108 protein-coding genes and 1 pseudogene (1 of these 109 cut by a window edge) are annotated in these 113,834 nt (G+C 61.5%); 54 read left to right on the top strand and 55 right to left on the bottom strand.

Annotated elements, in window-relative coordinates; all coding sequences use genetic code 11:
- The first annotated feature begins 44 nt into the window (after positions 1-44).
- A complete protein-coding gene (locus tag AB7951_RS28540; protein WP_089263288.1) occupies positions 45-833 on the top strand; it encodes a Bax inhibitor-1/YccA family protein in 789 nt (262 codons plus the stop codon).
- Between the two features lie 82 nt (positions 834-915).
- Positions 916-1,440: a GNAT family N-acetyltransferase gene (locus AB7951_RS28545; protein ID WP_120287615.1), complete on the top strand. Its 525-nt coding sequence runs from the start codon at positions 916-918 to the stop codon at positions 1,438-1,440.
- Between the two features lie 15 nt (positions 1,441-1,455).
- On the opposite strand, the gene AB7951_RS28550 is transcribed toward AB7951_RS28545, so the two are convergent.
- The 3 genes from AB7951_RS28550 to acnA form a co-directional block, all read right to left on the bottom strand.
- Positions 1,456-1,818: a DUF2794 domain-containing protein gene (locus tag AB7951_RS28550; protein ID WP_089263291.1), complete on the bottom strand. Its 363-nt coding sequence runs from the start codon at positions 1,816-1,818 to the stop codon at positions 1,456-1,458.
- Positions 1,819-2,254: 436 nt separating this feature from the next.
- Positions 2,255-3,007, bottom strand: coding sequence for a DUF1223 domain-containing protein (locus AB7951_RS28555; protein WP_089263293.1), 753 nt, complete (start codon positions 3,005-3,007; stop codon positions 2,255-2,257).
- A 167-nt stretch (positions 3,008-3,174) separates the two neighbouring features.
- Positions 3,175-5,895 carry an aconitate hydratase AcnA gene (gene acnA / locus AB7951_RS28560; RefSeq protein WP_120287614.1) on the bottom strand — a complete coding sequence of 907 codons (2,721 nt, stop codon included), beginning with the start codon at positions 5,893-5,895 and terminating at the stop codon, positions 3,175-3,177.
- A 230-nt stretch (positions 5,896-6,125) separates the two neighbouring features.
- Here acnA and ccmA point away from each other — a divergent pair, with 230 nt between their 5' ends.
- From ccmA to AB7951_RS28590, 6 genes are all read left to right on the top strand, one after another.
- Positions 6,126-6,728, top strand: coding sequence for a heme ABC exporter ATP-binding protein CcmA (ccmA, locus tag AB7951_RS28565; protein ID WP_120287613.1), 603 nt, complete (start codon positions 6,126-6,128; stop codon positions 6,726-6,728).
- Positions 6,725-7,393 carry a heme exporter protein CcmB gene (ccmB, locus tag AB7951_RS28570; RefSeq protein WP_093757742.1) on the top strand — a complete coding sequence of 223 codons (669 nt, stop codon included), beginning with the start codon at positions 6,725-6,727 and terminating at the stop codon, positions 7,391-7,393. The genes ccmA and ccmB overlap by 4 nt, the downstream gene beginning before the upstream one ends.
- Before the next feature lie 123 nt (positions 7,394-7,516).
- Positions 7,517-8,254: a heme ABC transporter permease gene (locus AB7951_RS28575; RefSeq protein ID WP_089263301.1), complete on the top strand. Its 738-nt coding sequence runs from the start codon at positions 7,517-7,519 to the stop codon at positions 8,252-8,254.
- Positions 8,254-8,433, top strand: a complete 180-nt coding sequence (gene ccmD, locus AB7951_RS28580; protein ID WP_068730071.1) for a heme exporter protein CcmD — start codon at positions 8,254-8,256, stop codon at positions 8,431-8,433. The genes AB7951_RS28575 and ccmD overlap by 1 nt, the downstream gene beginning before the upstream one ends.
- Entirely contained in the window at positions 8,430-9,008 is a 579-nt protein-coding gene (locus AB7951_RS28585) for a DsbE family thiol:disulfide interchange protein (protein WP_120287612.1), read from the top strand. The genes ccmD and AB7951_RS28585 overlap by 4 nt, the downstream gene beginning before the upstream one ends.
- A 145-nt stretch (positions 9,009-9,153) precedes the next feature.
- Entirely contained in the window at positions 9,154-9,525 is a 372-nt protein-coding gene (locus AB7951_RS28590) for a ComEA family DNA-binding protein (RefSeq protein ID WP_089263307.1), read from the top strand.
- A gap of 75 nt (positions 9,526-9,600) precedes the next feature.
- Here AB7951_RS28590 and AB7951_RS28595 read toward each other — a convergent pair whose 3' ends face one another.
- Complete coding sequence (locus AB7951_RS28595) at positions 9,601-10,506, bottom strand: LysR substrate-binding domain-containing protein (RefSeq protein ID WP_093757738.1); 906 nt, start codon at positions 10,504-10,506, stop codon at positions 9,601-9,603.
- 236 nt (positions 10,507-10,742) lie between these two features.
- Here AB7951_RS28595 and katG point away from each other — a divergent pair, with 236 nt between their 5' ends.
- Positions 10,743-12,947: a catalase/peroxidase HPI gene (gene katG / locus AB7951_RS28600; RefSeq protein WP_120287611.1), complete on the top strand. Its 2,205-nt coding sequence runs from the start codon at positions 10,743-10,745 to the stop codon at positions 12,945-12,947.
- A gap of 220 nt (positions 12,948-13,167) precedes the next feature.
- On the top strand, positions 13,168-13,773 hold the full coding sequence (locus AB7951_RS28605; protein WP_089263313.1) for a glutathione S-transferase family protein: 606 nt from the start codon (positions 13,168-13,170) through the stop codon (positions 13,771-13,773).
- A gap of 6 nt (positions 13,774-13,779) precedes the next feature.
- On the opposite strand, the gene fabI is transcribed toward AB7951_RS28605, so the two are convergent.
- The 3 genes from fabI to fabA form a co-directional block, all read right to left on the bottom strand.
- Positions 13,780-14,586: an enoyl-ACP reductase FabI gene (gene fabI, locus AB7951_RS28610; protein WP_120287609.1), complete on the bottom strand. Its 807-nt coding sequence runs from the start codon at positions 14,584-14,586 to the stop codon at positions 13,780-13,782.
- Between the two features lie 4 nt (positions 14,587-14,590).
- Positions 14,591-15,817, bottom strand: coding sequence for a beta-ketoacyl-ACP synthase I (gene fabB / locus AB7951_RS28615; protein ID WP_068730055.1), 1,227 nt, complete (start codon positions 15,815-15,817; stop codon positions 14,591-14,593).
- An 82-nt stretch (positions 15,818-15,899) separates the two neighbouring features.
- Positions 15,900-16,439 (bottom strand): bifunctional 3-hydroxydecanoyl-ACP dehydratase/trans-2-decenoyl-ACP isomerase, encoded by a 540-nt coding sequence (fabA, locus tag AB7951_RS28620; protein ID WP_210269351.1) that lies wholly within the window; start codon positions 16,437-16,439, stop codon positions 15,900-15,902.
- Between the two features lie 309 nt (positions 16,440-16,748).
- Here fabA and irrA point away from each other — a divergent pair, with 309 nt between their 5' ends.
- Positions 16,749-17,237, top strand: a complete 489-nt coding sequence (gene irrA / locus AB7951_RS28625; RefSeq protein ID WP_089263317.1) for an iron response transcriptional regulator IrrA — start codon at positions 16,749-16,751, stop codon at positions 17,235-17,237.
- 22 nt (positions 17,238-17,259) lie between these two features.
- On the opposite strand, the gene AB7951_RS28630 is transcribed toward irrA, so the two are convergent.
- Positions 17,260-18,006, bottom strand: coding sequence for an SGNH/GDSL hydrolase family protein (locus AB7951_RS28630; RefSeq protein ID WP_199711983.1), 747 nt, complete (start codon positions 18,004-18,006; stop codon positions 17,260-17,262).
- Between the two features lie 47 nt (positions 18,007-18,053).
- Positions 18,054-18,581 (bottom strand): SH3 domain-containing protein, encoded by a 528-nt coding sequence (locus AB7951_RS28635; protein WP_068730049.1) that lies wholly within the window; start codon positions 18,579-18,581, stop codon positions 18,054-18,056.
- Between the two features lie 224 nt (positions 18,582-18,805).
- Here AB7951_RS28635 and AB7951_RS28640 point away from each other — a divergent pair, with 224 nt between their 5' ends.
- Entirely contained in the window at positions 18,806-19,807 is a 1,002-nt protein-coding gene (locus tag AB7951_RS28640; RefSeq protein ID WP_120287607.1) for a 2-hydroxyacid dehydrogenase, read from the top strand.
- Positions 19,808-19,835: 28 nt separating this feature from the next.
- Here AB7951_RS28640 and trmB read toward each other — a convergent pair whose 3' ends face one another.
- The 11 genes from trmB to tsaB all read right to left on the bottom strand — a co-directional run bounded on the left by trmB (position 19,836) and on the right by tsaB (position 29,638).
- Entirely contained in the window at positions 19,836-20,594 is a 759-nt protein-coding gene (trmB, locus tag AB7951_RS28645) for a tRNA (guanosine(46)-N7)-methyltransferase TrmB (RefSeq protein ID WP_120288076.1), read from the bottom strand.
- A gap of 78 nt (positions 20,595-20,672) precedes the next feature.
- Positions 20,673-21,089, bottom strand: a complete 417-nt coding sequence (locus AB7951_RS28650) for a helix-turn-helix domain-containing protein (protein WP_068730045.1) — start codon at positions 21,087-21,089, stop codon at positions 20,673-20,675.
- Between the two features lie 273 nt (positions 21,090-21,362).
- Entirely contained in the window at positions 21,363-22,970 is a 1,608-nt protein-coding gene (gene lnt / locus AB7951_RS28655) for an apolipoprotein N-acyltransferase (RefSeq protein ID WP_120287606.1), read from the bottom strand.
- The gene (locus AB7951_RS28660) at positions 22,967-24,082 is read right to left on the bottom strand and encodes a hemolysin family protein (protein ID WP_120287605.1); all 1,116 of its coding nucleotides are present in this window, start codon (positions 24,080-24,082) and stop codon (positions 22,967-22,969) included. The genes lnt and AB7951_RS28660 overlap by 4 nt, the downstream gene beginning before the upstream one ends.
- Position 24,083: 1 nt before the next feature.
- Complete coding sequence (gene ybeY, locus AB7951_RS28665; protein ID WP_093757733.1) at positions 24,084-24,596, bottom strand: rRNA maturation RNase YbeY; 513 nt, start codon at positions 24,594-24,596, stop codon at positions 24,084-24,086.
- Positions 24,597-24,661: 65 nt separating this feature from the next.
- Complete coding sequence (locus AB7951_RS28670; protein ID WP_068730036.1) at positions 24,662-25,717, bottom strand: PhoH family protein; 1,056 nt, start codon at positions 25,715-25,717, stop codon at positions 24,662-24,664.
- A 4-nt stretch (positions 25,718-25,721) separates the two neighbouring features.
- Positions 25,722-27,140 carry a tRNA (N6-isopentenyl adenosine(37)-C2)-methylthiotransferase MiaB gene (miaB, locus tag AB7951_RS28675; RefSeq protein ID WP_120287603.1) on the bottom strand — a complete coding sequence of 473 codons (1,419 nt, stop codon included), beginning with the start codon at positions 27,138-27,140 and terminating at the stop codon, positions 25,722-25,724.
- Between the two features lie 104 nt (positions 27,141-27,244).
- The gene (locus AB7951_RS28680; protein WP_120287602.1) at positions 27,245-27,949 is read right to left on the bottom strand and encodes an HAD family hydrolase; all 705 of its coding nucleotides are present in this window, start codon (positions 27,947-27,949) and stop codon (positions 27,245-27,247) included.
- Between the two features lie 13 nt (positions 27,950-27,962).
- Positions 27,963-28,415, bottom strand: coding sequence for a Fur family transcriptional regulator (locus AB7951_RS28685; RefSeq protein WP_068730031.1), 453 nt, complete (start codon positions 28,413-28,415; stop codon positions 27,963-27,965).
- 42 nt (positions 28,416-28,457) lie between these two features.
- Complete coding sequence (gene rimI / locus AB7951_RS28690) at positions 28,458-28,943, bottom strand: ribosomal protein S18-alanine N-acetyltransferase (protein ID WP_120287601.1); 486 nt, start codon at positions 28,941-28,943, stop codon at positions 28,458-28,460.
- Positions 28,943-29,638, bottom strand: a complete 696-nt coding sequence (tsaB, locus tag AB7951_RS28695; protein WP_093757730.1) for a tRNA (adenosine(37)-N6)-threonylcarbamoyltransferase complex dimerization subunit type 1 TsaB — start codon at positions 29,636-29,638, stop codon at positions 28,943-28,945. The genes rimI and tsaB overlap by 1 nt, the downstream gene beginning before the upstream one ends.
- Before the next feature lie 380 nt (positions 29,639-30,018).
- On the opposite strand from tsaB, the gene AB7951_RS28700 reads away from it, so the two are divergent.
- Positions 30,019-31,698, top strand: coding sequence for a PAS domain-containing methyl-accepting chemotaxis protein (locus AB7951_RS28700; protein WP_120288075.1), 1,680 nt, complete (start codon positions 30,019-30,021; stop codon positions 31,696-31,698).
- Positions 31,699-31,772: 74 nt separating this feature from the next.
- Here AB7951_RS28700 and AB7951_RS28705 read toward each other — a convergent pair whose 3' ends face one another.
- The 4 genes from AB7951_RS28705 to murJ all read right to left on the bottom strand — a co-directional run bounded on the left by AB7951_RS28705 (position 31,773) and on the right by murJ (position 35,824).
- Positions 31,773-32,342 carry a NifU family protein gene (locus tag AB7951_RS28705; RefSeq protein ID WP_120287600.1) on the bottom strand — a complete coding sequence of 190 codons (570 nt, stop codon included), beginning with the start codon at positions 32,340-32,342 and terminating at the stop codon, positions 31,773-31,775.
- A gap of 136 nt (positions 32,343-32,478) precedes the next feature.
- On the bottom strand, positions 32,479-32,973 hold the full coding sequence (locus tag AB7951_RS28710) for a universal stress protein (RefSeq protein WP_089263331.1): 495 nt from the start codon (positions 32,971-32,973) through the stop codon (positions 32,479-32,481).
- 156 nt (positions 32,974-33,129) lie between these two features.
- Complete coding sequence (gene trpS, locus AB7951_RS28715) at positions 33,130-34,182, bottom strand: tryptophan--tRNA ligase (RefSeq protein ID WP_120287599.1); 1,053 nt, start codon at positions 34,180-34,182, stop codon at positions 33,130-33,132.
- 88 nt (positions 34,183-34,270) lie between these two features.
- On the bottom strand, positions 34,271-35,824 hold the full coding sequence (gene murJ / locus AB7951_RS28720) for a murein biosynthesis integral membrane protein MurJ (RefSeq protein WP_120287598.1): 1,554 nt from the start codon (positions 35,822-35,824) through the stop codon (positions 34,271-34,273).
- 160 nt (positions 35,825-35,984) lie between these two features.
- On the opposite strand from murJ, the gene AB7951_RS28725 reads away from it, so the two are divergent.
- Positions 35,985-36,986 (top strand): adenosine kinase, encoded by a 1,002-nt coding sequence (locus tag AB7951_RS28725; RefSeq protein WP_120287597.1) that lies wholly within the window; start codon positions 35,985-35,987, stop codon positions 36,984-36,986.
- A gap of 162 nt (positions 36,987-37,148) precedes the next feature.
- On the opposite strand, the gene AB7951_RS28730 is transcribed toward AB7951_RS28725, so the two are convergent.
- A complete protein-coding gene (locus AB7951_RS28730) occupies positions 37,149-38,333 on the bottom strand; it encodes a serine hydrolase domain-containing protein (protein ID WP_120287596.1) in 1,185 nt (394 codons plus the stop codon).
- Positions 38,334-38,607: 274 nt separating this feature from the next.
- Between AB7951_RS28730 and AB7951_RS28735 the strand changes: the two genes are divergently transcribed.
- Complete coding sequence (locus AB7951_RS28735; protein WP_120287595.1) at positions 38,608-38,937, top strand: hypothetical protein; 330 nt, start codon at positions 38,608-38,610, stop codon at positions 38,935-38,937.
- Positions 38,938-39,091: 154 nt separating this feature from the next.
- A complete protein-coding gene (locus AB7951_RS28740; protein ID WP_441256102.1) occupies positions 39,092-40,582 on the top strand; it encodes a succinate-semialdehyde dehydrogenase in 1,491 nt (496 codons plus the stop codon).
- A gap of 113 nt (positions 40,583-40,695) precedes the next feature.
- Here the strand turns inward: AB7951_RS28740 and AB7951_RS28745 are convergent, their stop codons facing one another.
- On the bottom strand, positions 40,696-40,908 hold the full coding sequence (locus tag AB7951_RS28745) for a hypothetical protein (protein WP_089263345.1): 213 nt from the start codon (positions 40,906-40,908) through the stop codon (positions 40,696-40,698).
- 277 nt (positions 40,909-41,185) lie between these two features.
- Here AB7951_RS28745 and AB7951_RS28750 point away from each other — a divergent pair, with 277 nt between their 5' ends.
- The 4 genes from AB7951_RS28750 (at position 41,186) to AB7951_RS28765 (ending at position 46,793) form a co-directional block, all read left to right on the top strand.
- Positions 41,186-41,542, top strand: coding sequence for a hypothetical protein (locus tag AB7951_RS28750; protein WP_089263347.1), 357 nt, complete (start codon positions 41,186-41,188; stop codon positions 41,540-41,542).
- Positions 41,543-41,609: 67 nt separating this feature from the next.
- Positions 41,610-41,954, top strand: coding sequence for a hypothetical protein (locus tag AB7951_RS28755; protein WP_158596730.1), 345 nt, complete (start codon positions 41,610-41,612; stop codon positions 41,952-41,954).
- Positions 41,955-42,426: 472 nt separating this feature from the next.
- The gene (locus AB7951_RS28760; protein ID WP_199712005.1) at positions 42,427-43,617 is read left to right on the top strand and encodes an efflux RND transporter periplasmic adaptor subunit; all 1,191 of its coding nucleotides are present in this window, start codon (positions 42,427-42,429) and stop codon (positions 43,615-43,617) included.
- Between the two features lie 8 nt (positions 43,618-43,625).
- The gene (locus AB7951_RS28765; protein WP_120287592.1) at positions 43,626-46,793 is read left to right on the top strand and encodes an efflux RND transporter permease subunit; all 3,168 of its coding nucleotides are present in this window, start codon (positions 43,626-43,628) and stop codon (positions 46,791-46,793) included.
- 42 nt (positions 46,794-46,835) lie between these two features.
- Here the strand turns inward: AB7951_RS28765 and AB7951_RS28770 are convergent, their stop codons facing one another.
- The 5 genes from AB7951_RS28770 to AB7951_RS28790 form a co-directional block, all read right to left on the bottom strand.
- Positions 46,836-49,028 (bottom strand): SulP family inorganic anion transporter, encoded by a 2,193-nt coding sequence (locus tag AB7951_RS28770; protein ID WP_120287591.1) that lies wholly within the window; start codon positions 49,026-49,028, stop codon positions 46,836-46,838.
- A 175-nt stretch (positions 49,029-49,203) separates the two neighbouring features.
- A complete protein-coding gene (locus AB7951_RS28775) occupies positions 49,204-50,121 on the bottom strand; it encodes a phosphoribosylaminoimidazolesuccinocarboxamide synthase (protein ID WP_120287590.1) in 918 nt (305 codons plus the stop codon).
- A gap of 66 nt (positions 50,122-50,187) precedes the next feature.
- The gene (locus AB7951_RS28780; protein ID WP_120287589.1) at positions 50,188-51,105 is read right to left on the bottom strand and encodes a pirin family protein; all 918 of its coding nucleotides are present in this window, start codon (positions 51,103-51,105) and stop codon (positions 50,188-50,190) included.
- 103 nt (positions 51,106-51,208) lie between these two features.
- Positions 51,209-51,811, bottom strand: coding sequence for a 3-keto-disaccharide hydrolase (locus AB7951_RS28785; RefSeq protein ID WP_089263360.1), 603 nt, complete (start codon positions 51,809-51,811; stop codon positions 51,209-51,211).
- A 65-nt stretch (positions 51,812-51,876) separates the two neighbouring features.
- Positions 51,877-52,797 (bottom strand): LysR family transcriptional regulator, encoded by a 921-nt coding sequence (locus AB7951_RS28790; RefSeq protein ID WP_120288073.1) that lies wholly within the window; start codon positions 52,795-52,797, stop codon positions 51,877-51,879.
- A gap of 222 nt (positions 52,798-53,019) precedes the next feature.
- Between AB7951_RS28790 and AB7951_RS28795 the strand changes: the two are divergent.
- Together AB7951_RS28795 and AB7951_RS28800 are read left to right on the top strand one after the other, a co-directional pair.
- Positions 53,020-53,145: pseudogene (locus AB7951_RS28795) on the top strand (DUF1127 domain-containing protein); the annotation flags it as partial.
- Positions 53,146-53,241: 96 nt separating this feature from the next.
- On the top strand, positions 53,242-53,529 hold the full coding sequence (locus tag AB7951_RS28800; protein WP_244628685.1) for a DUF1330 domain-containing protein: 288 nt from the start codon (positions 53,242-53,244) through the stop codon (positions 53,527-53,529).
- A 6-nt stretch (positions 53,530-53,535) separates the two neighbouring features.
- On the opposite strand, the gene AB7951_RS28805 is transcribed toward AB7951_RS28800, so the two are convergent.
- The gene (locus tag AB7951_RS28805; protein WP_120287587.1) at positions 53,536-54,900 is read right to left on the bottom strand and encodes an MmgE/PrpD family protein; all 1,365 of its coding nucleotides are present in this window, start codon (positions 54,898-54,900) and stop codon (positions 53,536-53,538) included.
- Positions 54,901-55,029: 129 nt separating this feature from the next.
- On the opposite strand from AB7951_RS28805, the gene AB7951_RS28810 reads away from it, so the two are divergent.
- A complete protein-coding gene (locus AB7951_RS28810) occupies positions 55,030-56,169 on the top strand; it encodes an FUSC family protein (protein WP_120287586.1) in 1,140 nt (379 codons plus the stop codon).
- Here the strand turns inward: AB7951_RS28810 and AB7951_RS28815 are convergent.
- On the bottom strand, positions 56,153-56,695 hold the full coding sequence (locus tag AB7951_RS28815) for a hypothetical protein (RefSeq protein ID WP_147421589.1): 543 nt from the start codon (positions 56,693-56,695) through the stop codon (positions 56,153-56,155). The two genes, AB7951_RS28810 and AB7951_RS28815, sit on opposite strands and share 17 nt — an antisense overlap.
- A gap of 7 nt (positions 56,696-56,702) precedes the next feature.
- Positions 56,703-57,176 (bottom strand): DUF2867 domain-containing protein, encoded by a 474-nt coding sequence (locus tag AB7951_RS28820; RefSeq protein ID WP_120287584.1) that lies wholly within the window; start codon positions 57,174-57,176, stop codon positions 56,703-56,705.
- 158 nt (positions 57,177-57,334) lie between these two features.
- Between AB7951_RS28820 and AB7951_RS28825 the strand changes: the two genes are divergently transcribed.
- From AB7951_RS28825 to ccoS, 10 genes are all read left to right on the top strand, one after another.
- Positions 57,335-58,294, top strand: a complete 960-nt coding sequence (locus AB7951_RS28825) for a tripartite tricarboxylate transporter substrate-binding protein (RefSeq protein ID WP_120287583.1) — start codon at positions 57,335-57,337, stop codon at positions 58,292-58,294.
- Between the two features lie 92 nt (positions 58,295-58,386).
- Positions 58,387-58,761, top strand: coding sequence for a nuclear transport factor 2 family protein (locus AB7951_RS28830; RefSeq protein WP_068729987.1), 375 nt, complete (start codon positions 58,387-58,389; stop codon positions 58,759-58,761).
- Positions 58,762-59,002: 241 nt separating this feature from the next.
- Positions 59,003-60,661, top strand: coding sequence for a cytochrome-c oxidase, cbb3-type subunit I (gene ccoN / locus AB7951_RS28835; RefSeq protein ID WP_120287582.1), 1,659 nt, complete (start codon positions 59,003-59,005; stop codon positions 60,659-60,661).
- Positions 60,662-60,663: 2 nt separating this feature from the next.
- Complete coding sequence (gene ccoO, locus AB7951_RS28840; protein WP_199711982.1) at positions 60,664-61,404, top strand: cytochrome-c oxidase, cbb3-type subunit II; 741 nt, start codon at positions 60,664-60,666, stop codon at positions 61,402-61,404.
- A gap of 2 nt (positions 61,405-61,406) precedes the next feature.
- Positions 61,407-61,592, top strand: coding sequence for a cbb3-type cytochrome oxidase subunit 3 (locus tag AB7951_RS28845; protein WP_374725588.1), 186 nt, complete (start codon positions 61,407-61,409; stop codon positions 61,590-61,592).
- Positions 61,583-62,464: a cytochrome-c oxidase, cbb3-type subunit III gene (ccoP, locus tag AB7951_RS28850; protein ID WP_120287580.1), complete on the top strand. Its 882-nt coding sequence runs from the start codon at positions 61,583-61,585 to the stop codon at positions 62,462-62,464. The genes AB7951_RS28845 and ccoP overlap by 10 nt, the downstream gene beginning before the upstream one ends.
- Positions 62,465-62,475: 11 nt before the next feature.
- The gene (locus tag AB7951_RS28855; RefSeq protein WP_120287579.1) at positions 62,476-62,676 is read left to right on the top strand and encodes a hypothetical protein; all 201 of its coding nucleotides are present in this window, start codon (positions 62,476-62,478) and stop codon (positions 62,674-62,676) included.
- A 16-nt stretch (positions 62,677-62,692) separates the two neighbouring features.
- On the top strand, positions 62,693-63,493 hold the full coding sequence (locus tag AB7951_RS28860; protein ID WP_089263377.1) for a DUF2189 domain-containing protein: 801 nt from the start codon (positions 62,693-62,695) through the stop codon (positions 63,491-63,493).
- Positions 63,494-63,563: 70 nt separating this feature from the next.
- Entirely contained in the window at positions 63,564-65,828 is a 2,265-nt protein-coding gene (locus tag AB7951_RS28865; protein WP_120287578.1) for a cation-translocating P-type ATPase, read from the top strand.
- Positions 65,825-65,980, top strand: a complete 156-nt coding sequence (gene ccoS, locus AB7951_RS28870) for a cbb3-type cytochrome oxidase assembly protein CcoS (protein ID WP_089263381.1) — start codon at positions 65,825-65,827, stop codon at positions 65,978-65,980. The genes AB7951_RS28865 and ccoS overlap by 4 nt, the downstream gene beginning before the upstream one ends.
- Before the next feature lie 101 nt (positions 65,981-66,081).
- Here ccoS and AB7951_RS28875 read toward each other — a convergent pair whose 3' ends face one another.
- Entirely contained in the window at positions 66,082-67,416 is a 1,335-nt protein-coding gene (locus AB7951_RS28875) for an MFS transporter (protein WP_120287577.1), read from the bottom strand.
- Positions 67,417-67,593: 177 nt separating this feature from the next.
- On the opposite strand from AB7951_RS28875, the gene cyoA reads away from it, so the two are divergent.
- The 7 genes from cyoA (at position 67,594) to AB7951_RS28910 (ending at position 74,616) form a co-directional block, all read left to right on the top strand.
- The gene (gene cyoA, locus AB7951_RS28880) at positions 67,594-68,760 is read left to right on the top strand and encodes a ubiquinol oxidase subunit II (RefSeq protein ID WP_244628684.1); all 1,167 of its coding nucleotides are present in this window, start codon (positions 67,594-67,596) and stop codon (positions 68,758-68,760) included.
- Positions 68,761-68,774: 14 nt separating this feature from the next.
- The gene (gene cyoB, locus AB7951_RS28885; protein ID WP_120287575.1) at positions 68,775-70,799 is read left to right on the top strand and encodes a cytochrome o ubiquinol oxidase subunit I; all 2,025 of its coding nucleotides are present in this window, start codon (positions 68,775-68,777) and stop codon (positions 70,797-70,799) included.
- On the top strand, positions 70,796-71,428 hold the full coding sequence (gene cyoC / locus AB7951_RS28890; RefSeq protein ID WP_089263389.1) for a cytochrome o ubiquinol oxidase subunit III: 633 nt from the start codon (positions 70,796-70,798) through the stop codon (positions 71,426-71,428). Before cyoB ends, cyoC begins: the two co-directional genes overlap by 4 nt.
- Positions 71,425-71,814: a cytochrome o ubiquinol oxidase subunit IV gene (cyoD, locus tag AB7951_RS28895; RefSeq protein ID WP_093757703.1), complete on the top strand. Its 390-nt coding sequence runs from the start codon at positions 71,425-71,427 to the stop codon at positions 71,812-71,814. The genes cyoC and cyoD overlap by 4 nt, the downstream gene beginning before the upstream one ends.
- Positions 71,814-72,647: an SURF1 family protein gene (locus AB7951_RS28900; RefSeq protein ID WP_120287574.1), complete on the top strand. Its 834-nt coding sequence runs from the start codon at positions 71,814-71,816 to the stop codon at positions 72,645-72,647. The genes cyoD and AB7951_RS28900 overlap by 1 nt, the downstream gene beginning before the upstream one ends.
- 72 nt (positions 72,648-72,719) lie before the next feature.
- Positions 72,720-74,093, top strand: a complete 1,374-nt coding sequence (locus tag AB7951_RS28905; RefSeq protein WP_439062025.1) for an ATP-binding protein — start codon at positions 72,720-72,722, stop codon at positions 74,091-74,093.
- Positions 74,083-74,616 (top strand): response regulator transcription factor, encoded by a 534-nt coding sequence (locus AB7951_RS28910; protein WP_120287572.1) that lies wholly within the window; start codon positions 74,083-74,085, stop codon positions 74,614-74,616. The genes AB7951_RS28905 and AB7951_RS28910 overlap by 11 nt, the downstream gene beginning before the upstream one ends.
- 39 nt (positions 74,617-74,655) lie before the next feature.
- On the opposite strand, the gene AB7951_RS28915 is transcribed toward AB7951_RS28910, so the two are convergent.
- Genes AB7951_RS28915 through AB7951_RS28930 form a run of 4 tightly spaced genes read right to left on the bottom strand, consistent with a single transcriptional unit; the run spans position 74,656 to position 78,793 of the window.
- The gene (locus tag AB7951_RS28915; RefSeq protein WP_120287571.1) at positions 74,656-76,095 is read right to left on the bottom strand and encodes an amidohydrolase family protein; all 1,440 of its coding nucleotides are present in this window, start codon (positions 76,093-76,095) and stop codon (positions 74,656-74,658) included.
- 13 nt (positions 76,096-76,108) lie between these two features.
- Positions 76,109-77,134 carry an ABC transporter substrate-binding protein gene (locus tag AB7951_RS28920; protein ID WP_120287570.1) on the bottom strand — a complete coding sequence of 342 codons (1,026 nt, stop codon included), beginning with the start codon at positions 77,132-77,134 and terminating at the stop codon, positions 76,109-76,111.
- A gap of 27 nt (positions 77,135-77,161) precedes the next feature.
- Positions 77,162-77,935: an ABC transporter permease gene (locus AB7951_RS28925; RefSeq protein WP_120287569.1), complete on the bottom strand. Its 774-nt coding sequence runs from the start codon at positions 77,933-77,935 to the stop codon at positions 77,162-77,164.
- Positions 77,936-77,938: 3 nt separating this feature from the next.
- Positions 77,939-78,793 (bottom strand): ABC transporter ATP-binding protein, encoded by an 855-nt coding sequence (locus AB7951_RS28930; protein ID WP_120287568.1) that lies wholly within the window; start codon positions 78,791-78,793, stop codon positions 77,939-77,941.
- A 165-nt stretch (positions 78,794-78,958) separates the two neighbouring features.
- Here AB7951_RS28930 and AB7951_RS28935 point away from each other — a divergent pair, with 165 nt between their 5' ends.
- Positions 78,959-79,660 carry a GntR family transcriptional regulator gene (locus AB7951_RS28935; protein ID WP_120287567.1) on the top strand — a complete coding sequence of 234 codons (702 nt, stop codon included), beginning with the start codon at positions 78,959-78,961 and terminating at the stop codon, positions 79,658-79,660.
- Between the two features lie 14 nt (positions 79,661-79,674).
- Here the strand turns inward: AB7951_RS28935 and AB7951_RS28940 are convergent, their stop codons facing one another.
- Positions 79,675-81,069, bottom strand: a complete 1,395-nt coding sequence (locus AB7951_RS28940) for an aminotransferase-like domain-containing protein (protein ID WP_120287566.1) — start codon at positions 81,067-81,069, stop codon at positions 79,675-79,677.
- A gap of 273 nt (positions 81,070-81,342) precedes the next feature.
- Here AB7951_RS28940 and AB7951_RS28945 point away from each other — a divergent pair, with 273 nt between their 5' ends.
- The 4 genes from AB7951_RS28945 (at position 81,343) to AB7951_RS28960 (ending at position 86,121) form a co-directional block, all read left to right on the top strand.
- Complete coding sequence (locus AB7951_RS28945; RefSeq protein ID WP_120287565.1) at positions 81,343-82,653, top strand: hydroxymethylglutaryl-CoA reductase, degradative; 1,311 nt, start codon at positions 81,343-81,345, stop codon at positions 82,651-82,653.
- 165 nt (positions 82,654-82,818) lie between these two features.
- Positions 82,819-84,057: a CaiB/BaiF CoA transferase family protein gene (locus AB7951_RS28950; protein ID WP_439062024.1), complete on the top strand. Its 1,239-nt coding sequence runs from the start codon at positions 82,819-82,821 to the stop codon at positions 84,055-84,057.
- The gene (locus AB7951_RS28955) at positions 84,057-84,815 is read left to right on the top strand and encodes an enoyl-CoA hydratase/isomerase family protein (RefSeq protein WP_120287563.1); all 759 of its coding nucleotides are present in this window, start codon (positions 84,057-84,059) and stop codon (positions 84,813-84,815) included. The genes AB7951_RS28950 and AB7951_RS28955 overlap by 1 nt, the downstream gene beginning before the upstream one ends.
- A 76-nt stretch (positions 84,816-84,891) precedes the next feature.
- Complete coding sequence (locus AB7951_RS28960; protein WP_120287562.1) at positions 84,892-86,121, top strand: ABC transporter substrate-binding protein; 1,230 nt, start codon at positions 84,892-84,894, stop codon at positions 86,119-86,121.
- A gap of 66 nt (positions 86,122-86,187) precedes the next feature.
- Here AB7951_RS28960 and gyrB read toward each other — a convergent pair whose 3' ends face one another.
- The 7 genes from gyrB to rpsT all read right to left on the bottom strand — a co-directional run bounded on the left by gyrB (position 86,188) and on the right by rpsT (position 98,027).
- On the bottom strand, positions 86,188-88,629 hold the full coding sequence (gyrB, locus tag AB7951_RS28965) for a DNA topoisomerase (ATP-hydrolyzing) subunit B (RefSeq protein ID WP_120287561.1): 2,442 nt from the start codon (positions 88,627-88,629) through the stop codon (positions 86,188-86,190).
- 226 nt (positions 88,630-88,855) lie between these two features.
- Positions 88,856-89,950, bottom strand: a complete 1,095-nt coding sequence (locus tag AB7951_RS28970; protein WP_199711981.1) for an FUSC family protein — start codon at positions 89,948-89,950, stop codon at positions 88,856-88,858.
- A gap of 158 nt (positions 89,951-90,108) precedes the next feature.
- Positions 90,109-92,268, bottom strand: a complete 2,160-nt coding sequence (locus AB7951_RS28975) for a hypothetical protein (protein WP_120287559.1) — start codon at positions 92,266-92,268, stop codon at positions 90,109-90,111.
- 112 nt (positions 92,269-92,380) lie between these two features.
- Complete coding sequence (gene recF / locus AB7951_RS28980) at positions 92,381-93,529, bottom strand: DNA replication/repair protein RecF (protein WP_439062023.1); 1,149 nt, start codon at positions 93,527-93,529, stop codon at positions 92,381-92,383.
- Between the two features lie 210 nt (positions 93,530-93,739).
- On the bottom strand, positions 93,740-94,858 hold the full coding sequence (gene dnaN / locus AB7951_RS28985; RefSeq protein ID WP_089263411.1) for a DNA polymerase III subunit beta: 1,119 nt from the start codon (positions 94,856-94,858) through the stop codon (positions 93,740-93,742).
- Positions 94,859-95,101: 243 nt separating this feature from the next.
- Entirely contained in the window at positions 95,102-96,535 is a 1,434-nt protein-coding gene (dnaA, locus tag AB7951_RS28990; RefSeq protein WP_120287556.1) for a chromosomal replication initiator protein DnaA, read from the bottom strand.
- A gap of 1,225 nt (positions 96,536-97,760) precedes the next feature.
- Positions 97,761-98,027 carry a 30S ribosomal protein S20 gene (gene rpsT / locus AB7951_RS28995; RefSeq protein WP_068729934.1) on the bottom strand — a complete coding sequence of 89 codons (267 nt, stop codon included), beginning with the start codon at positions 98,025-98,027 and terminating at the stop codon, positions 97,761-97,763.
- Positions 98,028-98,382: 355 nt separating this feature from the next.
- On the opposite strand from rpsT, the gene AB7951_RS29000 reads away from it, so the two are divergent.
- The 4 genes from AB7951_RS29000 to AB7951_RS29015 all read left to right on the top strand — a co-directional run bounded on the left by AB7951_RS29000 (position 98,383) and on the right by AB7951_RS29015 (position 101,576).
- Positions 98,383-98,697 carry a hypothetical protein gene (locus AB7951_RS29000; protein ID WP_068729932.1) on the top strand — a complete coding sequence of 105 codons (315 nt, stop codon included), beginning with the start codon at positions 98,383-98,385 and terminating at the stop codon, positions 98,695-98,697.
- 183 nt (positions 98,698-98,880) lie between these two features.
- Complete coding sequence (gene msrA, locus AB7951_RS29005; protein WP_120287555.1) at positions 98,881-99,537, top strand: peptide-methionine (S)-S-oxide reductase MsrA; 657 nt, start codon at positions 98,881-98,883, stop codon at positions 99,535-99,537.
- Positions 99,538-99,721: 184 nt separating this feature from the next.
- The gene (locus tag AB7951_RS29010; protein ID WP_120287554.1) at positions 99,722-100,348 is read left to right on the top strand and encodes a polysaccharide biosynthesis/export family protein; all 627 of its coding nucleotides are present in this window, start codon (positions 99,722-99,724) and stop codon (positions 100,346-100,348) included.
- A 226-nt stretch (positions 100,349-100,574) separates the two neighbouring features.
- Positions 100,575-101,576, top strand: a complete 1,002-nt coding sequence (locus AB7951_RS29015; RefSeq protein WP_120287553.1) for a tripartite tricarboxylate transporter substrate binding protein — start codon at positions 100,575-100,577, stop codon at positions 101,574-101,576.
- Between the two features lie 162 nt (positions 101,577-101,738).
- Here the strand turns inward: AB7951_RS29015 and AB7951_RS29020 are convergent, their stop codons facing one another.
- Both AB7951_RS29020 and AB7951_RS29025 read right to left on the bottom strand, forming a co-directional pair.
- Positions 101,739-102,410 carry a dienelactone hydrolase family protein gene (locus AB7951_RS29020; protein ID WP_120288071.1) on the bottom strand — a complete coding sequence of 224 codons (672 nt, stop codon included), beginning with the start codon at positions 102,408-102,410 and terminating at the stop codon, positions 101,739-101,741.
- Positions 102,411-102,485: 75 nt separating this feature from the next.
- The gene (locus AB7951_RS29025; RefSeq protein ID WP_120287552.1) at positions 102,486-102,827 is read right to left on the bottom strand and encodes a hypothetical protein; all 342 of its coding nucleotides are present in this window, start codon (positions 102,825-102,827) and stop codon (positions 102,486-102,488) included.
- 214 nt (positions 102,828-103,041) lie between these two features.
- On the opposite strand from AB7951_RS29025, the gene AB7951_RS29030 reads away from it, so the two are divergent.
- Entirely contained in the window at positions 103,042-104,136 is a 1,095-nt protein-coding gene (locus AB7951_RS29030) for an HD-GYP domain-containing protein (protein WP_089263417.1), read from the top strand.
- A 12-nt stretch (positions 104,137-104,148) separates the two neighbouring features.
- On the opposite strand, the gene AB7951_RS29035 is transcribed toward AB7951_RS29030, so the two are convergent.
- Together AB7951_RS29035 and AB7951_RS29040 are read right to left on the bottom strand one after the other, a co-directional pair.
- A complete protein-coding gene (locus AB7951_RS29035; protein WP_120287551.1) occupies positions 104,149-105,744 on the bottom strand; it encodes an AMP-binding protein in 1,596 nt (531 codons plus the stop codon).
- Between the two features lie 122 nt (positions 105,745-105,866).
- Positions 105,867-106,280 (bottom strand): VOC family protein, encoded by a 414-nt coding sequence (locus AB7951_RS29040; RefSeq protein WP_089263419.1) that lies wholly within the window; start codon positions 106,278-106,280, stop codon positions 105,867-105,869.
- Positions 106,281-106,434: 154 nt separating this feature from the next.
- Here AB7951_RS29040 and AB7951_RS29045 point away from each other — a divergent pair, with 154 nt between their 5' ends.
- On the top strand, positions 106,435-107,424 hold the full coding sequence (locus AB7951_RS29045) for a Bug family tripartite tricarboxylate transporter substrate binding protein (protein ID WP_089263420.1): 990 nt from the start codon (positions 106,435-106,437) through the stop codon (positions 107,422-107,424).
- Positions 107,425-107,587: 163 nt separating this feature from the next.
- Positions 107,588-107,845, top strand: a complete 258-nt coding sequence (locus AB7951_RS29050; protein WP_120287550.1) for a DUF3551 domain-containing protein — start codon at positions 107,588-107,590, stop codon at positions 107,843-107,845.
- A gap of 24 nt (positions 107,846-107,869) precedes the next feature.
- Here AB7951_RS29050 and AB7951_RS29055 read toward each other — a convergent pair whose 3' ends face one another.
- Positions 107,870-108,550, bottom strand: coding sequence for a spermidine synthase (locus AB7951_RS29055; RefSeq protein WP_120287549.1), 681 nt, complete (start codon positions 108,548-108,550; stop codon positions 107,870-107,872).
- A gap of 425 nt (positions 108,551-108,975) precedes the next feature.
- Between AB7951_RS29055 and AB7951_RS29060 the strand changes: the two genes are divergently transcribed.
- Positions 108,976-109,305, top strand: a complete 330-nt coding sequence (locus AB7951_RS29060) for a GCG_CRPN prefix-to-repeats domain-containing protein (protein WP_231078751.1) — start codon at positions 108,976-108,978, stop codon at positions 109,303-109,305.
- Positions 109,306-109,465: 160 nt separating this feature from the next.
- The gene (gene hutH, locus AB7951_RS29065; RefSeq protein ID WP_120287548.1) at positions 109,466-110,992 is read left to right on the top strand and encodes a histidine ammonia-lyase; all 1,527 of its coding nucleotides are present in this window, start codon (positions 109,466-109,468) and stop codon (positions 110,990-110,992) included.
- Between the two features lie 15 nt (positions 110,993-111,007).
- Here the strand turns inward: hutH and fliI are convergent, their stop codons facing one another.
- The 3 genes in view from fliI to AB7951_RS29080 are tightly spaced (at most 28 nt apart) and all read right to left on the bottom strand, a layout consistent with a single transcriptional unit that may run on beyond the window.
- Positions 111,008-112,339: a flagellar protein export ATPase FliI gene (gene fliI, locus AB7951_RS29070; protein WP_120287547.1), complete on the bottom strand. Its 1,332-nt coding sequence runs from the start codon at positions 112,337-112,339 to the stop codon at positions 111,008-111,010.
- Positions 112,340-112,367: 28 nt separating this feature from the next.
- The gene (gene flgF / locus AB7951_RS29075) at positions 112,368-113,138 is read right to left on the bottom strand and encodes a flagellar basal-body rod protein FlgF (RefSeq protein ID WP_093757679.1); all 771 of its coding nucleotides are present in this window, start codon (positions 113,136-113,138) and stop codon (positions 112,368-112,370) included.
- A 1-nt stretch (position 113,139) separates the two neighbouring features.
- Positions 113,140-113,834 carry the 3' portion of a DUF1217 domain-containing protein gene (locus tag AB7951_RS29080; RefSeq protein ID WP_120288070.1) on the bottom strand. It continues 88 nt past the right edge of the window, so only the last 695 of its 783 coding nucleotides appear in the window; its start codon lies off the right edge, out of view; its stop codon occupies positions 113,140-113,142.

Raw genomic sequence — 113,834 nt, forward strand, 5'->3', positions numbered from 1 at the left:
CGCGAACCCTTTGCGATCAGCCGGACAACATCGAGGTTTCGACCATGTCGGATCTAGACCGTAACTATGCTTCCCCCTTCGGCCGGGCCGGCGCGCGCGATGCCGCTGCCGTGGACGCCGGACTGCGCTCCTACATGCTGCGCATCTACAACTACATGACGATCGGTCTGGCCATCACCGGCCTGGCTGCTCTCGGCGTGTACATGGCGGCTGTCACGACCGATCCGTCGGGCGCTGCTGCCCGGATCGGTAGCTCCTACCTGACGCCGTTCGGCTATGCGATGTTCGTGAGCCCGCTGAAGTGGGTGTTCATCCTGGCGCCTCTGGTCATGGTGTTCGCCATCTCGTTCGGCATCAACCGGCTGAAGCCGGCCACCGCGCAACTGCTGTTCTGGGCCTTCGCGGCTCTGATGGGCATCTCGCTGTCGTCGATCTTCCTCGTGTACACGCACACATCGATCGTGCGGGTGTTCTTCATTACCGCTGCCTCGTTCGGTGCGCTGAGCCTTTACGGCTACACTACCAAGCGTGACATGACGGGCATGGGCTCGTTCCTGCTGATGGGCCTGTTCGGCATCATTATCGCGAGCGTCGTGAACATCTTCGTGGCGTCGTCGATGCTGCAGTTCATCGTGTCGGTTGTCGGCGTGCTGATCTTCGCAGGCCTCACTGCCTACGATACCCAGCGGTTGAAGAACGACTACATCTACGGTTACGCCTCGCAGGGCGGCGATATCGCCGAGCGCGCGGCGATCACCGGTGCCCTGTCGCTCTACTTGAACTTCATCAACCTGTTCACGCTGCTGCTGCAGCTGCTCGGACAGCGCGAATAAGCTCAGAGCATAGAGAAGATCTTAGCCCCGGCCGAAAGGCCGGGGCTTTTCTTTTGGGTGGAGCAAAAATAGTCTCAGCGCCATGTCCGATATTGAAATCAGGCCCGCCACGGCGGCAGATCTGCCCGCGATCACCGCGATCTATGCCGAGGCGGTGCAGTTCGGCACGGCCACGTTCGAACTGATCTCGCCAGATTTGGCCGAGATGACGCGGCGTTTCGAGGGGATGGTGAGCGGGGGCTATCCGTATCTCGCGGCTGTGCTGGAAGGCCGGGTTGTCGGCTATGCCTATGCCAGCGCGCATCGCCCGCGACCGGCCTATCGCTTTACCGTCGAGAATTCGATTTATCTCGATCCGAAAGCCCAACGGCGAGGCGTTGGCGGCAAACTTCTCGCGCGGCTGATCGCCGAATGCGAGAGCCGCGGCTACCGCCAGATGGTCGCCGTGATCGGTGACAGCGCGAATGCCGGCTCCATCGCGGTTCATCGCAATGCCGGATTTCAGATGGTTGGGGTGCATACCGATGTCGGGTTCAAGTTCGATCGCTGGCTTGATACCGTTTCGATGCAGCTCGCACTTGGCGACGGCGCCCGCACGCTTCCCTGACGCTCAGCGAATCGATTACACCACCGCCAGCTTGCGATCGATCACCAGGAGCACGCGGTCGAGTTCCTGGCCGCGGCGCAGAATCATGCCGCTGGCCGAAATCACGCTATACATGCCCTGCTTGCGCGCCAGTCGCGGATCTTTCTCGATGCGATAGAGCGGCACTTCCGACGAGCGGCGGAACACCGAGAACACCGCGCGGTCGCGCAGAAAGTCGATGGCGTAATCGCGCCACTCACCGTCGGAGACCATACGGCCGTACAGGTTGAGGATGCGGCTGAGCTCAAGGCGATTGAAGCTGACGACGGGCGCGGCGGCGGCAGAGCCCGTCGCCGCGCGATTCTCGGTGGGCTCAGTATCTCCCGGAATCACATTCATGCAGCGCCTCCTGTCATATCGTCGACATGATCGCGCCGACCGCGGTCCTCTGCAAGGGCCGATCCGCAGGGCTGATGGTAGAAATTTCCCGTCACGGGAACGTCAGGTGAATCTTATTGCCGCCAAATTTTGGCCCATCGGGCGCCCTTCTGGATTGCGACAAGAAGATACTGCGTCGGGTCCGGTTCTTCCGGTCTCGGATTCCTCAGCCCCCAGCCCCCCGCGGTCGTTGGGATCGGACCCTGCGCAGGAAGTTAATCCCCACTGGGCCAACGCAAGTTGGTCCTTTTCTTTTTGGTGGATGCTTTTGCGAGACCATCAAACGTCATTGCGATAGGCGAAGCGACGAAGCAATCCAGTCTTCGCCGAGGGCTCACAATGGTGCGGGCATGCCACGCGTAAGTGCAGCAGCAGCCGAAGTTATCAATCTGAAGACTTACTGCAGCGACGTATAGGCCGCGCCGCGCATCGCGCCGGGCTTGTCGCGTGTGCCGTCTTGCACATAAACGACGGCGGCATCGACACCATCCCTGGAGATGTTCTCCAGCGGCAGCGTCCAGTTGGCGGCGTTGCCGGTCCAGTCACCGACCTTCAGCCAGTTCCGGACGACATTGTAGTAGGTCAGTTGCTTGCCGCGATTCTCGCCGCGCCCGACCGTGATCGGCACTGCCTTCGACACGGAACAGATCCAGACTTCGCCATGCGCCGTATCCGGCGCATTGCTCGATGCGGCAACGGACACGTTGACGTGTTTGCCGGAAACCGACATCGACACCGGCACCGTCATCACGGTGCCTTTCTTGGTTTCGCTGATCGCGCCCTGGATACGATCGGCATCGCTGCCGATCACCTGAGTGGCGCCGTTGACGACGACTTGCGGCGTGTAGACGTCGCGATCGCCGCGCATCTGTGAATAGGCCTTCTGCCGCGCGCTGAAACGCGAGTCGGCCAGCGTGTCCTTCCAGCCCAGGTAGTCCCAGTAGTCGATCGGCATGCTCAATGCGATCACCGACGGGTCTTTGGCGAGGTCGCCGATGATCTTGTCTGCAGGCGGGCAGGACGAGCAACCTTGCGAGGTAAACAGCTCCACCACGGCCCTAGGCTGGGCCAGCGCGCTACCGCTTGCTGCAATGGCGGCGCACACGCTGAGCGCGCCGGTCCACTGCGATATGCCGCCAAAGGATTTCATGAGGTTTTGCCACGCTCGAGGTGAGACACATAACAGACGGTGTCGCACATTGGTGTCGCTAACACGTTCATGCCCTCAAACGCCAGAAGGCGGCCCTTCATAGGCCGCCTTCTGTTCACTAGCCACTCACTTCGCGGTGAGGCACTACGTCACACCACGTATGGGCGTCAGGCTGCAAGCTGACGCAGCACGTAATGCAGGATGCCGCCATTGCGGTAATATTCGAGCTCGTCCAGCGTATCGATGCGGCAGAGCAGCGTCTCCTTGTGGAGTGAGCCATCGGCCGACACGATTTCCGCCACCATCTGCTGGCGCGGCTTGATGTCGCCGGTCAGGCCGCGGATCGTGACCTTCTCGTCGCCCTTGAGGCCGAGTTTCTTCCACGATGAGCCGTTCTCGAAGGTTAGCGGCAGAATGCCCATGCCGACCAGATTGGATCGATGAATACGTTCGAAGCTTTCGGTAATCACGGCGCGAACGCCGAGCAGACGGGTGCCCTTCGCAGCCCAGTCGCGCGACGAACCGTTGCCGTATTCGGCACCGCCGAACACGACCAGCGGCACTTGTTCGGCCTGATACTTCATCGCGGCGTCGTAGATCGACATGGCTTCTCCATCGGGCCAGTGCTTGGTCATGCCGCCTTCCGGCACGTTGCCGTCAGCACCCTGCATCATGAAGTTCTTGATGCGGATATTGGCAAAGGTGCCGCGCATCATCACTTCGTGGTTGCCGCGGCGCGTGCCGTACTGGTTGAAGTCGGCCGGGCGCACCTGGTGCTCCGACAGATACTTGCCCGCGGGTGAGGTGAGCTTGATCGAACCGGCAGGCGAGATGTGGTCGGTAGTGATCTTGTCGCCGAACAGAGCCAGGATGCGCGCGTCGATGATGTCGGTGGTCGGCTCCGGTTCCTTCTTCATGCCTTCGAAGTAGGGTGGGTTCTGCACATAGGTCGAACCCATGTTCCACTTGTAGGTCTCGCTCTCGACCGTCTTGATCTTGCGCCAGTTGGCATCGCCGTCGAACACGTTTGCGTACTTCTTCTTGAAGATCGTCGACGTCACGTACTTCTTGATGAAGGCGTTGATATCCTTCGTGGTCGGCCAGATGTCTTTCAGGAACACCGGCTTGCCATCCTTGCCTTCGCCGATCGGCTCGACCGCTAGATTCTTGGTCACCGTACCGGCAAGTGCGTGCGCGACGACCAGCGGCGGCGAGGCGAGGTAGTTTGCCTGCACGTCCGGCGAGACGCGACCCTCGAAGTTACGGTTGCCCGAAAGAACCGCTGCGGCAACGATGCCGTTGTCGTTGATCGACTTCGAAATCTCCGGCGGCAGCGGGCCGGAATTGCCGATACAGGTGGTGCAGCCGAAGCCGACGAGGTTGAAGCCGATCTTGTCGAGATCGAGCTGCAAGCCGGAATTGGCGAGATATTCAGCGACGACCTGCGAGCCCGGCGCCAGCGAGGTCTTCACCCACGGCTTGGTCTTGAGGCCCTTGGCCACGGCGTTACGTGCCAGCAGGCCGGCGGCGATCAGCACGCTCGGATTCGAGGTGTTGGTGCAGGAGGTGATGGCAGCGATCACCACGTCGCCATGGCCGACATCGAAGTTCTTGCCCTCGACGGGGAAGCGCGCGTTGTGGTTATCCGGCTTCTTGTATTCGGTGGTTAGCGCGGCAGAGAAGCCATCGGCGATGGCGGGCAGTGCGACGCGGCCTTCCGGACGCTTCGGGCCGGCCATCGAGGGTACGACGTCGCCGAGATCGAGCTTCAGCGTTTCGGTGAACACCGGATCGGGCGACTTGGCGGTGCGGTACAGGCCCTGCGCCTTGGCATAAGCGGCAACCAGTGCGACACGCGCCGATTTGCGGCCCGAAGTTTTCAGATAGTCGATGGTGGCGGCATCGACCGGGAAGAAGCCGCAGGTCGCGCCATATTCCGGCGCCATATTTCCGATTGTCGCCTTGTCAGCGACCGACATGGCGTCGAGGCCGGGGCCGTAGAATTCCACGAACTTGCCGACGACGCCCTGCTTGCGCAGCATCTGGGTGACGGTGAGCACGAGGTCGGTGGCGGTGACGCCTTCCTTGAGTGCGCCCGACAGCTTGAAGCCGACCACGTCGGGCAGCAGCATCGACTGCGGCTGGCCGAGCATCGCGGCTTCCGCCTCGATGCCGCCGACGCCCCAGCCGAGCACGGCGAGGCCGTTGACCATGGTGGTGTGCGAGTCGGTGCCGACCAGCGTGTCCGGATAGGCGACCTCGAAGGTGGCGGTCTTCTTACCGACCGTCATCTTCTGCTTCTTCGTCCAGACGGTCTGGGCGAGATATTCGAGATTGACCTGGTGGCAGATGCCGGTGCCGGGCGGCACGACGGAGAAATTCGAGAACGCGCTCTGGCCCCACTTCAGGAACTCGTAGCGCTCCTTGTTCTGCTTGTACTCTTCGGCGACGTTCTTGCCGAACGCCTTGTTGTCACCGAAGAAGTTCACGATCACCGAGTGGTCGATGACCAGATCGACCGGGACCAGCGGGTTGATCTTCTTGGGATCGCCCTTCAGCGCCTGCATCGCATTACGCATGGCCGCAAGATCGACTACCGCGGGGACGCCAGTGAAGTCCTGCATCAGCACGCGCGCAGGGCGGAACGAGATTTCGTGCTCGAGCTTGCGCTTCTTCAGCCATTTCGAGAAAGCAACGATGTCTTCCTTCTTGACGCTGCGGCCGTCCTCGTTGCGCAGCAGATTCTCGAGCAGGACCTTCATCGAATAGGGCAGCTTCGAAATGCCTGTCAGACCATTTTTCTCAGCGAGCGGCAGGCTGTAGTACACGTAAGTTTTAGCGCCCACCTTGAGGGTTTTTTGGCACTTGAAACTGTCGAGCGAGGTCATGTGAAGGGGTCCCAATTCAGTTGACCGATACCCGGAAAAGGGTATCGAGACACCGTCGGCGGAGAAGGCCGGTTTGCTTGCAGGCGCCGATTGTGTGCTGCATCAAGTTCCGACTTATAGAATCTTTCTAGAACCGCTGCCATATCGACAATCGTTTGCAGCCCTGCGAAATGATGCAACAACGCCGCGGCGACCTCTGAGCCAAATCAGATGGTCATGGAAGGGTTAAGATGCGGCTCTCGGGGCGCAATTTACGATGCCTGCGGGGCGGCCGCGAAGTCTTCGCCGGGCTCGATTTCGATGCCACGGCAGGCACGGCCGTGGCGGTCATTGGCCCTAACGGGGCAGGCAAAACCTCATTGCTGCGGTTGATCGCAGGCCTGCTGGCGCCCGCCGAGGGCTCCATCACTCTCGAGGGCGGCGACGGCGAAATGACTGTTGCCGAACAGGCCCATTACCTGGGCCACCGCGACGCCATGAAGCCGGCTTTGACGGTGACGGAAAACCTGACCTTCTGGGCCGACTTCCTCGGTGGCACGCCGGCCGATCCAGCCACGTGCATTGCAGCAGTAGGTCTCTCCCATGCCGCAGCATTGCCCGCGGGTTTCTTGTCGGCCGGCCAGCGTCGCCGGCTGTCGATTGCGCGATTGCTGACCGTCCGCCGGCCGATCTGGCTGCTCGACGAACCGACCGCAGCGCTGGATCTCGCCAGCCAGCGAGTGTTTGCGGGGCTGATGACAGATCATCTCGCATCGGGCGGGCTGGTTATTGCCGCGACCCATGGTCCGCTCGGCATTCCCGCCCGGGAGTTGCGCATCGGGGGCGAGGCGTGAGTGCCCTTGGCGCGTTGATTCGACGCGATATCCGCATTGCCGTCCGGGTTGGCGGCGGGGCGCTGATCGGTGTGCTCTTCTTTCTGACGGTTGTCGTCCTGATGCCTTTCGCGCTGGGGCCGGATCTGGCGCTGCTGGCACGGCTGGGGCCGGCGATTCTTTGGCTCGGGGCGCTGCTCGCGAGCCTGCTGACGCTGGACCGGTTGTTTACCGCCGATCACGACGATGGCTCGCTGGATCTCATTCTGATGAGCCGGACGCCACTGGAACTCGCCTGCGCCGCCAAGGCTCTTGCACACTGGCTGGCCGCGGGCGTGCCGCTGATCGTCGCGACGCCAGTGTTGGGGCTGCTGCTCAATCTCGACGGATCGGCGACGCTGGCGGTCGCCCTGACGCTGTTGGCGGGCACGCCGGCGCTGACCTTCACCGGTATGATCGGGGCCGCGCTGGCGGTGACGCTGCAGCGCGGAGGGCTCTTGCTGGCGGTGCTGGTGTTGCCGTTATCGATACCGGTGCTGATTTTCGGCGTTGCGGCCTCCAATGCGGCCATCGCCGGACAGTTGTCATTCTCGACGCCATTCTCGATCCTCTGCGCGCTATCGCTGGCGAGCCTCGTGATCGGGCCTTTCGCGGCGGCGGCGAGCCTGCGGCATGGACTGGATTGAGACAGTTGGATGGATCACGACAGGCCGAGACACTGGATTGACCTGGGTCAACTCGTCGCGAGCCGTGTTGAACGAGAATAAGTTGCATTGATCGCGGACAGGGCCGCGACTATTGGAAATGCCATGACGCTGACCGAACTCGCCAATCCAACCCGGTTCCTGTCGCTCGCCACCCGCATCCTGCCGTGGCTGGCGATGGCGACGGGCATTCTGCTTGCGATCGGCTTGTATCAGTCGGCCATGGCCCCCGATGACTATCAGCAGGGCGCCACCGTCAAGATCATGTTCATCCATGTGCCCAATGCCTGGCTGTCGATGTTCGTCTGGGGCGTCATGAGCGTGGCATCGCTGGGCACGCTGGTGTGGCGGCATCCGCTCGCCGACGTCGCCGCCAAATCCGCAGCACCGATCGGCGCGGCCTTCACCTTTCTCGCATTGGTCACGGGTTCGCTGTGGGGCCGGCCGATGTGGGGTACCTATTGGGAATGGGACGCCCGACTGACTTCGGTGCTCATTCTGTTTCTGATGTATCTCGGCCTGATCGCGCTGTGGCGCGCCGTCGAAGATCCATCGCGGGCGGCGCGCGCCGCGGCGGTGCTGACCTTGGTCGGCGCCATCAATATTCCGATCATCAAGTTCTCGGTCGATTGGTGGAATACGCTGCATCAGCCTGCGTCGGTGATGAAGATGGGCGGCTCGTCGCTCGACAAGTCGTTTCTGATCCCACTGCTGGTGATGGCGGTGGCATTCTCGCTGCTGTTCATCACACTGCATCTCGCGGCCATGCGTAACGAGATCCTGCGGCGCCGCCTGCGTGCGCTGCAGATGCTGCAGGCCTCAAAGCCGGTGGCACTCCCGTGATGGCGCTTGGTCCCTACGCATCTTTCATCGTCACGTCCTACGCGCTGGTCGCAGCGGTGGTGCTGATCCTCATCGTGTGGATCGCCATCGATCATCGTCGCGTCCGCGCGCGGCTGCATGAGTTGGAATCCTCCGGCGTGGCGCGGCGCTCGGGTCGTGGTGCGACGGATCTCACATGACCACGCAAGCCACTCCGAAGCGCCGCTGGATGCTCGCACTGCCTCTGCTGATCTTTGCCGCGCTCGCGGCGCTGTTCTGGTTTCGGCTCGGAGCCGACCCCGCGAAACTGCCCTCGGCATTGATCGGCCGCGCCGCGCCACAGACGACATTACCGGCACTGGAAGGCCTTACCGATAGCGGTGCGCTGGTGCCGGGTCTCGATCCCGCAGCCTTCAAGGGCAAGGTCAGTCTCGTCAATGTCTGGGCATCGTGGTGTGTGCCGTGCCACGAGGAGGCGCCGCTGCTGACAGAACTCGGCAAGGACAAACGGCTGCAACTGGTCGGCATCAACTACAAGGACGCACCGGACAACGCGCGCCGCTTTCTCGGTCGTTACGGCAATCCGTTCGGCATCGTCGGCGTCGACGGCAACGGCCGCGCCGCGATCGAATGGGGCGTCTATGGCGTGCCCGAAACCTTCATCGTCGGCCGCGACGGTCGCATCGCCTACAAGATGGTTGGCGGCATCACGCAGGAAAACTACGAGCGCGTGCTGAAGGTCGAGATCGACAAGGCGCTGCAGGCAGGGTCCTGAGCGCAATCCTCATCATGAGCAAGCCGGCTTAACTACCAAAATAAACTTCAGCTTTTATCTGCGGTTCATTTTCGCGCCATGGCGGCGCCATGAATCCGCAGCTAGCTTGATGGCGTTACTTAACCGTCCTTGGAGGGACACCACGATGCGCCATTTCAAATTTGCTACTTTGACCGCTGCCGCTCTCACTCTGGGTCTGCTCGCATCCGCGCCGTCGATGGCGCAGTCGCCGCAGCCTGCTGCTCCCGCCGGCAAGATGGCTCCGGCCGCCACATCCAAGATGGCGCCTGCCAGCGAATCGAAGATGGCTCCGGCACCGAAGGCTGAACTGCTTGATCTCAACTCGGCGAGTGTCGAGGCGCTCGAGGCTCTGCCCGGCATCGGCAAGGCCTATTCGGCGGCCATCGTCAAAGGCCGTCCGTATAAGGGCAAGGACGAACTCGTGCAGAAGAAGATCGTGCCCGAGAAGACCTATGACGGCATCAAGGACAAGGTCATCGCCAAGCAGAAGAGCTAGGCGCGATCGCTTCGCTCGTCCGGAAACGCATCGGCGCAGCCGCGCCGGTGCGTTTTCTTTTGCGGTCCATCACGATCAGCCGATAACGCTGTCCTTCACCACATCGCCCAATGCGGCGAAGTCCGCCTTGCGCGGAGACGTCCGGCGAAAGGCGAGGCCGATGGTGCGGCCGGGCTGCGGATTCTCCAACCGCAGGAATTTGACGCGCTGGTCGCGTTGTTCGACATCGGCGGCGATCTGCGGAATCAATGTCACGCCATAGCCGCTGGCGACCATCTGCATCACCGTGGAGAGGCTGGACGCAGCGAAGGCCATGCCGTTGCCGCCGGACTGATGGCCGCGCGCTGCGGTGGCGCAGAAGGCCAGCGCCTGATCGCGCAGGCAGTGGCCGTCCTCCAGCAGGATCAGTCGGCTCTGGTCGATCTCCATCGCCTTGATGCGTTTGTCGGCCGGGCGGGGATCGTCTGCCGGCACCGCGAGCAGGAACAGATCGTCGAACAATTTGGCCGTATCGATCTCAGGCTCACCAAGCGGCAGCGCCAGCATCGCGGCATCGAGTGCGCCTGATTTGATATCGTCGACCAGTTGCCTGGTTTGCGTCTCGCGCAGCTCCAGCCGCAATTCCGGAAACTGTTTCTGTAGCACCGGCAGGATCCGCGGCAGCAGATACGGCGCCAGCGACGGGATCACGCCGAGCGTCAGCCGCCCGGTCAGGAGTCCGCCGCGATGCCGCGCAAAGTCCACCAGGTCGCGCGAGGCCGCCAGCACGTCCTCGCCGCGCCGCGCCACTTCGCGCCCGACATCGGTCAGCATCACCTCGCCAGGCCGGCGCTCCACCACCTTGACGCCCAGCGTCCGTTCGAGGTCGCGTATCTGCATCGACAGCGCAGGCTGGGTGACGTTGCAGGCCTCGGCCGCGCGGCCGAAATGGCCGTGTTTGGCGAGCGCGGCGAGATAGCGGAGCTGGCGGAGCGTGATCATGGATCATCAGATAAACTGATCGGAGGGAGAAGACAATTCGACTGGACCTGATCTAAGAATTCTTCCAATCTCTCGTCACGAAATCCAATTAGGGTGAGCGCCAAGCTCGCCGAGGAATTCGGCAGACAATTGAAATTAGACAGCTTTTGGAAAATTTGAGCGGTTTTTGAAGGCGATCCGGTGTGTCGGTGTTGCCTGGGACGGCTCATATTCCAAACAGCCAGAAGGAGAGACTGATGGACACGACGAATGAGAATGGCGCCGGCAAGTGCCCCGTTGCGCATACCCCCGCTGCCCGGGCTAATCGTGACTGGTGGCCGAACAAGCTAGACCTGTCGATTCTCCACCAGCACTCGTCGCTGTCCGATCCGATGGGCGATGCGTTTAACTACGCCGAGGAATTCAAGAAGCTTGATTACGAGGCGTTGAAAAACGACCTGCGCAAGCTGATGACCGATTCGCAGGATTGGTGGCCGGCTGATTTCGGACATTACGGTCCGCAGTTCATCCGCATGTCGTGGCACGCTGCCGGCACCTATCGGCTCAGCGATGGCCGCGGTGGTGGCGGTCGCGGTCAGCAGCGTTTCGCTCCGCTCAATTCTTGGCCGGACAACGTCAACATCGACAAGTCACGCCGCCTCCTGTGGCCGATCAAGCAGAAATACGGCAACAAGATCTCGTGGGCCGACCTGCTGATCCTGACCGGCAACGTGGCGCTGGAGACCATGGGTTTTCGCACCTTCGGTTTCGCGGCCGGTCGTGCCGACGTCTGGGAGCCTGATCAGGACGTGAATTGGGGTCCCGAATCCACGTGGCTGTCCCACCGGTCGCTCGACAAGTTCGAAGCTCCGCTTAGTGCCACGGAAATGGGCCTGATTTATGTGAATCCGGAAGGTCCGGGTGCCAGCGGCGATCCGGTTGCGGCCGCCAGCTTCATCCGCGAGACCTTCAAGCGCATGGCGATGAACGACGAGGAAACCGTGGCGCTGATCGCCGGCGGTCACACCTTCGGTAAGACCCATGGCGCTGCGCCTGAGTCCCACAAGGGTCCGGAGCCTGAAGCTGCCGGCCTGGAAGCGCAGGGCCTGGGCTGGAAGAGCAACTACGGTACTGGATCCGGTGCAGACGCCGTTGGTAGCGGCATTGAGGTCACCTGGACGCAGACGCCGGCGCAGTGGAGCAACTTCTTCTTCGAGAACCTGTTCAAGTATGAATGGGTGCAGACCCGCAGCCCCGGTGGGGCCATCCAGTGGGAGGCCAAGGACGCCGAGGAAGTGATCCCCGACGCGCATGATCCATCGAAGAAGCACAAGCCGACCATGCTCACGACGGATCTGTCCCTGCGTCTGGACCCGGCCTATGAGAAAATCTCACGCCGCTTCCTGCAGAATCCGCAGGCCTTCGCTGAAGCTTTTGCTCGGGCCTGGTTCAAGCTGACTCATCGCGACATGGGTCCGCGCGTGCGTTATCTCGGTCCGGAAGTGCCCAAGGAAGAGTTGATCTGGCAGGATCCGATCCCTGCGGTTGACTATCCGGTGATCGACGACACCGACGTCTCTGCGCTCAAGGCCAAGCTGCTGGCATCGGGCCTGACCGTATCCGAATTGGTCAGCACGGCCTGGGCTTCGGCCTCCACCTTCCGTGGCGGCGACAAGCGTGGCGGTGCCAACGGCGCGCGCATCCGTCTGGCCCCTCAGAAGGACTGGGAGGTTAACCAGCCGGCTCAGCTAGCCAAGGTGTTGCAGGTGCTCGATGGAATCCGGAAGGAGTTCAACGCGGCGCAATCCGGTGACAAGCAGGTTTCGCTTGCCGACCTGATCGTCCTCGGCGGCAGCGCGGCGGTCGAGAAAGCCGCGAAGGATGCTGGCCTGGATGTAACCGTTCCGTTCTCTCCGGGGCGCGGCGACGCCTCGCAGGCGCAAACCGATGTGGAATCCTTCGAGGTGATGGAACCGGTCGCGGACGGCTTCCGTAACTACCTCAAGGGCACGTCTGCCGTACCGGCCGAAGTATCCTTGGTGGATCGCGCGCAGTTGCTGACGCTGACCGCTCCGGAAATGACGGTTCTCGTCGGCGGCTTGCGGGTACTCGGTGCGAATTCCGGGCAGTCCGTGCGCGGTGTCTTCACCAAGACACCGGAGACGTTGACCAACGACTTCTTCATCAACCTGCTCGACATGAGCACGGAGTGGAAGGCGGTCGATGGCTCGAACAACGTGTACGAGGGACGTGATCGCAAGAGCGGCGAAGTCAAGTGGACCGGTACACGCGCCGATCTGGTCTTCGGTTCGCACTCGCAGCTGCGTGCCTTCGCGGAGGTCTATGCAAGCGCCGACGCCAAGCAGAAGTTCGTGAAGGACTTCGTCAAGGCTTGGGTGAAGGTGATGAACGCGGATCGTTTCGATCTTGTCGAGAAGCCGATACTGCAGGCGGCTGAGTAACCTCGGCCCGCCATCGTGAATATGAAAGCCCCTGCGACTATGTCGCGGGGGCTTTTTCTTGTCGCGCCGCGTCATACTCAACTGTCATCACTGACACTACCGGTTACTGGATCCCGCTTTCGCGGCGATGAGAGTTTCGAAGAGTCTGAACGCTCTGCGTCTTGCAGCTTTCTCCGAATCCCCGCACAAATGGCAAAATGTTTCTCCGGAGGATCTCCAGATGATGAAACTCTACTGGTCGCCGCGCTCGCGCTCATTCACGGCGCTTTGGCTGATGGAGGAAACCGGCGTCGCCTATGAGCGCGTGCTGACCGATATCTCCACCGGTGCGCAGCGCACGCTGGAATTCCTCGCCGTCAATCCGATGGGCAAGGTGCCGGCTCTGCAGGATGGCGACGCCACTATGGCCGAGGCTGCGGCAATCTGCGCTTATGTGGCGGAACGCTACCCCGAGGCGAAGCTGGCGCCCCCGCTCGGCGATTCTCATCGCGCGAAATATCTCTATTGGCTGTTCTTTGCGCCGGGCTGTATCGAACCGGCGATCGCACAGATCGCGACCAAGATGGAGCTGAATCCGGTGGCCGCGGGCTGGGGTGATGCGCAGCGCGTGTTCGATGTGCTCGAAGCCGCGCTTGATGAAGGCCCATGGATTCTCGGCGCGCAATTCTCTGCCGCCGATATCGCCATCGGTTCAGGACTGAACTTTGCCGTGCGCAATTTCAAGATGGTGCCGTCGCGCCCGGCGTTCGAGCGCTATCTCGATCGTTGCAGCGCCCGTCCGGCCTTCCAGCGTGCGATGGAATTTGCGTCGGGGGAAAAGACGTAAGGCGAATTACTCGCCTGCCTCTGCCTTCAACGCATCCGGATGCGGCATCGAGATGATGTTGTAGCCGGAGTCGACGAAATGCGTTTCGCCGGTCACGCCGCCGGAAAGATCCGACAGCAGATACAGCGCAGTGCCGCCGAGTTCTTCCAGTGTTACGCCACGGCCGAGCGGCGAATGTTTCTGCTGGAATGCGAACATCGCGCGGGAATCGCCGATGCCCGAGCCGGCCAGTGTACGTACCGGGCCAGCCGACACAGCGTTGACGCGAATGCCCTGGCGGCCAAAGTCAGATGCGAGATAACGCACCGAGGCTTCGAGAGCGGCCTTGGCAACGCCCATGACATTGTAGTTCGGCATCACGCGGGTCGATCCGCCAAAAGTTAGCGTGATCATGGCGCTGCCGGGCTTCATGATTTCCGACGCGCGCTTGGCGATTTCGGTGAAGGAGAAGCAGGAGATCACCATGGTGCGCGAGAAGTTCGCACGCGTGGTGTCGGCGTAGCGGCCCTTGAGTTCGTTCTTGTCGGAGAAACCGATGGCGTGGACCAGGAAATCCAGGCTGCCCCATTTCTCCTTGATCGCAGAGAACGTAGCATCGACGCTGGCGATGTCCTCGACGTCGCAGGGCAGGATCAGATCCGCATTGAGCGATTCCGCCAGCGGCTTGACGCGCTTGCCAAGCGCATCGCCTTGATAGGTGAAAGCCAGTTCGGCACCCTGCGCATGCAGGGCCTTGGCGATTCCCCACGCGATCGAATGATCATTGGCGACGCCCATGATCAATCCGCGCTTGCCCTGCATCAGTGATGGCATCGCGTTATGCGTCCATCCGCTTGAAGACCAGCGTGGCGTTGGTGCCGCCGAAGCCGAAGGAGTTCGACAGCACGGTGCCGACCTTCACATTGTCGATGCGCTTGCGCACGATCGGCATGTCGGCGAACACTGGATCGAGTTCGGTGATGTTGCCGCTCTCGCAGATAAACCCGTTCTGCATCATCAGCAGCGAGTAGATTGCTTCCTGCACGCCGGTGGCGCCGAGCGAGTGGCCGGTGAGGGCCTTGGTCGCCGAGATTGGCGGGCATTTCTCGCCAGTGCCGAACACGTTGCGGATCGCCTGCATTTCCGGCGGGTCGCCGGCTGGCGTCGAGGTCGCATGCGGGTTGATGTAGTCGATCTTGATGCCGCCGGTGGTGGCCAGCGCCATCTTCATGCAACGCTCTGCGCCTTCGCCGGATGGAGCGACCATGTCGTAACCGTCCGAGGTGGCGCCGTAGCCGATGATTTCGCCATAGATCTTGGCGCCGCGTGCTTTCGCATGCTCGAGTTCTTCGACCACGACCACGCCTGCGCCGCCGGCGATGACGAAACCGTCACGGCTGACGTCATAGGGACGCGAGGCCGTCGAAGGGGTGTCGTTATACTTCGAGGACATTGCGCCCATGGCGTCGAACAGCACCGAGAGCGACCAGTCGAGCTCCTCGCAGCCGCCGGCGAATACGACGTCCTGCTTGCCCCACTGGATCATCTCATAGGCATTGCCGATGCAGTGATTCGAGGTCGCGCAGGCGGAGGAGATCGAATAGTTCACGCCCTTGATCTTGAACCAGGTCGCGAGCGTGGCGGATGCCGTCGAGGACATCGCCTTCGGCACCGCGAACGGACCAACGCGCTTCGGACCCTTCGTTCGCGTGATGTCCGCGGCTTCGACGATGGTGCGTGCGGAAGGTCCGCCCGAGCCCATGATGATGCCGGTGCGCTCGTTCGAGATATCCGACTCTTCGAGGCCGGAGTCCTGGATCGCCTGTTCCATGGCGATGTGATTCCATGCGGCGCCTTCGCCGAGGAAGCGCATCGCGCGGCGGTCGATCACATCGGCCGGATTGATGGTCGGTGCGCCCTGCACCTGCGAACGGAAACCGAGCTCTGCGTATTTGTCGGCGCGCGTGATGCCCGACTTTGCCTCATGGAGGCTCGCAAGCACTTCCTGAGTGTTGTTTCCGATAGATGAGACAATGCCCATCCCCGTGACGACAACCCGCCTCATGATCGCCTCGCCCTTTGAATTACGTTGTTGTGGAACTGGCGGTCGCCCCCTCGGAGACCGCCGTTGAATGGCACCCGGTAGATCACGTTCCCGGCTGCAATGCGGCAGGTGCTTCCTGCTTGAACAGGCCGACCTTCAGGTCCTTGGCGCGATAGATAATCTCGCCATCGGCCGAAAGCGAGCCGTCGGCAATCCCCAACCACAATTTTGAACGCATCACGCGCTTGATATCGATGGTGTACACGACCTTTTTGACGTTCGGGAGAACCTGGCCGGAAAACTTCAGCTCGCTGAGCCCGAGCGCGCGACCGGGGCCGATGCCGCCCGACCAGCCCAGAAAGAACCCGACCATCTGCCACATGGCGTCCAGGCCGAGGCAGCCTGGCATGACCGGATCGCCCTTGAAGTGGCAGGCAAAGAACCAGAGGTCCGAATTGACGTCGAGTTCAGCGCGCACGAGACCCTTGCCGAATTCGCCGCCATCAGCCGTGATCTCGGTGATGCGGTCGAACATCAGCATCGGCGGCAGCGGCAATTGAGCATTGCCTGGTCCGAACAGCTCGCCGCGGCCGCAGGCCAGCAGGTCTTCATATGCGTAGCTGTTGCGTTGTTCCTGGATCATGCCGGCTTTCTGGGTCCATCGATGGTGGTGGCTACGCCGGGTTGGAGTCGCCACATATAGAATTGTTCCAAATGACGCGGGAACTTGCCCCGGTTGGGCGCTCTCTATCATAGGCTTATGGGGCGGCAAAGCGGCGGATCGCCTGCTATTGGCGGGTTATTGACCATGTTGCGATGCACTGCGGAAGCATCCCTTCTGATGCATGGCTCCTAGTTGCGAAAACCTTGCATCTGAGGCCCCGCCTTTCTATAATAGAAGGCTAATTCAGTGTTCTTTTTGAGTGTGAACGGCAGGATTACTGACGTGGATATGAGCGACAGCGTTTCAGTTCTAGATGACGCAGCTGCGGTTGCGGAAATCAATCATGGCCGTCAGCCGGCTTTGACTGGTTGCCCGTGGCATGACGTCAACGAGATGCTGCAGTCGGTCGGTCTGCGACCCACCCGTCAACGCATGGCGCTGGGCTGGCTGCTGTTCGGCAAGGGCGCGCGTCATCTCACTGCGGAAATGCTTTACGAGGAAGCGACCCTCGCCAAGGTGCCGGTGTCGCTGGCGACCGTTTACAACACGCTCAATCAGCTCACGGATTCCGGCCTGCTTCGTCAGGTCAGCGTCGATGGTACGAAGACCTATTTCGATACCAATGTGACCTCGCATCACCACTACTATCTCGAGAACAACCACGAGCTGGTCGATATTCCGGACCAGAACCTCGTGCTGACCAAGATGCCGGAAGTCCCCGAGGGCTTCGAGATCAGCCGCATCGACATGGTCGTTCGTCTGCGCAAAAAGCGCTAACGGCTTTATCCAAATTCTGAAGTTATTTGCGCCGCCGAATCGTTTTCGGCGGCGTTTGCTCGCCAGCTGCAGTCGTCGCCACGATCGCGCGGGCAAGGGAGCGGCCGGTGCATTCGTAGCCGGCTGCGGAATTGTGTAGTCCGTCCCAGGCCGTCAGCGCACTTATGGAGAGCCCTGCGTCTACTGCACGGCGCATCAGCTCGAAGCGCGAGAACAGCGGCACGCGTTCCTGCCGGGCGGCGTCAGCTATGCTCGCCTGCATCTTGGAATATTGCGATGCGAGAATAACCGGCGCGTATTGCTGATCCATCAGGACCACGTCGGCCCCGTCAGCCTTCAGCAGGCGGATGCCCTCGACGATCCTGCCGGTCAGGCTGTCCGCGCTTTGCAGCCAGGTCACGTCATTGGTGCCAATCTGCCAGATCACCAGATCCGGGCGATGCGCCAGCACATCGCGGTCGAAGCGGGCGATATTGCCGGGGATAGTGTCGGCGTTCCGCCCACTATTGATGACCTCCAGCCGCAGTCCCGGCTTCAGGCGTTGCAGCTCGCTCTGCAGCATGCCGGGATAGGTTTTGGCGGGGTCGGATTGCCACAGGCCGAGCGTCGAGGACGAGCCCATGGCGACGATCTTGAGCGGGCCACCGGTTTTGAGCGCAGCCACGGTGCGCGGAAGGGTCGCATCACCAGACAGCCGCTGATCCACAGCCAGACACGTCTCAGTGGCGGATTGCGCACGAGCCGGGCCGGACCATGGCAGCGCTGCCATGGCGACCACTGCGCCGGCGCAGGCCAAGCTCCCGATGCGGGATGTGCTCAGTTCACCTTCTCGTCGGCGTAGACGCCCCATAGCCGTTGCTGTTCGATCCAGCCATCAAAGCCGTTGCCGATCACCCGGCACCAGCCATTGTTGCAGCGCTTTACCTGCGCCACGACACCCGCCTGTAACCGCGCTGCGACGGCGCTGGTCGCATCCGGATTGTCGTAGATCGAGGCGAGTTCGTCCTTGGATTTCATGGTCACGACCGCGGTGCGGCGGCCGGACAGCAGCGAGTGATAGACCCAGCCCTCGGCGCCCTCGGAATCACGAACGCGGCGCCAGTTCTCGTATTCGGCGGTGATCTCTACCGGCAGGCCGGAGCGAGTATAGACCCAGGCGACATCGTTGTCCTTGGTGGGGCCGGCGCGGACATTAACGTGATCCGACTTGAGGCTGACGTAGCGCGGCACCGGCAGGCCGCTGGCGCCCAGCGGCGTGTCCTTGGCAGCGAGAGCCGGATCGATTGCTGCCGCGATCAGAGTACCCATCGCCAACATCGCACACGCAAATCGCCGGAACGCCATCAACCCCACCTCAACCCAATCCAAAGAACGCAAGTGCCGCCGCGCCGCACGCGCCTGTTGGGTTCTTGTTTTGGCTTGGTCTTCTGCTAGAGAGGACCGAAGGCCAAGGCACCAAAAAGGGTGTCGGGGAACCCGAGGAAACGGTGAATTCGCGGCTGCGGCAGTTTCGAACAACCGGGTTAATGCGGACTGAACGGATTAGCCAAAGCGCGAGTGAGCAGGACATGTCGGTCAAGAAAAAGCCTCTCGTCATCGTCACGCGCAAGCTGCCGGACTCAATCGAGACCCGCATGCGCGAACTGTTCGATGCGCACATCAATCTCGACGACACGCCGCTGACGCCCGAGCAACTCGCTGAAGCGACCCGCACCGCCGATGTGCTGGTGCCGACGGTCACCGACGAAATCACCAAAGAGCTGCTCGAGCATCCCGACTGCAAGCTCCGGCTGATCGCCAATTTTGGCAACGGCGTCGACAATATTGACGTCACCGCCGCCCATGCCCGCGGCATCACCGTCACCAACACGCCGAAGGTGCTCACTGAAGACACCGCCGATATGACCATGTCGATGATCCTCGCAGTGCCGCGCCGGCTCATCGAGGGCGCCTCGATCCTGACCGAGGGCAAGGATTGGCAGGGTTGGTCGCCGACCTGGATGCTCGGCAAGCGACTCGGCGGCAAGCGGCTCGGCATCATCGGCATGGGCCGCATCGGCCAGGCTGTGGCGCGCCGCGCCCGCGCCTTCGGGCTACAGATCCACTATCATAACCGCAAACCTGTCGCGCCGAAGATCGCCGAAGAACTCGGTGCGACCTATTGGGATTCGCTCGACCAGATGCTGGCGCGCATGGACATCATCTCGGTGAACTGTCCGCATACGCCGGCGACGTTCCACCTGCTGTCGGCGCGCCGTCTCAAGCTGATCCGCAAGGACGCCTATATCGTCAATACCGCGCGGGGCGAGGTGATCGACGAAGAGACGATGATCAAGCTGATCGAGTCGGGCGACATTGCCGGTGCCGCGCTCGACGTGTTCGAACATGAGCCCGCGGTGAGTCCGAAACTGGTGCGGCTCGCGCGCGCCGGCAAAGTGGTATTGTTGCCGCATATGGGCTCGGCGACGATCGAAGGCCGTGTCGAGATGGGCGAGAAAGTCATCATCAACATCCGTGCCTTCCTCGACAATCACAAGCCGCCGGATCGTGTGCTTCCGAACATGCTGTGAGGCGAAGCGCTTACGCTCGCCGCTTATCTTACGAGATCAGCTTGAAGATGAGATAGGCCGCGATGCGGCCCTCGCGCGTGGCTTTGCGGCCGTAGCGCGTCATGGTGTAGTTCGGCCATGGCAGGCGCCAGTCATCGGCGCGCTCTGCGGTCCAGATGAAATCCGGCGATCGCGACACATGCCAGAGTGTCCACGCGACGTAATCCGGAATGTCATGCACGAAACGAAATTCGCCTGACGGTTTCAGCACGCGCGCCATCGCAGCCAGTGTTGCGTCCTGCACGAAGCGGCGTTTCCAGTGACGCTTCTTCGGCCATGGATCCGGATGGATCAGGTCGATGCGTGACAGCGATTGCGCCGGTGCCCATGTGAGAAGTTCGGCGGCGTCGCCGGCGACGAGGCGGATATTGCCGATGTTCTGCGCCTCGATCTGCGTCAGAATCTTCGCCATGCCGTTGATGTAGGGCTCGCAGCCGATGAAGCCGATGTCAGGATGCGCCAGTGCTTCCGCGACCAGATGTTCGCCGCCGCCGAAGCCGATCTCCAGACGCACGGTCTCGACATCAGTGCCGAACAGCGTGCGGATATCGTCAGGTGCCGCGTGTGCGATGTCGACGGTGAGCGCCGGCAGCAGCGTCGCCATCAGGTCGGCCTGATGGTCGCGCAGCTTGTGGCCCTTGCGGCGTCCGAAGAACGAGCCGGTGTAATGGCCGCTCTCGGCAGGCGTGGACGCACCCGCATCAGCGGGGGCATCGTGATCGTTATGATTGGAATTGGCTGTGGTCATCGCGCGCGAGTGATACAGCCGAAACGCCATCGGCGCCATCAGGCGCGATGACGAATTTCCGTTGAAAGTACCGTGATTTTAGCGCTGATCCGGGGCTTCGCGCGAAGCGATCTGTTCGACCAGGTCGACGATGCTGCGGCGGAGCTTGGCATCGGTGATGCGCGTGAAGGCGCGGGTCAGAGCGAGGCCTTCGGAGGTGGCGAGGAAGTCGGAGACATAGGCAGGCGAGGACGCTTCAGCGAAGCCTTCGCCGTTATGGATCGCGCCGGGGCCGCCTTCGAACAGGAACGAGACGGGGACCTGCAGGATTTCCGAAATCTGCTGCAGCCGGCTGGCGCCGACGCGGTTGGTGCCCTTCTCGTATTTCTGAACTTGCTGAAACGTCAGACCGAGGGCTTCGCCCAGCTTTTCCTGACTCATGCCGAGCATAATGCGCCGCATGCGCACACGGCTGCCGACATATTTGTCAACAGGATTGGGCGCTTTCGTCGACATCTCAATTACTCCTGGATCACATCAAGGGAGACGGATCATGCGTGGCAATCCGTCATTTAGGGCGGCTTCGGTTGTAACCAAAGGTATCCTAGTGGATTATAACAACCGCGCAAATTTTCCTAAGCGGAAAATTTAAGCCACTGCACCTTTATTTCTCAATAGGTGAGAAATAAAGCTTACAAAGCTAGCTTAAAAAGCAATCACATCGAGAGGGTTGTTCGGTAGGCGGCGAAAGCTAGCTTGCAAGCTATATCAAATGCTTCAAGTATCAAGCTAGTGGCGTACCGGCGTACGCCGCCGAACGGCGAAAATGATCGCGAGCGCGACAAACATCGCGGCGGGAATATCGCCGATTTTCGAGTAGACCGTCGGCGAAATGGCCGCTGGTAATCCCGAATCCAGCACGCCTTCGACACCGAGATCGAGCCGCGCGATCAGGCGGCCGACAGGGTCGACCACGACGGAAATGCCGGTGTTCGCAGCGCGAACCAGCGGCAGGCCTTCCTCGATGGCGCGGACGCGGCTTTGCTGCAGGTGCTGATAGGGGCCCGTGGAAATGCCGAACCAGCCATCATTGGTGAGATTGACAATCCAGCCCGGCCGATCGTTGCGCGTGGTGATATCGTCCGGGAAAACCGCCTCGTAGCAGATCAGCGGCAGCATGCGCGGCGCACCGGGAATATCCATCGGCTTGCGACGGGAGCCGGGAATGAAGCCGCCATGGACTTTGGTCAATTGCTGGAAGCCGATCTTCTCCATGAAGCTCTGGAACGGCAGATACTCGCCGAACGGCACCAGATGAAGTTTGTCGTAGGTCGACAGGATGCTGCCGTCATGGTCGATCACGTAAATGGAATTATAGGCCTGCGTGATGCGCGCGCCGAGCGGCGCATCCGGCGGGCGCACCGCGCCGGTGACCAGCACGGTGCCCTTCGGCAGCAGATTGGCGATCTGCGCCATCGCATCGGGTTCGCGCGACAGGAAGAACGGGAATGCGGATTCCGGCCAGATCAGGATGCTGGCTGCGCCGACGCCTGAATTCTGCGGACCGGTCGCGCGGTCCGACAGCGCAAGATATCTGCTCATGACATCCGCCTTGGCGGAATAGTTGAAGCGCGTGTCCTGCGACAGATTCGGCTGCATGATGCGCAGCTTCACATTGGCGACGAGCTGCGTCGGGGTGCGCGATAGCCGGGCCATGCCATAGGTGCCCATCACGACGAGCAGCACCAGCGCAAGCGCCGGCGCTAGCCACGGCCGCTGCGTGCGCGAGCGTCCGTCGATCAGAACCGCAGGCGATGCAAAGATCGCTACAGTGATAAATGTCAATCCCCAGAGGCCGACCAGCGATGCGCTCTGCGCCAGCGCGAGCGGTTCGGTGAGTGCATAGCCGAACGCATTCCAGGGAAAGCCCGTCAGCACGTGGCCGCGCAGCCATTCGCCGATCGTGAGACTCGCCGCGAGCGCGAAGATGCGGCTGGCGTCCTTGGTCCAGAGCAAGCGCGCTAGCGCGAAACCGATCGCGGTGAACAGCGCGAGATAGGCGGGCAGGCCGCAGATCGCGGCGGGCAACAGCCATGCGAAGGTCTGCGCGTCGACGAGGAAAGCGTAGCCGATCCAGTACAGGCCCGGCACGAAATAACCGAAGCCGAACCACCAGCCCGCCATGGCGGCCGCGGGAATGCCGCGCATCTTGCCGGCGGCAGCGCCATCGATCAGCCAGACGACGACGGGGAACGTGATGAACAGCACCGGCCAGGCGTTGAACGGCGCCATCGCCAGCGACGATACCGCGCCGGCCAGCAGCGCGATGCCTGCGCGCTTCCAACTCCAAGCGAGAATGATGCTGAGTGCGACCGAGCGCAGGCTGCGTGATGTCACGGCGTTCCCGCGCTGTCGCCTGGCGGAGGCGTATTCACATTATCATTGGACGGTGCCGCGCCGGCGTCCGGCGGTGCATCGCGGCGGCGCGGTTCGCGGGTGCGCGGCGCAGGCCGCTCCTTGCGGGGGCCGACGCGCAATCGCTTGACGCGGCGCGGATCGGCATCGAGCACTTCGATCTCGAAATTACCAGGGCCGGAAATCACTTCGCCGCGCACGGGCAGCCGTCCGACATGGGTGACGAGATAGCCGCCGAGTGTCTCGACTTCCTCGCCGTCTTCGCCGGTCTCGAATTCTTCGCCGATCATGGCGCGCACGTCATCGAGGCTGGCGCGTGCGTCGGCGATGAAGCTGTCGCCCTGCCTGACAATGGATGGCGGCTCGTCGCTGTCGTGTTCGTCATCGATCTCGCCGACGATCTGCTCGACAATGTCCTCGATAGAGACGAGGCCGTCGGTGCCGCCATATTCGTCGACAACGAGTGCGAGATGGATGCGTGCTGCCTGCATCTGCGCGAGCAGATCGATGGCGCGCATCGATGGCGGCACGTAGAGCAGCTTGCGGATGATGCCGGTGTCAACGACGGTCTGCGCCAGATCGACCGAACGCAGGTCGAGGCCCGCGGGAAACACTTTCTTCTTCTTGGCTGTCGACGGCACGACGTTGCGCGCCTTCACGGTCATGTATGCCAGCAGGTCGCGGATATGAACGATGCCGACGGGATCGTCGAGGGTTTCGTTGAATACGACCAGGCGCGAATGCGCCGCGCTCTCGAACAGGCCCATCAATTCGCCGAGCGAGATATCCTGCTTCACCGCGATAATATCGGCGCGATGCACCATGACGTCGGCGATGCGGCGCTCGTTGAGCCCCAAAATATTGCGCAACATCGTGCGCTCGATGGTGGAGAAGCCGGTCTCGTCCGGCGCGGAGGCGTCGAGCACGACTTGCAGGTCGGCACGCACCGAGCCCGGCTTCCAGCCGAACAGCGAGCGGATCGCGCGGGTCAGCCAGGTCTCCGACGTCGGGCGCATGACCTCGCCGTCGTGAACCACCGCAGGCAGATTGCTTGAGGTCTTCGAATGATCGCTTCTAGTGTCGCCGTCCGGCATCTCAGGTCACCCGATCCTGATCTGCATAGGGGTCCGGGATCCCGAGCGTTGCCAGGATCTCGCGCTCCAGCGCTTCCATCTCTTCGGCTTCGTCGTCCTTCTCATGATCGTAACCGACCAGATGCAGAAAACCGTGAATGGCGAGATGGCTGAGATGGTTGGCGAAGCTCTTCTCTTCTTCGTCAGCCTCGCGGCGCGTGGTCTCGTAGGCAATAGCGATGTCGCCGAGCATGCGCGGCATGTCATCGGGCTCGTCTGCGCCTTCGGGCGGCTGCAGCGCCGGGAATGACAGGACGTTGGTCGGCTTGTCGATGCCACGCCAGTTCTGGTTCAGCGTGCGGATGCCGGCGTCGTCGGTGAGCATGATGGCGAGTTCGGCGTCGGCCGTATCGGTATCGACCATGGCGGCGGCAGCTTCGATGGCGCGGTGAATCACGGCGTCGGCATCGGCCTCCGCAGACCAGCAATCGGCGACAACAAGAACCTCTGTCGCGGGAGATGAATAGGTCGGCATCGGTATCGAACTTCTTTCGCGAACGGACCCGATTCCGGGTCCGCCGTCAGCGTATGAGTGTGTCATCAGGTCTTTGTAGCGACCGCCTTCTGCGGCGTTCCTTCGTAGGCGGCGACGATGCGGGCCACGAGTTCGTGGCGGACCACGTCTTCGCCGGTGAATTTCACCTGCGAGATGCCTTGCACGCCGTCGAGCAGACGCGCGGCCTCGGCGAGACCCGAGGTCTGGCCGTTGGGCAAGTCGACCTGCGAGGGGTCTCCGGTGATGATCATGCGGCTGTTCTCGCCCAGACGCGTCAGAAACATCTTCATCTGCATTGAGGTGGTGTTCTGCGCTTCGTCGAGAATGATTGCGGCATTGGTCAGCGTGCGACCGCGCATGAACGCAAGCGGCGCGATTTCGATTTCGCCGGTCTGCAACGCGCGTTCGACAATGCGCCCGTCCATCAGGTCATACAATGCGTCATAGATAGGGCGCAGATAGGGATCGACCTTCTCGCGCATATCGCCGGGCAGGAAGCCGAGCCGTTCGCCTGCTTCCACCGCGGGACGCGACAGGATGATGCGATCGACCTCCTTGCGCTCGAACAGCATCGCCGCCTGCGCAACCGCAAGCCAGGTCTTGCCGGTACCGGCGGGGCCGATGCCGAACACCAGCTCGTTGCTTCTCAGCGCGCGGATATAGGCGTCCTGCGTCGCGGTGCGGGCACGCACCGGGCGCTTGCGCAGATTGATGGTGTCGAAATTCGAGGCGGCTGCTTTCGACCCCTTGGGATCGAACGGAAACAGCGTGCCTTGCGCCAGCGTCGCGCGGATCGTGCCTTCGACATCGCCGGGGGCAAGGTCATGGCCCTGTACTGCCTGCGCATAGAGCGTTTCGAGCACGCGCCGGGCGGCATCGCAGGCGTCGCGGGTACCGGTGAGGGTGATGTGGTTGCCGCGGGAATCGACGACGACATTCAGCCGGCGTTCGATGATCGCGAGGTTCTGGCCATAAGGCCCGACCAGCGAAGAGGCCGCCCGGTTGTCATCAAAGTCGATGACGACCTGCGTCTCGGCCTGCGGTGGAGTATCGAGTTTGCGAACAGCGAGCGTAGACGAATCCGATGCGCTTTTGGCCAAGAATTCAGGCTCCCGTGACGGTGTGAGAACGGACTGGCTGCAACACTGGTGGTACTGGAGAACTAGCAATTGGAGATGATGCGAGGCTGCCGAGCAGGCTGTAGCGCTCGAGGCTCTCAATGGTGACCGGAAGCACCTGGCCAATGATGTCGTCAGAAGCCATCACATGGGCCGGCTGCAGGTAAGCGGTGCGACCGACGATCTGGCCGGGATTGCGCGCGGGGCGTTCGAACAGCACATCCACAGTGCGTCCAATCGTGGCCGCGTTGAAGGCCGATTGCTGGCTGTCGATCAGGTTCTGAAGCCGCACCAATCGCTCGTCCATGTCAGCCTGTGACACCGTCTCCTGCAAATCCGCGGCCGGCGTTCCCGGACGCGGCGAATACTTGAACGAATAAGCGCCAGCGTATCCGATTTGTGTGACGAGCGCGAGCGTGGCTGCAAAATCTTCCTCGGTCTCGCCCGGGAAGCCCACGATGAAATCAGAAGTAAAAGCAATGTCTTGCCGCGCGTCGCGAAAACGGTCGATGACGCGGCGATAATCTTCGGCTGTATGTTTGCGGTTCATGGCCGCCAGAATCCGGTCGGAACCCGACTGCACCGGCAGATGCACGAAGGGCATCAGCTCCGGCAAATCGCGATGTGCCGCGATCAGCGTGTCCTCGACATCGCGGGGATGGCTGGTGGAATAGCGCAGCCGCGCGATGCCGGGAATCTCGGCGAGGCGATAAAGCAGTGTGCCCAGCGCCCACGGGCGGCCGTCGGGACCCTCGCCGTGATAGCCGTTGACGTTCTGGCCGATCAGCGTGATCTCGCGCACGCCGTTGTCGGCGAGCCGCTGCACGTCGTCGATGATTTTCGCCACGGGGCGCGAGACTTCGGAGCCACGGGTATAGGGCACCACGCAGAAGGTGCAGAACTTGTCGCAGCCTTCCTGCACGGTCACGAAAGAGGAAATGCCGCGGGCACGAATCGCTGCCGGCTTCGGCGGCGGCAGGAAGCCGAACTTGTCCTCGATGGGAAATTCAGTGTCGAGCGCGCGGCCACCGGCTTTCGCCTGTTTCAGCAGCGCCGGCAGGTTGTGATAGCTCTGCGGCCCGACCACGACATCGACAACGGGGGCGCGGCGAATGATTTCGTTGCCTTCGGCCTGCGCGACGCAGCCGGCGACGACCACGTTCATCTTGCGTCCGGCCTGCGCAGCTTCTGCCTTGGCCACGCGCAGCTTGCCGAGCTCCGAATAGACCTTCTCGGACGCCTTCTCGCGGATGTGGCAGGTGTTGAGAATCACCAGATCCGCGTCGTCGACATTGGCCGTCTCGACGAAGCCTTCAGGCGCCAGCGTGTCCACCATGCGCTGGGCATCGTAGACGTTCATCTGGCAGCCGTAGGATTTGATATGCAGCTTACGCGGCGCGGTCATGGAACCTGTAATGGGCTGGAAATGCGCTTGCTGCGCAGCGCTCAATTATAGGCTAACGCCCGGAAAATCCAGCATTTCTGCAAAATATAAGTGCTCGCAATGGCTTAGGCGAGGCCGACGGGCTCGCCAGCCAGTGCGCCCCTGGCCACCAGGCCAGGGAGCTGCCGCATATCGTCGAATACGAGATGGGCTCCAGCGGCCGTCAGGGCTGCCGCGGTGGCCGGGCTGCAATGGCCGCCGCCGTGATAGCCGAATACGGTCATGCCGGCTGCGACCCCCGCCGTCACGCCGGGAATGCTGTCCTCGATGACCACGCAGCGCTTGGGTGCGGCATTCATTTGCGCGGCGGCAAACAGAAACAGATCGGGCTGCGGCTTGCCGCGCTCGACCTGCAGAGCGGAAAACAGATGCGGATCGAAACGGTCGAGCAGCCCGGTCGTGGTGAGGCTGCTTCGAATGCGCGTCGGTGTGCCTGAGGACGCCACGCAAACCGGGTGTGACAATATTGCCAGCGTCTCTGCGATATGCGGGATCGGCTGCAATTTTGCGCCGAATACCTCGTCGATCGTGGCTCTCAGCGTCGCGGTGTAGTCATCGGGTAGCACGCGGCCGAGCTCGGTCTCGACTTCCAGGCGCGCCTCGCGCGCGGACCGGCCGAGGAAACGCTCATGCACCTGATCGGCGGTGATGGGATAACCGAACTGCGTCAGAACATCTGCGTGGACGACGCAGGCGAGGGACTCACTGTCGACGAGCACGCCGTCACAATCGAAGATGACGAGATCGAAGCGCGAAGAAACTGAACTCACTTGGTTGATTCGCTCACTTGGTGGTTTTGTCCTCGTCGAGCGGTACGCAGTACAGCTCCAGCCGGTGATCGACCAGCTTGTAACCGAGCTTCGCGGCGACTTCAGCCTGCAATTTCTCGATTTCTTCAGACGTGAATTCGATAACGGTGCCGTCACGCAAGTTGATCAGATGATCGTGATGGCTGTCACGCATCGTCTCGTAGCGCGCGCGGCCTTCGCGAAAATCATGACGCTCGATGATGCCGGCGTCTTCGAACAGCTTCACAGTGCGATACACCGTCGAGATCGAGATCTTGTCATCCACCGCAACGCAGCGGCGATACAGTTCCTCGACATCGGGATGATCGTCGGCTTCCGCCAGAACGCGCGCAATCACGCGGCGCTGTTCCGTCATGCGCATGCCGGTCGCGGCGCAGCGCGCCTCGATACCAGCAGACTTCATCGCAGATGATTTCAGTGCAGTCATGATCCGGATCCCATCGTGGCTTCTTTTGCCACTCCGCAGGCGTCAGGACAAGTCGCGCCGCATCACCAGCGCATTCAATTCCGCTCCATCCGCTTCCTTGTAATAGCGTTCCCGGCGTCCCGCGACTGCGAAGCCGGTTCTGTCATAAAGCCGCCGCGCCGGTTGATTGTTTTCCTCAACTTCGAGGAACACGGTACGCACGCCGCGACCGGCCAGATGACCGAGATGGGTGAGGAACAGGTCGCGCGACAGGCCGCGGCCGCGATGACCGGGCGACACCGCAATGGAGAGAATCTCGGCTTCGTCGGCGGCGATTCGTGAGACGGCGAAGCCGATAAGGCGGCCGCGCAGTTTCAGCCGATGCACGAGGGTGTTTTGTTCGCGCAGCATCTGCTCGAATTCCCCGGCACCCCAGCCGCGATGGAAGGATGCGGCATGCAACTGCGCGAGTTGTCGCGCGTCGCGCAACGTCGCGGGCTCGACCACAGCATTGCCGCGGCTGAACAGGCGCAGCCACCAGGCCGGCATCATGATGCGGCTAGTGCGGCCTGCTGCATCAGGCTGCTTTGCGGCTTGGCATCGGGTGCGCGCAGATAATAGGGACGCGCCAGCGCGGTCTCCGGATTCACGGCGGCACCGAGCCATGCCACCCATGAGATTTCGGGAGCGGGTTGCATGTCGACGCGCAACGGCGCCGGCGCATCAGACGGCCAGCGTGCGGCAATGATCTCGGCGGCATTTCCGACCAGATACGGCGCGCCGAACTGTGCGGCCTCAAGGGCCTCGTGGATGGGGATGACGCCCGGCCGCACCAGCGAGGTGCCGTTACCGCTGACGACCTGGAAATAGACATGGTCATGCCGCGCATCGATGGCGGCGATGACAGGCGCATCCATGTTCTCACTGACGACGGGTGCCGCATAGGCCGTCAGTGTGGTGATGCCGACCACGGGCTTGCTGGCCGCGAGGCCGATGCCGCGTGCCGCCGACAGGCCAACGCGCAGCCCGGTAAAGCTGCCGGGGCCGGTGGTGACGGCGATACGGTCGAGGTCGGCGAAGGCGATGCCGGAATCCGCTATGACGCGCCCGAGCAGCGGCATCAGCGCTTCGGCGTGACCGCGCTTCATCGGCATGGACTCATGCGCAATGAGCTTGCTGGTGCGGGTGTCGAGGATGCCTGCGGCGCAGGCGTCAAGGGCGGTATCAATGGCAAGGATCAGCATGATGGGGTGACGCTACCACGGCTTGCGAGGGTTTGCGCCTGCCACTCGCAGAATATCGCTCCACGCGCAATGGTGCTGTGATTCGCGTTGCTGCCGGAGATGGGGCGGCAGCTTTAGCGTGCATCCACTACTCGCTTTCTAATAAAGATATTTTCACAAGATACGATAGCGAGATCATGAAAGTTCCCGTGAGCGAAATGCGCCCGTGGACAGCTTCAGTTTCGCTCTGGCTAAAAGCTTCACTTAATAAATTCTTCGGAGATCGATGAGATAAGCATACCGTTCGGAAGCGACATTTCGCGGATGCGCGTGGCTTTCATGCGGGCTGAAATTATTCGTCTAATTTTTTGAATACGATTATATTTATGGGAGGCGATTCGATGCTGCATTGGTTGAGCAGTTCAGGCGCGCGCGAGGGGCTGGCCCTGGCGGCAGCGATCAAAAAATCGCAAGCGGTGATCGAGTTCAGCGCTGACGGCACGATCCTTGGAGCCAATCAAAACTTCCTGTCCGCCCTTGGATATACGCTGGAAGAAATCGTCGGCAAGAACCACAGCATGTTCGTGACGCCGGAGATGAAGAGCAGCGCGGAATATCGCACGTTCTGGAACAACCTCAATCGCGGCGAGTACCAGGCCGGCGAGTTCAAGCGTCTCGGCAAAGGTGGCAAGGAAGTCTGGATCCAAGGTTCCTACAACCCGATCCTTGGGAATGATGGCAAGCCCCTGAAAATCGTCAAGTTTGCCATGGATACAACTGCAGTGAAAATCCGCAGTATGGACGATGCCGGCAAGATCGCAGCCATCGGTCGTTCGCAGGCTGTCATCGAGTTCAAGCTCGATGGGACGATTGTCACGGCCAATGACTTGTTCTTGAATGTCATGGGTTACAATCTCGCGGAAATCGAAGGCAAACATCACAGCATGTTTGTCGATTCTGCAACTCGCGACGGCGCGGCCTATCGCGAATTCTGGGCCAGCCTCAATCGTGGTGAATATCAGGCCGCCGAATACAAGCGGATCGGCAAGAACGGCAAAGAGGTCTGGATTCTCGCCACCTACAATCCAATCCTTGATGAGACAGGCCGGCCAATCAAGGTAGTCAAGTTCGCGTCAGACGTTACCGAACAGAAGCTGCGCACGGCGAATTTCTCAGGTCAGATCGAGGCCATCGGCAAGTCGCAGGCCGTGATCGAATTTAGCATGGATGGCATCGTTCTCAGCGCCAATGAGAATTTTCTGGGCGTGCTCGGTTACGCGCTCTCGGAAATACAGGGCAAGCACCACAGCATGTTCGTTGTGCCGAGTGAGCGCGACGGTGCCGACTATCGCGAATTCTGGGCGGCGCTCAAGCGGGGTAACTACCAGGCGGCGGAGTACCAGCGGATCGGTAAGGGCGGCAAACAAGTCTGGATACAGGCTTCGTACAATCCGATCCTCGACCTCAATGGCAAGCCCTACAAGGTCGTGAAGTATGCCACCGACACCACGGCGCAGGTGATCGCGCGCATGAAGAGCGAACGCGTGCGCGCGATGATGGAATCGGTCGCCGCCGGCGCCGAGGAACTGAACGCGTCGGTGCGCGAAATCTCTGAAGCGATGATGAAATCAAAGACCACGGCGATGTCTGCCGTGGGCAAGGTCGAGTTGGCGGACGATCAAGCGCAGCGTCTCAGCACGGCAGCGCAGGCGATGAGCGGGATCGTCGAGCTGATCGGCAACATCACCGGACAAATCAATCTGTTGGCGCTGAACGCCACCATCGAATCGGCGCGTGCCGGTGAGGCCGGTCGTGGCTTTGCGGTCGTTGCATCGGAGGTGAAAAATCTGGCCAACCAGGCCAAGCAGGCGACCGATAAGATCGCCAGCGAGATCGGCAGCCTCAATGGCATTTCGAGCGATGTGGTCGATGCGCTGAACGCGATCAAGCAGGAAATCCAGAACGTCAGCGAATATGTCACCGCAACGGCGGCTGCGGTTGAGGAGCAGAGCACGGTGACGAACGAGATGTCATCGAGCATGCAGCGCGCCGCAGAAGAAGCCGCAAGCATCGGTCGCTAAGCGAAGGCAAGTTCCAGAAACGAAAATGCCCGGGATTGTCCCGGGCATTTTGAGGTGTCGCGGTGCGACCGAACTTACATCGGGCGGACTTCGACAACGTCCGGCACGAAGTGCTTCAGCAGGTTCTGGATGCCGTGCTGCAGGGTCGCTGTCGATGACGGGCAGCCGGCGCATGAGCCCTTCATGTTCAGATAGACGATGCCGTCCTTGAAGCCACGGAAAGTAATGTCGCCGCCGTCATTGGCAACAGCCGGGCGCACGCGGGTCTCGATCAGGTCCTTGATCGTATCGACTGTCTCGGCGTCTTCCTCATTGAAGAATTCTGCCTCGTCGTCGGAGATCACGTCGCCCTTCACGCTACCGTCGGCCATCAGCGGCGCGCCGGACATGTAGTGCTCCATGATGGCGCCAAGGATTGCCGGCTTGAGGTGCTGCCAGTCGCTGTCGTCCTTGGTCACGGTGACAAAGTCGGAACCGTAGAACACTGACGTGACGCCCTTCACGGCGAACAGTTTTTCGGCCAGCGGCGAACGCGTGGCCGCTTCCGGCGAAGTGAATTCCATGGTGCCGCTGTCAAGCACGTCGCGGCCGGGAATGAACTTGAGCGTGGCGGGATTGGGGGTAGCTTCGGTCTGGATGAACATCGGTCTCTCCTGCGTCGCCGGTTCAAGGCCGGCGCGTGAGTATCTCCTAGCAGATGGCGACGAAAAACGCACGATCAAGGCATAAAATCGCCGAATTCGGCCTATTTCGCAGCCCCTTAGCGGTTCGGAAGGTTGCTTACGACAGCGCGTCGATGTCGAGGTCGCTCAGGGCGCCCGACACGATGACGACCGGCACCGGGAACGAGCCGACCAGCTTGGCCATCATGGTGACGATCGGCCCGGGACCCTCTGCACCCGCCGAGGCGGCCAGGACCAGCATCGAAATGTCGACGTCCTTGTCGATCACGTCGAGGATCTGCTCGGTGGGGTCGCCCTCGCGGATCACCCGCTCCGGCGTGATCGCGGCGATGCCATTGGCGCGACCGGAGGCGCGGTCCAGCGCGGCATTGGCGCCTTCTTCGGCTTCCGCTTTCATGACATCGGCAACGCCCAGCCATTGCTGGTTGCGATCTTCGGTGTCGATGATGCGCAGCATTACCACGCCGCCACCGACACGAATGGCCCAGCGACTGGCGTAATACACTGCGCGGTCCCATTCCTCGCTGTCATCGACGACCACGAGGCATTTTGGCTTGTGGCCGCTTTCATAACTACGTCGCTGGGTGCTCATGCATGTCCCGATGCTGTGGCGCATATGATGCGCCAGAATGTGAGCGGCTTGGCAATCGCGTCATGCTGCCACGGCGCAGCGGCGTTCGACAAGCGCGACGCAAGGATGGCTTGCGTCGCGTCGATTGTGGCGGAGACAAGGAATGCGATAGCGAAATTACCGCTTGTGGACGAAGCCGATGATGTCCTTCACGGACTTGATGGTTTCGGCGGCAATGAAGCCCGCGCGTTCGCCGCCGTCGGCCAGAACCTGGTCAACATAGGTCAGATCGGATGTCGTCAGCCGCTTCATCTCGCCGGCGATAGGTGACAGTTTTTCGACAGCAAGATCGACCAGGCTCGATTTGAAGCCCGAAAACTGCGCGCCGCCGAATTCTGTGAGAATGTCAGCCTTCGACCGGTTGGACAGCGCCGCATAGATGCCGACGAGATTGTCGGCTTCCGGACGCGGCTCGAGGCCCTTCTCTTCTGACGGCAATGGTTCCGGATCGGTCTTCGCCTTGCGGATTTTCTGCGCGATGGTGTCCGCATCGTCCGTGAGGTTGATGCGCGAATTGTCCGACGCGTCCGACTTCGACATCTTCTTGGTGCCGTCGCGCAGGCTCATCACCCGCGTCGCCGGACCGGTGATGACAGGCTCCGGCATCGGGAAGTAAGGGCCGTCATGGCCCTGCGCTGCGATGGACTCGGAGAAGTCGTTGTTGAACTTCTGCGAGATGTCGCGGCACAGTTCGAGATGCTGCTTCTGGTCCTCGCCGACCGGAACGTGCGTGGCGCGATACAGCAGAATGTCCGCGGCCATCAGCACCGGATAGTCGTAGAGACCCACGGACGCGTTTTCGCGGTCCTTGCCGGCCTTCTCCTTGAACTGCGTCATGCGGTTCAACCAGCCAAGGCGGGCGACGCAATTGAAGATCCAGGCTAGTTCGGCGTGACCGGAGACCTGGCTCTGGTTGAAGATGATCTGCTTCTTCGGGTCGATGCCCGACGCGATGAAGGCCGCGGTCACTTCACGGGTGTTGCGGCGCAGCTCATCGGGGCCACCCCAGACTGATATCGGAACGGTCACGGCGTGCATGTCGACCACGCAGTAGATGCAGTTATGCGTCTCCTGCAGTTTGACGAAATTCACGATCGCGCCAAGATAGTTGCCGAGGTGCAGATTGCCCGTCGGCTGGACGCCCGAAAAGACCCGTTGGGTAAAAGCCATAACCAAGTTCCTGTGTGCCCGTGGTGGAATGCGGGCCAAGGGGCGTGACTTGCCATAGGCGCCGGGCGGCGTCCATTGCCAATCTGCCCTAGCCGGCCGCCGGTGATCGCTTGAGGGCGCCGCGGACTTCGGCCCAGCGCACGGCGCCGGAGAGGGTGAGCAGTGCTGCGTAGATTGCCAGCCCGCCAACGATCAGGAGGCCGAGCAAGCTCGCTCGTACCAGGCCGTGGGCCTGCGCCGTCCAGGGCAAGGCAATATGCGCGGCGAGCCATAGCAGGCCGCCCATGGTCAGCGACGACAGGACAATGATCGGCAGTCGGCGTCTTGCATCATGGTCGGGCGAGAAGCCGAAAGCTGCTGCGCTCCGGACGATCAAAAAGATCGCGCTGCCCCACGCAGCCAGAGCGATCGCCGCCGCGATGCCGCTCGTACCGAATGGCCTATTCAAAACCAGTGCGAAGATGATTGCGATTACCAAACCGACGAGCGTCGCCAGCAGCGGCGTCGTCGTGTCCTCGCGTGCGAAGAAGGCCGGCGACAAGGCTTTCACGAGCACCTGAGCGGGCAGGCCCAAAGCCAGCCATATCAGCGCGCTTGCAGTCGAGATCGTGTCGCTCTCGCCGAACGCGCCGTGTTGGAACAGACACTGCACGATGAGATGGCTCAATATCATCAGTCCGAGCGTAGCCGGCAATGCGAGACCGATCGCGAGTTCAAACCCGCGCGATTCCGCCTGCGCGATGGCGGCTTGATCGTCTGATCGCACGGCGCGCGTCAATGCGGGGACCAGCACAGTGCCCATGGCCGTGCCGACGATGCCGAGCGGCAGTTCAATCAGGCGGTTCGCGAAATACAGCCACGATACGGCAGCCGGAGTCGTCGATGCGATGATTGCGCCGGTGACGATGAGAAGCTGCGGCCCGGAATTGGCGACCATGCCAGGCAACGCCTTGCGGAAGAAGCCGCGCATCTCGCCATCGAACGACAGCCGCAAAGGCGCCGCAAGATTGCCGCCAGATTTCCGCAAGATCAGCATCAGCAATTGTAGCAGCCCGGCAATGCCCACAGTGGCCGCCATGGCCATAGCGGCAGTGTCTGGCTCTTGCCGCCACACTAGCAGTAGGGCCATGACGGCGATCAGGGCGATGTTGAAGAGCAGCGGCGAAAATGCGGTCACCGCGAAGCGTTGTTGCGCGTTCAGCAGTCCCATCATGACCGTGACGGGGCCGGCGAAGGCCAGATAGGGCAGCATCAATCGCGCATTGTCGACGGCGAGCTGCAGCGTTGGCTGGCCGACGAAACCCGGGGCAAGCAGTGCGATCACGAGCGGCATCGCAAAACCGATCAGGATCGTCGCGACGATCAGCGCAACGCTAATGGTGCCGAGCACACGACCCGCAAAAGCTGTGGCTGCGATCGCGCCCTGCGTCGTCTGGATGCGCAGCCAGGCCGGAATCAGCGCCGCATTCAGCGCGCCCTCGGTGAGCAACCGCCGGATCACGTTGACCAGCTGAAACGCGACCAGAAAAGCATCCGCGATCGGGCCTGCACCGAGCAGCGCAGCCACCATTGCGTCGCGGGCAAAGCCCAGCAATCGCGACGCCAAAGTGCCCGTGGAAACGGTCAGGATGGAACGGATCATAGAACCATCGTAAGGGGCTGTCCTTGCTGGCGCGGGGCAGAACGTGATAGTCGCTGCAGCCATCAAACCGGCCTTTACCGACGGCTCAACTTGGGCGACCGCGAGACGAGTTGAAACGGATTTTCAGCCTCATCGCAATTGCCGCAACGGGATATTCTTAATGACCTCAGCAAAATATGACGTGCTCGGAATCGGCAACGCGATTTTCGATGTGCTGGTGCAGGCCGACGACAAGTTCCTCGCCGCGCATGAGATGACCAAGGGCGGTATGGCGCTGATCGACGAAGCCCGCGCCACCGCGATCTACAAGGCGATGGGCCCTGCCACCGAAATGTCCGGCGGTTCGGCCGCCAATACCATCGTCGGCCTCGCCAGCCTCGGCGCCCGCGCGGCCTATGTCGGCAAGGTCAAGGATGATCAGATCGGCACGCTCTATACCCACGACATCCGTGCGGCCGGCGTTGCGTTCGACACCAAACCCGCCACCGGCGGTCCGGCCACCGGCTGTTCCTACATCCTGGTGACACCCGATGGCGAGCGCACCATGAACACCTATCTCGGTGCTGCGCAGGATCTGACGCCCGACGATATTGACGCCGCTGCGGTCGCGGCCTCGTCGATCGTCTATCTCGAAGGTTATTTGTGGGATCCCGCCAGCGCCAAGGAAGCCTTCGTGAAGGCCTCGAAGATCGCCCATGACGCCAAGCGTCAGGTCGCATTGACGTTGTCGGACGCGTTCTGCGTTGGTCGTTATCGTGCCGAGTTTCTCGACCTGATGCGGTCCGGCACCGTCGATCTCATCTTCGCGAACGAGGCCGAACTGACCTCGCTTTACGAAACCACGGATTTCGATGCGGCGCTCAAGCAGCTCGGCCAGGACACCAAGCTCGGCGTCGTCACCCGCAGCGAGAAGGGCTGTGTCGTGACATCGAGCGATGGCGTCGTTGCAGTGCCTGCACACAAGATCGAGAAGCTCGTCGATACCACCGGTGCAGGCGATCTGTTCGCGGCGGGCTTCCTGTTCGGCCTGGTGCGCAACGCCGGCTATGAGAATGCCGGCAAGCTCGGCGCGATGGCCGCCGCTGAAGTCATCCAGCATATCGGCGCGCGTCCCCAGGTTTCGCTGAAGGACCTGGCGGGCAAGAACGGGTTGCCGGTTTAAGACTGCATTTCTTGGGTTTTCTTCTCTGTCGTCATGCCCGGCCAGCGCGAAGCGAGCTTCGCTAGATGTGCCGGGCATCCACGTCTTGGCAAGAGAGGAAAGTCGTGGATGGCCGGGTCAAGCCCGGCCATGACGTGGTGAGAGATCAGCGCATCGCGGCTCTCACGCCGCCTTCTTCGCATGCAGCTCCGCATAAACGGCGCGTTCGAAATCCGAAAACACCTTTAAACAAGTCGAATCCGCAAACGGCAGCACCTGCATCATGATGACGCCGGTGATATCTCGCGCTGGATCTATCCAGTAATAGGTGTTGGCGAGTCCGGCCCAGGCAAGGCTGCCGGCGCTGCGGCCTTCGGCTGACTGCGCCGTATTGATCATGAAGCTGAGCCCGTATTTCTTGTCGATGCCCGGAAGGAAGTCGACATTGTTACTGGCGGTCGGTACCGCTGAAGCCATCGGCGTCATGTTGAGTTCGCCGATGTGGTTTTGGCTCATCAGCGCGACGGTCTCTGGCTTTAATATCCGATTGCCGTTGCCGGTCCCGTTATTCAGCATCATTTGCGTAAACTTGATGTAGTCGGGGGCGGTGCCATAGAGTCCCCCGCCACCGGCGAAGAATTCCGGATCCTGTTTGATCTCGAACGGGATCGGGGTCAGTGCACCGTCGACGCCGCGGCTGTGCACGGCAACAAGGCGCTTGCGCTGGTCGCCGCCAATCACGAAGGCGGTGTCGGTCATCCCAAGCGGCGCCAGCAAATGGTTTCGGAAATAGGCGTCAAGGCGTTCGCCGCTGACGGCCTCGACGACCTTGCCGACGAAGTCGATATTGGTGCCGTACTCCCAACGGGTCCCGGGATCGCGCATGATCGGCACCTTCATGGCGGCGTTCAGTCCGGAGCGAAACGGCGGAATGCCGGTTGTCTCAAGATAGCGCACCATGTCGCCGTTCCACATGTCGTAACAGAAACCGGCTGTGTGGGTCAGCAGATGCCGCAAGGTGATCGGTTGGCGCGGCGGACGTAGTTTCGGAGCGCCTTCGCTGTCGAAGCCATCCAGCACCTGCGTCTCCGCGAGGTCCTGAAGCACGGTCGCCAGCGGTGCATCCAGCGTCAATTTGTCCCGCTCCACCAGCTGCATCGCTGCAGCTGCCGTGATCGCCTTGGTCATGGAGGCGATCCAGAACACGCTGTCCGGTGTGATGGTGGTATCCTTGGATGCGTCGCGCTTGCCGAACGCCCCTTGGTAAATGATCTCGTTCCGCGTCGCAGCCATCGCCACGGCACCGGGAATCGCACCTGTTTCGCTGGCTTGCTGCAGAATCCGGTCAATCTCGACTTGAACTGACATCCGTTTCCTCTCCGATTTTCTTTGACCTTACCGATTTCCGGCGTGGACATTCAACTTGGGCGCGAGGTCGTCGGTCTCGCGGATGTGATTACATTTGCGCTGGTTTTAACATCTGAGGGGAACCATATCGGGCATGGGAGCGAGTTCGATCGCGCCTTGGAACGAAATTGGCGCAGCTGCGTTCAAAAAATGACGTGAACGTCAAAGCGCCTTCCGACACTAATCCGTAAGACCATGAGTACCTGATGCAGCGTGTCAGCTGCGGAGACAGACGATGATCGCGAACTGGACCGACTGGAAACATTATCCCCGCGCTTCCCGTGGCGAGAGCATCGAGGCCCCGATCGGTCCAGGAATTTTCGAAGTTCGCGTGGCGCAGACCGGCGCCCTGTTCGCTTTCGATGCGGCTGAAAATCTGGCGCAGGCGCTGGCGAAGATTTCGGCCCCGCCCAAATCGTTTATTTCCTGGTTCGGTCGCAGCGACGCAGCGATGCTGCCGGAGCTGGAATACCGCACCTTCTCCACGACCAACCGTGCCAACGCCCGCATCGCTTTCGAGCGAATGATCGATCGGCGCGAGACCTATATGCGCGGCGCGGCCTGATCGGGCTTGCGGCGTTCTGCGACTATTGAATTCGGGCGTTAAATACCCCTGCGGCCGATAGCTGCCATTCGCCGCCAAGGGACGCTTTCGGGCCTATACTCCTCTACAAGTCCGCGGCTATACGTTCGCGACACTTTCCGCAGGAGAACCGCCCATGTCACCGACCTCAGCCGCACGCCAGTCCACCGCCCCTTCGCTGCGCGACCGCCTCAAGGACCCCTCGCTGCTGCGCGACAAGTGCTACATCGACGGCGCCTGGGTCGGCACCGGCGAGACCTCGGTGACCAATCCGGTCAATGAGATTGAAATTGCCAAGGTGCCCAATATGGGCGCCAAGGAAACGACGCAGGCTGTCGAGGCCGCCGAAAAGGCGTTTCCGGCCTGGGCCAAGTTCACCGCCAAGCAGCGCTCCAATATCCTTCGCAAGTGGTTCGAGCTGATCATCGCCAACCGCGAGGATCTCGCGCTGATCCTGACCACCGAGCAGGGCAAGCCGCTGGCCGAAGCGCTGGGCGAGGTCGATATCGGCGCCGCCTATATCGAATTCTTCGCCGAGGAAGCCCGCCGCGTCTATGGCGAGACCATCCCGACCCAGCGTGCCGATGCCCGGCTCCTCGCCATCAAGCAGCCGATCGGCGTCTGCGGCGCCATCACGCCGTGGAATTTCCCGAACTCGATGATCACCCGCAAAGTGTCACCGGCGCTGGCCGCCGGCTGCACCGTGGTGATCAAGCCTGCCAACGAGACGCCGCTGTCGGCGCTCGCGCTGGCTGAACTCGCCGAGCGCGCCGGCGTGCCGAAGGGTGTGCTGAACATCATCACCGGCGACGCGTCGGCGATCGGCCTCGTGCTCTGCGAACATCCTGCGGTGCGCTTCGTCGGCTTCACCGGCTCCACCAATGTCGGCAAGATCCTCTACAGACAGGCTTCGGTCGGTGTGAAGAAGCTCGGCCTTGAACTCGGCGGCAATGCGCCCTTCGTGGTGTTCGACGATGCCGACATCGACGCCGCCGTCGAGGGCGCGATCGTGTCGAAGTATCGCAACATGGGCCAGACCTGTGTCTGCGCCAATCGCCTCTACGCTCAGGACGCCATCTACGATCAGTTCGTCGAGAAGCTGGCGAAGAAGGTTGCGGCCATGAAGGTCGGCGACGGCACCGAGCAAGGCATCACCCAAGGCCCGCTGATCAACGAAAAGGCGATCGAGAAAGTCGAGCGTCACATCGCCGATGCGGTAAAGGGCGGCGCCAAGATCGTCACGGGCGGCAAGCGCCATGCGCTCGGCGGTACGTTCTTCGAGCCGACGGTGCTCGCCAATGTGAAGTCGGATGCGCTGGTCTCGCAGGAAGAAACCTTCGGCCCGCTGGCGCCGGTGTTCCGTTTCAAGGACGAAGCCGACGTCATCGCCATGTGCAACGACTCGCCGTTCGGTCTGGCATCGTACTTCTATTCGCGTGATCTCGGCCGTGTCTGGCGTGTTGCGGAAGCGCTGGAGTCCGGCATGGTCGGCGTCAATACCGGCCTCATCACCACCGAAGTCGCTCCGTTCGGTGGTGTGAAGGAGTCGGGTTTGGGCCGCGAAGGCTCGCATCACGGCATGGAAGAATATGTCGAGATCAAATACATCATGATGTCGGGGATCTGAGGCGTCACCTCCGACCCAATTAAAATTCATTATGCGTCATGCCCGGCCAGCGCGAAGCAAGCTTCGCTAGATGTGCCGGGCATTTGCATTTGGGCTGGCCGAGCCAACGTCGCTCAGTAGCAGCGACGGACGCGCACGCCATTGACCCAGACGGTGCGGCACGCGACCGCCACCGGGCGGCGCACCACCGCGGCGCCACGATAGCCGGCGCAGCCGGCACGGTAAACGCCGCGTGCGCAGACGACGGCGTTGGCGTCGGTGGCTTCAAACGTCATCGTCGTGCCGAATGCGAGAACGGCTGCAACCATCATCAAGAAAGTACGCATGGTGATCTCCCGGCTGTGTTGGTTGGCAAAACAAACGAAGAAAGGTTCGTGGGCTTCAGTAGGCGGAATTAAGAACGATCAAATGAGAAGTGGCTTCACGCGCAAAGAGTAGTTCGCAGGAGACGCAAAGGCTGAGTGGCCAATGAGAAATCTTGCGACGCCGCCTTGCGTCTCGATCCGACAGAACTTTTATTCAATCTCGTAAATACAAATCCTTGCCGACCAGAAACATGCGATGTGATGATTTCGCCCGGTGTTGATCTCAACAGGAGAAAGCATGTCGGATTTCAGAACCAGGTGGCTTACTTTTCACGGTCGACATATCGAGCCCGCTTCAAAGGAAATATTCAGTCACGTCGAAAAGATGGTGATCGGCACTTTGATCATCTCGGCCGGGGCGCATGTGTCGAGCAATGAGCCCCTGATCGTCCTGTTTGGATATTTGCGCCACGGTCTTGTCGGTCGCGGTGTCATGCTGTTCGGAATTGTTTTGTTGCTGCTGAATTTCCTCGATGGCCTCTACAAGCTCGCAAAGTTGGAATGGCACGTGGCGCTTCAGATCATCATGTCGCTCTGTTACGTCATTCTGTCTGTCCGATTGATACAGCTGATCCTTGCCTTTCGTGGAGAGTAGCGGACGCGGTCGGTCATCGTTGTCGCGTAGCCTCAATCATCGTTGAGCGAATGGCGCAAGGACGCTGGTGCAAGCCGGCGAAAGCGATGCGCTGTTGCTGGCCAGGCACTGCACGATGCGGCCGCCACCCGGCGCTACGCCGCCGCAGAGCGATCTGATGTCGCCGCCGCATGCTGATCTCATCACAAGCAATTCTTCGCGTGGCCGCATCGGCCGCAACACGATAGCTGCAGGAGCAGCGGCGGCGGCAGGCGCTGCGGTTGTGGCTGCCGCAGCAGGTGGCGGGGCTGTGCTTTTCGCTGCCGCCTTTGGTGCGGCAGCGGCGGGCTTGGTAGCCGGTGGTGTTGCTTCTGTCTTGGGCGCTGCAGCAGGCGTTGGTGCGGTGGCCTTCGGTGCCGCAGTTGGCGCCTGAACTGCGCGCACCGCGCCCGCACATCCCGCAGAAAGACTAGCCATGTTCTTTTGCAGGCATTGCAGCGAGGCTTCTCCACCAGGAGGAACGCTTGAGCAATGCGCGATGTAATCCGAGCGACACTGCGTCTTGATCGCGTCACGCTGCGCCTGGCTCGGCGCTTGCGCAAAGGTGGGGCTCGCGATTGCGATTAGAATGATAGTAGCCATCGATACGCGATATCGCGCGGCCAAGCCGAACATGAAATTCATCGCTGAAATCCTCGTTGCTACCGCCCGGTTAGTCAGGGCAACTGCGTAAAATCTTCAAGAAGCGTGAGTTCTGAAAGGCATTCGCAAAACAACTTCGGTCCGACATCATTTTACGGTTTCGGTTTCACTACAAGTGGATTGTTGCTATTGATGCGGGCGGCTGTCGTTTTTGGCCAAGGTTTTTTTGAGAGTCTTTTGATTGAGGCAGGACAATGCGATTTATGCGCGCCTGTTCATCTGGACCGAAAGATCGCATTGAGCAGCTGCAGCATGTCCCCGCTATACGCGCTGCCGGCGTTGTGCTGACGAGCATCTTTTTAAGTGCCTGCGAGCAAAACACTTTCGTGCCGCCACCGCCGCCGAAAGTTGAGGTGGCGGTTCCTGTGCAGCGCGGCATCACGCGCTTTCTCGAAGCGACAGGCAATACAGCACCGATCAAGAATGTCGATCTCGTGGCGCGCGTTCAGGGCGTTCTACAGTCGATCAACTATCAGGACGGCTCCTTCGTCAAGCAAGGCACCACGCTGTTCACGATCGAGCCTGAGACATACCAGTTGAAGCTGGAACAGGCGCAGGCTGCGGAAGCCGGTGCGCAGGCGTCTGCAAAGCAGGCGGAAGCGGATTTCAAACGCCAGTCGGACCTCGTATCCCGCCAGGTTGTTGCGCAGTCAACGCTCGAGCAGTCGACGGCGACACGAGAGAATTCACAAGCCAATCTGCAGCAGGCGCAAGTCAACACCAAGATCGCGGCCGTCAATTACGGCTATACGAATGTCATTGCGCCGTTTGACGGCATCGTCAGCGCACATCTGGTGTCGGTTGGCGAACTGGTTGGTGTCGCGTCGCCGACCCAGCTTGCGACGATCGTGCAGCTCGATCCGATTTATGTGAATTTCAACGTCAACGAACAGGACGTTCTGCGCATCCGGGATGAAGCCCGGCGACGCGGGCTGACGGTGAACGATCTCAGGCAGCTGCCGATCGAGATCGGACTGCAGACCGAGACTGGTTTTCCGCACAAGGGCCAGATCGACTACATCTCGCCGACCATCAACCAGTCGACGGGTACGCTGCCGGTGCGAGGTGTTCTGCCAAATCCGGATCGCATCCTGTTGCCGGGTTTTTATGTTCGCGTGCGCGTGCCTATCGACCAGCAGGACAACGCCCTGCTGGTGCCGGATGTATCGCTCGGCAGCGATCAGGCCGGGCGTTATGTGCTGGTCGTGAATGGCGACAATGTCATCGAGCAGCGCAAGGTCGTCACCGGCCCGCTGGAAGGTGAGCTTCGCGTAATTGAAAGCGGTCTGAAGCCGGATGATCGCATCGTCATTGCAGGCCTGCTGCGTGCCATTCCGGGGCAGAAGGTCGATCCGCAACTGAGAAAGATCGAAGCGCCGACCCCGACCAAATAGGACAGGCCATGATTTCGAAGTTCTTCATCGAGCGGCCGGTCCTGTCCAATGTCATCGCGTTGCTGATGATCCTGATCGGCGGCGTCTCGCTCTATGGCCTCGCAGTCGCACAATATCCGGACGTGGTGCCGCCGACCGTCCAGGTGACGACGCGCTATCCCGGCGCCAGCGCCAAGACCATCGTCGACACGGTGGCGCTGCCGATCGAGCAGCAGGTGAATGGCGTCGAGGATATGCTCTATATGCAGTCCTACAGCGCAGCGGATGGCACCTATTCACTCACGGTCACGTTCAAGATCGGCACCGATTTGAATTTTGCGCAGGTGCTGGTGCAGAACCGCGTATCGAGCGCGCTGTCGTCGCTGCCGACCGCCGTGCAGAATCAGGGCGTGACAGTTCAGAAGAAATCGACGGCGATCCTGTTGTTCGTGACACTGACGTCGCCGAAGGCGACCTATGACAGCCTGTTTCTGAGCAATTACGCCACGATCAACATCCGGGACGAGTTGTCGCGTCTGTCGGGGGTCGGCAATGTGACGGTGTTCGGCGCCGGCCAATATTCGATGCGGATATGGCTGGATCCGAGCAAGCTGCAAGTGCGCGGGCTGATGCCGCAGGATATCATCCAGTCCATCCAGCAGCAGAGCCAGCAGGTTTCTGCGGGGCAAATCGGCATGCCGCCGACGCCCGCGGGACAGGCCTTCCAGTACACGCTGAACATCAACGGGCGGCTGGATGATCCCGGTGAATTCGAGGACATCATCGTCAAGACCGGCGACAATGGCGATGTCACGCGGGTCCGTGACGTCGGACGCGTCGAATTGGGTGCGCAGACCTACAGCCAGATCTTTTCGCTCAACCAGAAGCCAGCCGTCGGCATCGGCGTATTCCAGTCGCCGGGCGCCAATGCGCTCGAGGTGGAGAAGGCTGTCGAGAAGAAGATGGCGGCGCTGGCCACGCAATTTCCCGACGACATCAAATACGACACGCCGTTCGACACTACGAAATTCGTCCAGGCATCGATCAACGAGGTCTACAAGACGCTCCTCGAAGCAGGTTTGCTAGTGCTGGTGGTCATCCTGATCTTCCTGCAGGACTGGCGCGCGATGCTGGTGCCGGCGACCACTGTGCCGGTGACGATCATCGGCGCCTTCGCGGCGATGGCGGCGCTCGGTTTCACCATCAATCTGTCGACCCTGTTTGCCATTGTGCTGGCGATCGGCATTGTCGTCGACGATGCCATCGTGGTTGTCGAAGGCGCGGCGTACAATATCGAGCAGGGCATGTCCGGCCACGACGCGGCGATCAGCGCGATGGACAAGCTGTTCGCCCCGATCATCGGCATCACGCTGGTGCTGATCTCTGTGTTCTTGCCGGCGGCATTCCTGCCCGGGCTGACGGGGCGCATGTATGCGCAATTTGCACTGGTTATCGCGGCCACGGCGCTGCTCAGCGCCGTCAATGCGGCCACGCTGAAGCCGACACAATGCGCATTGTGGCTGCGCCGCCCGGTGCCGCCGGAGAAGCGCAATTTTTTCTATCGTGGGTTCAACAGGGTCTACGACCGGCTCGAACGGGGCTATGCCGCTCTGATCGGTCGCATGGTCGCGCACAGCAATCTCTCGGTTGTCCTGGCATTGATCCTGATCAGTATTGGCGGTTACGGCCTATCCCGGATTCCCACCGGCTTCATCCCGATCGAGGATCAAGGCTATCTGCTGGTCGCAGTCCAGCTGCCCGATGGTGCCGCGCTGGATCGGACTCAGCGTGTACTCGATCGGGTCAGTGAATTGGCCGCGAAGACGCCAGCGGTGGAACAGGTGGTTACCATCGCCGGCATCTCCGCGCTCGACAGCAGCTCCAGCCTGGCCAATGCCGGTGTCGCCTATCTGATCCTGAAAGAATGGAGCGAGCGCGGACCGGGACAGGATCTTCGTTCGTTGTTCGTTGGATTGAACGAGAGCCTGTCGGTGATTCCAGAGGCGCGCATTCTGGTGATCCCGCCGCCGCCCATTCAGGGCATCGGCAACGCGGCGGGCTTCGCCATGCAGATCGAACTGCGCGATGGCAATGCCGATTACAGCAAGCTGCAGGCGATCACCGGGGCGATTGTAGCTAATGCAGAGACGCAGAGTGCTTTGCAGCGCGTCAGTTCGCCGTTCCGCTCAATGGTGCCGCAATTCGATATCGAGATCGACCGTATCAAGACCCAGACCCTGCATGTCACGACGGATCAGGTGTTCTCAACCCTGTCGTCCTATCTGGGCTCGTCCTTCGTCAACCAGTTCAACAAGTTTGGCCGGACCTTTCAGGTCTACACACAAGCAGATGCCAAATTCCGGCTGACTGCCCGGGACATCGAGAACCTGATGGTCCGCAACCAGCAGGGCAACATGGTCCCGCTTGGCACCGTGGCGAAGATTACGCCTGCCGTGGGGCCATCGCTGATCAGTCTCTACAATCTCTATCCGACGGCGACGGTGATCGGCCTGCCAGCACAGGGCTACAGCTCCGGGCAGTCGATGGCATTGATGGAGCAGATCGCAGCGAAGACTTTGCCTCCGGGAACGGGATTCGAGTGGACGGCGATGTCGTATCAGGAAAAGATTGTCGGCAATCAGCTCTATTATGTATTCGGTCTTGCGCTGCTGCTCGTCTATCTGGTGCTCGCCGGACAGTATGAAAGCTGGTACGCGCCGATTTCGGTGATCCTGGCCGTGCCGCTGTCACTGCTTGGCCCGATGGCGGTGCTCACCGCGCTGCGGATCGAGAACAATCTCTACACCCAGATCGGCATTATCCTTTTGATCGCGCTGTCAGCGAAGAACGCGATCCTGATCGTTGAGGTGGCGATCGAACTGCACGTGCATGATCGCAAGCCACTACTGGAGTCGGCGGTCGCAGCTGCACGTGCGCGATTCAGGCCGATTCTGATGACGTCCTTCGCCTTCATTCTCGGCGTGCTGCCGCTGGTGCTCGCGACCGGCGCCGGCGCCAACGCCCGCAAGTCGATCGGCATCACCGTATTCTCGGGCATGCTCGCCTCGACCTGCCTTGCCGTCCTGTTCGTTCCGACCTTTTTTGTCGTCGTCCAAAGGTGGGAGAACTGGCGCGCCAGTCGCAAGGCAACGAAACCTGCCAATTCGACCGTCGGTGCCGGCGGTCCCAACTCGTAGACGATCGTGACATCCGTTTCAGATGCGCCGCGTGGACTATTCTTACCTTCGCAACACCGCAATCATCCGGCTCGCAAAAGCCAGCCGTTCCGCCATGACCGACACGAAATAAGTCAGCAGCTTCTGGCTCAATGCCGGATGGTTCTGCTTGATGTCCTCGAAGGCGTCGGCGCGCAGCAGATACAGCACGCTGGCGATCTCTGCCTGGATGGTGGCGCTGCGCGGTGCATAGGCGACAAGGCCCATTTCGCCCACTGTCGTGTAACGCCCGAGGCTGCGCACCCGCGTCAGCTTGCCATCGCCCGCCGGCACCATGATGCCGAGTCGGCCGTCCAGAATGAAGTGCATGGAATCGGCAGCGTCGCCAGCCTGAACGATGATCTCGCCGGCAACGACCTCGACGCGCTGGCAGCGTCGCATCAGTTCTTCGGAATCGTCGGCGGTGCGCAGGATCTTGGTGAACCAGTCGCGCAAGTTGGCTTCTTCTTCCGCGAGTCCACGATGCCGCGCGATCACCTCGTTCTCGCACCACTCCAGCGCGTGATCGAGTTCGCCCATGACCTTGACGGCGTCATCGATGAACAGGCTGGCGCGCAAATTGCGATTGGCTGAGGGATGAAGATTGGCGAGCACCAGCGTGGTGCCGTGGCCTTCGGCGATGCGCTTGATCTGGGCGAAGCTGTGGGCGGCCGACGAATCGATGCCCGTCACCAGCTTGAAGTCGAAGACGAGATAGCGGCACTCGGGATGACGGCGCAGCAGCGCCTTGACATGCAGATAGAGCCGGTTGGCCGAGCCGAAGAACAAATAGCTCTGCAGGTTAAGGCCTTGGATTTCGCGGCCATGCGCCGCCAGCGTACGCTGATCCTCAAGTGATCGATCGAGCGAACTGCGATATTCGGAGCCATCGAAACCGTATTTGATCGAGGATACCCGCGATACGCTGAGCGCAAAGGTGGCGCAGCCGATCACGATGCCGATCAGCACGCCGGCCACGAACCCCCATGTGAGAATAATGATGATGATTGCCAGCAGGGACAGGTAGTCGAGCAGCGACAGCCGCTTGCGGGAGTCGACGATCCAGCGATGGAGCTGCTCGAGGCCGAGATACAGCAGCAGGCCGCCGAGCACGAAGCGCGGCATATAGGCCAGCAGCGCGGGGTCGACGACGAGCATCAGCGCGGCTGCCGCGGCGACGGTGAGGCCCGAAAGCCGCCCCGTGGCACCGCTGTTGCGATTCAGGAGCGAACGGCTGATCGAGATGCAGCCGGCATAGCCTCCCAGTACCCCGGCCAGGATATTGGCCGCCCCGGTCGCATTGAGCTCGCGTTCGATATCGGCTTCCCGATGTGCGGCGACTTCGAGGCCCGTCGTATTGAACAGGGTACTCACGGCCGTCACGAAGATCACAGCGATGAAATTGCCGATGAGTCCGGGCAGCGCCTGCCATGGATAGCCGTCGCTGAAGAAGGCCCAGGGTAAGGTCAGGTTGGCCTTGGGCGGCGATGCGAAGGTCCAGCCCATAGCCTGTGCCTCGATCACGGACACACCGGCGATCTTGAAAACTAGATGAGCCGCTATGACGCTCCCGATGAGAATCATCGGCAGGCCTAGTGGCTTACGGGACCGATGCCAGGTCGCATAGATGGTCAGTGCCACGGCTGCCGCGGCCAGCAACTCGTAGAAAATCATCGGATTGGCGAGTTTTGCCAGGTTCGTCCATTGCAGCTTGTAGCCGGTGATCACCTGAATGGCGCCGGTGACGATCAGGCAGGCGGTGGCTCCGAGAAATCCACCGATTACCGGATAGGGCACATAGCGGATCGCGCGTCCCATGCGGGTAACGCCGAAGCCGCACAGCACGATGCCGGTGATGATCGTGGCCGAGGACAGGGTGATAAGTACCGGGCCGAGCAACGCAGACGGCGCATCGGCCGTAACGATGTGCTCGACCAGAGCCGCCGCCAGGATGGCGGTGACGGCTGCGGTCGAGCTCTCGGGGCCGGCGACCGCGAAGGGGAACGAACTGCCAAGGGCGATCACGGCGGCTATGACGCTTGCAGAGATGAAGGTCGCGGCGATGCCGTAGGGCAGCAGCGAGGCCAGCGGTCCGGTGAAGATCAGCACCGAATAGGACAAGCCGAAGCTGATGGTGAGGACGCTGGCAATCAGGCCGCCGAACACGTCGTTGCGCCAGGCGCGCAACACGTCCGGGCTGACAAGGGTGTCAGTCATGGGCGGCTAACCTTCGCAATAACGGCGATGAGGGGGGCGGGCCGGAAGTATGTCACGCGCGAACCTGTAGGAGCGCTGCGCGACAGGCGCAACCGCCGCCGTCTCTGGTAGACGACGGTGAGATGTACGGACAAGACTATTTTTATGACAGTCCGAGGGAAAGACAGTCAGTTTGTTAGTTGATGACCAGCTCCGTGCCGGTCAGGCGGCGATAAGCCTCTAAATAGCGCTTGCTGGTGGCGTCGATCACCTCAGGGGGCAGCGGCGGCGGCGGGGCTTCACCGTTCCAGCGGCCGGCGCGGCGCTCGATATCGAGATAGTCGCGCAGCGGCTGCTTGTCGAAGCTCGGCTGCGACTGGCCCGGTCTATAGACGTCAGCGGCCCAGAAACGGGAGCTGTCCGGGGTCATCACCTCGTCGATCAGGATGATGCGACCGTCGGCCTCCTTGCCGAATTCGAACTTGGTGTCGCCGATGATAATGCCGGCCTCGCGGGCGATCTCTTCACCCTGGGTGTAGACGGCGCGAGTCATGCTCTCGAGCGTGAAGGCATCCTCCTCGCCGATAATCTCGCGCATCCGGGCGATGGTAATGTTCTCGTCATGGCCGGTCTCGGCCTTGGTGGCCGGGCTGAACACCGGCTCGGCGAATTTCTGGCTTTCGAGCAGCCCGGCATCGAGCTTCTCACCGGCCAGCGTGCCTGACGCGGCATATTCCTTCCAGGCCGAACCCGAAATGTAGCCGCGGATCACGCACTCGATCGGGAAGACGGTGGTGCGGCGGCACAGCATGGCGCGACCGGCCAAAGCGGCCCGGTGACCTGCGAGCGCCGGCACCTGCCCGATGATCTCGTCGGCATCGGCCGAGATCATGTGATGCGGGACCACGCCGCCAAGCTGGTTGAACCACCAGGCGCTGATCTGGGTCAGCACCGCGCCCTTCATCGGGATGGTTTCGTTCATGACCACGTCAAAGGCGCTGATGCGGTCGGTGGTCAGCAGCAGCACGCGGTCGTCGCCGACGGAATAGATATCGCGCACCTTGCCGCGACCGATCTTGGGGAGGGGCAGGTCGCTGGTGGCCATTGTGGTCATGTCAGGGTCTTTCGAAAGCAGAGTCGTCCGGCGTCTGGCCGGCGGCGACGTGATGAAGGAGTGAGCCTATTCCGGCAGCGGGATGAATTCGTGTTCGTTGGGCACATGCGCGAAGCGGCCGGTTTTCCAGTCCTCTTTCGCCTGCTCGATGCGCTCCTTGCTGGAGGACACGAAATTCCACCACAGATGCCTCGGCCCTTCCAGCGCGTCGCCGCCGAGGAACATCATGCGGGTATTGCGCGTCGCCTTGATAGTAATGGCATCGCCGGGCCGGAAGATCAGCAGTTGCGGCGCCTCATGGCGGTCGCCAGCGATCTCGATCTCGCCATCGACGATATAGACCGCACGTTCCTCATGGTCGGGATCGAGCGGCACACTGGTGCCGGCCTCGACGGCCACTTCGGCATAGAACCATGGCGACACCATCGACACCGGCGAAGCTTTGCCAAACGCCTTGCCGGCGATCACGCGCGCGGTGAAGCCGGTGTCGGTGATGGTCGGCAGGCTGTCTGCGGCATAATGCTGGAACGACGGTGCGATTTCCTCGGAGCCCTTGGGCAAAGCGATCCAGCTCTGCAGGCCAAGCATCTTCTGGCCGTCGCGGCGTTGCACATCCGGCGTGCGCTCGGAATGGGCAATGCCCTTTCCGGCAGTCATCAGATTCATGGCGCCGGGCTGGATCTCGCGGACATTGCCCTCGCTGTCGCGATGCATGATCGCGCCGTCGAACAGATAGGTCACCGTGGCCAGGCCGATATGCGGATGCGGCCGCACGTCCATGCCCTTGCCGGAGATGAACTGCATCGGGCCGAAATGGTCGAAGAAAATGAACGGGCCGACCATCTGGCGCTTGCCATGGGGGAGGGCGCGGCGGACGAGGAAGCCGTCGCCGAGATCGCGGGTGCGCGGCACGATCACGAGCTCCAGCGCGTCGCAGGTCTGCGCGTCGCCGAGGATCGGATCTTCTGATGGTTGCCAGCTCATGAGGGCTCCGTGGGGTTGGGCCCATCATAGCAGCATTTGGCGGGGCGGGTAAAAGGCCTCAGCCCGGATGGATCGCTCCGTCCGGACTGAGGAATGGCTGTGCTTACAGCGGTTTGATCTGGACCTTGCGGAATTTCACCACGCCGGAGCCGTATTGCAGGGCGATCGGGCCGGCGGCGTGCTTGGTGTCCTCGACATCGACGGTCTTTTCGCCGTTCAGGATGACCGTGAGCTTCGGGCCCTTCGCCGTGATCTCATAGGTGTTCCACTTGTCCGCCGCCTTGGGCATCGGATTGACCTTGGCCACATCGACGATGGCGCCGGTGCCGTAGGACGGGTCGGGCCGCTTGTCGAAGATGTTGACCTCGTAGCAGGTCTTGCCGTCGATCACCTTCGGGTTATCGCAGCGGATGAAGATGCCGCTATTGGCTTCGGCATCGGTCCAGAACTCGGCCTTGATCTGGAAATCCTTGTAGGGCGTCTTGCTGACGAGATAAGCGAGATCCTTGCCGGAGAGCAGCTTGTCGGCGGCGAGCGCGCCGTCCTTCATCTCCCAATTGGCGTCGCCGACCTTGTCCCAGTCGCCCATCTTGGTGCTGTCGACCAGCGTGACCCAGCCGTCAGACTGGCTCATGGCAGGCTGGATGGTCGTAAGAGCCGCAACGCCGATAACGAATCCGGCTGCAATCGCTGTAACGCGCAACATAAAGGTCTCCTCCTGTTTGTTTTTTATTGGCGTGACGTTAGCCACGGGAGAATGCGGTTGTAAATCTACTTCACATTGTGCGGTGCGTTAACGCTTGATGCCTTGCGCTTAGCTGCAGGGCCGCGGGTCGTTCGTTCGTCCAGCAGCACCTGTTGCATTGCCTGGACGTTCGGCGAAGCCGCGCCCTTGCGCCAGATCAGCACCGTCTCGGCGTGATTCTCGCCGCGCGGCAGGCGATGCACGGTGAGCCGCTTGCCCTCCGGGAATGTCGACAGCACGCTTTCCGGCAGCAGCGCGATGCCCATACCCGCGACTACGCAGCCGAGCATGGCGTGATAGGAGCCGAGTTCGATGGTGCGCTCGGGCATCTCGCCGCGTTTCGCATACCAGTCTTCCAGTCGCTTGCGATGCGGGCAGCCGTTCTCGAACACCAGTACCGAGCGCGGCGCGCTGTCCTTGCGGCCGATCGGCGGATGGCGTGGCGACGACACGATCACCGGCTCCTCGTCGAACGCATGCATGCGGTCGAACGGCGCCGCGGCGATCGGCTCCGCCACGAAGGCGACATCGAGATCGCCGGCGAGGATGTCCTTCGCGAGCGTCTCCGGATTGCCGATGCGCATTTCGAGCTGCACGTCGGGATAGCGGCGGTGAAATTCGTTCAGCGGTCCGGGCAACCGCACCGCTGCAGTGCTCTCCATGGCGCCGAGGCGGAAGACGCCCCGCGGCCGCGGGTCCTGCACCGCGTCGCGGGCCTCGTCGGCGAGCGCCAGCAGCCGGTCGGTATAGCCGAGCAGCGTTTGACCTGCGGGCGTCAGATGCAACCGCTTGCCCTCGCGCACGAACAGCGCTGTGCCGAGATCGTCTTCGAGCTGACGCACCCGCGTCGTCACGTTGGACTGCACGCGGTGCAACCGCTCCGCGGCGCGCGTCACACCGCCTTCGCGCACAACGGCGCGGAAGATGCGCAGCTCGGACAGATCCATGCATCTCTCCATGAGATCGAAATGATCTTGATTATTCATTTTATAGGATGAAAAGCGCCGGGTAAACCCGTCATGGCCAACGTCACTCATAAGCGGAAAGGGGCGGACATGATCGACAATGAACCCGAACCGCACGCGCACGATCCGCGCTACCTGACGCCGCTGCAATGGACCGCGCTGAAGCGATCCATCATCCGGGGTATCCACGTCGAGCGTGGCCGGATGTTGCGTTCGGTTGCGATCGCCGTCGTCGCAGCCCTGCGTCACGGCTGGCGATGCCTGCGCGAGCGGCAACAGGCACGTGACCAACTACGCTCCATGAGCGATTACGAATTGCGCGATATCGGCGTGACCCGCGCCGGCATTGATGCCGTGATCCGCCACGGCAATGACGATGCGACGCAGGACGCGCCACAACGATCACATCAAAACTGGAGAGCCATGATGTCAAAAGCCTACTGGATTGTCCGCGTCTCAGTGCGCGACGAGAGCCGCTATCCGGACTATCTCGCCGCGGCCAAGCCGGCGTTCGACAAGTTCGGTGCACGGTTCATCGTGCGCGGTGGCGCCTTCGAAACCATGGAAGGCGTCGCCCGGGATCGCAATGTGGTGGTAGAATTCGCCGACCGCACGACCGCAACCGCCTGCTACCGTAGCCCGGAATACGAAACCGCCAGATCCATCCGGCAAAAATACGCCGAGGCCGATTTCATCATCATCGACGGCGCCTGATGTCCGTTAGCGTCCCATCGCCGTCGCCGTTGCCACGCGGTCGAAAGTCTCGAGCGAGAGGATCGCATCCGCAAATTTCTCGGCGCGATTATTCAGCACGGGGCGCGCGAGCTGCAGGAACTTCTGCTGCATGGCGGCGGCATCGGGAAACGATGTCGGCTCGCCCGATGGATCGGCATAGATGCGCTCATGCACGCCATCCTCGGTGGTGATGCTGACGCGGGCGCCGAACGGATGGCGCTTGCCTTCGAGGCGTTCGTCCTGAACCACGTCGAAGCGGTCGGCCAGCGTGTTGATCGCGCTGTCGCCGAGGCGCTTGTAGTCGTCCCAGCCGAAGCTGCCCTGATCGAGCGCGAGCGCGCCGGTGAAGAACATCGAGAACTGGCCGCCAACGATGGAGGTCGGGTGACGTTTGGTGGCGGCGTCGCCGGTCAGCGTGATGCCGTTGCGATGCAATCCGATCTCGACGCGCTTGACCTGCTCGGGCGTCAGATTGTGCTCGCGCCGCATCGCCACCAATGCGTCGATGGCCGCATGCGTATAGCGGCAGCTCGGATAGGGCTTGATGCCGATCTTCATGGTCTCATAGACCGAGCCGAGATCGGCCACGGCCTTCTCCGGATGCGCGTTATCGCTATAGCCAACCAGGAGGCCATGCTTGCCTTCGACGGATTCCGTCGCGCCGATGAATTCGTTGCGCGCCAGAGTCGCGGCGATCACGCCGTTCATGGCGGCGGCGCCGACCTGGTAGCGCTTGTTCCAGGCGCCGTTGACAAGGAATTGCAGCGAGCCTGCCGCCTGGCTACCCGACACGCCGAAGGCCGAAATCAGCTGATCCTTCGAGAGCCCGAACAGTTTGCCGGCCGCCGCCGCCGCGCCATAGGTGCCGGCAGTCGCGGTCGGATGAAATCCCTTGGCGTAATGCGAGGTCGGATCGAGCGCATTGCCGAGCCGGCAGCAGACTTCATAGCCGGCAACGATAGCCGTCAGCACCTGCTTGCCGGAGGCGCCGACCATTTCGCCGACGGCGAAGGCGGCGGGTACCACGGGAGCGCTGGGATGCAGCGAGGAATCGGCATGGGTATCGTCGAAATCAAGCGAATGGCCGAGCGCGCCGTTGAGCAGCGCGGCCACGGCTGGCGTCCAGGTCTTGCTGTCGCCGAACACGGTGGATTCGCCCTTGCCGTCCAGCGACAGGGCTTCCAGCATCTTCAGCAGTGAGGGGGTGGATTCGGCCTCGCTGCGGGCACGGATGGTGCTGCCGAGATAATCGAGGGTGAGGACCTTGGCGCGTTCCAGCACGTCCTGCGGAATGTCGTCGAATTTCAGGTCCGCGACATAAGCGGCAAGCGTTGCGGTCTCATTGGCCATTGTGTTTCCTCACTCTTGTTGAAATAGCCTTAGGCGGACCAAATCGGCGTTTCAAGCGGCCATGGCGACGCGTGGATCAGCCATGCTGAAACTGGTTCGTCAAAATCCGTTTCAGGGATCAATTCTGACATGTCCGCATCGAAGCGAATTCTCGGCTTCCTGAAACGGGTGGTTGCCTTCTTCCGGGCGCGAAAGGTCGAACTCGGCCTCGGCGTCCGGGTGACCACAGCGGCGCTTGCTGCGCTGATCATAACCCTGACCGTCGGGCTGAAACTGCCGCTGTGGGCTGTGCTAACGGCGATCATTGTCACCCAGATGAGTGTCGGGCGGTCGCTGAAGGCAACACGTGATTATCTGGTCGGCACGATCGGCGGCGCCATCTATGGCGGCGCGGTTGCGATCCTGATCCCGCATTCCAATGAAGGTGCGCTGCTCGCGGTGCTTGTGCTCTCCGTGGCGCCACTGGCCTTCATCGCGGCGATCAATCCGAGCCTCAATGTCGCGACCGTGACGGCCATCATCGTGCTGCTGCTGCCGATGATGAACCACAACACGCCGCTGGAATCCGCCATCGATCGTGTGCTCGAAGTCACGGTCGGTGCCGTCACAGGTCTTCTGGTGTCGTTCCTGGTGCTGCCGTCGCGGGCGCATAGCCAAGTCCGGGCCAGTTCGGCAGAGGCGCTCGATCTGATCGCAACGGCGCTCACCGAACTGCTCGCCTCTCTGACGCGCGGCCGCGACAATGAAGCACTGCACCGGTTGCAGGATGGCATCGGCCATGCGCTCACCAATCTGAATGCGATCGGAGCCGAAGCCGAACGGGAGCGTGCCGCGCATTTGTCCCGCGGCCCTGACACTGGCCCGCTGCTGCGCACAACGCTGCGGTTGCGGCACGATCTGGTCATGATCGGGCGATCCACAGTGGTGCCGTTGCCATCCGCGTTGCAGGTCAGGCTGGTTGGTCCCCTGTCGCGGGTCAGCGATGCGATGACGACGTTTCTGCATTCGACTGCCGTAGCACTGCGCAGCGGCACCGGCGCGCCGGCGATCTGGCCGGTGCAGATCGCACTACAGGCTTATGCGGGAGAGGTCGGTGCGCTTCGGCAAGAGGGGCAAACGCGCGGATTACCCGGCGATGTAGCCGAGCGCTTCTTCGCGATCGGCTTTTCGCTGGAACAGATGCGGCAGAATTTGAAGGATCTCGAACGTTGCGTCGCCGAATGGGCCGAGACGGATCCGGTGAGCAAGGAGCCTACTGACGCGATTTGAGCAATGCCAAGGCGTGGAGCTGCAGCTTTTCCGGGTCGCGCTCCCCGCGCGATGCTTCATCGAGAATACTGCTCGAGAGCAACTGCAGGGCGTCCGATGAAATCCGCAGCGGCAATTCATCGAGGCAGCGATCCAGCGCTGTGGACATCGCAGCGACCGTCTCCGGGCCGAACGACTGGTTTCGTTGGTCGTCAGCCTGAGGTGCCAGATCGGGAGATGCGACGTCACGAATGCGGGCCGAAAGCCGCGCCGCCTCGGCGAGTACGCGGAGGTAAATCAATCCGGCCTCGCTGAGCGCCTTTTCATCGATCTGTCCTGACCGCGCCACGGCGACAATCCGCGCGGCAAGGCGGCGGCGGTTCTCGGGCGTGTCCGCGGACTCGCCTTCATGCGCCACAAAGGGCTGCCAAGCGGCGTCAAACGCGTGCGCCAGCGTGACTTTCAGCTCCTCGTTCTGCGGATCAATCTCTGTAAATGGCATATGGGCTAACGGGCTGCGATGACCCAGGTTCCCCACGGCCGCCACCGCAAATTCAGCGCGTGACCTGCCGCAACATGGAACGGACCACCATCCGGTGAAATGGCTTGATGACCGACAGGTAGATGCGTCCGAGCCAGTTATGCATCAGCACGACAGTCGTTGCCGTAACGCGCTGGCCGGTACCGTCCGCTGCGACATCGACCACGACGCGAAAATCGAGATGATTGTCATTGAATCCCGCGATCAGACGCTGCGGCGTCTCGCTGAGCACAGGGAAAAAGCCGACCTTGTCGACATTGGCGTGACGCGCAGAGTGCGCCGTCTTCAGCCCGAAGGGCGCAACGATCAGATCCCGCAGCCGCATCAGGGCGTCCACCCAGGGCGGAGAGTGGCTGAGCATGCGGGTGGCGGCGTCGCGGGCGGTCAGGTCCGTCGTTTCGGTCGTGATACTGAAGGCGTCGGCGAATTGTGCGCCGGTCAGCAGGCTCTTGGTGTCGATCGTTGGGTGAACCATGTAGATGGTCATAGGACCTCCGTAGACGTCAAGGAACGGCGCCGCACGCCGTCAGTTACGCCGCTCTGCAGCATAACATGTCTTTGCATCCGGTGCCGGATACTCCCTAAGATCACGGAAAAATCAGGCAAAGATCTACTTAGACAAGACCTGGTCAGGGAGGATTTGGGATGGCTTGGTTCAGGCTTGCTCCGCTCTGTCTGGTGCTGATCGCGCCGCTGTGCGCATCCGCGCAGGATTATCCCACCCGTCCCATCACGCTCGTTGTGCCATTCGCTGCCGGCGGCAGTTCCGATGTCAATGCACGGCTGATTGCCGAGCAGATGAGCCGGCATCTCGGTCAGCCCATCGTGATCGAAAATATCGGCGGTGCGGGCGGGGCCGTGGCGCTGGCTCGCGTCGCGCAGGCCCCGCCTGACGGCTACACCATCGTGCAGGGCAATAGCGGCACCAATACTGCGGTCTACCTGTTCACGCCCGATGTGAAATTCGCGCCGTCGGATTTTGCAGGCATCGGCATGTTCAACAAGAGTTCAGCTATGGTTGCCATCCGGCGCAATTTTCCGGCCGACAATCTCGCGCAATTCATCGCGCATGCGAAACAGAATCCCGGCCGTCTCAATATCGGCCACTCCGGCGTGGGCTCGCAGAACTATCTATTCTGCAAGGCTTTCGTTCAGGCTGCGGGCATCGATGTCACGCTGGTCGGCTATCGCGGCGGCGGTCCGGCCCTGAATGATCTGATAGGTGGGCAGATCGATGGCATCTGCGATTCCTCGGCGTCGGTGACGTCGGCCATCCAGAGCGGTCTCATTCGCGCGATTGCGCTGGCATCCAGAACGCGCTTGCCGCATCTGCCTGACGTTCCGACCGCCAGCGAGGCCGGGTTGCCGCAATTTGAAATATCTGGCTGGTATGCGCTGTTCGCGCCGAAGGGCACGCCTGCGCCGATCATCGCGAAGCTCAATGCCGCGATGCGCGCTGCCGTTGCCAATCCCGATTATCAGAAACGCCTCGATGATCTCGGCTCGATGCCCGCCGCAGATGCCGAAATGGCGCCGGCCTATCTTGCGCATTTCGTGCCGCAGGAGATCGAACGTTTTCGAAAGATGCTGGGCGACAGCAAGTGATCTAAGGCCGGCCACCCATGTAACGGTATCGTATGGCCGTCATCGCTTCTGTGTTATAAGGGTTCCAGTCTGATTGTGGGTGGGGGACTAAGTTGGCTTATGATCGTTCGACCGTTGAAGCGGTGATCCAGCATTATTTCGACGGCCTCTACGAGGCTGATGCCGACAAGCTTGGCGCGATCTTTCATCCGACCGCGGACCTACGCTGGGTCGAGAATGGCGAGCTGAAAGTGCTGACCATGCCGGACTGGATGGCCATGGTTCGTACGCGGACCTCGGGCAAGGTCGATGGCAAGACCCGCGATGACCTCATTGTCACCATTGATCGCTCCGACGACAAGACAGCCTTCATCAAGGTGCGCTGCCAGCTGCCGCCGCGTTACTTCACCGATTACCTGATAGCGATGAAGCTGGCCGATGGCTGGCAGATCGTCTCGAAATCCTATCGCTACGACGTGAAGGACTAACAGGCGCTGGCATCCTGTCTGCGCCTGTAGAAGAGACGCGCCAGGTTCGGTTGCGCGACATTGGTTGTAAGTATCAAAAATTGCGATTGATCCCGGTCGGAATCCGTTCGCGGGCTTGACCTAAGTCAATCGCTGTGGCGGCGGAGTGAGCTACTCTTGATGGTGTGAGGATGCTCTGTGCCGATCGGGCGCTGCGCGTCCTGCCTGACGAGCCGCCGCGAGACGAGCAGGGGATGACCGGATGATCGCGCAATTGACCAAATCGGAGCGGCAGCTCGCGCTGATCATTCTGCTGTCTCTGACGATTTGCGGTCTGGCGATGGCGATCGCCGGCAGTCAGGACCCGCTCGGCATCCATGGCGCGATCGTCATGCTGGCGGGGATCGCTGGCATCTTCGGTGTCATTTATGTCTATTACGAGCCGGAGCCCGACGAGGCCCGGCTCGCGCTGTATTACGATGACCCTACCAAACTGGCGATCATTCTGGCGATGATCTGGGCCGTCATCGGCATGTTCATCGGCGACTGGGTTGCGTGGCAGCTGGTGTTTCCCAATCTGACGTTCGATGCTGGCTGGTCGAGCTTCGGCCGCATCCGCCCCGCGCATACCAGTGCAGTGATCTTCGGCTTCGGCGGCAATGGACTGATTGGCACCTCGCTCTATGTGCTCCAGCGCACCTCGCGCGCGCGATTGCCGGATCAGATCAGCCCGTGGTTCGTGTTGCTCGGTTACAATCTGTTCTGCCTGCTCGCCGCCACCGGCTATCTGATGGGTGTCACCCAGTCGAAGGAGTATGCCGAGCCGGAATGGTATGCCGACCTTCTGCTGGAAATCGTCTGGATCGTCTATTTCGTCATCTATATGCGGACGCTGGCGCGGCGGAAGGAGCCGCATATCTACGTCGCCAACTGGTACTACATGGCCTTCATCCTGGTGGTGGCGATCCTGCATACCGTCAATAATCTGGCGATGCCGGTCTCGTTCGGTCACGCCAAGAGCTATTCGGCCTTTTCCGGCGTGCAGGATGCGATGACCCAATGGTGGTACGGCCACAACGCCGTCGCCTTCTTTCTCACCTCCGGCTTCCTCGGCATGATGTATTACTATCTGCCGGTGCGGGCGGGGCGGCCGATCTATTCCTACCGGATGTCGATCATCTCGTTCTGGGGCATCACATTCATGTATATGTGGGTGGGATCCCATCACCTGCATTACACGGCGCTGCCGCAATGGGTGCAGACGCTCGGCATGACTTTCTCACTGATGTTGCTGATTCCGTCTTGGGGCTCCGCCGGCAATGCCCTGCTGACGCTGAACGGCGCCTGGTACAAGGTGCGCGACGATGCGACGCTGCGTTTCATGATGGTGGCTGCGGTGTTCTACGGCCTCACCACATTCGAGGGATCGTTCATGGCGATCCGCTCGGTGAACTCGCTGTCGCATTACACCGACTGGACCGTGGGTCATGTCCATGCCGGCGCGCTCGGCTGGGTGGCCATGATCACCTTCGGCTCGATCTATGCGTCGGTGCCGTGGCTGTGGAAGCGCGAGCGGATGTATTCGCCCGCGCTTGTCGAATGGCACTTCTGGCTCGCTGTCGCCGGCCTCTTCACATACGTCTTCGCGATGTGGAATTCAGGTATCATCCAGGGCTTGATGTGGCGCACCTATAATAGCAGCGGCACGTTGTCTTATTCCTTTATCGAGACAGTGATCGCGATGAAGCCCTATTACGTTGCGCGCGCGGTCGGCGGGTTCTTCTTCTTCGCTGGTGCGGTGATCGGTCTCTACAACATCGTCATGACTATCCGCACTGCTGGTCAGCCGGCCGATGAACGTGCCGCAGATCGTCCGGCGGCACAGCCCGCTGGCGTGCCTGCGCTGCAGCCGGGAGAATGACGATGGGTTTGTTCGGCCTGCATTACAAGCTCGAACGCAAGACGATGAGTCTTGCCATCGGCATCATCATTGCCGCTAGCATCGGCGGCCTCATCGAGATCGTGCCGCTGTTCACGATCCATCAGACGGTGGAAGATGCACCAGATATGCGCGTCTATACGCCGCTCGAAATCGCCGGCCGCAACATCTACATCCGCGAGGGCTGCTACGCCTGTCATTCGCAGATGATCCGCACATTGCGTGATGAGGTCGAGCGTTACGGGCCATATTCGCTCGCGGTCGAATCCAAATACGATCATCCGATGCTGTGGGGCTCTAAGCGCACCGGACCGGATATAGCGCGTCTCGGCGGCAAATATTCCGACGAATGGCACGTCAGGCATTTGATCAATCCGCGCGACGTGGTGCCGGAATCGGTGATGCCGCCTTATGCCTATCTCACGCGGGCGAAGGTGCGGATCGACGATCTCGGCCTGCATCTGGCCGCGCTGCGCAAGGTCGGCGTGCCCTATACGGATGAGATGATCGCCAACGCGTCGAACGATGCCTATGGCCAGACAACGCCGGATACGCCTTTCGCGGAAGGCGTCACCAAACGCTATGGCGAGGCGACCAATGTGCGCGCCTTCGATGGCCAGTCCGGCGAGCCCACCGAGATGGATGCGCTGGTCGCTTACTTGCAGATCTTGGGCAAGCTGACTGATGCGACCCACAAGGCCAAAACGGCTGCGGCGGGAGAGTGACGATGGAGCACGAGGCCACTGTCTGGTTCGCGAAGTCCTTCGGGCTGTTCTATCTGATCGCCATGTCTGTTGGCGTAGTGGTCTATGCCTATTGGCCGAAGAACAAAAAGTCGTTCGACTCTGCGGCGCAGTCGATCCTCGATCCTTCCGTTGAGGACAAGCCATACGAGGCGAAGCGATGGCAGTAGAGGAACGCGATCCCGTCTCCGGCTATCTCACCACCGGCCACGAGTGGAACGGCATCAAGGAATTGAACACGCCGGTGCCGCGTGCGGTGATCTTCTTTCTGTGGGCCACGTTTCTGTATTCGGTTGTGTACTGGATCCTGATGCCGGCCTGGCCGCTGGGCGTAACCTATACCAAGGGCCTGCTCGGGATCGACCAGCGCAACATCGTGGCCGAACAGATCAAGGACGCGGCCTCGGACCGCGCCAGGTGGAGCAAGCTGATCGAGGCCGAAAGCTTCGAAGCTATCCAGGCCGATCCGAAATTGATGAAGATCGTGAAGCAGACCGGCGCGACGTTGTTCGGCGATAATTGCGCGGCCTGTCATGGCCGCACCGCCGAGGGCGGCAACGGCTTTCCAACGCTGGTGTCGCAGGCCTTCCTGTGGGGCGGCACGCCCGATGCGATCGCCGAGACGATCCGCGTTGGCATCAATTCGCCGCACAAGGACTCGCGGACCTCGCAGATGCCGGCCTTCGGCCGTGACGGGATGTTGAAGCGCGAGCAGATCGACGATGTCGTCGACTATGTCCGCAGCCTGTCGAATCCCGCGGTGGCCAAGGCGATCGCGCCCGCGAAGCTCGCCAGCGGCAAGGCGGTGTTCACCGACAATTGCGTCGCCTGCCACGGCGAGAACGCGACCGGCAATATCGAACTCGGTGCGCCGAACCTGCGTGACAATTTCTGGATCTATAGCGGTGACGCCCAATCGGTCTTCACGACTGTCTGGGGTGGCCGGCAAGGTCACATGCCGAGCTGGGATTCCCGGCTGTCGGCGCTCGATCGCAAAATCCTCGCGCTCTATCTCGTCAACCTCAGGGCTGCCGGGCCGTGAATGTAGCAGCGATGAAGCACGTCAACGCGAAGGTCTGGGTCTGGATGGCGATTGCTGCCGGTCTGCTGTTGGTGCTGATGGCCAATGCGCACATGGTCTATGTGGCGTTCTCGTCGCAGCCCGACTGTATCGATCACGTCAAGCGCGATGCCAGTGTCGCGGAAGCCGGCAAATTCAGTGCGGCGTCCTCGTCATGCACACCGCGTCATTGAGATTGCGAGGTCGAAGATGACTCTTCCAGCCGTTGCTCCTCCGCTACCACCCTCGGTGTCGTGGAATCGCCATGTCGCGCCATCCGTCGCCTTTGACTGGCTCAAAGCCGGCTGGCGCGACCTGACAATTATCCCGTCGGTGAGCCTCAGCTATGGCGTGCTGGTTTTTGCGGTCTCGGTCGTCCTGGTCGGCGGGTTGTTCGCCTTCGGCTGGGACTACATCCTGTTTCCGGCCTTTGCCGGCTTCATGGTGGTCGGGCCGGTGCTCGCCATAGGACTCTATGAGAAGAGTCGCCGGATCGCCGCCCATGAGCGGGTGTCGCTGCTGCAGATGATCCTTGTCCGGCCAAAGTCGGGCGGGCAGCTGCTGTTCGCGGGCCTCCTGTTGTGCTCGCTGATGCTGGTCTGGATCCGCGCCGCGGTGATCATCTACGCGCTGTTTTTCGGCATGAACCCGTTTCCCGGCCTCGATGGCGTCGCTTCCATGCTGTTCACCACACCCATCGGGTGGGCGATGCTGATCGCCGGCACCGCGGTCGGCGGCATCTTTGCGGCATTCTCCTTCGCGATCAGCGTGTTCGCCATTCCCATGCTGCTCAACGAGCGCGTCGATGCGCTCACCGCCATGGGCACCAGCATGGGGATGGTCTGGGCCAATCTGCCGGTCATGCTGACCTGGGCGGGAATCGCGCTGGCTTTGTTCTTGATCAATGTCATGACCGGCCTGCTCGGTATGATCGTCGTGTTTCCCGTGCTCGGCCACGGGACATGGCACGCCTATGTGGCGATGAAGCCTGGTGTCGAGGTGACTGGCTAAAGCATGATCCGGAAAAGCGGGAACCGGTTTTCCGAAAGGATCATGCGCGAAGTGAGAAACGAGGTCTCCGATGAGTTGCTGTGGCTCAGGAGCAGAATTGGCTGTTCTGGCGGCGCCGGATCCGCGCGAAGTGTTGTTGGTCAGCCGGACCATTGCCGGCGGTTTGAGGCAGACCGATCTCTCGGTGCCGGACGTTCACTGCGGCGCATGTATCCGCACGGTCGAACAAGCGCTTGGCGCGCTTGACGGCGTGACATGGGCGCGGGTGAATCTCTCGACCAAGCGCGTCACCATCAAATGGCGCGCCGATGTCGCACCGCCGCCTTTCATCGAAACGCTGCGCAATGTCGGCTATGAAGCGCATCTGTTCGAAGTCGATGGCGATGCCACGGATACGATGCTGTCGGAACTGATCCGTGCGCTCGCGGTGTCGGGCTTTGCGGCGAGCAATATCATGCTGCTGTCGGTGTCGGTGTGGTCCGGTGCCGAGCCCGCGACACGCGATCTGTTCCACGGTATCTCTGCGCTGATCGCGCTGCCGACGCTGATCTATTCCGGCCGGGTATTCTTTCGCTCGGCCTGGCAGGCACTGCGTCACGGTCGCACCAATATGGATGTGCCAATCTCGCTCGGCGTGTTGCTGGCCTTCGGCATGAGCCTGTACGAGACCGCGATCCATGGGCCGCATGCCTATTTCGATGCGTCGGTGTCGCTGCTGTTCTTCCTGCTGATTGGCCGCACGCTCGATCACATGATGCGTGAGCGCGCACGCGTTGCAGTCAAGGGGCTCGCGCGTCTGGCGGCGCGGGGCGCGTTGGTTCTGCAGAGTGACGGTGCGCAGATCTATCTGCCGGTCGGTGAAATCACTGTGGGTATGACCATCATGCTCGCTGCCGGCGAGCGCGTGCCGGTCGATTCGCAGGTCACCAAAGGTTTGTCCGAGCTCGATGTTTCGCTGGTCACCGGCGAGAGCGTGCCGCAGCCGGCACTGCCGGGGTCGATACTGCGCGCCGGCACATTGAATCTGACGGGACCGCTGACGATTACTGCGATGGCCTCTGCCAACGAGTCGTTCCTCGCCGAGATGCTGCGGATGATGGAAGCCGCGGAGCAGGGCCGTTCGGTCTATCGCCGCATCGCCGATCGTGCGGCCGGGCTCTATGCGCCGGTGGTGCATCTGACCGCGGCCATCACGCTGGCGGGCTGGATGTTTGTCGAAGGCGACTGGCACCATGCCATCACCATTGCGGTCGCAGTGCTGATCATCACCTGTCCCTGCGCACTTGGTCTTGCCGTGCCGATGGTGCAGGTCGTCGCCGCGCGGCGGCTGTTTGAGAGCGGCATCATGATCAAGGACGGCGGCGCGCTGGAGCGCCTCGCCGAGGTCGATACTGTGGTGTTCGACAAGACGGGCACACTGACGCTCGGCAATCCCCGCGTCGTCAATTCCGACAACGTCGATCCTGCGACCCTGGCACTGGCCGGCGCGATCGCCGCGCACTCACGTCATCCCTATTCGCGTGCACTCGCTGCTGCCGTTTTAACAACGACGACTCCGATTGCGCTCGATGATGTCTCCGAACATCCGGGCTGCGGCATGGAAGCGCGTCTCGGCGGCAGCGTGCTGCGCCTCGGGCGGCCGGAATGGGCTCTCACCGATACCAGCAGTATGGATCTCGATGGCTCTTCCGTCGTGTTGTCGCGCGATGGACAATGCGTGGCGGATTTCCGCTTCGAGGACCGGTTGCGTGCGGGTGCGGCTGAAACGGTCGGCGACCTGAAGCGCGACGGACTGGCTGTCGAGGTTGTCTCGGGCGATCGCGAGACGCCTGTGCGCACGCTTGCGAGCGGCATGGGCGTGCCGTATTTCGCCGGCGTACTGCCGGGCGGCAAGGCAGCGCATGTGGTGGAGCTGGCGGCTTCAGGCAAGAAGGTGCTGATGGTTGGCGACGGTCTCAATGACACGCCGGCGCTGATGGCCGCGCATGCGTCGATGGCGCCGGCATCGGCCGCCGACGTCGGGCGCAACGCCGCAGATCTCGTCTTCCTGCGCGAGGATCTGTCGGCCGTGTCTCAGGCAATCGCGGTCTCGCGCGAGGCAGGGCATCTCGTGCGGCAGAATCTCGCGCTGGCAGTCGGCTACAATCTCATTGCGGTGCCGATCGCGATCATGGGCCATGTCACGCCGCTGGTTGCGGCGATCGCGATGTCCGGTTCGTCCATCGTGGTTGTCGCCAATGCGCTGCGGCTGCGTGGCCGCGGCAAGTCCGACAAGTCTCAGGACGCGAGCGCATCAACGCCGCGAATGGCGGTCAGAATGGAGCCGGCGGAATGACAGACTATTTCTATCTGATTCCGATCGCCATCGGGCTTGGCCTGTGCGGCCTCGCGGCGTTCCTGTGGTCGCTGAAATCAGGCCAGTATGACGATCTGCAGGGCGCCGCCGAACGCATCCTGCATCAGGATGATGTGCCACTGTCGCATTAGCGAAGTAGATGCCGGTTCGCGTCAGGGAAACGAGTCAAAACAAAAAGAAAGAGCCCCGGTTCTGCTCAGAACCGGGGCTCTTTCTTTAGCGGCAGTGTTGCTTACGGCTGGATCGCCGAGGCGTCGCGGCTGGCGAACTGCCGGTTGATCGAGATCGCAAGCAGGGTCACGACCGCGCCCGACAGCAGATACACGCCCGACGAGGACAGGCCGAAGCGGCTCGACATCACCAGCGCCACGAATGGTGCGAAGCCGGCGCCGAACAGCCAGGCAAGGTCGGTGGTGAGCGCCGAACCGGTGTAGCGGAAGCGCTTCGAGAAGCTCGATGCGACCGAGCCCGAAGATTGACCGAGCGACAGGCCGAGCAGGATGAAGCCGGTCACCATGAAGGCGAGTTCGCCGACGATGCCGCCGTCCAGCATCTGCGGTGCGAAGCCGCTGAACACGGCGATGGCAATCGCCGAACCGGTCAGCAGCGTGCGGCGGCCGACCTTGTCGGCGACATAGCCTGACACGATCATGGCGATGATGCCGAACACGGCGCCGATACATTCGACGATCAGGAAGCGGCCGGGTGCTTCGCGGGTGAACAGGAACACCCATGAGAGCGGGAATACTGTGACCATGTGGAACAGTGCGAAGCTCGCCAGCGGTGCGAAGGCGCCGATAACAACGGTGCGGCCCTGCTGGGCGATCGTCTCGGTGATCGAAGACGGCTCGAGTTCGCGGGCTTCGAAGAGTTCGGTGTAGCCCGGCGTCACCACCATGCGCAGGCGCGCGAACAGGGCGACGACATTGATGGCGAAAGCAACGAAGAACGGATAGCGCCAGCCCCAGTCGAGAAAGTCGTCAGCGGACAGCGTGTCGACGAAGAAGGCGAACAGCGCGCTCGCCACCAGAAGGCCGATCGGGGCGCCGAGCTGCGGGATCATGGCGTACCAGCCCTTCTTGCCTTCCGGCGCATTCAGCGCCAGCAGCGAAGCAAGACCGTCCCAGGTGCCGCCCCAGGAAATGCCCTGGCCGATACGTGCAGCAGCCAGCAGCCAGGCCGATGCGACGCCGATGGATTCGTGACCGGGCAGGAAGGCGATGGCGACGGTGGCAACGCCGAGCAGGAACAGCGCGATGGTCAGCTTGGCGCCTTTGCCCTGGCTGCGATCGATGGCCGTGAAGATCATCGTGCCAATCGGGCGGGCGATGAATGCCAGCGAAAAGATCGCAAAGGAATAGAGAGTGCCGGTCAGAGGATCGAGATGGGGGAAGACGAGCTTCGGAAACACCAGCACCGAAGCGATCGCATAGACGAAGAAGTCAAAGAACTCGGAGGTCCGGCCGATGATGACGCCAATGGCGATCTCGCCCGGGTTAACCGCTCCGTGGTCATCCGCGTGCAGAAGGCGTGCGTCCCGTTCGATCGTCGATGACGTCTGCGCCATTTTTTCTATCCGTCGGTGGTGTGTTGAAGGTCATGCAATCGACGCCAAAGGGCGACGCGAGGTTGACGATTTGTCGCGAACCGCGTCTTCGGGCCATTGGACAAATTGTCCAATGTTGCCCTGCAGCAAATGCGCCTAACCGTGCGCGCGAACGAACATTATCGAATGGGTAACACCTTGAGCCGCCTACGGATACTCCTTTTGCTGCCCTTGGTTGCCTTGCTGGGCGGATGCAATTTCGTCGTCATGAATCCTGCGGGTGACATCGCAGTGCAGCAACGCGATCTCGTGGTCATTTCCACGGTCCTGATGCTGCTGATCATCGTGCCGGTGATGGCCCTGATCGTGTTTTTCGCCTGGAAATACCGGCAGTCGAATGCTGACGCGAAATACGAGCCGGACTGGGATCACTCGACCCATCTCGAGCTGGTCATCTGGTCGATGCCCCTCCTCATCATCATCTGTCTCGGCGCCGTGACCTGGTCCAGCACGCATCTGCTCGACCCGTATCGTCGGCTCGACCGGATTGCACCCGGGAACGCTGCGAGCCTTCTTGAACCGCTGCAGGTCGAAGTCGTCGCGCTCGACTGGAAGTGGCTGTTCTTCTACCCGGAATACGGCATTGCTACGGTCAATGAGCTGGCTGCGCCTGTGGATCGTCCAGTGCGCTTCAAGATCACTGCCTCGTCGGTGATGAACTCCTTCTATATCCCCGCGCTCGCCGGCCAGATCTATGCGATGCCCGGCATGGAAACCAAGCTGCACGCGGTCATCAATAAGGCCGGCGTTTATGACGGCTTCTCGGCCAACTATAGCGGCGCCGGCTTCTCCGGCATGCGCTTCAAGTTCCATGGCGTCGACCAGGCCGGCTTCGATGCCTGGATCGCCAAGGTTAAGGCGAGCAGCGAGACGCTGAGCCGCGAGGCCTATCTGGATCTCGAAAAGCCCAGCGAGAATGTGCCGGTTCGTCTCTATAAGGAAGTCGCGCCTGACCTCTACAAGGCGATCCTCAACATGTGCGCCCAGCCCGGCAAGATGTGCATGAGCGAGATGATGGCGATGGATGCGAAGGGTGGCCTCGGCCTCGCCAGCGCCCGCAACATTCTGCCGCTGAAATACAATATCTCGATGCTCGACGGCACAAGCTCGACGAAGAACTACGTCGCCAGCGTCTGTACCCTTGCCGAGGCCGCACGCGAAGCAGCCGATCACCGCTCGACGACGACTCCACTCGACCCGACACCGGTCACCGGTGCCGGTCTCGCGCGCCCGGGTGCCGCCCCCGCGCCGTTCAATTTCACGCCTGCGCCGCCGCCTGCCGAGCGGCGCGCTTCCAACACCTGATCGGGTCGATCTAAATGTCTGATACAGCCGCACTGGCAAATACCGGGCTTGCGAAGTTCATCTTCGGCCGCTTGACGCTTGAGTCGTTTCCATATCATGAGCCGATTCTGGTCGCGACTTTCGCGATGGTCGCGCTCGGCGGCATCGTGCTGCTCGGCGCGCTGACCTATTTCAAGCTGTGGGGCTATCTCTGGAAGGAGTGGTTCACCAGCGTGGACCACAAGAAGATCGGCATCATGTATATGGTGCTGGGCATCGTCATGCTGCTGCGCGGTTTCGCCGACGCGATCATGATGCGCGCCCAGCAAGCCATGGCCTTCAACGGCTCCGAAGGTTTCTTGCCCGCCCATCACTACGATCAGGTGTTCACGGCGCATGGCGTGATCATGATCTTCTTCGTCGCGATGCCGCTGGTCACCGGCCTGATGAACTACATCGTGCCGCTGCAGATCGGTGCGCGCGACGTGTCGTTCCCGTTCCTGAACAATTTCAGCTTCTGGATGACCACCGGTGGCGCCATCCTTGTCATGATGTCGCTGTTCGTCGGTGAGTTCGCCAAGACCGGCTGGCTGGCTTATCCGCCGCTATCGAACATCGGCTACAGTCCGGATGTCGGCGTCGACTACTATATCTGGGCGCTGCAGGTGGCCGGCGTTGGCACGACGCTGTCGGGCATCAACCTGATTGCGACCATCGTGAAGATGCGTGCGCCGGGCATGACCATGATGAAGATGCCGATCTTCACCTGGACCTCGCTCTGCACCAACGTCCTGATCGTCGCGTCCTTCCCGATCCTGACCGCCGTGCTCGCGCTGCTCTCGCTGGATCGTTACGTCGGGACCAACTTCTTCACGAACGATCTCGGCGGCAACCCGATGATGTATGTGAACCTGATCTGGATCTGGGGCCATCCGGAGGTTTACATCCTGATCCTGCCGCTGTTCGGCGTGTTCTCGGAAGTGACCTCGACCTTCTCGGGCAAGAAGCTGTTTGGCTACACCTCGATGGTCTACGCCACGCTGGTCATCACGATCTTGTCCTATCTGGTCTGGTTGCATCACTTCTTCACCATGGGCTCGGGCGCCAGCGTGAATTCCTTCTTCGGCATCACGACGATGATCATCTCGATCCCGACGGGCGCGAAGATATTCAACTGGCTGTTCACAATGTATCGCGGCCGCATCCGGTTCGAACTGCCGATGATGTGGACGATTGCCTTCATGCTGACCTTCGTGATCGGCGGCATGACCGGCGTTCTGCTCGCAGTACCGCCGGCCGACTTCGTCCTGCATAACAGCCTGTTCCTGATCGCTCACTTCCACAACGTGATCATCGGTGGCGTGGTGTTCGGCATCTTCGCTGCCATCAACTTCTGGTTCCCGAAGGCCTTCGGCTTCAAGCTCGATCAGTTCTGGGGCAAAGTCTCGTTCTGGGGCTGGGTCCTCGGCTTTTACTTCGCCTTCATGCCGCTCTATGTGCTTGGTCTGATGGGCGTCACCCGCCGCCTGCGCACCTTCGACGATCCGTCGCTGCAGATCTGGTTCGTCATCGCCGCCTTCGGTGCGGTTCTGATCGCGATCGGCATCGGTGCTTTCCTCGTCCAGATCGTCGTCAGCATCTGGAATCGCAAGAAGCTGCGCGATACCACGGGCGATCCCTGGAACGGGCGCACGCTGGAATGGGCAACGTCGTCGCCGCCGCCGGATTACAACTTCGCTTTCACCCCGGTCATTCACGACAATGACTCGTGGTGGGACATGAAGCGCCGCGGTTATACGCGCCCGCTGGAGGGCTTCAGGCCGATCCATATGCCGAAGAACACCGGCACCGGCGTGATCCTCTCGATCCTGGCCACGGCGATGGGCTTCGCCCTGATCTGGTACATGTGGTGGCTCGCGGCCCTGAGCTTCGTTGCCATCGTCGGCGTCGCGATCTTCCATACCTTCAACTACAACCGTGACTTCCACATTCCGTTGGAGGACGTCATCCGTACCGAAGGCGAGCGTACGAAACTTCTCGCAGTGCAGGCCGCGTCATGAACGTACCGACCCAAACAATAAACGGCACTGAAGTGCCGGTCTTCTACGTCGTCGATGAACACGATCATCCGGCCGGTTCCAGCACCATGCTGGGCTTCTGGCTCTACCTGATGAGCGATTGCCTCATCTTCGCGATGCTGTTTGCTACCTTCGGCGTGCTCGGCGGTAGCTATGCCGCGGGGCCGGGGCCGAAGGATCTGTTTGACCTCAAGCTTGTCGCGCTCAATACCGCGATGCTGCTGTTCTCGTCGATCACCTACGGCTTTGCGATGCTGGAGATGATGAAGGGCAGAGTGAAGTCGACCCAAATGTGGCTCGGCATCACCGGCCTGTTCGGTCTGGCCTTCCTGTGCATCGAACTCTATGAGTTCCATCACATGATCCACGAAGGTGCTGGCCCCTGGCGGAGCGCCTTCCTGTCGTCGTTCTTCACGCTGGTCGGCACCCACGGTCTGCACGTCACCTTCGGCATCATCTGGCTGGTCACGCTGATGGTGCAGGTCGCCCGTTTCGGCCTGATCGAGGCGAACCAGCGGCGGTTGATGTGCCTGAGCATGTTCTGGCATTTCCTCGACGTCGTCTGGATCGGCGTCTTCACCTTTGTTTATCTGCTGGGAGTGCTGCGATGAGCGCCGATGCACATGCCGCGCACGGACATGGTCACGATGACCACGGCCACGATGACGGCCGCGACCATGGTTCGTTCAAGTCGTATATGACTGGCTTCGTCCTCTCGGTCATCCTTACCGCCATTCCATTCTGGCTGGTGATGACGGGCGCGATCGAGAACAAGAACTGGACCATCGCGATCGTCGTTGCGTTCGCTGTGGTGCAGATCGTGGTTCACATGGTCTACTTCCTGCACATGAACACGACGTCGGATGCCGGCTGGACCATGATGGCGCTGATCTTCACGATCATCATCGTCGTGATTGCGCTGAGCGGTTCGCTCTGGGTGATGTACCACCTCAACGTCAACATGATGCCGGTTCACGACATGAGGAATATGCCCTGATGGCCACGGCGCGCGCCAACGACGGGATCGTCGTAGGCCGCCCGGCCAGACAGGAGTCGTCTGAATCGAAAACGGAATCCGGGCGGTCGCCACGTAGCGCGACAACCCTCACGGTGCTGGGCCTGCTGGCACTGCTCGGTATCGCGGGATTGACCGCCCTGGGCATCTGGCAGGTCGAACGCCGCGCCTGGAAACTGGATCTGATCGCACGTGTCGATCAGCGCAGCCACGCCGCGCCCGAAGCTGCACCCGGGCCTGCGGCGTGGCCTGCGATCAATCGCAATGACGATGAATATCGTCGCGTCAGCGTCACCGGCCGGTTCGTGCCGGGCGCCGATACTCCGGTGCAGGCTGTCTCGGATCTCGGCGCCGGTTTCTGGGTGCTGACGCCGCTGCGCGCCGAGGCCGGATACACTGTGCTGGTGAACCGGGGTTTCATCAGCGCGGATGAGCGCAAAGCCGGCGCATTCGCGGCGCCTGCGACGCCGGTGTCGGTGATGGGCCTGTTGCGCATCACCGAGCCGAAAGGCGGGTTCCTGCGCTCCAATGATCCTGCCGCCCAGCGCTGGTATTCCCGCGACGTCGAGGCGATTGCCGCCAGCCAGAAGCTCGGCGCTGTCGCACCCTATTTCATCGATGCCAATGCCGCGCTGGACGCGCCGGGGCAGCCCCATGGTGGCCTGACCGTGATCGCCTTCCCGAACAACCACGTGGTCTATGCCATCAGCTGGTTCGGCCTCGGTTTGATGCTGGCCGGCGGTGCCCTGTTCGTCGCTCGCGACGAGTGGCGGATTCGGAAAAAATCACTACCTCGCGTAAGACGTCTTGGATGATGCGCCGGTCCGATTGAGGCTGGCCGATCAAGCTGACGGGGCGAGATGCCGGGTTTGGGAGCAGAGAGCAAGGTGGGCGCACCAGACGTCACTGGCGTCAGTGCGGTTGCCGCGTCACCAGTCGACGCGACGGGTGTCACCACACCCGTTGCGGTCACGGCTCTGCCGCTCGACGAGACCACCAATATCAAGAACATCAATCTGCTGATCCAGTTGCGCTGGATCGCAGTGGTCGGGCAGGTTCTGACCATCGGCTTCGTGCATCTGGTGATGGGCATTTCGCTACCGCTGATGGCCATGGTCATGGTGCTGTGCGGCTCAGTATTCCTGAACGTCATCAGCCAGGAGTGGCTGCGCCAGCAGACCGACGCGCGTGACCGCGAACTGCTCCTGCTTTTGCTGCTCGACGTCGCGGCGCTGACCGCCCAGCTTTATTTGAGCGGCGGTGCCACAAATCCATTCATATCGCTCTATCTCCTGCAGGTTACGCTCGGGGCGATGTTGCTGAACGGCCGCTCGACCTGGGTCGTTGTTGTTGTTGCCTGTCTGTGCTTCGCCGGACTGATTGTATTTCATCGCCCGCTGGCGCTACCGGAAGCGCTGCGCGACGATCTGTTCGAGCTGCACATTATCGGCATGTTGATCTGCTTCGTGCTCGACGCGGCGCTGATCGTCGTTTTCATGACGCGCATTGCAGAAAACCTGCGCGAGCGCGACGAGGGTCTAGCAGCGCTGCGTCAGCAGGCCGCGGAGGAAGATCATATTGTGCGCATGGGCCTGCTCGCTTCCGGCGCCGCGCATGAACTCGGTACGCCGCTGGCCTCACTGTCGGTGATCCTCAGTGACTGGCGTCGGATGCCGGAACTTGCAGGCAACCCGGAGCTGATGGAAGAGATCAGCGAGATGCAGGCCGATGTGCAGCGCTGCAAGTCGATCGTCACTGGAATTCTCATGTCAGCGGGCGACATGCGCGGCGAGGCGCCGGTTGTGACGACCGTCAATGGTTTCTTCGGCGAACTGGTCGAGGACTGGCGCGGCGCGCGCTCGATCAACACGCTGGTCTATGAGAATCGGTTCGGCGAGGACATGCCGATCGTGTCGGACTCGGCGTTGAAGCAGATGATTTTCAACGTGCTCGATAACGCCAACGAGGTATCGCCGCTCTGGGTGCGCCTCGCTATCGAGCGCGATGGCGATTCGCTGGTGCTGAAGGTCAGCGACATGGGGCCGGGTTTCGCCAAGGAGATGCTGGCGAATTTCGGCAAGCCATATAATTCAAGCAAGGGCCAGTCCGGGCGCGGGCTCGGTCTGTTTCTGGTGGTCAATGCCGTCCGCAAGCTGGGCGGCGCAGTGGTGGCGGAGAATCGTCCTGTGGGCGGTGCCCTCGTGATGTTGTCGCTACCACTATCCGCCCTCGCGATTGGAGCGCGCAAACATGTCGGGTGAACGTCTGCTGATCATTGTCGAGGATGACGAGGGTTTCGCGCGCACGCTGAAGCGATCGTTCGAGCGTCGCGGTTACACCGTGCTGCATTCCGAGGGCTTCGAGACCTTGACCGAGGTGCTCGGCGACAAGGTGCCGGGCTATGCGGTGGTCGATCTCAAGCTCGGCGGAGCCTCGGGCCTGGCTTGTGTCGAGGCGTTGCATGCGCTGAGCCCTGAGATGCTGATCGTAGTGCTCACCGGCTATGCCAGCATTGCCACGGCGGTGGAGGCGATCAAGCTCGGCGCGTGTCATTACCTCGCCAAACCTTCGAACACCGACGATATCGAGGAAGCGTTCCAGAAGGCGACCGGCGACGTGCAAGTGGCCCTCACGGAACGTCCGACCTCGATCAAGACGCTGGAATGGGAACGCATCCACCAGACGCTGGTGGAGAGCGATTTCAACATTTCGGAGACGGCGCGCCGCCTCGGCATGCATCGCCGCACGTTGGCACGAAAGCTGGAAAAACGTCAGGTGAACTGAAGCCGCTGAAGGTTTGGTGAGCTAGCAGCGGCCCCGCTGCTAGCAACACCCCTGTTGCCGGAACCAGTGCGACACGGCGCTTTCGAACGGTGCCCAAGCGCGTTCAAACGCCTTGAACTGGGGCACGCTCTTGCGATAGAGCCCGCGCAACTCGGTCTCCATGGCCTCCAGGTCGACGCCGGTCGGCTTGCCATCGCGGCTGATGGTACGCCCGTCGACCACGACATCGCGAATGCAGCTGCTGTTGCCGCGGGCAAACAGCATGTCGATCGGATCGACCGGCATGATGGCATCGCGGTCGAGCTGGCCGATATCGAGTGTCACGAAATCTGCGGCTTCTCCGGCGGCGAGCGTGCCCGGGCCGGGGGCGCCGATCGATCTGCGGCCATTGCGGATGGCAAGCGCGAGAAACTCCGCACGGCCCCATGTGCGGTCGAAGCCGAGGCCGTCATGCGCCATCTGCACGAGACGCATTTCGCGGATCGCATCATCGTCCTCGTCGAGGGCAACGCCGTCGATGCCCACGGCGATCCGGCAGCCGCGGCGATGTGCATCGGCAATGGGTGCAAGACCGGAATGCAGATGCAGATTGGAGCTGAAATTCGTCACGATGGTCGCGCCGGACTCGGCGATCATGTCGAGTTCGTCCGGCCGGGTATGGATGCAATGCGCCAGTGTCAGGCGGTTGGACAGCAGGCCGATATCTTTAAGGTAGCGCACAATGCCGCTCGGAAAAGCGCGGTCGGCCCATTGCCGCTGATAAATCGTCTCGAGCAGATGCATGTGCACGCGCCGGCCGGTCGCCGCGGAGTGCTCGGCGATGGCTTCGAGCAGCGCAGGCGAGCACCACTGGACGCCGGCCGGACCGTATTGCACATCGATCATCGGACCAGCGATGGCTGCATGAATGGCTTCGACACGGTCGAGATATTCGGATGGTGTCGGGCTCGGACGAATGAACATGTCCTGGATCGTGCTGCGATCGTCCTCAGGCAATACGGCAAGCACGTCGGCGCTATCGCCATAGACGATCGGGTTCTGGTCGCGTACGGCCAGCGCGAAGGCCAGCCGGATGCCGACATCGCTCGCGGCCTTTGCGATTGCGATCGACTCATCGACGATCGGCATCTTGCCGCTCGGCCGGGTATAATGAATCATCGCGCCGCCGCAGCCTACGCGCGCCGAACGGGCAAGCGAGACAGCGGCGACGAGATAGGGATCGGGCGGCGTGCCGAAGGCTGAGCGTGCGATCCACGATTCCAAGGGCATGTTCGATGCGCCGAAGGATGTCATGGACGGCCGGGCGTGGTCGTGGGCGTTGACCAGTGCGGGGATAATCAGGTGGTTTGTCTGCGGCGAAATATGCGCGCCGGCCGAGACGCTCGTGATCAGGCCATCCGCATAATGGATGCTGGCCTGAGGCACGAGGCCTCGATCTGTGCCGGTGAAGATATTCGTCGCAGACAGGATCCCGTTCATCCGCGTGCAAGCCTTAGTTCGCCGTATAGACCAGTTCGCGATCTCCGCGCGCCGGCAGGAATTCGCGGGAGAATACTTCCTTCGGGGTCGGGGTGCGCTTCAGGTCGTAACCTTCGACGACCATGCCGATGGCACGGGTCATGCGGTCATCCTTGATGTCGCCGACGCCGATTTCTTTCATCTCGGGCGAGACCATCAGCTTGTCGAAGGAATATTGCAGGCGGCGCTTCTCGACGGGAACATCGACCAGATTGTCGAAGGCGACGACTGACGCCATGCCGGCGTTCTGATCCTTGGCGACGGCGATGTTGGCCTTGTTGATGGCACGGACGAGGCCAGCAACGGCCTTCGGATTCGACGCCAGCAGCTTCTGCGATACCATCACGCCGTTCGAATACAGATCGAGACCGAATTCACCGAACGAGAACCACTTGTAGTCCTTTTCCGGATCCTGACGGTTCAGGACGAGGTTGAAGTAGCTGGTGATGTTGAACACCAGCGCGGCGTCGATATCGCCCTTGATCAGCATCGGCTCCTGCAGATTGGGAGCCATATTGGTGACCTTGATCTTGTCGGCTGCGAGACCATTCTTCTGGATGAAGACGGGAAGGAGACGGGTCGTCGGCGTGCCCTGCGCGCCGCCCAGCGTGTGTCCTTCGAAATCCTTGATCGTCTTGATGCCACTGGTGTTCTTGGTGACGATCGAGAAGGGCGGCTGGTTCCACATCATATAGACCATCACTGGCGCATCCTGCGGACGCGTCGATGAGTTCTGGATGATGGCATTGACGTCGCCGAAGCCGGCATCCCAGGCGCCGGACATGATGCGGGTCACTGTTGCGCCCGAGCCTTCGCCCTGATCGATGACAACGTTCAGACCCTCTTCCTTGAAGTAGCCTTTGTCTTTCGCATAGAAGAACGCCGCGTCACTGCCCTGGGTTTTCCAGCCCAGCGTGAACTTGATGGTCGTCTCCTGAGCGAAGGCGGAGCCTGTAAGCAGGACACTGCCGACTGCGAGGGCGGTCAATCTTTTCAACATGACGTTCTCCTGGTTGATGTGGGTGGATTAGGTTGCGACGAGATCATTCTTGCGTGTGGCCCAACCGGTCACGCGCGCCTCGATCAGAGAGAAAATGACGTAGAGCGCCACGCCGAGGATCGCGAGAATGAACAGGCAGGCGAACACCAGCGGGACGTTGAAATTCGACGATGCGCTCATCATCACATTGCCGATGCCGCGATTCGACGCGACGGTCTCGGCCAGAACGGCACCGACAAAGGCGTAGCTGACGGCGACTTTCAGTGAGGCGAAGAAGAACGGCATGGTGCGCGGCAGGCCGACATTCCAGAGAATGTCCATCTTGCTTGCACCGAGTGCCTTCAGCACGTCTTCCAGCTCGGGTTCGGTGGTCGCGAGGCCGGTCGCGATATTGACGACGATGGGGAAGAAGCAGATCGACAGCGCGGTAAGAATCGCAGGCACGGAGCCCGAGCCGAACCACAGCACGAAAATCGGCACGACGGCGACTTTAGGGATCGACGAGAAGCCGACTAGCAGCGGATAGGCGGTATCATAGGCGACTTTCGAGACGCCGATGACCGCGCCCAGCACCACGCCGAGGCCGACACCAAGCACGAAGCCGGCCATGGTCGTGCCGAGGGTCTGTAGAATATGCGGCCACAGGATCGGGAAGCGCGCGATTAGCGTCGCAATGATTTCCGTCGGACGCGGAAGAACCAGATCCGACACGCCCGACATGGCGCAAAATAATTGCCATCCGACGAAGAAGACGACGATCAGTCCGAACGACCAGAGTTTTTGACGCAGGCCTACACTCATGACTTATGCCTCCTGCGCTTCGGGAGCGCTGCTCCGGGCGTTGACGATGAGTTCACGCAGGCGCTGATTGAGTGCGACGAAATCAGGCTCGAAAGTCATGGGGATGGTGCGCGGCCGTGGGAAATCCACCGGCCTGTCGTCGAGGATGCGGCCCGGTCGTGCGCTCATCACGCAGATGCGACTGGCCAGGAAGCCGGCTTCGCGGAGGTCATGCGTGACCAGCAGCACCGTCGGTTTGTGTTGCAGCCAGAGGCTCTGCAGGATCGACCAGAGTTCTTCCTTGGTGAACTGGTCGAGCGCGCCGAACGGCTCGTCGAGCAGCAACATGCGCGGCTCATGGATCAGCGCGCGGCACAGATTGGCCCGCTGCAGCATGCCGCCGGACAACTGCCAGGGATATTTGTTGCCGAAATCCTTGAGGCCGACCTGGGCCAGCAATGCATGGGCCTTGTCGCGAAATTCGCCTGTGCGCTTCTGCCGATACTCGGACCGGAACGGCTCGACGATCTTGAGCGGAAGCATGATGTTCCGCTCGATGGTCAGCCAGGGCAGCATGGTCGGGTTCTGGAACGCCATCCCAATCCGCAACGCCTTGGCGGCGACCTCACGCCCGCCGACGATGACGACGCCGGTAGTGGGGCGGAGCAGATTACTGACGAGCTTGAGGATCGTCGACTTGCCGCAGCCGGAGGGGCCGACAAGGGCGAGGAATTCGCCGTCGGGAATGCTAAGGTTGGTCTCGGCGAGTGCCGGCGTGGCGGTCGGGCCGCGGCCGAAGGTCACCGAGGTGGCCGACAATTCGATCGCGGTCGGCCTGCGCTGGGCTCCTGCGGCCCCCATGTCTTGCATACTTGTCATAACTATAAGTGCATGCAATTGGGGTGCCACTTGAGTCCGGGGCGAAACGTTGTCATTTTACGTTTGCTCGCCATTCCATGCGGAATTATTGGGCAGTCACTCTCCTCGATTGCATGCACTTCGGGCACGGCCCGGAATGCCCAAATCGCGACAGGTTCGATCTGAATGCCAGAAGCGCCGAATTCAAAAGACAAGGTTGGGGTGATCTGCCGCGCGCTGCGGCGGGCGATCATCGAGCAGGCTCTGGAACCCGGCGCCAAGCTTCCCGAGGACTCCCTGGGTGAGCGCTTCGGCGTTAGCCGCACCATTGCGCGCTATGCACTCGGGCAACTGGCGTCCGAGGGGCTTGTGGAGCTGCGACGTAACCGCATCGCTGTGGTCGTGACGCCGAGCTGGCAGGACGCGCGCGACATCTTCGACATCCGGATGGATCTCGAGCGGCTGATCGTCCGCAAGATCGCCGGCAAGCTCAGCAGCAGTCAGATCGCGCGCCTCAAGGCGCATGTCGAAGCGGAGCGCGAGGCGCATGACGGGCCGAACGCCGTGTCCATTCGCCTGGCGACTGAATTTCACATCATGCTGGCGTCGATGACCAACAGTCCGGTGCTGGTTCGCTATGTCAGCGAGATCGCCTATCGCTGCTGTCTGACACTGTCGCTGTTCAGCCGGCCGCATTCATCGGAATGTGGCATCAGCGAGCACATAGCGATCATCGAAGCGCTGCAGGAAGGCGATGCCAACAAGGCGATGTCGCTGATGCATTCGCATCTGGACTCGGTCGCCAACCGCGCGCTGGTGGAGCCGACCCCGGCGCGGGGCCGGGATCTGCTCGACGTACTGGCCCCCTATACCGAGGAAGCGACCTGAAGGCGTCGTGGCGTCTATTGCAACCGGCGCAGCAGAAATTCGTAGAATTTTGGATTGTCCGCCCGCGACACATTGATCCTGATCGCCCGTGCTAGCGGACTGTTCTTGTCGAGGCAGAACAGGCTTCCCGGCGCGATGAAGATGCTGTCCTTCGCGCCTTCGCGCGCCAGCGCCATATCGTCGATTCCGTCCGGCAGCAGCAGATACAGGTAATAGCCCGTGCGTGCGTCGGCATAGAGCTGATGTCCGCCGCGCACGAGATTGGCGCGCACCTGGCCCATGGCGGCTTCACTCCGCTGTCCCAGCCGCTTCAGGTGCCGTTCATAGTGGCCGTCCGCGAGCAGCCGGTGCAGCAGCCGCTCCACATGGCCGGAACTGTTGACGGTGGTGAGCATCTTCAGTTCGGCCAGCGTCGCGATGCGGTCGCTGCGGGCCGCGATGAAGCCCGATCGCAGGCTTGCCGACAGCGTCTTCGAAAAGGTCCCGATCGAGATCACATTGTTCAGCTGATCGAGCGTCGCCAGCCGGCTGTTCACCGCCATCGGCAGATCGGCAAACGGGTCGTCCTCGACGATCACGAGGTTCGATCGCATCGCCGTCTGAAGCACCGCATGCGCCACGGGCAGCGTGATCGATCCTCCGGTCGGATTGTGGCCAAGCGACTGCGTGAAAAACAGCTTCGGCCGCTCCGACTGGATCTTTGCGGCGAGGTCGTTGACATCCGGCCCATCCGCCAGGCGGCGAACGCCGACGATGCGAACCTGCGCCAGCGTGAGCTTTGCGAACAGAGGATAATAGCCGGGCTCGTCCACCAGCACTGTATCGCCAGGCGACAGCATCGCGCGGATGATCAGGTCGAGCGCGTGATTGGCTCCGAATGTGAGCAGAAGCCCGTCTTCCGTCACCGCGATTTGCTGGGCCTGTAGCCGCAATGCGATCTGTTGTCGGAGCGGCAGGAATCCGAGCGCGGAGCCATAGGCGTCAGCGGCGGCCGGCAGGATCCGTCCGGTCCCGCTCAGATGGCGCTTGATCTCCGATTGCTCCGTCCACGAAGCCGGCGGCCGTCCGTCGCCGACGCGGATCTCGAAATTCTGCGAGAGCTGGGCACTTAGCAGCGATGCGATGTCGACGGCTTCGCTCACGTGTTTCGGTCGCCCGCCATCATCGCCGCGATAGATGACCACGAAACCGGAGCCTGCCTTTGCTGCGACGAGATTGCCAAGCACCAGTCGGTCATAGGCTTCGACCACGGTGTTCTTCGACACGCCAAATTCCCCGGCGGCTTTTCTGATCGAGGGCAGGCGGTTGCCTTCCGGCAATGCGCCGGAGAGGATTTGCACACGCAACCGGCCGGCCAAAGTCTCGGCCAGCGTTGTGCTGCGGTCGGACGGCTCACGAGAAGCGGTCAAGCAATGCCTCCAGGTGCAGTGCTGGACGGTCCATCGGAACCGTACCTTTCTCCAAGAGCGACAAGATTGAATTCAATCGTCCAGTCTCATGTCTTCGCGCAGATGGACCTGGTCTGCACTCCATTTGCGCGGAAGAATGCTGCATCCGCGAATAGAGAGGTCATATCGCCATGGGTACAGTCTAGGACAATATTTCAGAACTGTCTCTTTCGAACGTCATCCGCGGATGCCTAACGTGCCGCCAACAGAAGACCCTGTGTGGGAGGCGCCGTAATGGCCGGTTCGAAGTCGGGCGAACAGCCCGGAAAGATCAATTCGCGTTTGGAAAATCTGCGTAATCTCGCGCCTGCCGAAAGGCTGGGCCGTGTGATCGACGCGACCTCGCTCGGTGATACCGAGCGCGCGGCCTTCGGCCCCGGTGCGCTGCCGCTCGAACTCGCCAATGGCATGATCGAGAATGTCATCGGCACTTTCGAACTGCCGGTGGGTATCGCCACCAATTTCACCGTGAACGGCCGTGATTACCTGATTCCGATGGCGGTCGAGGAGCCGTCGGTGGTGGCCGCGGCGTCCTATATGGCGCGCATCGTTCGCAAATGCGGCGGTTTCCAGACCTCAAGCTCAGCGCCGATCATGCGTGCGCAGGTGCAGGTGCTAGGCGTGACCGACGTGCACGGCGCCCGTGCGCGCGTGCTACGCGAGCGCGATGCCATCCTTGAGGCGGCCAATACCAAAGACAAGGTGCTGATCTCGCTCGGCGGCGGCTGCCGCGACGTCGAGGTGCATGTGTTCGAAAACACATCGGTAGGGCCGATGATGGCCGTGCATCTCATCGTCGACGTACGCGATGCCATGGGCGCGAACACCGTCAACACGATGGCGGAGACGGTCGCGCCGCTGATCGAGAAGATCACCGGCGGCGAGGTTCGCCTTCGTATTTTGTCGAATTACGCGGATCTGCGCATCGCGCGTGCCATGGTGCGCGTCACACCGGAAGCGCTGAAGACCGACGAATACAGCGGCGAGCGGATCGCCCGCGGCATCGTCGAGGCCTGCGCGTTTGCGATCGTCGATCCCTACCGCGCTGCGACCCACAACAAGGGCATTATGAACGGTATCGATCCCGTGGTGGTCGCCACCGGCAATGACTGGCGCGCCATCGAGGCCGGCGCCCATGTCTGGGCTTCGCGCTCTGGCCGCTACACCTCGCTCACCAATTGGGAAATCGATGGCAGGGGCAATCTCGTCGGCACCATTGAGATGCCGATGGCGCTCGGCCTCGTCGGCGGTGCCACCAAGACCCATCCCGCCGCGCGAGCGGCCCTGAAGATACTTGGCGTGCAGAGTGCGCAGGAACTGGCGGAAGTCGCCGTTGCTGTCGGTCTGGCGCAGAACATGGGTGCGCTTCGTGCGCTGGCCACCGAAGGCATCCAGAAGGGGCACATGGCACTGCATGCGCGCAACATCGCCATCGTCGCCGGCGCCACCGGTGACGAGATCGAGATGGTCGCCGTCGCGCTCGCCGCCAATCACGAGGTGCGTGTTGATCGCGCCAAGGAAGTTCTCGAGAAGCTGCGTTCGTAAAAAGTGGAGGCGTTCTAACGCCACTTTGTGCAACGCAACTTCGTGCAGGCATCACGCCTGCACGGCCGGCGGGTATGAAAATGTATATTCGATACTCATGCTCTTGTACGAAAACCATGCGTGCCGATGTTGTCGGCGGACATTCGTATGGACTGGGAGGATGATGTGAACACAGCAGAAAAGATAGGTGGGCTCAAGGAGCGCAACGGTCCTCTCAAGGGCGTGACGGTGCTTGACATCACGCGTGTTGTCGCAGGTCCATTCTGCTCGATGTTGTTCGCAGACCTGGGTGCCACCGTGATCAAGGTGGAGCATCCCGGAGAGCCGGATTATGCGCGGACCTTTCCACCCTTCGTCGGCAACGGCGATGAGCAACTCAGCGCCTTCTTCACCCAGTTCAACCGCAACAAGAGGGGCATCACGCTCAATCTCAAATCCGAGGATGGCAAGGCCCTGCTGAAGAAGCTGGTGCAGAAGGCCGACATCCTCGTTGAGAACTTCCGTCCCGGCACGATGGACAAGCTTGGCCTCAGCTACGAGGTGCTGCGCGAACTCAATCCCAGGCTCGTCTATACCGCTATCAGTGGCTTCGGTCGCACAGGTCCAAACTCATCCAAGCCGGCCTATGACAATACGGGGCAGGCGGCCGGCGGCCTGTGGTCGATGAATGGCTATGCCGATATGCCGCCCGTTCGCGTCGGGACGATCATCGGGGACCTCGCCGCTTCCCTCTATGCGGCTATCGGAACGCTCGCAGCATTGCGAGAGGCGGAGAAGACCGGCGTCGGTCAGGTGGTCGATGTATCTCAGCAAGACTCCGTGCTGACACTGACCGAGAACGCCGTGGTCCGTTACACCGCGCAGAAAGAGGTCGCCTCGCCACTGGGCAACGATCATCCGTTCGTTCGGCCCTATGGCCAGTTTCCCTGCAAGGACGGTTATGTTTTCTTCGGCGGCTACACCGACAAGTTCTGGGCGATTACCTGCACCCTGTTCGGCGAGCCGGAACAGGCCAAAGATCCTGCCATCGATACGATGGAGAAGCGGTTCGATCACGCGGTGGCAGAGACCAAGGTCAAGCCGCTGTTGGAACGCTGGTTCGCGAACTACACCAAGGCCGAACTCGAGGAGATGGCCGGCGACAAGATTCCGCTCAGCGCCATCAAGACCATCGCCGAAGTGGTGGAAGACCCGCACATCGCTGCGCGCAACATGATCGTCGACGTTCCGATCGCCGGAAAGCTGATCGGCATGTTCGGTCTGCCGATCAAGCTATCCGGTGCGGGACAGATGTCGTTCGAAAAAGCGCCGCTGCCTGGCGAGGACAATGCAGAGGTTCTCTCCCGGCTAGCGGATGTCACGGCGGCCGAACTGGTGCGTCTCAAGGCGTCGGGAGCGATCTGATGGCGATTGATTTCACCAAGGACAGTCACGTCGCAACGGTCCGGATCAACCGGCCGGACAAGATGAATGCGCTGACGCTCGCCATGTATGACGACCTCGGCCGCGCATTCCACGCCATCAAGGATGACGATGAGATCCGGGCCGTGGTGCTGACCGGTGCGGGCGATCGCGCCTTCTGCGTCGGTGCTGACCTCCGGGAGTCTATTCCTGCACTTGCGGCGGACACGATCGACATCTCTGCCTGGGATCCGGCCCACATCAAGTTTCCCGGATTCTATAAGCCGGTCATCAGCGCGATTCGCGGCATGTGCATGGGCGGCGGGTTCGAGATCATGCTGGCGACGGACATCCGGATCGCGGCGCGCGGCGCTGTCTTTCAACTGCCTGAACCGAAGCACGGTTTCGTGCCGGCGGGAGGCACGCTCGTGCGCCTGGTCCGGCAGATCGGCTACGCGCATGCCATGGAGATCATGCTGACGGCGGAGCGCTTTTCCGCGGATGACATGCTTGCCAAAGGCGTCGTCAACCGGGTTGTCGATTCCGAACAAGTCGAACTGCTGGCCTATGAGATGGCAGCCAGGATTGCGGCACTGAGTCCGATCGCCATCCAGACCATCAAGGAAGCGGCGCTGACGCTTCAGGATCTGTCGCTCGCAGAAGCATTTCGCGTGGAGGCCGCACTCGGTCAGCGCACCTTCACGAGTGCGGATGCCAAGCGTGGCCTGGCTGCGTTTGCGAACAGAGGAAACGGGAAGTGACGATGCGATAGGTCCCTGGAGAGATCGCGCGTTGCAGGCATATTGAAAAATCAAAAACGTAAAAGGGGTGGAGGATATGAGACGATCTGAACTGGGTGCGTGCTTTACGACGGCGATTGCCAGCGTTTTTCTTTGTACCGTCTCTGCTTTGGCGCAGAACGCACAGGTCTCGGATGGCGTCGTCCGTGTCGGCGTCATCGAGGATATGTCGGGCGTCTATGCCGACATTACCGGCAAGGGTGCCGTGACTGCGGCGCAGATGGCCGTGGAGGATTTCGGCGGCAAGGTCCTCGGCATGCCGGTTGAAGTCGTATTCGCAGATCACCAGAACAAGCCCGATATTGCCGCCAACGCTGCACGCAAATGGTTCGATACCGACAAGGTCGATGTCATTCTCGACGTTGCGTCGTCGTCGCCTGCTTTGGCCGTCCTTGAAATCGCCAAGGAGAAGAAGAAGATCATCACGCTGAGCTCGCCGGGATCGACCCGGATCACGAACGAGGTGTGTGGACCCTATGTGGCTCATTGGGCCTATGACACATTCGCGATCGCGAACAGCACAGGTAAGGCGCTAGTCAGCCAGGGTTTCGATACCTGGTATTTCGTGACGGCGGACTATGCGTTCGGTCAAGGCCTCGAGAAGGACACTGGCGATGTCGTCAAGGCATCGGGCGGCAAGGTCGCCGGTGCAACGAAACACCCGGTCGGGACCGCGGACTTCGCCTCCGTCCTACTGCAGGCACAGTCGTCCAAGGCCAAGGTTGTGGCTCTCGCCAATGCCGGCGGCGACACCATTAATTCGATCAAGCAGGCGGCAGAGTTCGGCTTGACAGCAGGCGGCCAGAAGCTCTCGGCACTGGCCGGATTTATCAACGACGTTCACGGTCTCGGGTTGAAGGAGGCCCAGGGGCTGACGATCACCGAGGCGTCGTATTGGGACATGAACGACGAGACGCGGAAATGGTCGAAGCGCTTCTACGGGAAGGTGAACGCCATGCCGAACATGCTTCAGACCGGCACATATTCATCGGTACTGCATTATCTGAAAGCCGTGCAGGCCGCCGGCACCGACAGCACCGAAGAGGTGATGAAGAAGATGCGTGAACTGCCCGTCAATGACGTGTTCTACAAGAACGGCAAGATCCGCGAAGATGGTCGTATGGTCCACGACATGTATCTGTTCGAGGTGAAGAAGCCGAATGAGTCCAAGGCACCATGGGACTATTACAAACTGCTCGCCACGGTACCCGCCGATCAGGCGTTTCAGCCGTTGGCGCAGTCGCGCTGCCCGCTGGTGAAGAAGTAAGATAAACGCAAAAAGGCCCGCCAGAATGGCGGGCCTTTTCAGTTTTATCTCTAGGGTGCGATACGCTTACACGTCCACATTCGCGCTGAGCGAATTGTCCTGGATGAATTCGCGGCGCGGTTCGACCACATCGCCCATCAGTTTGGTGAAGATGTCGTCGGCCTCGTCGACTTCCTTGACCCGGACTTGCAGCAGCGAACGCTCATTGGTGTCGAGCGTGGTTTCCCAGAGCTGGCCGGGGTTCATCTCGCCCAGACCTTTGTAGCGCTGCAGGGCCACGCCCTTGCGGCCGGCGTCGGTGACGGCCTCGAACAGCGAGACGGGGCCGTGAATCGGGAATTCGATGTCCTTGCGGCGCAGGACGCCGGATTTCGGATAGGCTTCCTGCAGGCTGCCGGCATATTCGTCGAGCTTGCGCGCATCGGCGGAGCCGAGCAGGGCGTCGTCGATAAAGGAGACGTCCTTCACACCGCGAATCGTACGTTCGAAGAAGAAGCCCTGGCCTTCGCGGAATTCACCGATCCAGCCACGCTCGACTTCGTCGGCCAGCGCGTCCAGTCGCTTGGCGATGTAGTCGGCAGCGGCATTGGCGGTGGCGAGATCAGCGGTGACCCGCGGATTGAGCACGCCAGCGATTGCGGCCTGCTCGACGACTTTGCGATTATAGCGCGAGTGCAGATTGTTGAGAGTGCCGCGGATGATGCGGGCATCTTCCACCAGCGCTAGCAGATCGCGGCCTGTGCGATCCTCGCCCGAAGCGAGCTTGAAGATGCAGTCGTCGAGACCGGTATCGATCAGGTAATCTTCCAGCGCCCGCTCGTCCTTGAGGTATTGCTCGGACTTGCCGCGCGTCACTTTGTAAAGCGGCGGCTGCGCGATGTAGAGATAGCCGCCTTCGATCAGCGTCGGCATCTGGCGGAAGAAGAACGTCAGCAGCAGCGTGCGGATATGCGCGCCATCGACGTCGGCGTCCGTCATCAGGATGATCTTGTGATAACGCAGTTTCGACAGGTCGAAGTCGTCGCGGCCGATGCCGGTGCCGAGCGCCGTGATCAGCGTGCCGATCTGTTCGGAGCCGAGCATCTTGTCGAAGCGCGCGCGCTCGACATTGAGGATCTTGCCGCGCAGCGGCAACACGGCCTGGAATTCGCGGTTGCGGCCCTGTTTCGCGGAGCCGCCCGCCGAGTCACCCTCGACGATGAACAGTTCGGACTTGGCGGGATCGCGCTCCTGGCAGTCAGCCAGCTTGCCGGGCAGGGAGGCGATATCCAGCGCGCCCTTGCGCCGAGTCAGTTCGCGGGCCTTGCGCGCGGCTTCGCGGGCGGCGCCGGCCTCGATCACCTTACTGACGATGATCTTGGCTTCGGTCGGATGTTCCTCAAACCACGAGGCAAGGGCTTCGTTGAGAACGTTCTCGACCACCGGACGCACTTCCGAGGACACCAGCTTGTCCTTGGTCTGCGACGAAAATTTCGGATCGGGCACTTTCACTGACAGCACGGCAGTGAGACCTTCGCGGCAATCGTCGCCTGTCAGCGCGATCTTTTCCTTCTTGGCGACAACTTCGGCATAGCCGTTGACTTGGCGCGTCAGCGCGCCACGGAAACCGGCCAGATGGGTACCACCGTCGCGCTGCGGGATGTTGTTGGTAAAACACAGCACGTTCTCGTGGTAGCTGTCGTTCCACCACATTGCGACTTCGACACTGATGCCGCTCTGTTCGGCGCGCATTACGATCGGCGTCGGCACCATCGCCTTCTTGTTGCGGTCGAGATATTTGACGAATTCCTCGACGCCGCCCTCATACATCATGTTCTCGGTCTTCTCGACCGGATGACGCAGATCCGACAATCTGATGTTGACGCCGGAATTCAGGAAGGCGAGCTCGCGCAGACGATGTTCGAGTGTCGCGAAATCATATTCGAGTGTCGTGAATGTTTCCGCCGAGGCATAGAACGTCACTTCGGTGCCGCGCCTGCCATTGGCATCGCCGACCACCGAGAGCGGCGCCACCGCGTCGCCATGGGCGAATTCGATGCGGTGCTCTTTGTCGTTGCGCCAGACGCGCAGGATCAGTCTGCTCGACAGCGCGTTGACGACGGACACGCCGACGCCATGCAGACCGCCGGATACCTTGTAGGAGTTCTGGTCGAATTTTCCGCCGGCATGGAGCTGGGTCATGATGACCTCGGCCGCCGAAATGCCTTCGCCCTTGTGAATGTCCACGGGAATGCCGCGACCGTCGTCGCGCACCGTCACCGAGCCATCGGCATTCAGAATAACTTCGACGGCGCTGGCGTGACCCGCAAGCGCTTCGTCGATCGCGTTGTCGACTACTTCGTAGACCATGTGATGCAGGCCCGAACCATCGTCCGTATCGCCGATATACATGCCCGGGCGCTTGCGGACGGCGTCGAGTCCCTTCAGGACCCGGATCGATTCCGCACCGTATTCGATGGGAATGGCATGCTCAGTGTCGGCGATGGGTTGCCGGGCTGGTTCAGTCATGTAGGGGCCTTCGAAGGTGTGCCGAATCAGCGCGGAAAACGGCGCTTGAATCGCTCTATTTGTGCCATGAAAGGCGCATTGCGCCTAGCGCAAAGTAACGCGCCGCAAGCTATTGAATAAATAGGTTTTTTTGGCGCCGTTTCAAGCCGATTTGAGACCGTTTTCGTAGCCTGATTTCGCGCCTGTTCCGGGCGTCGAAATGCGCGGCTTACGTGCATCCGAGAGGCTATTTTTCGGCCAATCCTGCAGCCGGTTTGGCGGGGGTCCCCTTCAGGCCGCGCCGGGCGATCAAATGCGCGGCCAGCACGACAGGCTCCAGCAGAACCATTCCGAACAGAATGCCAAACAGGCGGTCATAACCGGGCTCCAGGGCGGCATTGGCATAGTTGTCAGGCACCAGCACCACGAGGAAGGCCAAAGTGAATTGCAGGCCCGCATAACTCATGGAGGGCGGACCATTTTCGATGTGACGGCCGATCATGACGCCGAGCGCGAGTCCGATGGTCATCACGACAGGCGAATGTTGGCTGACCAGCAGGATTGCGCTGGCCAGCAGACCGCCCGCGAGACAGCCGACCAGCCGGTTCATCATGCGCGAGGAAACCGGGCTGAGCATGCCCTCCGCCAGCGAGGCGGCGGGCACCAGCATGACCGCGAAGATCGTGATGCTGGATTGGCTGAGCGACGGGATGCCGAGCCACTGCCAGGCCCACGGGATCAGCGCCAATGCAATGCCGCCGACCAGAGCGTGACGCGCTACCGTGGCGTGCCATTGCCGCGTCGGCTGGTCGACCGGCTTGGCGCGCAGATTGTTGTCCGGATTCGGTAGCGCGCGCCGCACTGTCCAGGTCGAGATCGCACTGACGATGACGCAAGCGGTGGTACCGGCCAGCACTTCGAGCACGCGCGTCGAGGCAAAGCGCAGGATCGGCTCGCGCGCATGCTCCATGCCTTCGATCAGCACCATCAGGAAAGTGAGGCCGGTGAACAGCCAAGCATAGGCGCGGCGGCCGACGATGGCGAAATAGAGCGTGACGCCGCCGCCGATCAGAAGACCGAGACTCAGCAACAATGGCTGCTTGAGCACGAACGGCGCCGCGGCAAGCGCGAGCCCTGCACCTGCGAGCGTCCCGATCACACGGAGCAGCCCGCGGGTGAAGCTTTCGGTGACGTGCGAGCGCATCACCATGTAGCCGGAGAATGCGGCCCAGCCGACATTCTCAGCGCCGATGGCGTGCGACAAGACGATCGCCAGCAGCACCGAACAGATGCATTCGGCCTCATCGATCATGCGCGGTCCGGGAATCGGAAGCGAACGCATTTCGGTTCCGAACGCGCGTGCGATCCGCGACAGATGAATGGCCAAAAATACCAGCATGGCCAGATATTTATGCTGTCGAACGTGGTCTACAACAGACGATTTCTCATGGCCCAATGCAGTGGCGGAAGCGCGCCCTGGCGCGCTTGCACGTTTTGTTCTTAGTAGAGTTGCAGCGGGAGGATATCCCGACCGTCAGGGCCAACCATCAGGCCCCAGCTGTCGTTGGCTGCGACCTTGATCGTGCTGTCATGCGCGGGCTTGCCCGCGGCCTTGATCGTGACCTTGTAGGCGCCGGGCGGCAGTTCCATCGTCGGACCGTTCGGATTTTGCGGTCCGCCCACGCCGGGCGCGACCTTGATCGTCTTGTTATTGACGCTGACTGACACTTCCGCGTCACCCATATTGCCGAACAGCAGCCGAACCTTGCCCAGTGCAGGCAGGATGCCCGCCTTCGTCGCTTCTGCGGGATGGCGCACCACCAGACTGACCGTGGTCTCGTCGTTGCGGCGTTCCAGCTTCAGCATGGCCGGCCCATCGGGGGCCTTGAAGGCGAGCGTGGCGCTGTCCGGCTTGATGACAGCGCTCTTCGTGTCTTCCTGCCACTGTCGCTGCGTGAGTTCGCGTCGGTAGAACGCCAGAACCGAGTCCAGTCCCGCAGGCACAGATGCACTCAACTCATGTCTGAACGGCGCGCCGCTTGGCAGCCCTGAAGTACCCAGCGATCGCAACGTCCGCTGCTTCGGCGTGGGATAATCGGTGTCGCCATCGGACTCGAGAACCTGTTCGGCGCTCTTGGCGTTGCCCGTGGTGGTGTTGGCAACGGCCGCGACTGGCACGCCCTTCAGGCCCGAGCCTGTCGCCGTGACATTGACCTTCGGGCCCATCTGCATCGCCGTCAGCGAGATGCTCTGCTTGGCCTTGCTGAAATTCAACACCACCATATTGGGATTGTTGATGACTGACGGCGTGCTCTTCCAGCCGAGCGTCTTCATTCCGCTGCGGTAAAAATCCGCCAGCGCGCTGACGCTTGATGAGCTGTTGAATGCGAGCCTGCCATCGGCGCCGTCGAAGTCGATCTCGCTGGCGGTGTCGGGGACGGGAATCGGTGTCGAACCGTCCATCGCGCGCAACGCAGTTTCCGGCCCACGCGCGGCTTGTGCCGCTGCGCGCTTCGCATCCGCTTCGGCAATAGCCGCTTGCCCGAACGCGAGTGCATCCTTGATAAAGCGGTCGTCTGTTTCCTTCTTGGCCTTGGCGCGCGCAGTGATCACCGATGGCAGAACCTGTACGTTGATCTGCACGGTGGTCAGATCGTATTTGCGACCGATCTGCATCGTTGCCGTCTCTTCCGGCGATGTGAATGCGAGCGAGGCGCGATCGGCGGTGACGACGGTGTCCTTGCTCTGTTCGACCCAGCCCTTCTTGCCGAGTTCGCGGCGATAGAAGGCCAGCACCGGGCCAAGTTCAGCCGGGATCAGCGCATGCGCTTCACGCTTGATGGAATCCGCGCTGCCCGTGGTTCCTGCGGATTTAATGCGTTCCGGTCGCGGCAGGCCTGCGGATTCAGGGCCCGCAGCGAGATCTTGCGGAAGCGCGAAGGGCGCGACGCGAATTTCGACGCTGGTCTTGTTATCGGCGCTCCGCTGCAAGGTCAGCATCACCGGCAATTGCCGCGTGTTGCCGTCACGAGAAAAATAGACGCGCACGCCATTCGCGATCGTCTCGTCGATCTTCGCATCCGGCCAACGCGCCTCGGCTGCGCCCGCGGACAGCGGCGACCAGCCCAATGTAGCGAGTTCTTTCTGAAAGAAAGCGAGCGTCGCATCAACGGTTTCAGCCGTCGTGCATCCAAGATACGGCCGCCGTTCGTCATAGACGATATCGGTCGCGCGATCGGGGAAAGGCAGGTTCACTTCCAGGCGCTGCGAGCTGTAGCTGACGCCCGACCGATCGGTTCTACTGCCGTCGCTCATAAAAGAGGCCGACACACCCTGCGCACCCTTCTTGTACCAGCGATTGCGATCTGATCCCTCGAGCGGCGGCGTGTAGGCGATCCAGCCATCGGCTGCGAGTAATTTTCCGGTGTTGGCAATGGTGTCCGCGACGTTGCCTGCGCCGAAATAGCTGGCGCTGAGATTGGGGTATTTGGTGGCTTCAGGCCGGGCCATCGCGCCTTCGATATGCGGCAGCGTTCTCACATCCACCAGGCCGTCTTCCGCACGGCAGGCCAGCGAGCCGCCAGCGATGGCGGTGCTGACGAGCAGGGCTAACAGATAGCGTCTGGCCTGGACCTGCGCCCCGTGCTTGCTTGAAAACATCACTGAAAGCCTCCGGCGTTTGCTTGCGTGCATGCAAAAGCGCTGCCCACAAGGGCAGCGACATCATTTGCGCGGGGCACATAGAGTGAGTTGTGGGAGGTGTTGCTTTGGTTCAACCGGCCGGCTGGCGACGCGCGATACGCCCATTGGCGACGTCGAAAATCCCGCCGGATGGGCCGATATCTGCGAAAGCAACAGGATCGGCGCCGGTCATCCAGACCTGGGCGCCCAATTTCGAGAGTTCGCCGAACAGCGACTTGCGCCGATCAGGGTCGAGATGGGCGACGACTTCGTCAAGTAACAAGAGCGGCGTGATGCCGGTCATCTCGGCGACCAGCGTGGCGTGGGCGAGGATGAGCCCGATCAGCAGGGCCTTCTGTTCGCCGGTGGAGGCATCGCGCGCCGGCATGTTTTTCGGCGCATAGATCACCTGCAGATCGGTGAGATGCGGGCCGTCGAGCGTGCGGCCGGCGGCGGCATCACGGGTGCGACCATCGCGCAAGATCTGGCGATAGCGATCTTCGACCGCTGTGGCCGGTTCATTGACCAGCGCATTCTCCATCCAGCCGTCGAGCATGATGAGTGCGGATGGAAAGGCCGAGGCTTCGCCGCGGACGCGGAGCATCTCTGCGAGCCGCATTGCAGTCTGGCCCCGTGTCGCGGCGACGGCGACCGCGAGTTCGGCTGTCTCCCGCTCGATGGCGTCGAGCCAGTGGGCGTCGCTGTTCCGGTCTTCGAGCAAGCGGTTGCGCGAACGCAGGCTTCGCTCGAGCGCGGAGACGCGACCGGAGTGATCCTTGTCGATGGCCAGCACGAGGCGGTCGAAGAAGCGCCGGCGTTCGGAGGCGGCGCCCATGAACAGCTGGTCCATGGCTGGCGTCAGCCACACCATGCGCAGGTGATCGCCGAATGCCGCGGCAGAACCGACAGGCTCCCGGTCGATACGACAGCGACGGCTGGTGGACGCACCTTCTGCCGCGGGGGCATCGATGCCGGTGCCGAGTGTGGCGAGACCAACCTCACCCTCGACTGTCGCCGACACGGCCCAGGAACCGTCGCCTTCGTTATTCGCAACGTCTTCGAGCGTCGCGCGGCGCAGGCCGCGGCCGGGCGACAGAAACGAGATCGCTTCGATGCAATTTGTTTTGCCGGCGCCGTTCGGGCCGACGAGGGCGACCATGTCCGCCGACGCCTCCAGCGACGCCGCGCGATAGCTGCGGAAATTGGTGAGTGACAGGCGATGGATGCGGGAGGCGGTCATTCGTGAATATGGGACTCAGCTAAAGTCGTCGCAACGCGCCGCGCCAATCTCCGTCGTCATCCCCGCCGAGTGCGCCGAAGGCGCATGCGGGGCGGGGATCCATAACCACGGCCGGCACAATTAAAACGGCAGAGTCGTGGCTACCTGGCTGCAACTAGTTCTTCGGAAGCTATGGATCCCCGCTTTCGCGGGGACGACACCTGAAGGAACTCACACCCGCATCGGCATCAGCACATAGAGGGCGCCCTTGGCGTCCTTGTCCTGTACCAGCGTCGGCGAACCGGGATCGGCGAGGCGCAGCACGGCGACTTCGCCTTCGATCTGGGCGGCGATGTCGAGCAGGTAGCGCGAGTTGAAACCGATATCGAGCGCGTCGGAGGCGTATTCGACCTCGAGCTCTTCCGTCGCGCTGCCGGAATCCGGATTTGTCACCGACAGCACGAGCTTGCCCGCCGACAGCGCGAGTTTCACGGCGCGGCCGCGTTCGCTGGAGATCGTCGAGACGCGGTCGACTGCGTTCTCGAAATCCTTCTTGTCGATCACCAGTTCCTTGTCGTTGTTCTGCGGGATCACGCGGCCATAGTCGGGGAAGGTGCCGTCGATCAGTTTCGAGGTCAGGACCACATTGCCGAGCGTGAAGCGGATCTTGCCCTGGGACAGCTCGATGGTGATCTCGGCTTCCAAATCCTCGATCAGGCGCTGCACTTCACCGACCGTCTTGCGCGGCACGATGACGCCCGGCATGCCGTCGGCGCCCTTGGGCAGCTTGAGGTCGATCTGTGCCAGACGATGACCGTCGGTGGCGACGGCACGCAGGGTCGCCGCGGTCGCGGTGCCGGCGGCGTGGAGATAGATGCCGTTGAGATAATAGCGGGTCTCTTCGGTGGAGATCGCAAACTGCGTGCGGTCGATCAGGCGCTTGACGTCGGAGGCGGGCAGCGCAAACGAGTGCGTCATTTCGCCGGCGGCGAGATCCGGGAAATCATTCTCCGGCAGCGTCTGCAGCGTGAAGCGCGAACGTCCAGCGCGGATCGCCATCACCGAGCGGTCGCCATCGGCTTCGAGCACGATCTGGGAGCCGTCCGGCAGTTTGCGGACGATGTCGTAAAACATATGCGCGGGCACGGTGGTGGAACCGGCGGTGCCCACTTCGGCGGCCAGGGTTTCCGTGACTTCAAGGTCGAGGTCGGTGGCCTTTAGCGACAGCCGGGCATTTTCGGCGCGGATCAGCACATTGCCCAGGATCGGAATCGTGTTGCGGCGCTCGACCACGCGATGCACGTGGCTCAGCGACTTCAGGAGTTGCGCGCGTTCGACGGTGACCTTCATAACAAAACCCGCCCGATTCAATCCGGTGTCGTGTGGAAATGCCTGGCGGCCCGAATGGGCGCCGCGGCGATGACACCCGCAAGCTCGATCAAGTGGATTTTGCTCAATCCCGCGGGGGACCGCAAGGTGGCGTGGATGGCCGGGAAGCGCAAGAGAGATGCGCTTCCGGCCCCCAATGTTTTGACGGTTAACACCCTCGTCCTGCCCGGCGCACACTTTGGCGCACCGGGGGCGGGGACGCTTTTACTCCTGTAGCTGGCGCTTCAGCGTCTCGACCTCATCCTGCAGGGCCACGTCCTTGCCGACCAGCGCCTCGATCTTGCGCACGGCATGCAGAACCGTGGTGTGATCGCGGCCACCGAAGCGGCGGCCGATTTCCGGCAGCGAGCGCAGCGTCAGGGTCTTGGCCAGATACATCGCAACCTGACGGGGGCGCACGACATTGGCGGTGCGGCGCGACGACAGGAGGTCGGACCGGCTGACATTGTACTGACGCGCGACGACACGCTGGATGTCCTCGATCTTGATGCGCTTTGGCTCCTGCGGGCGGATCAGGTCGCGCACTTCGCGCTCGGCCATTTCCAGCGTGACCGGCGTGGCGTTCAGCTTCGAATGCGCCAGCAGGCGGTTGATTGCGCCTTCGAGGTCGCGGCCGTTATGGGTGATGGTGCGGGCCAGATAGTCCAGCACCGGCTCCGGCACCTCGAACGAGGCGTGATGTGCACGCGCGGCGGCAACGCGCGATTTCAGGATGCCCAGGCGCAGCTCTTCGCCGAGCGAGCTCATTTCGACGACGAGACCGCCGGCGAGGCGCGAACGCACGCGTTCGTCGAGGCTTTCCAGATCCGATGGCGGACGATCAGCGGCGATCACCACCTGGCGGCCAGCATCGATCAGCGCATTCAGTGTGTGACAGAATTCGGCCTGCGTGGTCTTGCCCTGCAGGAACTGCATGTCGTCGATCACCAGCACGTCGATGCCGCGCAGCGCTTCCTTGAAGGCGAGTGCCGTCTGCGTCTTCAGCGCTGCGACGAAGCCGTACATGAACTTCTCGGCGGTGAGATACAGCACCTTGCGGTCGGGGCCGGAATTGCCAGCCCAAGTCACGGCCTGCAACAGATGGGTTTTGCCGAGGCCGACGCCGGCATGGATGTAAAGCGGGTTGAACATCACCGGATCGCCGCGGCGACCTTCGGCGACCTGACGCGCGGCAGCATGAGCCAGCGTGTTGGCGCGGCCGAGCACGAAGCTCGCAAAAGTCAGGCGCGGATCGAGCGGCGAGCCGCCGAGTGCTTCATGGCTTGCGGACACCGGCGCGGTGGCCGTGGCACGGAGTTCGTGCGCGGGACGGTTGTTGAACGTCTCGGTGCGGCGTGCTTCGGTCGGCGCTGCGGCTTCCTTGTTGGCGGGCGCAACGTTGCGCATCGCCGAACGCACGGTGAGATCGACGCGATGAACTTGCGGCATCTCGGCCTGCCAGGCGTTCAGCACGCGCTCGGCGTAGTGGGCCTGGATCCAGCTCTTCAGGAATCGGGTGGGTACCGAAAGATGGACGCTGTCGTCCTGCACGCTTTCGAGATCCATCCGCGCGAACCAGCTGGAGTAAACGTCTTCGCCAACCGTCGACCGCAGCCGACCTTTCACGCGAGACCAGTGATCCTGTTCCATATTAGCCATTGTCAGAGAACTTTTCAGATAGAGTGAGTGTCCGGCACAACGCTGCCGATGAATGTCCGCGTATGGAGACGCGGTGCGACCTCGTGTGACGCGTCGTCTTCGGGCACAGCTCCGCCAACGGCCATCCGGCCGAGGTCAGATCAGTGATGTCGAAGAGGACCTCGTCGCGAGGTCAGCGCGTACTGGAGGGTCTGTCGGGAACGTGGGCGGAGGTGTGGGTCGCCGTATCTGAACGAGACGCAGATCGCGGTCGCTGGAATGCTGTCGTGGTCGATTTGCGCATAAAGCCTCCCCCGCTCACCGCGGTCGCTCGCGGCAAGATGTCAGTTCACATGTGGTTCAAAGTCAGTCCGCAACGCTGAACATCGAAACTCGTTCAGTCGTATTCCCGTATCGTCGTCTTGCCCGCTCGCCTGCCCGCTTACTTCCGCACCGTCAGCTTTGCTGGTTGCGATTGGCCGGTGCGCATTTCTTTTCAAAGCATCCGAATGGATACCCGAGAAATTTCGACACAGAACAACCCTTCCCATATTGCTATGGGCTGCGATCCGATCAAAGCTTGGAAGGTGTCGCTAACCTGAAGACCGTCGCTGATCCTAAGGTCCGTCCTGGTTCTTAAATCGCTCTGATCTGAAGAACCGCGGGCGCCGCGAGTGATTAAAGAAATACAGCACGCCCGGTTTCTCGCAACGGAATCATTTTTCAGGTGCCCCGCAAAAGCCTCACTTGCGCAGCCCGGAACACGTCGTGATTTTTTTGACGATGCGTCAAGGTTTTGAATCAACGCGCTGAATCGTAATGTGACAGTGCCGTTGCAGATTCGATCCAGCGAAAAAAGAAATTCATAATTCATTTACGAATGAAGGGGCCGAGTCCGCGTTTTCAAACTGGTCCGCTTCGCTATGCCGATAAGTGATTAGAGCCGCGCGTTTTTTTCTGTGCGTTGAGTCAGGGTAACCCTAGACATCGGACTCGCGCTGGCGGCGTGGCGCTGTTGCTTTTTCAGAATCACGCTGACGCAAGCGATAACGCGGATTGGCACTCGGTGTGATGCGTTGTGCGTTCCGGCTGTGCCGTTGAAGAGACATGACGAGACGCGCATCGCGCAAGCGCGCGGGGGTCTTTGCGCTTCATCAGAATTTGTGACGCGATAGCGCGAACGCATTGCGGCATAAAAAAAGCCCGGCGTGAAGCCGGGCTTTTTGGAAAGAATGTTGTCGTCAGATTACTGCGCGAGCTTCGCGATCTGATGGACGAGACGCGAGACCTTGCGGCTTGCGAGATTCTTGTGAACGAGGTTGCGCTGAGCAGCCTTCATCAGTTCGGGTTCGGCGAGCTTCATCGCCTTCAGCGCCGCTTCGCGGTCGCCGCTCTTGATCGCCGCCTCGACGGTGCGGACTGCACCGCGCATCTGGGTGCGGCGGGATTTGTTGACGATGGTGCGGCGGGCAATCTTGCGCGTCGCCTTCTTGGCGGAGGTCGTATTGGCCATATCTCACTATCCTTCAGCAGCGTCCCGTCTCGGGCGCCGGGCTGATTGACGTCTGCCGCTCGACTGCGGCCAACGCTGATCTGTTTCCGGGGTGTTCCTGAAAATGCTATCCCCGGAGCGGCAAAGCTCACGCGTTTCGAAACTCACGGGGCGCGCCGCTCAAAGAACAGCGGCGGCGGGATTGCGCCCACCGCCATTGGCGCTCCTTATAGAGTGCCCGATTTCCACCGTCAACGCCTTCCGGCTGCGCCCTTAGACGAAAAACAGCCGCAGAGTGGCGGTTAAGTTGCTGATGAGGTTGAATTTCTCGGGTTTGCCCGGTATTGCCGGGGGTGAGAGCGATGAGGGGATTCGGATGATCCGCGGGTTTTTCCGCCTGATAGGGCTGTTATTGCTGGCCGGTGGGTTCGTGTTCCTGGTCTATGATGGGGCGCGCTCGATTGCCGATCAGGCGCTGCGGCTGACCCGGCTCGGGGAGTTCTGGAACGACATCAACCAGGCCAGCCAGCGTTCCTTCCAGGCGATGGTCGATGCCAATGCGCCGTTCCTCAGCGGGCTTCTCAAATTGCTGCTCAACCAGCCGGCCTGGGCCGTCATGGGCGTGCTCGGCATCGTGCTGATGCTGTTGTTTCGGCCAAGCAAGCCGTTGATCGGCTATTCGCGGAATTGAACGGCGCTCGACGACGTAACACACCTGCCCTTTCCCTCGTAGATACCTATATTGCCACCTGAGATACGCCGCGCGGCAGGAGTGAATCCGGTTCTGCCTCGCGGGTGCTGTTGGCCCCAGATCTGCGCGTTCGTCCAGCGAACCGGAGTCCACTTCGTTCGCGAGCGCGCCGGGAGATGATCCATGCTTTTCATGCGCAAGACCGCTGCATTGCCGACCGCCGCCGAAGCACTGCCCGGTCGCGATACGCCGATCCCCACTGCCAAGCATCACTTCGTCAATGGCAGCAACATCCAGCCGCCCTATCCAGAAGGAGTTGAGCGGGCGGTGTTCGGGCTCGGTTGCTTCTGGGGAGCCGAGCGCAAGTTCTGGGAGCTCGGCGATGGCATCTATACGACCGCGGTCGGCTATGCCGGTGGCTTCACGCCGAACCCGACCTATGAAGAGACCTGCTCGGGTCGCACCGGTCATACCGAAGCGGTGCTGGTGGTGTTCGATCCGAAGAAGATTTCTTATGAGCAGCTCCTGAAGACGTTCTGGGAAAGCCACGACCCGACCCAGGGCATGCGTCAGGGCAACGACATCGGCTCGCAATATCGTTCCGCGATCTACACCTTCAGCGATGCACAGCGCGATGCCGTCGCAGCGTCGAAGGCGGCGTATCAGAAGGCACTGTCCGCGAAGGGCCTCGGCGCCATCACCACCGAGATTGCGCCGGCCGGGAAGTTCTACTTCGCCGAGGACTATCACCAGCAGTATCTGGCAAAGAATCCTGGCGGCTATTGCGGTCTCGGCGGCACAGGTGTGTCGTGCCCGATCGGGGTCGGCGTCACGGCCTGAGCTGACCACGGCTAAGTGTAGATAAACAACGTCAAAAGCCCGCTTTCGGAGCTCCCGAAGGCGGGTTTTTTTGCTGCCTGATGGAAGGCCATGACAACGGAATTTTAACCATAAGAGGCCAAAACCGAGGCTGCCTCTATGAGGGATATGTCCAGTGTCGTCTGCCCGCGCGTTTCGTCTGCCCATGATTGTCGCGGTTGCCGCGCTGGCTTTGTCCGGCTGCATGCGGAGACCGGGTCCTGTTGCAGTGGTTGCGCCGGCTGCCGATCTCGACACGCTAGCCTATGGCCGCCCGGGTTACGGCCCGGCAGCAATGCCGGTCGCTTATGCTCCCCCCGTCTCGACCTATGATGCGCAGTACAAGCTCGATGCCGGCGACAAGCTGCGCGTCGTGGTTTACGGCCAGGAAGGTCTCACCAATTCCTACGCCATCGATGCCGGTGGCGCGATCACCATGCCGCTGATCGGCCGCGTGCCGGCGCGCGGCATGACGCCCGCTGGGCTGGCTGCGAGCATCACCGGCCGCCTGCGTAATGGCTTCATTCGCGAGCCGTCGGTGGCTGTCGAAATCGAAGCCTACCGTCCGTTCTTCATCCTCGGTGAAGTTGCCGCTCCTGGACAGTATCCCTACGTGCCCAATATGAGCGTCGAGAGCGCGATCGCCATTGCCGGCGGCTTCTCGCCACGCGCCAAGCGTGATGAAGTCACGCTGACCCATACCACCGTCGAGGGCTCGTACCGCGCCGTGGTGCCATTGGGCACGCCGATCAATCCCGGTGATACGGTGCTGGTCAGCGAGCGCTGGTTCTGATCGCACGCATCGATCTCGGTCATCACCTCACACGCGATTTTCTCCGCTTCACGGAATAGACGCGCTTTCCCGCGATGAAATTGGCGCGATGTATCGGCGCATTGGCGTCAGGATACGCGTTGCTCTGTATCAGAATCGTCTCCCGCCCTGTAGCAATGATCAAGCGAGGCCAACTCGCTGAAATGCGCCGCCATGTCGGCACATATGGATATCAGGGGGAGAAGAGATGAAGACCAGTCCGTCGGTCAACGTGATGCGCGGCGTCACTCTGGCAGCCATCGTGGCGCTGGGAGCGGCGCTGTCTTCGCAAGCATTTGCGCAGACCGCGCAATCCTATCCCGATCGGCGCATTACCTTCGTCGTGCCCTATGCACCCGGTGGTGCCACTGACGTCGCTGCGCGGCTGCTGGCACAGAAGCTGCAAGAATCCTGGAAGCAGACCGTCACCGTGGAGAACAAGCCGGGCGCCGGTGGCGTGATCGGCAACGATTTCGCTGCCAAGGCTCCGGGCGATGGCTACACGGTGCTGATCGCAATCACGCAGATCATCCAAGCGCCGAGCCTGATGTCGAAATTGCCCTACGATGCGTTCAAGGATCTCGCGCCCGTCACGCAGGTCGCGATCTCGCCGATCGTGCTCGTCGTGCCCGAAGCGCAACCGATGAAGTCGGTGAAGGAACTGGTCGATCTTGCTAGATCCAGTCCCGGAAAATATCCGTACGGCACTTTTGGCAATGCCACGACGTCGCATCTTTATGGCGAGCTTCTGAAGAAGAACACCGGCATTGATATGACCCATGTGCCGTATCGTGGCGCCGCGCCGCTCTTGAACGACTTGCTCGGCAATCAGGTCACGGCGGCCTTCCTCGACTTCACCACGGCCGGTCCGCAGGTCGAAGCCGGCAAGATCCGTCCGCTCGCAGTGGGCGGCGAGAAACGCAAGCCCAAGCTGCCGAACGTGCAGACCATGGCCGAACTCGGCTATCCCGGTTTCGAGGCTGAAGGCTGGGTCGGCGTCTTCGTGCCAGCAGCGACGCCGAAGGACATTGTGAGCAAGCTGTCGGCCGAGCTCGGTCGCATCATCAATTCGCCGGAGGGGACCGCCGGCCTGCAGGCGGTCAATCTCGTTCCGGTCGGTGATAGCCCCGAGTCCTTCGAGAAGAGCCTGCGTCGCGACTTTGAGCGCTGGGCAACGGTGGCAAAGACAGCGGGCGTGAAGGGCGAGTGATGTTCCAATCTCTCCCGACTGGCAGGGAAAGATCGAGGCTGCTCCCTCTCAGTCGTCATACCCGGGCTTGACCCGGGTATCCAGCTTTGCCCAAGCGCCTGTTGGTGCCGCAAAGGTGGATTGCGGGGTCAAGCCCGGCAATGACGTGGAGAGGGCGGCGGCTTACTTCAGATGCTTCGCGAGGAACGCGAGGCTCCGTTCTCTCGCAACATCCGCGCTGGCTTTGTTGTAGCTGGCGCGCTGATCGCAATTGAAGCCGTGTTCGGCACCGTCATAGACGAAGATCTCCACATCCGGCCGCTTGGCGCGGATGGTCTCGACGTCCGACAGCGGAATGCCGTGATCCTTTTCGCCGAAATGCAGCTGCGTCGGGACGGTCGGCTTGTCGTCGGCAAAGCGCACCACGGCGCCGCCGTAATAGCCGATGGCGGCGCTGAGGCCCGTCAATTTCGTGGCGGCGGCGAAGGCAACGCTGCCGCCAAGGCAGAAGCCGATGATGCCGACATTGCCGATATCCCCAACGGAATCGATCGCGGCCTGGGTATCGCGCAGCATCGCGGGCCAATCCGGATTAGCAACGAACTTGCGCGCGATGGCGATTTCCTCGGGCGAATAACCGGACTGGAAGTTGGGTTCGGTGCGATCGAAGATCGACGGCGCCACCGCCACATAGCCTTGCACAGCGAAGCGATCGCAGACCGTGCGGATGTGGTCGTTTACGCCGAAGATCTCCTGGATCACCACCACGGCGCCCTTGGGCTTGCCCTCAGGCTGGGTGCGGTAGGCGCCGAGTTTGAAGCCGTCAGATGCAGTCAGCGTGATGTCTTGTCCCACGAGGTATTCCATATCGTTGTTAAGGGGTGAGGTCTGTTTGGCGCGGACGACAGCACGGGTCTACTCACAAAGCGGCTACTGCCACATCCAATGCCGGCCCCAGTCGCCCTTCCAGCCGGTCAGGCGTCCCTTGCGAAACTGGAGATAGAGGCGGTCGCGGTGGTCGAAGAAGCCGCTGCCGCCGAAGGTGCGGATCGCCAGATAGATCTCATCGCCCGGTCGGCCGCTGACATAGGTCAGCGGGGTGCCCAAGATACGGGCGGCGTCATCCGCCGCCATCCCAAAAGCCAGCGGGGTGGCGTTCGAAAGGGTTGCCGTGAATGGCAGATCGGGCCTCGTCCCGGCGGGCTGCCCGTGGGCTGGAACCGTGACGGCGAGGGCGGTCGCGACGCCGAGGATGAACCTGATGGTCTTCATGGCGCGATTGTTTTCCGGATCGGATTCCGGCGCAAGGCGGCATTGCTTAAAGTTTTCGCGAAAGCCCTAACCGACTGATAGTGCTATCCGCCGGAATGAAACCTTCCGGGGCGCGATCAGGAAGCATTAACAATACCCATTAAGCTTCAAGAACCCTGTTCCAAGGTATGTATGTCCTGCTTGCGGCCCGTTCGCCGCAATAGATCGAGGGCATATGACCGCTTCAGTCAACCAATCGCCGGCGCGCCGCCGACTGCTTCTGGCATCGGACCGCAGCGATCACAGCAGCGAACTCGTCGATATCCTGCAGAAGGTCGGCGAAGTCGATGTTGTCCCAACGTCAGCCATTCCGGAGACGCCGCCGAGCGAGCTGTCGGGTATCGTGGTCGATATCAATCTGCGCTCGGCAGAGGCCGTGCAGCGCGTGCGCAACAAGCTGCGCCACAAATCCTATGAAGCGATACCGCGCCTGTTCGTACTGGCCGACTCGCTGCATCACGGATCCATGCAGGCCTGGGCGCTCGGCGCCACCGATACGATCGCGCGGCCGTTCGATGCACGTGGCATCATGCAGCGTATCCGCGCCGCGTTTCCGAACCCGCATGACGAGGACTTCTCCGCCCGCGGCAAGGCGCTGAATCGCGGCGTCGAGGCGGCGCATGCGGTAATGGTCAAGATCTTCGAGAAGCTGCCCGCTGGCGTTCCGCTCACCTTCAACGACGTGATGCAAGCCGAGAACCAGATTCTGAAGGCCATCAAGCGCACATCACTGCGCGAATGGCTGGCCGCCGTCGGCCGTCATCATAATCACAGCTATCGTCACTGCCTATTCGTGACGGGGTTCGCGGTGGCCTTTGCGCAGCATCTCGGCATGCGCGACGAAGATCAGCGCCGCCTCACGCGCGCGGCCCTCGTCCATGATGTGGGCAAGGCCTTCATCCCGGTCTCGATCCTGGACAAGCCGGGTAAGCTCACCGAGGACGAGACGCTCGAGATGCGCAAACATCCGCGTCTCGGCTTCGAAGCGCTGGTGGCGCAGGGCAGTTTTCCGCGCGAGATGCTCGACGTGGTGCTGCATCACCACGAATTCCTGGATGGCAGCGGCTACCCCGATGCGCTGGCCGGCGACCAGATCAGCGACATCGTTCGCCTTATGACCATCGTCGACATCCACGCGGCTCTGGTGGAGCGGCGTGCGTATCGCATGGCCTTCACGCATGCCAAGGCGTTCGAGATCATGGAGCAGATGGGCGACAAGATCGACCAGCAACTGCTACAGGTGTTCCGCCCGGTGGCGCTCGGCGCGTAAGCACCGTTCGCCTCAGGCCAGCAGCTTGCGCAATTCCGCCTTGGCCACTTTTTCAAGCGTCGAACGCGGCATCTCATCCACGAAGTGGATTTCGCGCGGCACCTTGAAATCCGCCAGCCCGCGCTTGCAAGCCGCCATGACACTCTCATGCAGCGCTGGTGGTGCCTGCGCGACGCCGGCATGCGGGATGATGAAAACCACCGGCACTTCATCCAGCATCGGATGTTTTTTGCCGACGACGGCGGCTTCGCGCACGCCGGGCACGGTGATGACGACCTGTTCGATCTCCGATGCGGCAACGTTCTCGCCGCCAACTTTCAGCATGTCCTTCGCACGGTCACCAAACTTGATATAGCCGCGCTCGAGTAGCGTGACGCGGTCGCCAGTGATGAAGAAGCCGTTGGTGTCGAAACTGTCTGAGGTCGCAGCTTCGTTGTGCAGATACTCCTTGAACAGCGACAGGCCGGGAATGCCCTTGATCGTGAGATTGCCGGTCTCGCCCACGGCGGTCGGCGTGCCGTCGTCATTGGTGACGCGGATGCCATATTCGGTTGCGGCGCGGCCGATGGCCATCGGCGTATTGGGCTGGTCGACCTCGCCAATAATGCCGTGGGTGATGGTCTCGGTCATGCCCCACCAGCCGATGATCTTGACGCCGAATTTGGCGAAGGCCGGCGGATTGCAGAACGAGGCTCCCCACAGACGGAAGTGATGATGCTTCGGCACGTCGTGCTCGAGCAGCGCCTTCATGCAGAACGGGATGGTCGACAGCCAGGTGGCGCGATGTTCGAGCGCCACGTTCCAGAACCGGCGCGCGGAAAAACGCGGCTGAAGCACGAGGGAGGCACCGACCCACAACGTCGCCAGCATCGAATAGGCCAGTGCGTTGGTGTGGAACAGCGGCAGATAGGTCATATGCGTATCGAACGCATGCAGGTCCTGATGCGCAGCATTTACCTTGCCGCCCCACAGCGCATTGGCATGGGTCCACAGCACCGCTTTGGGCCGCGATGTGGTGCCTGACGTATATTGGACGCTACAATGCGCCCACGGGTCGACCGGGCGGCGCGGACGCTCGGCGCTGTCAGCGAACAGGGATTCGAACCGCTCAGCCTTGCCCACTGCATGGCCGTCGGCCGACGCGCCGGCGTTGTGCGACGTCACCGCGATCCAGCGCAGCTTGCGGCAATTGGCGGCGACGAGTTCGGCATAGGATGGCTGGGTGATTGCCGCGACCGCGCCGCAGTGATCCGCGAAATATTCAATCTCCGCAGCCGACGAACGGGTATTCGTGGTGACCGCGATGGCGCCGAGTTCGACACAGGCGAACCAGGCCAGCAACATCTCGACGCAATTGTCGAGATGGATCAGCACATAGTCGCCCTGGACGATGCCGCGTTGGGCAAGGCCTGCGGCAAGTGCGCCGACGCGATCGTAGAATTCGCCATAGGTCCATGGCCGCGCCGGCGCATCGAATGGCGACCAGATGATGAAGGGGTGATCGCGACGCGTCTCGGCGTGCATGCGCAGCAGCCACGGCACGTCCATGCCGTCGAACGGGCCGATCGAACCGGGAATCATGGCGGGATTCGTCGCGGGGTGGGGCATGCATCCTCCGTCGAAAGCCGCCGGAGCGACCGCTTACGCGGGTGCGGCTTTCTTATTCTTGTTTTTACGGAAGATGTTGTGCCATCAGCGGCGGCGGTGCGCAAACCGCAACGCGTGCAGGATCAGCCTATTTCGTAAGACGAAATTTCAATCAGGCTGCCATCGGGATCCCGGCAATAGACCGAGCGCAAGGTGCCGCGCGCGCCCTGTTTGGCCACCGGGCCTTCCTCGATAGCAACATCGCAAGCGCCGAGATGCGCAACTACGGCGTCGGGCGGTGATGCAGTGAGAAAACAGAGGTCGTCACTGCCGGCCATCTCATGATCCGCCGTGAACCACTCGACCTTATCGGCGCCGATCGGCCGCAGATTGATCTTTTGCACGCCAAAACTCACCGATGTGCGCGGCAACTTGCCCGGACCGGGATCGAACACCTTCACCTCCATGCCCAGGACGCGTTGATACCAGGTGGCTGAGCGCTGGACGTCAGTGACATTCAGGACGAGATGATCGAGGGCCGTGACGGTGAGGGACATGAAATGGTCCTTGGCGTTGCCTTGACGTTTCTTTGGGCTGGTGCCGCAGTAGTGTCGCACTGGCCGATAGTTGAATTGTTTGGTAGATACGGCCGTTGTCAATTCAACACACGCTGACCGCGCGCAAAGTTGCGGCAGCCGGAGGGAATAAAATATGACGTCACGTCGCGCCGCGATCGGTCTGATTGCGCTTGGCTTTTCTGCTTTTACTGCAACCGCTCTCGTTCCTGTCAGCTCGGCGCTGGCCGTGGATTATCCGACGCGGCCGGTTCGCTTTGTCGTCGGCTATCCTGCTGGCGGTGCAACCGATATTCTGGCCCGCCTGATCGGGCAGAAGCTATCCGAGCGAACCGGGCAGCAATTCGTCGTCGAGAACAAGCCGGGCGCCGGCAACAATATCGGCACCGAATCTGTCGTGAATGCAGAACCCGACGGCTACACCATCCTGCTGGTCAATCCGGCGAACTACATCAACGCGACGCTTTATGGGAAGCTGAGCTTCAATTTCGTGCGTGATATCGCGCCTGTCGCCGCCTTCCATCGCACCGCCAATGTGATGACCGTCAACAAGGACATCACGGCGAAGACCGTCGGGGAATTCATCGCCTATGTGAAGGCCAATCCGGGCAAGGTGAACATGGCGTCGTCGGGTAACGGCACCTCGGTGCATCTATCCGGTGAGATGTTCATGATGCTGTCGGGCGCCAAGATGCAGCATGTGCCCTATCGCGGTGCTGCGCCGGCGATCACCGACATGCTCGGCGGTCAGGTCCAGGTGATCTTCGACAACATGCCGTCAATCATCCAGCATATCCGCTCGGGCAGCCTTCGTGCGCTGGCGGTGACGACCACCGAGAAGTCGTCGCTGTTGCCCGATGTGCCGACCGTCGCGGAAACTGTGCCGGGTTATGAGGCCAGCGCTTTGTTCGGCATGGGTGCGCCGAAGAAGACGCCGCCGGAGATTATCGCCAAGCTCAACGCGGACGTTAATGCGGTGCTGGCGGATCCGGCCGTCAAGGCCAAGCTGATCGATCTCGGCGGCGAACCGCTGATCGGACCGCCAGAAGCCTTCGGTAAGATGATCGTCGCGGAGACCGAGAAGTGGGAGAAAGTGGTCAAAGCCGCGGGCCTTAAGGTCGAATGAACCCATGCGGCACTATACTATGGTGTCTAACCCTTGTGATGACGCCAGTGTAAGCGCGTAATCACAAGACCGGGATGTACCGGAGCTTGCGGGAACGTTCATCCGCAGGCTCTGTTGCTTTCTGGGGATGTCATAGGACCGCTGCCGCGGAGGAGAAGACGTGATGCGCAATCTGATGCTGGCCGTGTTGGCTATTGGTGGTGTTTCGGCCATGGCTTCCAGCCCTGCAGCTGCCGCCCCGACCTATCCCTACTGCATCCAGTCGCAGGCTTTCGGGACCGATTGCTCCTATCCAAGCTATGAAGCGTGCCAGGCCACTGCATCGGGTCGCGGCGTCGACTGCATCGTCAATCCGCGTCTGGCGTTCAGCCCGCAGCCTTATGCCGAACCGCGCCGCAGTCGTCGTTCGATTGCCTATTAAGATCCATCTTCATGGCGGCGACGGCTATGTTTTTGGCTTCGTCGCCAGCCAGATGACGTGACGGGCGCCACCGCGTGTGCCGGTGGCGCGGATCTTGATTTCCTCGGCGTTGAAGCCTGCCTTGCCGAGGAGCGCCGTGAATTTGTCATAAGGAAATGACGACCAGACGGCCAGTACGCCGCCCGGACTGAGCGCGGCCTGGGCCGCGCGCAACCCTTTCAGGTCATAGAGCGCATCATTCGATTTTCGCGTCAGGCCTTCGGGCCCGTTATCGACGTCGAGCAGGATCGCATCGTACTTGCCGCGTGCACCAGCGATGGCTTTAACGACATCGCCTTCAACAATCTCCACACGCGGATCACTCAGGCTATCGCCAGATAGCTCAGCCATTGGGCCACGCGCCCAGGCGACGATTGCGGGCACCAGTTCGACCACGGTGATCTTCGCCTTCGGGCCGAGCACCTTTAGCGCAGCGCGTAATGTAAAGCCCATGCCATAGCCACCGATCAAAAGCCGCGGCGCCTTCATGTCCTTGAGGCGAAAGCAGGTGAGCGTCGCCAGCGCTTCCTCGGAGCCGAACAGCCGGCTGCTCATCAATTCGTTCTGGCCGAGCTTGATGGTGAATTCGTGCCCGCGCTGCATCAGGCGCAGCGGCACGCCGCCGCCGGGGACTTCGGTCGTATCGATCAGTTTCCAGGGAAGCACGGGTGTCTTTCATCAAGCGATTGCACGGCGGCCGGTGGTAGCGCGAGAACCGATCTCCACGCAACTCGGCTATCATGCAAAGGCCTTGCGGCAATTGAAGTCGCTCGTGTCGCAGCACTTCGATCGCAGCGGGATCGGATGCAGGGTTCCGGTCTCTGGAATAGCTCCAACACGTCGCTGCATCTTCGTTTAAAGGGAACTACACTGATGAAGTACTTCGCGCGGCAGCTCTGTTCGCCGTTCTTAACGGGCGGATAACTAACCGAACGGGTTGTGCCGGTGCATTGATAGAACGGAATTGCCAACGGTATCCCGTGCCTCTAAGCAGAATAAAGACCAATGCATCTTCGGGTTGCGCATCGCGCGGCAAGGCGAAGACGCTTTCGTCGGGGCCGAGTGATCTTCAACTCATCGAGAGGAATAGAATGACCAAAATTCTGCACATGATGGCGGCATGTCTCGTCGCCATGTTCATCGTCTCGACGCAGGCAAGTGCTGCGCCGATGATGGGCCAGAGCATCGCTGTCGAAGCGCACGTGATCCCGGTTGCGGGTGGATGCGGTCCGAACGGCTGGCGCGGTCCCTATGGTGGCTGCCGCTATACACCTTATTACGGCCCACTCCCGGGCGGCTACTATCAGGAAGCTCCCGTAATGGGGAACGGCTGCCCTCCCGGTTACTGGCGCGGTCCGTGGGGCCACTGCCGCAACACGCCCTATCACGGTAATCTGCCGGGCGGCGGCTGGAAGCCATAAGGCAAACGTGACGCTGCGTCGCACGTCGCAGCGCACGATCTGACTGTCGATCAGCTGAAAGGCCAGCCGCAAGGCTGGCCTTTTTGTTGCGCGCAAACATTGAAGCGCAGCGTTGAATGTGTTGCCTTGGGCCATCTACAGATGGCCTGGAGACACTTTAATGACGATGCGATTCACACCGGGTACGGTGACGCTGGCGGACTGGCGGTCGATCTATCGGGGGGCAGTACCAGTTCTCGATGGGAGCTGTATTCCCCGCATCAATGCCAGTGTTGCGGCAGTTGCCCGGATCGTCGCCAAGGGCGAACCCGTCTATGGCATCAATACAGGCTTCGGAAAGCTTGCACATGTCGGCATAGAAGCCGAAAGCATCACGGCCCTCCAGAAAAACATCGTGCTGTCGCATTGCGTGGGCGTCGGCGATCCAGCGCCAGCGCCGGTGGTGCGGCTGATGATGTGCCTCAAGCTTGCGAGCCTGGCACAGGGTTTCTCCGGCGTCCGCATGGAGACGGTCCAGTTGCTCAGCGCCATGATTGCGCATGACATCACGCCCATCGTGCCCGCGCAGGGATCAGTCGGTGCTTCCGGCGATCTGGCCCCGCTCGCGCATATGGCGTCGGTCATGATCGGCGTCGGCGAGGCGCTGACGACGTCCGGGCGATTGCCGGCGACGGAGGCGCTCGCTAGTGCGGGTCTGCAGCCGATCGAGCTGCGGGCCAAGGAAGGACTGGCGCTGCTGAACGGCACGCAGTTCTCGACGGCCTATGCACTTGCGGGATTGTTCGAGGCCGAAATCCTATTCAGGACCGCACTCGTCAGCGGTGCCTTGTCCACCGACGCCGCGCGTGGCTCGGATACGCCGTTCGATCCACGCATCCATCAACTGCGCAAACATGGAGGGCAGATCGTTTCGGCCCAGGCATTGAAGGAACTTCTCGCCGGCAGCGCGATTCGCGAGTCGCACCGCACCGGCGACGTCCGTGTTCAGGATCCTTATTGCCTCCGCTGTCAGCCGCAGGTGATGGGCGCCGCGCTGGACGTTTTGCGACAGGTGGCCACCACACTTCTCACCGAAGCGAATGGCGTCTCTGACAATCCTCTGGTCTTTGCCGAGGATGATATCGCGATCTCCGGTGGCAATTTCCATGCAGCGCCGGTTGCCTTTGCGGCGGATATGATGGCGCTTGCGATCTGCGAGATCGGATCGATCTCAGAGCGCCGGATCGCCATGCTGGTGGATCCGGTGTTATCCGGTGTGCCCGCGTTCCTGACACCGAAGCCGGGGCTTAATTCCGGCTTCATGATCGCGCAAGTGACGGCCGCGGCGCTGGTATCTGAGAACAAGCAGCGGGCTTATCCTGCCAGCGTCGACTCGATCCCGACATCTGCCAATCAGGAAGACCACGTTTCGATGGCAGCGCATGCGGCGCGCCGGCTGCTGCCGATGATCGAGAATGCGATGGCCGTCATTGCCATCGAGCTCCTGGCGGGTGCGCAAGGTTGCGATTTTCATGCGCCGCTGAAGTCCAGCGATCGTTTGGAGAGCGTTCGCGCACGTATCCGGGCAGACGTCGCCCATCTCGACGAGGATCGATATTTTCACGACGACATTCAGAAGTCGCTGCGCCTTGTGCGATCCGGTGCGATCGTCGCGGCAGCCAATCTCGATACGATCCCGGGTGTCTAGAACGCGGGAGCGCAGTTAGCCGATTGCGGTCTTGATCACGCTGAGCAATTCCTGGAACGGCTCCGCGCAGGACGGGTCGGTCGGGTGCTGTTGCAGCACGCCGTAGATCTTGGGCACGAGCTGGACGGCCTGATCGAGTTCACTGTCGCGGCCGGGCTGATAGCCGCCCATCAGGCGAAGGTCGCGGGTGTCCTCAAAGCGGGCGATCATGGCGCGCAGCTTACGCACCAGATTAGCTTCCTCCGGCGACCACACATGCTGGCCGAGGCGCGACACCGATGACAGCACATTGACGGCCGGATAGCGGCCCTGATCGGCGACGTCGCGATCGAGCATGATGTGCCCGTCCAGCGTACCACGCACCGTATCTGCCACGGGCTCGTTGTGATCGTCACCATCGACCAGCACGGCAAAGACGCCGGTAATGGAGCCCTGGCCTTCGAGGCCCGGTCCTGAACGCTCCAGCAGCCGCGGAAGTTCGCTGAAGACACTCGGCGCATAGCCGCGTGCGATCGCCGGCTCGCCGGTAGCGAGCGCGACTTCACGGGATGCGTGGGCGAAGCGCGTTACCGAATCGACGATCAACAGCACCGATTCACCGCGATCGCGGAAATATTCGGCGATGGTCATCGCCGTCTTCGGCGCCAGTCGACGCATCATCGGGCTTTCGTCGCTCGTTGAGACGACTGTGATCGCGCGGGTCCTGTGATGGACCAGCGATTCTTCGAGAAATTCACGTACTTCTCGTCCACGCTCGCCGACAAGTGCAGTGACGACGGTGTCGAAGCCGGCGCTGCGTGCCAGCATCGAAAGAAGGGTGGTTTTGCCGACGCCGGAACCAGCGAAAATGCCGATGCGCTGGCCGATACAGAGCGGTGTGAAGAGATCCACGACGCGGACGCCGGTACGGAGCGGCTTGCTCACGCGCGAGCGGCTCATCGCTGGCGGGGGATTAGCATCCGTTTGCATCTCGCGCTCGCCGACCGGCATGTCGCCGGCGCCATCCAGTGGCTCACCGAGCGCATTGATGACGCGACCTTTCCAGGCCGGATGTGGAGACAGTGTCTTGGGAGGCATTCGGAAGGCGGGGACGCCGAGGCCGGCAGCAAAGTGGGAATCGAATGGTTTGGCCGTTACGCCGTCAGTATCGATCCGCACGACCTCACCGAGATGAACCTGCTTGTCGATTTCCAGTCCGATCAATTCACCGAGCCTGACATAGCGCGACAGGCCGGAGACGCGAAAATGCGTCGGCGTCACCTCGGACACCATGCCACCGACACGAACCGTGGGCACGTCCCGGCGCAGGGTTGCGATGGTCGATTCGAGTTTTTCAAGCGCGTTCATCGAGCTCTCCCGCCGGTCACGTCAGGCATCAGGCTTTTGGATCGCCCAGCGTGCGAATGGCGTTCTGCATGGTACTTTCGGAATTGTCGATCAATGAGCTGACGCTCTGGAAGGTGCGCTGTGCGGTCATCATCTGTGTGAGTTCTGTCAGAGGATCGACATTTGATCCTTCGACGTAGCCCTGCTGAAAGCCGACCGTGACGAAGTCGAGCGCGGTGGTCGCCGGCTTGCTCGGAATCACGCCTGACGTTCCGAATCGTTCCAGCTTTGCGTCCGGGGCGATATCGAACAGGCCAAGCTGACCGACCTGGATGCGGCCCTGCGAAATGGTGCCGTCGCGCACGATCGTCAGCGGGCCGGCGTCGGGATCGACGATGATCGGCGTGCCGCCAGAATCGAGGATTGGATAGCCGGTGAGGGTCTGAAGCTGCCCGTTGATGTCGATCTGCATGCGGCCATCGCGCGTATAGACGGTGCCGTTCGGCCCAGCAAACGCCATCCACGTCGTGTGGCCGGGATCGGGGCCGCCGGGGTACGCGGCCATGCTATTTCCGGTGACCGCAACGTCCAGGGTATTGCCGGTCTGGGTAATAGCGCCTTCCTTGCGCGAGATGAAGTTTTCGCCGGGCGAGGAGAACGCGACCGCCTGCGTTGCTGCGCGCGACATTGCAGTCTCGAACTTCACCGCGTCGGCACGGAACGCGGCGGTTTTCATATTGGCCATGTTGTTGGCAATGGTTTCGAGTCGCTTCTCGAGCGAGACTTGAGCCGAGAGGCTGACATAGAGCGCTGATTGCATTTTATCGTCCGATTTTCAGGTTCTGCAGGGTGGTCAGCACATCCGTGCTGAGGCCCATTTCGAGCGGCTGCGTGATGAGGGTGCTTGAAGCCGACTGGGCGGTGGACGTTCCGTTCTCCATCTCCCACATCACCGAAAAACGCTGCAGGAACGTCTGCAGCTTTTCGGGGGTCTGGAAATCCGCGATGCCGACTTTCGCGCTGAGCATATTCGCCTGTTTGTCGACATCCGCCATCGAGGTCATCGGTGAAATGCCAAGCGCGATCTGGGCGACCTTGATCAACGCCGGATCAGCGAGAATCTGATAGATGCTGGTGATCTTGGGCGCCTTGCGCTCGAAATAGAGTGCCAGACGAACGCCTTCATTTTGCGATCCGGCGTCTTCCTCGAGTTGCTGCCGGACGTATTTCTCGACGGTGCCGACCTGCGCGGCGGTCGTGCTCGTCGCCTGGTCACCCAGCTTGACGAAGTCGAATGCGGTGGCGAATTCGCGGTAGCGGGCGTCGGAAAGCTTGTTGGCGAATGTGGTCGAGCTGGCAACACCTTCCGTAAGAACCTTGCGCATGAACGCTTTGGCATAGGTCATGTCGCTCAACCCGTAAGCCTTCATGGCATAGCTGAACAACCGATAGTCGCCGATGAACTCGTCGATCGTCTTCACATCGCGGATGTGTGACAGGTAGTATTCCGTGTCCT

Origin of the sequence: Tardiphaga sp. 285_C5_N1_2, from assembly GCF_052076065.1 — a bacterium.
GTDB lineage: Bacteria > Pseudomonadota > Alphaproteobacteria > Rhizobiales > Xanthobacteraceae > Tardiphaga > Tardiphaga robiniae.

Bases quoted from the DNA above. Each gene is read 5' to 3' on its own strand.
- trmB (WP_120288076.1), bottom strand. From the start codon at position 20,594: ATGACCACAGCCAATTCCAATCATAACGATCACGATGCCCCCGCTGAT.
- AB7951_RS28545 (WP_120287615.1), top strand. From the start codon at position 916: ATGTCCGATATTGAAATCAGGCCCGCCACGGCGGCAGATCTGCCCGCG.
- AB7951_RS29010 (WP_120287554.1), top strand. From the start codon at position 99,722: ATGATTGTCGCGGTTGCCGCGCTGGCTTTGTCCGGCTGCATGCGGAGA.
- ybeY (WP_093757733.1), bottom strand. From the start codon at position 24,596: ATGCCGACCTATTCATCTCCCGCGACAGAGGTTCTTGTTGTCGCCGAT.
- AB7951_RS28805 (WP_120287587.1), bottom strand. From the start codon at position 54,900: ATGGCCAATGAGACCGCAACGCTTGCCGCTTATGTCGCGGACCTGAAA.
- AB7951_RS28635 (WP_068730049.1), bottom strand. From the start codon at position 18,581: ATGGCGTTCCGGCGATTTGCGTGTGCGATGTTGGCGATGGGTACTCTG.
- AB7951_RS28700 (WP_120288075.1), top strand. From the start codon at position 30,019: ATGCTGCATTGGTTGAGCAGTTCAGGCGCGCGCGAGGGGCTGGCCCTG.
- cyoB (WP_120287575.1), top strand. From the start codon at position 68,775: ATGTCTGATACAGCCGCACTGGCAAATACCGGGCTTGCGAAGTTCATC.
- AB7951_RS28910 (WP_120287572.1), top strand. From the start codon at position 74,083: ATGTCGGGTGAACGTCTGCTGATCATTGTCGAGGATGACGAGGGTTTC.
- AB7951_RS28660 (WP_120287605.1), bottom strand. From the start codon at position 24,082: ATGCCGGACGGCGACACTAGAAGCGATCATTCGAAGACCTCAAGCAAT.
- ccoS (WP_089263381.1), top strand. From the start codon at position 65,825: ATGACAGACTATTTCTATCTGATTCCGATCGCCATCGGGCTTGGCCTG.
- AB7951_RS28595 (WP_093757738.1), bottom strand. From the start codon at position 10,506: ATGATCACGCTCCGCCAGCTCCGCTATCTCGCCGCGCTCGCCAAACAC.
- AB7951_RS28640 (WP_120287607.1), top strand. From the start codon at position 18,806: ATGTCGGTCAAGAAAAAGCCTCTCGTCATCGTCACGCGCAAGCTGCCG.
- AB7951_RS28765 (WP_120287592.1), top strand. From the start codon at position 43,626: ATGATTTCGAAGTTCTTCATCGAGCGGCCGGTCCTGTCCAATGTCATC.
- murJ (WP_120287598.1), bottom strand. From the start codon at position 35,824: ATGATCCGTTCCATCCTGACCGTTTCCACGGGCACTTTGGCGTCGCGA.
- AB7951_RS28590 (WP_089263307.1), top strand. From the start codon at position 9,154: ATGCGCCATTTCAAATTTGCTACTTTGACCGCTGCCGCTCTCACTCTG.
- AB7951_RS28585 (WP_120287612.1), top strand. From the start codon at position 8,430: ATGACCACGCAAGCCACTCCGAAGCGCCGCTGGATGCTCGCACTGCCT.
- AB7951_RS28790 (WP_120288073.1), bottom strand. From the start codon at position 52,797: ATGGATCTGTCCGAGCTGCGCATCTTCCGCGCCGTTGTGCGCGAAGGC.
- AB7951_RS28650 (WP_068730045.1), bottom strand. From the start codon at position 21,089: ATGTCGACGAAAGCGCCCAATCCTGTTGACAAATATGTCGGCAGCCGT.
- AB7951_RS28770 (WP_120287591.1), bottom strand. From the start codon at position 49,028: ATGACTGACACCCTTGTCAGCCCGGACGTGTTGCGCGCCTGGCGCAAC.
- dnaN (WP_089263411.1), bottom strand. From the start codon at position 94,858: ATGAAGGTCACCGTCGAACGCGCGCAACTCCTGAAGTCGCTGAGCCAC.
- rimI (WP_120287601.1), bottom strand. From the start codon at position 28,943: ATGCCGGCCTGGTGGCTGCGCCTGTTCAGCCGCGGCAATGCTGTGGTC.
- AB7951_RS28685 (WP_068730031.1), bottom strand. From the start codon at position 28,415: ATGACTGCACTGAAATCATCTGCGATGAAGTCTGCTGGTATCGAGGCG.
- AB7951_RS28900 (WP_120287574.1), top strand. From the start codon at position 71,814: ATGGCCACGGCGCGCGCCAACGACGGGATCGTCGTAGGCCGCCCGGCC.
- fabA (WP_210269351.1), bottom strand. From the start codon at position 16,439: ATGATCCAGGAACAACGCAACAGCTACGCATATGAAGACCTGCTGGCC.
- AB7951_RS28935 (WP_120287567.1), top strand. From the start codon at position 78,959: ATGCCAGAAGCGCCGAATTCAAAAGACAAGGTTGGGGTGATCTGCCGC.
- fliI (WP_120287547.1), bottom strand. From the start codon at position 112,339: ATGAACGCGCTTGAAAAACTCGAATCGACCATCGCAACCCTGCGCCGG.
- rpsT (WP_068729934.1), bottom strand. From the start codon at position 98,027: ATGGCCAATACGACCTCCGCCAAGAAGGCGACGCGCAAGATTGCCCGC.
- hutH (WP_120287548.1), top strand. From the start codon at position 109,466: ATGACGATGCGATTCACACCGGGTACGGTGACGCTGGCGGACTGGCGG.
- AB7951_RS29045 (WP_089263420.1), top strand. From the start codon at position 106,435: ATGACGTCACGTCGCGCCGCGATCGGTCTGATTGCGCTTGGCTTTTCT.
- AB7951_RS28930 (WP_120287568.1), bottom strand. From the start codon at position 78,793: ATGACAAGTATGCAAGACATGGGGGCCGCAGGAGCCCAGCGCAGGCCG.
- AB7951_RS28725 (WP_120287597.1), top strand. From the start codon at position 35,985: ATGACCTCAGCAAAATATGACGTGCTCGGAATCGGCAACGCGATTTTC.
- AB7951_RS28875 (WP_120287577.1), bottom strand. From the start codon at position 67,416: ATGGCGCAGACGTCATCGACGATCGAACGGGACGCACGCCTTCTGCAC.
- AB7951_RS28785 (WP_089263360.1), bottom strand. From the start codon at position 51,811: ATGTTGCGCGTTACAGCGATTGCAGCCGGATTCGTTATCGGCGTTGCG.
- AB7951_RS28730 (WP_120287596.1), bottom strand. From the start codon at position 38,333: ATGTCAGTTCAAGTCGAGATTGACCGGATTCTGCAGCAAGCCAGCGAA.
- ccoP (WP_120287580.1), top strand. From the start codon at position 61,583: ATGGCAGTAGAGGAACGCGATCCCGTCTCCGGCTATCTCACCACCGGC.
- AB7951_RS28750 (WP_089263347.1), top strand. From the start codon at position 41,186: ATGTCGGATTTCAGAACCAGGTGGCTTACTTTTCACGGTCGACATATC.
- AB7951_RS29015 (WP_120287553.1), top strand. From the start codon at position 100,575: ATGAAGACCAGTCCGTCGGTCAACGTGATGCGCGGCGTCACTCTGGCA.
- AB7951_RS28975 (WP_120287559.1), bottom strand. From the start codon at position 92,268: ATGTTTTCAAGCAAGCACGGGGCGCAGGTCCAGGCCAGACGCTATCTG.
- AB7951_RS28705 (WP_120287600.1), bottom strand. From the start codon at position 32,342: ATGTTCATCCAGACCGAAGCTACCCCCAATCCCGCCACGCTCAAGTTC.
- AB7951_RS28865 (WP_120287578.1), top strand. From the start codon at position 63,564: ATGAGTTGCTGTGGCTCAGGAGCAGAATTGGCTGTTCTGGCGGCGCCG.
- ccmA (WP_120287613.1), top strand. From the start codon at position 6,126: ATGCGGCTCTCGGGGCGCAATTTACGATGCCTGCGGGGCGGCCGCGAA.
- AB7951_RS28860 (WP_089263377.1), top strand. From the start codon at position 62,693: ATGACTCTTCCAGCCGTTGCTCCTCCGCTACCACCCTCGGTGTCGTGG.
- AB7951_RS29040 (WP_089263419.1), bottom strand. From the start codon at position 106,280: ATGTCCCTCACCGTCACGGCCCTCGATCATCTCGTCCTGAATGTCACT.
- ccoO (WP_199711982.1), top strand. From the start codon at position 60,664: ATGGGTTTGTTCGGCCTGCATTACAAGCTCGAACGCAAGACGATGAGT.
- AB7951_RS28775 (WP_120287590.1), bottom strand. From the start codon at position 50,121: ATGACCACAATGGCCACCAGCGACCTGCCCCTCCCCAAGATCGGTCGC.
- AB7951_RS28710 (WP_089263331.1), bottom strand. From the start codon at position 32,973: ATGAGCACCCAGCGACGTAGTTATGAAAGCGGCCACAAGCCAAAATGC.
- gyrB (WP_120287561.1), bottom strand. From the start codon at position 88,629: ATGACTGAACCAGCCCGGCAACCCATCGCCGACACTGAGCATGCCATT.
- AB7951_RS28925 (WP_120287569.1), bottom strand. From the start codon at position 77,935: ATGAGTGTAGGCCTGCGTCAAAAACTCTGGTCGTTCGGACTGATCGTC.
- AB7951_RS28745 (WP_089263345.1), bottom strand. From the start codon at position 40,908: ATGCGTACTTTCTTGATGATGGTTGCAGCCGTTCTCGCATTCGGCACG.
- AB7951_RS28960 (WP_120287562.1), top strand. From the start codon at position 84,892: ATGAGACGATCTGAACTGGGTGCGTGCTTTACGACGGCGATTGCCAGC.
- AB7951_RS28550 (WP_089263291.1), bottom strand. From the start codon at position 1,818: ATGAATGTGATTCCGGGAGATACTGAGCCCACCGAGAATCGCGCGGCG.
- ccmD (WP_068730071.1), top strand. From the start codon at position 8,254: ATGGCGCTTGGTCCCTACGCATCTTTCATCGTCACGTCCTACGCGCTG.
- AB7951_RS28735 (WP_120287595.1), top strand. From the start codon at position 38,608: ATGATCGCGAACTGGACCGACTGGAAACATTATCCCCGCGCTTCCCGT.
- AB7951_RS29000 (WP_068729932.1), top strand. From the start codon at position 98,383: ATGATCCGCGGGTTTTTCCGCCTGATAGGGCTGTTATTGCTGGCCGGT.
- trpS (WP_120287599.1), bottom strand. From the start codon at position 34,182: ATGGCTTTTACCCAACGGGTCTTTTCGGGCGTCCAGCCGACGGGCAAT.
- ccoN (WP_120287582.1), top strand. From the start codon at position 59,003: ATGATCGCGCAATTGACCAAATCGGAGCGGCAGCTCGCGCTGATCATT.
- katG (WP_120287611.1), top strand. From the start codon at position 10,743: ATGGACACGACGAATGAGAATGGCGCCGGCAAGTGCCCCGTTGCGCAT.
- msrA (WP_120287555.1), top strand. From the start codon at position 98,881: ATGCTTTTCATGCGCAAGACCGCTGCATTGCCGACCGCCGCCGAAGCA.
- AB7951_RS28740 (WP_441256102.1), top strand. From the start codon at position 39,092: ATGTCACCGACCTCAGCCGCACGCCAGTCCACCGCCCCTTCGCTGCGC.
- dnaA (WP_120287556.1), bottom strand. From the start codon at position 96,535: ATGGCTAATATGGAACAGGATCACTGGTCTCGCGTGAAAGGTCGGCTG.
- AB7951_RS28760 (WP_199712005.1), top strand. From the start codon at position 42,427: ATGCGCGCCTGTTCATCTGGACCGAAAGATCGCATTGAGCAGCTGCAG.
- fabI (WP_120287609.1), bottom strand. From the start codon at position 14,586: ATGCCATCACTGATGCAGGGCAAGCGCGGATTGATCATGGGCGTCGCC.
- fabB (WP_068730055.1), bottom strand. From the start codon at position 15,817: ATGAGGCGGGTTGTCGTCACGGGGATGGGCATTGTCTCATCTATCGGA.
- AB7951_RS28920 (WP_120287570.1), bottom strand. From the start codon at position 77,134: ATGTTGAAAAGATTGACCGCCCTCGCAGTCGGCAGTGTCCTGCTTACA.
- acnA (WP_120287614.1), bottom strand. From the start codon at position 5,895: ATGACCTCGCTCGACAGTTTCAAGTGCCAAAAAACCCTCAAGGTGGGC.
- miaB (WP_120287603.1), bottom strand. From the start codon at position 27,140: ATGACCGCGCCGCGTAAGCTGCATATCAAATCCTACGGCTGCCAGATG.
- cyoC (WP_089263389.1), top strand. From the start codon at position 70,796: ATGAACGTACCGACCCAAACAATAAACGGCACTGAAGTGCCGGTCTTC.
- AB7951_RS28955 (WP_120287563.1), top strand. From the start codon at position 84,057: ATGGCGATTGATTTCACCAAGGACAGTCACGTCGCAACGGTCCGGATC.
- AB7951_RS28630 (WP_199711983.1), bottom strand. From the start codon at position 18,006: ATGGCAGCGCTGCCATGGTCCGGCCCGGCTCGTGCGCAATCCGCCACT.
- recF (WP_439062023.1), bottom strand. From the start codon at position 93,529: ATGACCGCCTCCCGCATCCATCGCCTGTCACTCACCAATTTCCGCAGC.
- AB7951_RS28605 (WP_089263313.1), top strand. From the start codon at position 13,168: ATGATGAAACTCTACTGGTCGCCGCGCTCGCGCTCATTCACGGCGCTT.
- AB7951_RS28555 (WP_089263293.1), bottom strand. From the start codon at position 3,007: ATGAAATCCTTTGGCGGCATATCGCAGTGGACCGGCGCGCTCAGCGTG.
- AB7951_RS28855 (WP_120287579.1), top strand. From the start codon at position 62,476: ATGAAGCACGTCAACGCGAAGGTCTGGGTCTGGATGGCGATTGCTGCC.
- tsaB (WP_093757730.1), bottom strand. From the start codon at position 29,638: ATGCTGATCCTTGCCATTGATACCGCCCTTGACGCCTGCGCCGCAGGC.
- AB7951_RS29050 (WP_120287550.1), top strand. From the start codon at position 107,588: ATGCGCAATCTGATGCTGGCCGTGTTGGCTATTGGTGGTGTTTCGGCC.
- flgF (WP_093757679.1), bottom strand. From the start codon at position 113,138: ATGCAATCAGCGCTCTATGTCAGCCTCTCGGCTCAAGTCTCGCTCGAG.
- AB7951_RS28540 (WP_089263288.1), top strand. From the start codon at position 45: ATGTCGGATCTAGACCGTAACTATGCTTCCCCCTTCGGCCGGGCCGGC.
- AB7951_RS28820 (WP_120287584.1), bottom strand. From the start codon at position 57,176: ATGACCATCTACATGGTTCACCCAACGATCGACACCAAGAGCCTGCTG.
- AB7951_RS29025 (WP_120287552.1), bottom strand. From the start codon at position 102,827: ATGAAGACCATCAGGTTCATCCTCGGCGTCGCGACCGCCCTCGCCGTC.
- cyoD (WP_093757703.1), top strand. From the start codon at position 71,425: ATGAGCGCCGATGCACATGCCGCGCACGGACATGGTCACGATGACCAC.
- AB7951_RS28915 (WP_120287571.1), bottom strand. From the start codon at position 76,095: ATGAACGGGATCCTGTCTGCGACGAATATCTTCACCGGCACAGATCGA.
- irrA (WP_089263317.1), top strand. From the start codon at position 16,749: ATGAGCGACAGCGTTTCAGTTCTAGATGACGCAGCTGCGGTTGCGGAA.
- AB7951_RS28845 (WP_374725588.1), top strand. From the start codon at position 61,407: ATGGAGCACGAGGCCACTGTCTGGTTCGCGAAGTCCTTCGGGCTGTTC.
- AB7951_RS28575 (WP_089263301.1), top strand. From the start codon at position 7,517: ATGACGCTGACCGAACTCGCCAATCCAACCCGGTTCCTGTCGCTCGCC.
- AB7951_RS29035 (WP_120287551.1), bottom strand. From the start codon at position 105,744: ATGCCCCACCCCGCGACGAATCCCGCCATGATTCCCGGTTCGATCGGC.
- AB7951_RS29030 (WP_089263417.1), top strand. From the start codon at position 103,042: ATGACCGCTTCAGTCAACCAATCGCCGGCGCGCCGCCGACTGCTTCTG.
- AB7951_RS29060 (WP_231078751.1), top strand. From the start codon at position 108,976: ATGACCAAAATTCTGCACATGATGGCGGCATGTCTCGTCGCCATGTTC.
- AB7951_RS28825 (WP_120287583.1), top strand. From the start codon at position 57,335: ATGGCTTGGTTCAGGCTTGCTCCGCTCTGTCTGGTGCTGATCGCGCCG.
- AB7951_RS28970 (WP_199711981.1), bottom strand. From the start codon at position 89,950: ATGCGTTCGCTTCCGATTCCCGGACCGCGCATGATCGATGAGGCCGAA.
- AB7951_RS28810 (WP_120287586.1), top strand. From the start codon at position 55,030: ATGTCCGCATCGAAGCGAATTCTCGGCTTCCTGAAACGGGTGGTTGCC.
- AB7951_RS28945 (WP_120287565.1), top strand. From the start codon at position 81,343: ATGGCCGGTTCGAAGTCGGGCGAACAGCCCGGAAAGATCAATTCGCGT.
- AB7951_RS28780 (WP_120287589.1), bottom strand. From the start codon at position 51,105: ATGAGCTGGCAACCATCAGAAGATCCGATCCTCGGCGACGCGCAGACC.
- AB7951_RS28800 (WP_244628685.1), top strand. From the start codon at position 53,242: ATGTCAAAAGCCTACTGGATTGTCCGCGTCTCAGTGCGCGACGAGAGC.